The following is a 115343-nucleotide window of genomic DNA, read 5'->3' on the forward strand; positions in this document are numbered from 1 at the left end:
ACGTGAAGCATCAGCAATAGGATCTTGTAAATCATCCCCTTCGGTTAATACGGTAAAGAATGCCGTAATAGAACCTTGATTTTCATTACCATTACCCGCTCGTTCAACCAATGCCGGTAATTTTGCAAATACAGAAGGCGGATAACCTTTGGTTGCTGGTGGCTCACCAACAGATAAGGCAATTTCACGCTGTGCTTGAGCAAAACGTGTTAACGAATCCATTAATAGTAAAACGTCTAAGCCTTGATCGCGGAAATACTCAGCAATGGTTAATGCGGTTTGACACCCTTTTAATCGCATCAATGCAGATGCATCGGCAGGAGCGGCAACCACAACAGAGCGCTGACGACCTTCAGGGCCTAAAATTTCTTCAATGAACTCTTTAACTTCACGTCCACGTTCACCAATTAAGCCAACCACAACCACTTGTGCTGTTGTACCACGAGTCATCATGCCCAGTGTTACCGATTTACCAACACCGGAACCAGCGAATAAGCCTAAACGCTGACCTTTACCCACAGTCAATAAGCCGTTAATTGCTTTTAAACCAACATCAAGCGGCTCTGAAATAGGCTTTCGTGATAATGGGTTAATTGGCTCAGAAGTAAATGATGCGGTATGTTCAGTATAAAGTTCACCAAGACCATCAATAGGATTACCAACCCCATCAACCACACGACCAAGTAATTCCATACCAACTGGAATACCACTGCCATCGGCGATTGGAGTGACTTTAGCGCCAGGTAATACGCCTGAAACTTGTTCACTTGGCATTAAAAATAAGTTTTCACCAGAAAAGCCAACAACTTCGGCTTCAATCACACCATTTACGGTTTCGACCAAACAGGAACTACCAATAGGCGCTCGACAACCTGTTGCTTCAAGTGTTAAACCAACAACACGCACTAATTTACCTGAGGCAATAGCGCGAGTGGTTAAGCCTGTGGTTTTATATTGAGATAAACGTTCAGATAATGGCAACATTACTGATTTCCTTGATGACGGTTCACACCACAGAATTTGTTCAGTACGCTCTTAATTCGTTCTTCTAGCAAATAACTCACTTTTGAATCAGAAGCTTGAATATTAATATCCCCCAAATTCATCGACGGCTCTGCGGTTAATGTCCACTGCTTTTGTGCTAATGCTTCCTCACCGTATGCGTCGATGACACGTTGGTGATCTTCTGGATTCAACGCAATATTAATTTCACGCTCTGTAACAGGCAGTGTTTCTACAGACTCTCGAACTGTATCTAAAATAACTTGAGGGTTTGTTTTTACTTCTACGTGAACCACTTCTTTAGTCAGTGCTAACACCATATCAATTAATTGTTTTTCAACTTGAGAATCAAGCAATGCTAATGGCTCAGCAAACTTATCAGCCATAGCAATTAACTGTTGAATACGTTCTTGAATTTCAGCTTGGCCAGCTGCAATCCCTTCATCATAACCAACTTGATAACCTTCAGGTTTCCCTGCTTCAAAGCCTTCCGCTTGACCTTTTTCTAAACCTTCTTTGTAGCCAAACTCTTGGCCTTCCATTAAGCCTTCGTTGTAAGCGCCTTGCTTAATTTGTTCAATAATTTCTTCTGTTAAAACAAATTCTTCTGGCTCTTCTTCTTTTGGAAGCGATGGAGTCCAACTTGGATCGTAATTAAAAGCAGTTTCACGAGCAGGCTTATTTGGATCAGAGTAATCTGGGGACTCCCAAATATTGGTTTTTTGTAGTTCACTCTCATCGGTAATGCGGATAAAGCCACGTTTTTTGCTAATACTCATGATGATAACCCGTAAAAAAGAAGAAGATTTAGAAAGAATAACGGCTATTTCAATCTAATTATGAAATAGCCGTTTAATTATAACTCAATGAAATGAAAACGTATTATACGAATTCATCCGCACCGCCAGAAAGCATTAGATCACCAGAATCTGCCATTCGACGTGCCACTGCCAGAATTTCTTTCTGGGCGGCTTCAACGTCTGCAACACGGACTGGACCCATAGCTTCAAGATCATCACGCATAAGTTCAGCTGCACGTTTCGACATACACTTAAACATTTTCTCTTTAAGTGCATCATCAGCACCTTTAAGTGCTTTTTGCAGAACTTCTTGTGGAACATCACGCAATAGCATTTGAATACCTTGGTCTTGTACATCGATAAGGTTTTCAAATACAAACATAAGATCTTGAATCTGAGTTGCTGTCTCTTCATCTTGGTCACGGATTTGATCCATCAACATACCTTCAATGCTGTTATCTAGGTAGTTCATGATTTCTGCCGCTGCTTTCAGGCCGCCAATTTTCGCAGCTTGAGCACCAGATTGACCTGCGAATTGTTTCTCCATGATTTCGTTCAATTCAGCAAGTGCTGATGGTTGAACTTCTTCAAGGTGCGCAATACGCATCATTAAATCAAGACGAACACGTTCAGGGAATTGAGATAAAATCTCCGCTGATTGGTCCGGATCTAAGTAAGATAATACGATGGTTTGGATCTGCGGGTGCTCATTCATAATGATGCTTGCCACTTGACGAGGATCCATCCATTTCAATGAATCCAGGCCTTTAGAACCGCTACCTAGTAGAATTTGATCTACTAGGTTATTCGCTTTATCTTCACCAAGAGCAGCAACTAATGCGTTACGCATAAAGTCTTCGCTGCCCATACCAATGCTAGTGTATTTCTGAATATCTTCTAAGAACGCACGGTGAATCGCTGACACTTTGATCTGATTTAAGTCAGATACGGTTGCCATTGCTGCACCTACTTTTTGAACTTGCTTTGGTTCTAAGTGACGAATAATACTTGCCGCATCTTCTTCACTTAAACTTAGCAATAAAATCGCTGCACGCTCTGAGCCTGATAATGAAGAAAGATCAAATTCTGGTGTTTCTTCTTCTTTATTTCCTGCTTCTACAATTTCATTAGCCATTTTCAGATACCCAGTTTCGAACTACTTGTGCTGCTAATTCCGGTTCATTTGCTACTAGTGCACGAACCGCTTTCAATAAATCTTCGTCTTTATGCAAATTAGGAAGATCGATGCCCGAGCCAAACTCGAATCCATCTCCATCTAAATCACTGCCAATTAAGCCCATCTCACCTTCAGCATTACGTTCTGCATTTGCCAATGCTTCATCTTCTGCTTGGTTAGGGAACAGTAATTTATTCATTGCTGGACGAACAAGAACAAGAATAACAGCGATAATAACCAAGGCACCAGCAAGCCATTTAACCCAATCATTAAAGTTAGGATTTTCCCAAATTGGCACATCAATCGCAATTGGTTGCTCTTCAATAGCAAACTTCACGCTCAGTACATTCAGTAAATCACCACGTTGTTCATTTAGACCAACACTACCAATAATGATTTGACGGATCTTATCTAATTCTGCTGCTGAAATTGGTGTATATGTTACTTCACCTGTTTCAGGGTTAACGCTTTGACGCTCTTTAACGGCAACAGATACCGTTTGTCGAGCTACGGTTCCTGTTTGTTTACGTTCGTGACTGATTGTTGTATCAAGTTCAAAGTTTCGCGTTGCTTCTTTATGAACTGAACCTTGACCTAATACCGAACCATCTTTTAATTCTGCGATATCTTGAGGGATAGCAGAATCTACCGGTGGTTGGTTACTTAGCGCACCAGGGACACCAGCAATCACATTACCGTTGTTATAATCTTCTAACGTGTATTCACTTCGAGTAGATGCCGTTTGAGGATCAAATTGCTTACGAGTTTGCTCAACCGCACTGAAATCCATAGACACATCCACTTGAGCGGTATAGTTACCTAAACCCAAAATAGGAATAAGGATTGCGTCAATTTTATCTCGTAAAGATTGCTCTTGTTTGCGCTCTAACTCTTGCTCTTTTCGATGAGCCATTGCCATCGGATCTTGCGTACCAGAGCTAAGAAGACGACCATGCTGATCCGTTACGGTAACACGTGTTGGTTTCATTCCTGGAACCGCACTTGCAACCATATCAACAATCGAATCTACTTCTTCTTGTTTTAGCATTGCACCCATTCGCATGGTCAAGAATACCGTTGCTGACGCTTCTTGATTATGACGAACAAATACGCTCTGTTTTGGCATTGCGAGTAATACTTGAGCTTTACGAATTGGTCTCATTTGCTCAAATGTACTTGCTAATTGGCGTTCACGACTTAGTTTTAAACGCTCTTGCTCTAAACGCTGTGAAACCCCAAAGCCCATATCTTGCAATAAAATATCATCTCCCTCACCAACGGCTTTATTTAAGCCTGCGCGAGACAAATCAAGATTCATTTTACTGAATTCAGAGGCGGGAACTAAAATGGTATTACCATCTAGTTTGTATTCTGCTTTTTGAGCATCAAGATGATCAAGCACTTGAATTAGTTCATCTGTTTCATAAACTCCAAGCGGACGCATCTCTGGTTCTTGAACCCAAAAGAAAAGCATGACAATTAACGCCACACAAATAGAAACAGATAATACGAGGATAACCTGACGTAATAAGTCAAGATTACCCAAAGCTGAATCTAATTTTGAAGAACTTTGCTCATCAACATCTGGATTTTGTACGTCAACAGAGCTATCCAGTGCCATAGCACCGCCTGTTGGCATATCATCCGATACGGCTAAGTTCGTGTTTTTGTTCTCTTCCGACACGCTTTAATTCCTAGAAATTAGACTGGCATATTCATCAGTGCTTTATAAGCATCAACTAGCTTATTGCGCACTTGAATTGTGGCATCAAATGCAACGCTTGATTTATTTCGTGCAATCATAACGTCTGATAATGAAACCCCTTCATCACCTCTGTCAAAACGCACTGCTAAATCACTTGATGCCTTTTGTAATCCATTTACGTTATTGACGGCTTTCGCAAACATTGCACTGAAGTCCGCACCGACTTCTTTTCCTGTTACTTGACGCGTTGTATTTGACGCGTCAAGCATCATTGCTTGCATCTCGTCCTGTAAACCACCGATTTTCATTTCTATTCTCCGACCCAGTCAACTTCTTGACTTAATTTTACGACCCGAAGTATATAAAGCAATTTACATACCAATATATCAATAACGATAACTCATTGTTTTAACTTGGGATATCTATTCCAGCATCACGCATCTTCGCTAGCTTGTAACGTAACGTTCTTGGGCTAATACCTAGTTTTTCAGCGACATCTTTTCGCTTCCCATCACAGGCTTTTATGGTTTCAAGGATAATGATAAATTCTTGCTCTCGAAGTTCACCACCTAACCCACTAGATGCAACCAAAACCTCACTTTCTTCAGATGTTGCTGGTGCAGCTGTCTCGTTTATTGACGGTACTTGTTGCTCAGGTCTAATTGTTGGCGCTTCACCACTGACTACTTGTTGTAAGCCGTCCGCATCCGCCCAATCAACCCCTTCTAATAAAACATCATCCGCAGTGATCGTATGTTCTTCTGCAAGAATAAGCGCACGCTGAACTACGTTATCTAATTCACGAACGTTACCCGGCCATGGGTATGCTTCTAGTTTTTGAGTCGCTTCTGCACTAAAACTAGGAACTGGTAAACCTTGTTTTTGACAGTGACGCTCTACTAAGTGTTGAGCTATCGGTGCAATATCACCTTTACGATCTTTCAATGGCGGCCATGCAATTGGGAATACGTTTAAGCGGTAATATAAATCTTCACGGAAGTTGCCTTCTTCGACGTACTTTTTCAGATCACGGTTACTGGTTGCTAAGATACGTACATCCAACTTAATGCTCTTACGACCACCTAAACGTTCAACTTCACGTTCTTGCAATACACGCAGTAACTTAGCTTGTAGGTTAAGATCCATTTCACTGATCTCATCCAGTAAAATAGTACCACCTTGAGCTTGTTCAAATTTACCCGGACAGGCTTGAACAGCCCCCGTAAAGGCACCTTTTTCATAACCAAATAATGTAGCTTCTAACATGTTGTCAGGAATAGCGGCACAGTTAATGGCAACAAATGGGCCTTCACTTCGTTGTGAATTATTGTGGATGTAGCGTGACATGACTTCTTTACCTGAACCACTAGGACCAAGCACCATCACGTTAGCGTCTGTACGTGCGACTTTATCAGCTAATTTAAGTAGCTTAAGACTCTTTTCATCAGCAACGATAGCATCACCCGTTTGCTCAGTTTTCACTGGTGCATAACGACTGACCATATTCAGTAATACTTCTGGTGCAAATGGCTTAGCCATATAATCAATAGCACCGTCTTTCATTGCAGAAACCGCATCTTCAATATTGGCGTAAGCCGTCATTAAAAGAACCGGAAGATTCGGCCAATTCAATTTAATACTGCGCAATAAAGCCAATCCACCCATGCCTGCCATTTGAACATCAGAAACAACAATATCAACGGGCTCTTTCTTCAAAATAAGTAACGCTGTTTCTGCGCTATCGGCTTCTACCCACTCGTAACCAGCTAACTCTAGCGTGTCGATCAAGGCTTCACGTAAACCTTCATCATCCTCGACAATTAATACTTTGCTTTGTGCCATGATTTATTCTCCAGATTCTGTTTGAGCTAGGCTGTCTGTTGGGGTTGCTGATAGTGGAATTGACATGGTAAAACATGCGCCATCATCCGGTTCTGAATACAATTCAAGTTGTCCTTTATGAGCTCGACAAACCATTTGCACAACCGCAAGACCAAGACCTGTACCTTGAGAGCGAGTAGTAAAAAATGGTTCCATTATTTTGTCTTGTAACTCTAGTGGTATACCGGGGCCATTATCTTGCACCGATATTTTTAAAAACCCATTCACAGGTCTGAAAAAGACGTCTATTTGACATCCCTTCCCTATCACTTGAATGGCATTCATGATCAAATTACTAATAGCGCTAGCAATGGCATTGGCGTTGCCCATTAGCACTGTATCTTCATGTTCGACTTCTAAGTAGTAATCGACTTGATTTGATTGCAGAGCGGTTTCAACCATTGGACGATATTCAGCAACCAAGTCACCTATTGTGAATGGCTTAACAACTTTATTATCACCGCCTTTAGCAAAGAGAAGCATGTCATTCACTTGCTTTTCTAGATCATGAAGGCGATCAACCAATTTGGTTTGAAAACGTTTATGTGTTGCGGCTGGTAAATTTGGTGATCCTAAGTTTGAGGCGTACAACATCGCACTCGACAGCGGTGTTCTCACTTGGTGAGCTAGCGATGCAACCATCTTACCTAATGAAGATAGTCGTTGAAGATCACTCACACGAGATTGCAATAAACGCGTTTCAGTCAGATCAGTGATCAGTATTAGTTGACCTGTTTCTGATGCCGAAATTGCCAATCGAACTTTGCGTCCATTACGCAATGAGATCTCATGACCATCATCTTCTCTTGGATCAAACGATCGTTGAATGACTTCAAACCAACGCTCTCCCAATAGAGGTAGACCTAAAAGCTTAATTGCTTCTGGATTGACTTCACACACCATACCTTGTGTATCAAGTAAAATAACACCAGCTGGCATAACATCTAGCACTTGCTTATATCGTGTATTTTGCTCTTCTACTGTGCCAAGAGGTGAGTTTAATTCACCCTCAGAATTACCCTGCATAATTTTATTCCCGCCAAAACAACAAAAGGGCTGATGCATTTTACATGCCAGCCCTTTTGGTATTTATTATCAATAACTTACACTACACATGTAAGCTTGACGGTCAAATTTTTGTCATTTAAATTAGTGAAACGTTATCTCTTTTTGACTAAAGAGTATTAACGCATATCATCTTTATTTAAATTATATTTACGCATTTTCTCAACAAGAGTAGTACGACGCATACCTAGCATGTCAGCTGCTCGCGCAACAACACCATTTTGTGCTTCAAGTGCTTGGCATATCATATTAACTTCAACTTCAGCTAACATCTCTTTCAGATTTAAACCATCTTCAGGTAAATCATTCGATGTTGGTCCTGCGTTTTGCATTCCTTGTTGAGGAATACCACCATCACTAAAGTTAGCAAACATGTCAGCTAATGCCGCTTGTTCTTGCTCTTCAATTGATTGCTGATTGTAATTCTCAGGTTGGAACTCTGGAATATCACTATAACGATACTTCGTTGGTAAGTGATTTACGTCCACCGATTCCCCAGGGAATAAGATCATCAAACGCTCAATTAAGTTTGCTAATTCACGTACGTTACCAGGCCAATGGTGTTCCATTAACGAGTTAACGGCACGAGGAGTTAGTCGTACGCGTGTGCTGCCTTCAGCTTCCATTCTTGCTAATAACTCTTGCAGCAACAAAGGAATATCTTGCTTACGTTCACGTAATGCTGGCATTTCAATTGGGAAAACATTTAAACGATAATACAGATCTTCACGGAATGTGCCTTTCTCTATCATCTCATCTAAATTACGGTGCGTCGCAGCAACAATACGAACATCTGCACGAATACTTTGATTGCCGCCTACACGCTCAAAACAACGCTCTTGAAGAACACGAAGTAATTTCACCTGCATCGGCATTGGCATATCACCAATTTCATCTAAAAATAACGTACCGCCTTGCGCAAGTTCAAAGCGACCTTTACGGGCAGTAATTGCACCAGTAAACGCCCCTTTCTCATGGCCAAACAGTTCACTTTCTAGAAGATCTGGTGGATAGCCCCACAGTTAACCGGAACAAATGGTCCTTTACGGCGTGGTGAATGGTAGTGCAAATTACGTGCAACTACTTCTTTACCCGTCCCCGATTCACCCAGAACTAATACACTTGCTTCTGTACCTGAAACTTGTTCAATTAAATGGCGAACAGTACTAATAGCGGTACTTTGTCCAACCATACTACGGAATAACGTATTTTTACGGCCTAGGTGAGGTACTTCTAACCCACGACGACCCATAAATTCTTGGCAATGACGTAACGCATCGGTTAATTGAGGATAATTAACTGGTTGATTCAGTTCACCGACATAGTTTGTCAATTCCTCAACATCATGCATAGCCCCCGCAAGCATAATGACTGGAATATGATTATGTACAACTAATGAACTTTTAATTATATCTTTCAGCGCTTGGTCAGAAACTTGACCTAAAAAACAAGCACTCCATGGCTCACTCCACTCAAAAGTAGACAATTCTGAAGCTGAAATGGCATGACAATGTTCACCGATAAACTCAAGGATCACCTTAAGATTATGACGGCTCTGAGCATCATCTTCAATAATAAGAGTCTTTGCTAAACCTTGCATAGATGTGGATATGCCTTAATTCTTTGATTTATGTGGTCTATTCATTGAACAGCAACGAAATATTGCCCACATATTATAGCATAAGAAAAATAAGGCAACTATGACTGTCTACTTATCGACAGTCATGTTGTAAATGAGAGGTTAGTATAAAAATCGAAAAATAAATTTGATTTATAAAATCGATTTAATTAGATACCAACTTGATCTGCGGTAAGATTATGAAATTCTGCAGGAATTTGGTCCCAAGCTGATTTGATTTCACGTAGCATTTCTACGACATCATCAATAGCCTGACCATCATTATTTTGGTTAGCGTGTGAAATTTGGCGGATCATAAAATCGTATAAAGAATCTAGGTTACTTGCAATTTCACCACCATCGTCCATTGATAGACATGAACGTAGACTGATCACGATGTCTAATGCCTTGCCAAGACGCTCGCCTTTAACTGGTGTGTTGCCTTGCTCCATGGCAGCTTTACCTTGGATTAAACGCTCAATAGCTCCAGCCATCAGCATTTGAATTACCTTATGAGGTGATGCAGCACTTAATTGGCTATCAATTGATACCTTTTTATATGCCTGTAGTGAACCTCTCATCGTATTTCCTCAGTTTTATTGAAATTTTCTATACAACTGAACCGATTTCTTCGCATGATTCAGTTTTTGATAATCAAGTGCAAATTGCTGCCCTAACTCTGTCATCTCTTCAACAATGAGTTGGGTTCGTGCAATTGCGAGTTGCCATTCAGTGGATGCCACTATTTCTGACGCTTGCATACATGCATGCAAGAGTTGTTCCCGATTTGCTAAAAAAGTAGCCAATTGCTCAAAATTAATATCTTCACTACGATATTGTTTTTGCAACTCTTGGTCTAATACTTCTAATTGCTTTAGTAATTCCATCGGTAACCTCTATACCAGTAACAAGGTTGCATTAACCCAGCGCATTCATCATACCTGATAACTGCGCTTTCATTTTTCCGGTTACATCTTGCATATTGGCAAATTTATTACGCGTACGCTCTTGAAGACTTTCCATTCGGCGATCTAAATCCACCTGCTGATCATTAAGGCGATAGTTTTGATCTCGCATCGTATTCATTCGTGTACGAATTGGACCACTCACCCCAGTCATGCTTTGAATAACGTCTTCAACCTTTTTAGCAAAACCTTTTGAACCACCAAAAAAGGTATGCAACTGACTGAAATTTTCATTCAATTGACGATCTAACATGGATTGATTGATTTCAAGAGTACCTTGTCGAGTCGTTGAAATACCAAGCTCTATCAGTGTTTTTATTCCTGTAGGAGCCGATTCAACTGGCGCTACAAATACAGATTTTAAGCGAGACTCAGCCGAACGTACGACACTATCTCCGGCAAGTGGACCACTTTGACCTGTTGCCGGATCAAAGCCACTTAATGCTTTGGTGGTTTCATAGAACTGATTGTAAGTATTTACAAATTGTTCGATAGCTGCTTTTACAGTATCTCTATCAAACTGCACATCTAAATCGATGCGTTTGCTTGCTTCTGCTGTTGTACCTTTTAAAGTGATATCAACACCTTGAACCGCGTCTTGAATTACATTGGTGTCACTGCTTATTCTTGCAACACCATCCAAGACCACTTTCGCACTACTTGCCGATTGAACTTCCTGAAGACCAGAATATAAAGGTTTGCGTGGGCCTTCTGGTTTAATTGTCTCCACAACCTTTTCAATCGGTTCTAATTTTTCTTTTGCTATTTCTTTAATTGTTGGCGGCAGTTTTTCTACTTTTTCTTTTGCTATATCAACAATTTCTTTTTTCGGTGCTTCTTTCTGAGGCGCTTCATAAGTAATACCAGCAGCTTGGAAAACCGTATCTGGCGTTTGTCCAATTTCTGCAAGCGCTTCAGCTGCATCTTGATCGCCTTGCTTTGCCGCTTTAGCTAATTCAATCTTTTCATCTTCATTTGGAAGTGCCGCTTGCAGCGTTCCTGCAGTACGCTCACTCCACCCTGACATGCCAGATGTTGGATCGGTTGGATCTTCTAACGTCGCTAATGCCGCTGTTGCTTCTTGCTGCATCATGATTTCTTTAGCTGCTTTTTCTTCACGAGCTAATTCACGATTGGCATAATCAATCAAAGGTTTAAAGTAAGCGTATTTTTCTTCGTCACTCAGCTCTGGTACTTCTTGCTCTGTAATTGGCTCACGAACTTGTTGAGCGGCAACTTCAGGCACTTGCTGATATTGAAGCAATGTTGGAATATCAAACTTCGTTGATACCGTTGGATCAAAGTCAGGGTTAAACGCAAATCGATGCAATTGGTTATTGTATTTTGCATCAACTTCAATTTTAACTTTATTACTTTCGCCTGGCTTATCAGATGCGAGAATTAAACGAGAGCCACCATCGTCTTTTACGATAGAAGCTTGCACACCTGGGTTTGAAGGTGCACTGTTAATCTGTTTTAAAATGTCAGTAATTTTATTATTTTGGCCGACAACATCGATAGTAAATGATTTCTTACCTAGCGATATTTCTAATTTACCTGGGCCAAATTTAGCATCATCACGAATAGGAGACGATGCTAGCTTTTGAGCTTGAGCAAGTTGTAAAACGTCAATAGTATAACGACCAGCAAGTGCATCAGGGCTCGCCGTAGCACTAACTACATCTTCATCACTACTTGAGATAGTTCTCGATGCAAATGTGTCGTCTTGACGGAAAGTCGTCATAAGATTCTTCATGGTATCTAATGATTCTTGCAGACGGCCGTAACCACTAATATTAGTATCTATGTCTGAACGTTCACGGTCGATGCGCTGCTGCTTAGGTAAGCGCTCGCTTTCAACTATTTTGCTCACCATAGAATTAATATCTAGGCCACCACCCATCCCCATCGGGCTAACACTCATGAATCGCTTTCCTCAATTAACGGTTTAAATCCTCTCAGCTATCAATCCAGATGCACTGGCAGCTAAATCTCTAGCAACTTCCAACATCTTTTCATCGGGAATTTGTCGAATGATATCACCGCTGCTGACTTCAAAAACGGTAATAACCTGCCGCCCTGACTCTTCATCTAGGCGAAACGATAATCCTCGATCCATGCTTTTAACGTATTCATTAAGCTCTTCTACTGCTTTATGAAGTGCTTCTTTCTTTTTCGTTTCAAGCTTTTGTTCTGCTTCTGCAACAATGGCTTCGCTAGCAGTTAAAGGTTCTGTGCCTTCAATGAGCGATGCTTTGTTATCTACATAAACAGATGATGTTGGTTGCACATTAGAACTAGCAATTTGCGTGCCGTTATTTGAAGGGGGTGTGGAGTGGATTGTTGAAGATACAAATGATGAATCCATAGTATTTTCCTCCTAATACGAAAAAAGACAGCAAGAGGAGCGGTCCTGCTGTCATATTTCAGTAAGTGGGTAGACGATGAAGCCGCCCACCTACCTATTTTAGTATTATCAATTAATCAACGATTAACGTAATAGACCTAGAGCAGCGTTTGGCGCTTGCTTAGCTTGAGCAAGGATAGAAGAACTTGCTTGCTGTAGGATTTGAGACTTAGTCATTTCTGTTGTTTCTTTCGCGAAATCAACGTCTTTGATTTGGCTCTTAGAAGCAGAAACGTTTTCGTTAATGTTGTCTAAGTTGCTGATTGTGTGACCCATACGGTTTTGAGCAGCACCTAGCTCAGAACGGTGGCTATCAACAAATTTCATTGCTGCGTCAACAACTGCTACTGCATTTTGAGAACCAGCAACTGTAGTTACGTCGATGTTGCCAACAGTTTTGTTTGCAACTTCAGCATCAGCCATACCAGTTTCTTTAGCTAGAGCACCAGAGAAGCTGATTTCGCCATCTGCAACGTCTTTAGCTGCGAATACTTGTAGTTTGCCATCTTCGCCAACAGAAGCGCTAACTTTGTCAGTTTGACCGTTGATGTATGTTGCAACTTCTTCGATATCGTCGCCAGCTTTAGCGTTGATTTCGATAGATTGCTCTTCACCATTCTTATCAGCGATTGTGATAGTCATGTTTGCGTCTTTACCAGCAGTCCAACCAGCAGCAACACCTTCAGAAGCTGTGAATGTTTTACCACCCATGTTTGCTTCGTCTGCACGTAGGTTGTTTAGAGTAAGCATTACTGCTTCACCTGAATCAGCACCAACTTGGAAAGATTTAGTACCGAAGTTACCGTTAAGTAGACGTGTGCCACCGAAAGAAGTTGTTTCAGCGATACGGTTCATTTCGTCAGAAAGAGCCGTAACTTCTTGTTGGATCGCTTGACGGTCAGCGTCAGTGTTTGAACCATTTGACGATTGCAGTGCTAGGTCACGTACACGAGAAAGGATGTTTGAAGTCTCTTTCATTGCGCCTTCAGCAGTTTGCATCATAGAGATGCCGTCGTTTGCGTTACGAACCGCTACGTCTAGACCACGAGTTTGCGTGTTTAGACGGTTAGAGATTTGTAGACCAGCTGCGTCATCTTTAGCACTGTTGATTTTGCTACCAGATGATAGACGTTCCATAGATTGGTTAACGCCGTCAGTTGCGCTGTTTAAGTAACGCTGTGCAGTCATTGCTGATACGTTAGTATTTACTGTAATAGACATAAATAGATCTCCTAAGGGAAAGTGCAATGGTGGTTTGGTCTCATCCTCCGCCCCAGCCATTGTTTCTCACATATATTTAAAAGCGTATCTCTATATACTTTGTAGACTCTCACCTCTACAAAATACATCGCCGAGATAGCCTAAGTTTAATTTTTATAAAGTAAGTCAGACTCACTTATAACCTGTTGGGATTGAACTTTGCAGATGGCATAAGCTCACATTCTCACAAGTGTTTACTATGCTGATTAGCCCAACAGGCCTAATGCTGCATTTGGTGCCTGCTTAGCTTGAGCAAGGATAGACGAGCTCGCTTGTTGCAGGATTTGAGATTTCGTCATTGCTGTCGTTTCTTTAGCAAAATCAACATCTTTGATTTGGCTGTTAGACGCATTCACGTTCTCGTTAATGTTTTCTAAGTTGTTAATAGCGTGGTTGAAACGGTTTTGGAAAGCACCTAAATCAGCACGGTTTGAATCAACGTATTGCATTGCTGAATCAAGAATTGCTACTGCTTTTTGTGAACCACCAACGGTTGTTACATCGATGCTCTTAACTGTGTCAGATACTTTATTACCCATACCCAGTTCGTTGCTTAATGAACCACTGAATTCAATATCAGTTGCATCTGCTGCTGCAAAAATTTGTAATTTGCCGTCTTCAGTTACAGAAGCGTTTACAGCATCGCTTTGACCATTGATGTAAGTTGCTACTTCTTCAATATCGTCACCAGCTTTTGCATTGATAGTGATGTTTTGTTCTTCACCTTTGCTATCAACAAAGTTCATTGTTAATTCTGTATTTTCAGCATCTACTTTCCAGTTTGAGTCTTTACCTTCAGTCGCTGAGTAAGTTGAACCACCCATCGCTGTTGTATCAGAGCGCATGTTGTTCAGAGTAAGCATTACAGCTTCACCTGAATCTGAACCGATTTGGAAAGATTTAGTACCGAATTGGCCGTTAAGTAGACGTGAGCCACCGAACGATGTTGTTTCTGCAATACGGTTTAATTCGTCATTCAAAGCAACCACTTCTTCTTGAATCGCTGTACGGTCTGCATGTGTATTTGAACCGTTCGCTGATTGAAGTGATAAATCACGCATACGTTGAAGGATGTTCGTTGTTTCGTTCATCGCACCTTCAGCAGTTTGCGCCATTGAGATACCATCATTTGCATTTCGAACAGCAACATCTAAACCACGAGTTTGAGACGTTAGACGGTTTGAAATTTGTAGACCCGCTGCATCATCTTTAGCACTGTTAATTTTAAGACCTGAAGACAAACGCTCCATTGAGCTGTTTAGGTCGTTAGTTGCGTTGCTTAGGTAACGCTGTGCTGTCATTGCTGATACGTTTGTGTTTACATTGATAGACATAATTTATTTCTCCACTTTGGTTCCGAATCACTCCGCTCCTGGACCGGTAACCGTATTGTTCATCGTTGATACTTAACTTAGCGACCTACTTTCAAATTACTTTAGAAAAACTTTTAATTTTTTAAGCTTTTCTTTTTTAAGAATTTTTCAGCTTTTTCTTAGTCGCTGTGCCTTGTAATTAAGTTATCGCTCGCAATCGGAAACTCTTTAGAGAAAAATGCAAAAAAAACGAAAATAATTTAAATCCCAGATAAAATGTGAGGAAAATCACCCAATTTAGAGGGAAATAGATATTTATTGATGGTTTTATAAACAAAAAAAGCCGAGGCAAGCCCCGGCTTTGGCATAGTGTGAGAGCACTATTACCTTAGAAGTTGTTTAAATCTTCTAAAAAATTAGCGTAATAGACCAAGAGCAGCGTTAGGCGCTTGCTTAGCTTGAGCTAAAATAGAAGAACTTGCTTGTTGAAGAATCTGAGATTTCGTCATCTCTGTTGTTTCTTTAGCAAAGTCTACATCTTTAATTCGGCTATTAGATGCTGAAACATTTTCATTAATGTTATCTAAGTTGTTTATTGCATGACTAAAGCGGTTTTGGAATGCACCTAAGTCAGCACGGTTTGAATCAACAAATTGCATTGCTGCATCAAGAATAGCCACAGCCTTCTGAGAACCACCTACCGTAGTTACGTCTATGCTCTTAACCGTCTCAGCTTGTGCTGCACCCATATTCAGTTCACCAGCTAATGAACCACCAAATTTAACTTCACCTTGAACTTTATCGTTAGAGGTTACAATTTGTAGCTCACCATTTTCTGATACTGACGCATTGATCGCATCGGTTTGACCATTAATGTAAGTCGCTACTTGCTCAATATCATCACCAGACTTAGCATTAATCGTTAACTCTTTCTCTTCACCAGCACGGTTTACATAAGAAACAGTCAATTCTGATTTCTCAGCATTTACAGCCCAATCACCACCCAGTGCCGTTTCTGCTTTATAGCTTGTTCCGCCCATTGATGCAGAGTCTGAACGCATGTTGTTAAGGCTAAGCATTACCGCTTCACCTGAATCCGCACCAATTTGGAATGATTTAGTACCAAATTGACCATTAAGAAGACGAGAACCACCGAAAGAGGTTGTTTCAGCAATACGGTTCAGCTCATCATTAAGCGCACCGACTTCTTGTTGAATCGCTTCACGGTCAGCAGTTGTATTTGAACCGTTTGCTGATTGTAGTGATAAGTCACGCATACGTTGTAAGATGTTTGTTGACTCATTCATTGCACCTTCAGCTGTTTGTGCAATTGAAATACCATCGTTTGCATTACGTACAGCTACATCTAAGCCACGAGATTGTGACGTCAAACGGTTTGAAATCTGTAGGCCTGCAGCATCATCTTTTGCGCTGTTAATCTTAAAGCCAGAAGATAGACGTTCCATTGATTGATTCACGCCATCCGTTGCATTGTTCAAGTAACGCTGAGCTGTCATTGCTGATACGTTAGTATTTACTGTAATCGACATAGTGGTATCTCCGTTTAGTTTTCCGATTGTTTTCCGTAGTTCGGAAAACTGAGCTTTATTATTCGACACTAAATTGATTGCTATTAGTGCCTGATACTTAACTTAACGACGGTTAAAAATAAACCTTTATCGATTTATTTATAAAATAGGTGATTACTTTATGAACTATGATCGTGCTTCAAAGTTTTTTACAATTGACTAAAAAATAGCTAAAGTTTTTTTGCTTTTGACCAAGTATTAGCCAGTTCCTTGATACAGAAGGGGTTTCGCCGCCTCTTCCTTTAGATTTAATGCCTTATTTCTTTATTTATTTAGCTTTAGCTTTAGCTTTAGCTTTAGCTTTAGCTACTTTATTTTCTTTAGACGAAAAAAAACCAGCAATCGTTGCTGGTTTAAAAAATAGTTATGTCGATTGGTATAAATTAACCAAGCAGTTTTAAAGCAATATCTGGTGCTTGTTTTGCTTGTGCCAGTACCGTTGAGCTTACTTGCTGTAAGATTTGAGCTTTCATCATCTCAACTGTTTCTTTAGCAAAATCTGTATCTTCAATACGACTGTTTGAAGCGGCAACATTTTCATGAATATTATTCAAGTTATTAATAGCATGGTCAAAGCGGTTTTGAAAAGCGCCTAATGTTGCTCGTTCTTTATCAACAAACCCCATTGCTGCATCTAAGGTCGCAATAGCGCGTTGTGAGCCACCAACACTCGTTAGGTCTAAATCATTAACAGTATCAAATACAGCACCACCAATGGCTAACTCAGCAGAGAGTGATCCTCCAAATGTCACCGCACTTGAGACTAAATCACCTGCAGTAAATAACTGTAATTGACCATTTTCATCAACAGAAGCTTGAACGGTATCGTTCTGGCTATTGATATACGTTGCCAATTCCTCAATATCATCACCCGCTTTAGCTTCAATCGTAATTTCTTGAGCCTCACCATTTTCATCATTAAATGACATAGTAAGCGTTTGACCACCTTCTGGTACTGTCCAACCTTTGTTTAATTGATTTTGCGATGTGTAATGAAAACCGCCCATGGCAAGTGTATCAGATCGCATGCTACCTAAAGTAAGTTGAACGGCTTCACCTGCATTGGCACCAATCTGAAATGTTGAGGTTCCAAACTGACCATTCAATAAACGTCGGCCACCAAAAGAAGTGGTTTCTGCAATACGATTTAATTCATCGTTAAGCGCATCCGCTTCTTCTTGAATTGCCTCTCTGTCTTGTAACGTATTGGAACCATTAGAAGACTGTAGTGCTAAATCGCGCATACGTTGCAAAATATTAGTACTTTCATTCATTGCACCTTCTGCTGTTTGTGCAATTGAAATACCGTCATTCGCATTACGAACCGCCACATCCAAACCACTCATTTGAGATTTCAAACGATTTGATATTTGCAAACCAGCCGCATCATCTTTCGCACTATTAATTCTTTTACCTGACGAAAGGCGTTCCATTGATTGGTTTAGGTGTTCTGTTGCTTGATTTAAATATCGCTGTGCCGTCATTGCAGACACATTGGTGTTTACCGTTACAGACATAACAATCTCTTAATTTATTTTCATCTTAATAGTTATAACGGCACAAAAACCTAAAGCTTAAATAATAAAAAGTACAGCTATTGATGAAATAGATTCAATCATGAATGAACGAAAAATGGGATATGAGAAAAAAGATGTATTTTGAAGGGTAGCCCCAATTAAGGGGCATAAAGCTAGGTTGGTTTTTTATGAGGAGATCTGTGAGAAGAACACAAAAAACCAGTTACCTATAGCTTGCACAACAATCAAGTGAACAAGAGGTTGATGAGAGATGAGAGCACCTCTTGTTCATTCATATGACTGTTGTTAGTTACTCAATTACTGCAGTAAAGTTAGTGCAGCGTTTGGTAACTGTTTCGCTTGAGCAAGAATAGAAGTACTAGACTGCTGAAGGATTTGTGCTTTTGTCATGTTTGTTGTTTCTTTAGCAAAATCAGTATCTTTGATTCGGCTGTTAGAAGCAGACACATTCTCTTGAATGTTTGACAAGTTGTTGATGCTGTGACCTAGACGGTTTTGTTTAGCACCTAAATCAGCACGCTCACGGTCGATGTAAGCAAGAGCTGAATCGATAACACCGATAGACACTTGTGCATCACCTACAGACGTTACGTCTAGTTTATCAACCGTTGCTTTAGAACCAAGACCACTTTCTAGGCCAAGTTCAGTTGCAAGATTACCAGTGATTGATAGCTCACCTTCGATTGATGGTTCAGCAACAAACAGTTGAAGTTTACCTTCATCACCAACAGATGCAGAGATCTTGTCTGATTGACCGTTGATGTATGTTGCTAACTCTTCGATGTCGTCACCAGCTTTAGCACTGATATCGATAGAAACTGCTTCACCTTTCTTAGTAGTGAATTCTAGTTTCATGTCATTCTTACCAGGTTCTACGTTCCAAGATGCACTCTTGCCGTTTTCAGAAACGAAACGTTGGCCACCCATGCTGTCATCATCAGCACGAACTGACGGTAACTTGATTAGGATTGCTTCACCAGCGTTAGCACCGATTTGGAATGCTGACTCACCGAATTGACCGTTAAGAAGACGACGACCACCGAATGATGTTGTCTCTGCGATACGGTTTAGTTCATCAGATAGTGCGTGAACTTCTTCTTGGATAGAAGCACGATCTTGGTCTGAGTTAGAACCGTTTGCCGCTTGTAGTGATAAATCACGCATACGTTGAAGGATGTTAGTCGATTCGTTCATCGCACCTTCAGCAGTTTGAGCGATAGAGATACCATCGTTCGCGTTACGCATAGCAACATCAAGACCACGAGTCTGTGCTGTTAAGCGGTTAGAAATTTGTAGACCAGCAGCGTCATCTTTTGCGCTGTTGATTTTAGTACCTGACGATAAACGCTCCATTGAGTTGTTTAGGTCATTTGTTGCGTTGTTTAGGTAACGCTGCGCAGTCATCGCAGATACGTTAGTATTTACATTTACAGCCATCGTTGCTCTCCTTTGGCTTCGCTTTCACGAAAACTCATTTCTGCTCTATTCAGAAATATTTAAATTTATATCAGCCACAATCAGCCAATAGTTATTCTGTGCCATGTAATTTACATATCAATTCCCATGCCAAGATGAGAAAAATATGCACATTAATGACCGACATACAAAAGCAAAGCCTTCAACTCTACTCTGCAACTGCTATGCCACTATTTACCATTGGCAAACTGTGAGCTTCTCAGTCATAGTTATTAATTAGCATAAGGTGTGCCAGTTTTTTAAATAAATGCTTCAATATAAGCAAAAATAAATAAAAAGCACTAAATAACAACAACTTACAAAATGGTCGCATTCTTTATTTTTCCACTTTTGATAGAAAAAATAAGAATGAAAAATATTTTTGCCGCTTAATGAACAATAGGGTTTGCCGCTTTTTTTCACCTTTGCCTCAATGAATAAACGACTATTTATCTGCTACTAAAAAGCGGCAAAAAAACAAACAGAGCGGCAAGGCATTTCCCATGCAATATATTGATAATTCAATTGGTTATAGAAATAAAAAAGCCTAACATCACTGCTAGGCTCTCTATTTTATTTAATGGTGGTATTTACACGTAATTAAATAAAGTAATGTCTTTTACTTTACCAAACGCTTGTTGAGATGCTTGGAGTGCTCGTGTATTTTCATTAAATTCGATTACGGCTTGTGCGTAATCTAAATCTTCAATTGAACTTAATGACTTCGACAAGGTTAAATCAAAATCTTGATGCTGTTGTTCTTGTTGATCTAACGTATTTTGTCTTGTACCCACTTCAGCTCGTGCTTGGCTTAAATGAATAAATGCAGCATGAAATTCATCGGTTACTTGCTGAAGTTCTGCTGTTGTTGATGCATCAGCTACATCATTTAACGCTAATTCAGACGCTTTCTTAAATGAATCAAAGATACTAATGGTTTTCTTTGGCTCAAGAGTGATCACATCACCTGACTTTAATTGGCCACGGATCTGGATATCAACACCTTCATATTTAATCCCTTCTGATGGATCAAATTGAGCATTTTTAACCACACTACCATCTTTTGATAATTGGTAATTATATTGACCGTTTGCCGAAGCACTAAAACTCACTTCATACGTTGCAGGGTCGGTATAATTTGTATTTGTTGCTTGTGATAACAACAATTCAGACCCTTCTTGCAAAGCATACTGAGGATCATAATCACCAAATGGATTTTTAATTTCAGTGAACAGTTTGCTACCAGCGTCATTTACCGCAACTTCAATTGAACCGGATACCTTTAACTTACGTTGATATTCATCACCAGCATAAGCAACAGTGCCGTCATTGGCTTTAAAAAACGGCTGTGTTTTCGGTTTCGTACCAGAAAATAAGTAGTTTCCTGATTCATCTAACATGTTAGTCAGATTCAAGAAGTTACTTGCGATACCTTTTAAGTCTTGTGCATGAGCATAGCGATCTTCTGGTGCTAATGAACCATTGATCATTTCCATTACGCTGCGTTTTGCATCATCCGCAAACTGCTCGGCATTCGCAATCGCAACTTCATGGCGCTCTAAACGGTTACGTGCCAATGTAATCGTATCTGTATATTGGCGTAACTCTTCTTTCTTTTGAGTTAGGTTTTGAGCATATAACGCTGCAACGGGATCATCACCTGCAGTTAATAGCTTTTTACCTGATGCTAATTGTGCACTGTTGTGATGCACTTTCGCTTCTTGGCGCGAAATATCATTTTGCACCGCTTGGTAATTATGAAAGCTTGAAATACGATTTAACATACTCTACAGCTCCTTAATTACGATAATTGTAAAATTGAGTTGAACGTTTCATCTGCCGCTTTCATGATACGTGAAGATGCCATGTACGCTTGTTGGAACTTCATCATGTTGGCAGCTTCTTCATCTAAGTTCACGCCAGAAACTGAAGCAACACGACTTTGAGCAGCTTCATTCTCTACACGAGATACTTCAGATAAACGAGACGCTGTTGCTTTTTTCAGGCCAATTTCAGTATTTACGTTTTCGTATAGGTCAATCACCGTTGAACGGCCTTCGTCCATCACTTTACGTGTCTGTAAGCCTTGCATTAGCAATAAGTTACCGTTATCACCTTCAGATGGTACTAAGTTAGCTGCAAATTTATCATTTGCTGCTGCACCACCGGTTAATTCAAACGTAGTACCACCAACAGTTACTGGGCCTTTTGGTGGATAAGTTTGAGGTTCAAGTAACATTTTTCCTTTCATATCTAATACAGCAAACTGATTTGCAGCAGGAGAGATAACTACTTGGAATTCTTTTAGTGCACCAGATTGCAGAACTTTAAATTTTGCATTACCTGTTGCGAATGTTGCTGAGCTTGCATAGCTTTGTGCGGCAATTTTCTCTGCTTCATTCATCTCTAGCTTAATTTCACCAGCCGCAATACGAGTTGGGCGAAGTAATACACGCTCACCGGCACTTAGTGGTTCACGAATTTCAACTCGCATACCGTCTAAGAAAAAGGTCGATGGGTTACCGGTTGGGTCTAAGCGTTGTACTTCACCTGTTGGTCGGGTCACTGTATATTGGCTACCATCGTATTTTAGTGCGTAATCGCCTGCTTTTAGTAAGCTGATATCATCAATAAATACGCCTACTTCAGCAGAAGAACCACCTTGTACAATGGCACGGCTACGTGCTGCTTGTTCTGAATTCACATCAGAGAAAATATTTGCACCAATCTGGCCACGCAAATCAATAGCTTGGCTTTGTAAACGGTTAACTTCACTGCTGAAGCCTACTGCTACACGGCCTAGTTCATCCATGATTGTTGGAATAGTGCTATCACGCAATTCAAACAGTGCCGATAATTTACCGCCAATGCTATCATGCTGAATCGCCTTCATACCTTTACCTTCAACCATTGCTAGTCGACGCTGTAATGGGTCTGGAGAACCTGCAATCATTTTCAATTCACTTGCATTTGTGCCAGACACAAGCATGTGTCCACCACCAATTAATACATTGAATGAATTCTCGTTATCACGCTTAGTGATCGTTACTTTTGTGTATTGAGATAGCTCTTTAATTAACTTTTCATGACGGTCCATTAGGTCATTGTGCGGACCAGGGGTCTTAACCATCATTTTATTAATGTCTTTTAACTCTAGAGCAATGGCGTTCATACGCTCTACAGTTAGATCCATCTTCTTATTTACATCTGCATTTTGCTGACGCACATTTTCGTAAAAATCGTTCAAGCTTTGTGAAACAAGACGTGATTTTTCAAGTACTACCTTACGCGCACCGATTTCGTTAGGGCTGTCGGCAAGAGTTTTTACTGCATCAAACCAATCATTGATGTTTTCAGGAATACGTTTAGCACCAATTGATGACATCATATTCGTTAATACATCAAGATTCGCTTCTGTATCCATAGAATAGTTTAAGTTGGTTGTCGAAAGGTTCAGTTCATTTGTAGCGAACTGATCAAACGAACGTCGCACAGCGGCTACATGCACGCCTGCGCCGAAGTTTGCACCTGACACCCAATGAGGCATATTAGTATCTTGAACAACCGATTGACGACTAAAGCCTTCAGTATTAACGTTGTTAATATTGTGACTGGTCGTATTCAGTTGACGCTGCGCCGTAAGCACACCCTGTGTACCTAGATTTAGCAGATCAAGTCCCATGTTGCCTCCAAAAAAAACTCTATAAAAAGATGCGATAATATTTCCTAACGAATCTAATATAGCAATCAGTGTGCCAACTTTTATTTACTTAACTTTCAATAACTTAAGTGGACCTATTGATATTCACTTTAATAAGAAGCCTCATTGGATACTTTTTTTTTGCCTCTCATTTGCCTCTTTTCATTTTAAGCGGCAAGCAAAAACAAAAAATCCTGCCGCTTTTTCAAGAGGCAGGATTTAATGTTAGTGTCTGTATTTAATGCATTCGCACTATTTTAGTAAGCTTTCCACTTTTCTCATTACACTCATTACTTTATTTGAGTAATTTGGATCCGTGGCATAACCAGCACTATGAATGCCTTTAATGAAGCTTTCTGAACTATCCGTTTGTTGCAGTGCTCGTTCGTAACGTGGATTTTGGTTTAAGAAGCGAACAAAATCACTGAAACTCTCTTCATAGTTATCGTATGAACGGAAGGCTGCATTTTCTGTCACTGCAATATTATCGTGATATTCAAGTGTGTTCTTAGAGATCTTATCTCCTTGCCAACTTCTATCTGCTTTAATATTAAACAAGTTATGACTTGAATCTACAGAGTTCTTAATGACCTTTTTACCCCAACCCGTTTCAAGAGCGGCTTGTGCAATAAGAAGATTCGAATCAACACCTAATGCTTTTGCCGCTTTTTCTGCGTAAGGCTTCATGGTGTTAACAAAGTCTTGAGGTGTTTCAAATTTATCAGCAGGTTGAACTTTTCTCGCTGCTAACATTTTATCAATTTGTGCAATTTCAGGCGCTTCTGTTTGAGACTCTTGTTTCGCTTGAGAAGCATGAGGATATGAGTAATCAGCAGGCAAGCGTAATGTTTCATCTGTTGCCGCTTTACGCATTGCCATTCTTGCATCTTGCTCTAAATTATTGCCGCTTTGTACTGGCGCTGCTTGGTTCATTGAAGCGCCTAATTGAGCAACAATCATATCAGCTAAACCTAATGACCCTTTTTTCGATAATTCAGTGGCCATTTGATCATCACGCATTTGTTCAAAGAACTGCTGATTATCACTGCTCATCATATCGGATTTAAAAGAGTCATTTGCATTACGCATTGATTTAAAAAGCATTTGTGTGAAGATTGATTCAAACTGCTCTGCTGCTGCACGCAATGCTTTATCTTGACTATCTTGATCGCCACTAACGGCACTTTTACGTAATTTATCAAGACCGCCTACGTCGTGGATAAATCCCACATCTGTCATATTTACTGAATTATTCATCTTCACACTTTGCATTAACTAACACTAATATAACTACAGCAAATTTAATGCCAAAAAAAACGCACCTACAAGAGGTGCGTTTATTGTCTTTGTAAAGCGAGCAACGATTAGATAATGATCAATTGACCTTCAATTGCACCCGCTTGTTTTAATGCTTGTAAAATAGCCATTAAATCTGATGGTGCAGCACCTACTTCATTCACAGCTCTTACTAAATCATCTAATGTTAAGCCCGGTTCAAATTTAAACATTTTACCTTGCTCTTCAGTTACTTCGATATCAGAGTCCGGAGTTACTACAGTTTGCCCATCACTAAATGGTCCCGGTTGACTAACTTGCAGATTCTCTTTAATTGCAACCGTCATACCACCGTGGGTTACCGCAGCCGGTTTTAACTTAACGTGCTTACCAACAACGATAGTACCAGTACGAGAGTTAACAATGATTTTTGCTGAACCATCTGCTGGGTCAAAATCTACATTTTCTACCGCAGATAAGAAAGCAACACGTTGACTAATATCACGAGGGGCACGAACTCGTACCGACGTTGCATCCACAGCAGAAGCCATGTTTGGACCTAAGAAGTTATTTACCGCATCTGCCATACGCTGCGCAGTAGTAAAGTCTGATTCTAAAAGGTTAAAGGTGATAAAGTCACCACGACCAAATGGAGATGGAACTTCACGTTCAACCATCGCACCACCTGAGATACGACCGACTGTTGGGTTATTACCTACAATTTTAGAACCATCAGCACCGGTTGCACTAAAACCACTTACGATTAAGTTACCTTGTGCAATCGCATACGTTTTACCATCCAAACCTTTTAAGAACGTTTGTAATAACGTACCACCACGTAAACTTTTAGCTGAGCCTACTGATGAAACCGTTACATCAACCACTTGGCCTTGTTTAGAAAATGGTGGCAATGTTGCTGTTACCATTACTGCCGCTACGTTTTTTGTCTTTGGTTTTGTACCCGGTGGTAATTGAATACCAAAGTTTTGCAGCATGGCATTGAAACTTTGATCAGTAAATGGTGTTGACTCACCAGTACCTGGTAAACCAGAAACTAGACCATAGCCAATTAGTTGGTTACTACGAACCCCAGCGACTTCTGCTACGTCTTTAATACGTGCAGCGTGTGCTGTAGATATACTTAGGCATAACCAAGTAAAAAGTACAGTAACTAGATTTTTATTCACGTCAAAACTCCAACGATTCGTCATTATTATAGTGCTACATTAAAGAATCGTGCCAAGAATCCAGGTTCTTGCATATCTTGTTGATCACCCGTACCTGAATATTGAATACGAGCATTTGAGATTCGTGTCGAATCAATGGTGTTATCAAAATTAATATCATCTGGGCGAATGGTACCGCTTAATCGAATGTACTCATCACCCGTATTGAGCGTTAACCATTTCTCACCACGGATCAATAAGTTGCCATTTGATAATACTTCGATGACTTCCACAGTAATTGAACCACTTAAGCTATTACTTTGATTAGCCGATGTGTTACCTGTGAAGTTATTGTCATTTGATAACTCATAAGAAAAGTTATATTGGCCACCCATTTGCAGCTCTTGTCCACCTACTTGCAATGGATCCATGCTTGAATCATTTGATTTCGATAATTCAGCATCTGCACTTTTTGCCGCTTTTGTATTTTCAGCAAGCATAACGGTTACGATATCACCCAATCCACGAGGCTTAGTGTCATCGTACATATCTTGTGCATGATCTACATTAAAGAGAGAACCTGTAGCAGCTGCATAATGTTCTGGTTTTTCTTTAGGATGAATCGGTGCCCACGCAGGATCCCCTGCAATAGGATCATTACGACCACGTAGTGTATCGATAATACCTGAGTCTTCTTCTTTGGCTTTATCACCTTCAACTGCATCAACATTTGTTGTAGCAGAAGTCACCTCGCTTTCTTGTGCGCTCGGATTTTTAATTAGCAGCGTTTCACAACCAGTTAATGTTGTTAATAGCAGTAAACAAAGAAGACGTTTCATCCTAATCACCAATTACAGTTGTTGGTTAACAAAGCTTGCCATCTTATCAACAGCAGAAATAACTTTAGAGTTCATTTCGTAAACACGTTGCGCTTCGATCATATTTACCAATTCTTCAGTTACGTTTACGTTTGATGCTTCAAGCATTGATTGACGAACCGCACCAAAACCATCTAAACCTGGAGTACCTTCTTGTGGGTCACCACTTGCACCTGTAGGCAAGTATAAGTTTTGACCTACAGGCTCTAAACCGCCTGGGTTAATGAAATCAACAGTGTTAATTTGACCAATAACTTGGTTATCTTGCTGACCACGTAGACGAACAGATACTTCACCGTCCGTACCAACAGTTACGTTAATCGCATCTTCAGGAACAACAATTTCAGGCTCTAAACGGTAGCCAGCACCAGTGGTTACAATCGCGCCTTCATCATTAAGAGTAAATTGACCATTACGTGTATAACCAATGTTGCCATCTGGCATAGTTACTTGGAAAAAGCCTTTACCTTCAATCATCATGTCCATACCATTTGATGTGGTTTGAGCATTACCGTTAGTAAATACTTTTTGAGTTGCTACCACTTTAGAACCAGAACCTAGCATTAAACCAGTTGGTAATTCAGTATTCTGAGTTGATTGTGCACCGGCTTGGTTTACGTTTTGGTAAAACAGATCTTCAAATACGGCACGGCTCTTTTTAAAGCCAACCGTTGAGGCGTTAGCCAAGTTGTTTGAGATAGTCGCAATGTTTGTTTGTTGTGCGTCTAAACCTGTTTTACTTACCCATAATGCTGGATTCATTGTGTATTCCTCTAAATTCTTTAATGTATTAAGTTAATCAAGTTAATTATTCAATTAACCCATACGTAATAATGAGTCTGAAGCTTTATCCATCTCTTCAGCTGTACTCATCATCTTGACTTGCATTTCAAACTGACGCTGCAAATCAATTAAATTTGTCATTTCACCAACGGCGTTAACGTTACTTCCTTCTAGTGCGCCACTTAATAATGTGATGTTTGCATCAGCATCAAATGTTGCGCCAGGGTTCTTTGAACGAAATAAGCCATTGGTATCTTTAAATAAGTCACGATTATCGGTTTTTACTAATTTGATACGATCAACTTCAGCCATCGCTTCAGCTGGTGCGCCTTGCTCAAGAACAGAGATAGTGCCGTCTTTAGCAATTTGAATTTTTGCAATTGGTAACGGTAGTGTAATCGGTGCATCATTTTCACCTAATACAACATGACCACTACCATTCATTAGTAAACCCGTTTCATCGATTTTTAGATTACCAGCACGAGTTAAACCTTCACGACCCGTGTTGTCCATTACTGAAATCCAACCATCGCCTTCAACAGTTAAATCAAGATCACGACCTGTAGTGATCACTGAACCCTGAGAAAAACTGCTTCCTGGACGCTCAGTCATATTAAATACACGAGTAGGTAAACCTTCACCGTACGCTTGCATTGAACGAGCTTGCTCTAAATCAGCACGGAAACCCGTTGTACTTACATTTGCAAGGTTGTTTGAACGCAATTGCATAGCTTGCATGTTTTGCTTTGCGCCACTCATGGCTAAAAATAATGCGCGATCCATAATGAACTCCAATAATCTATCTGAAGTTATAATAGCAATCAGTATGCCAACTTTTATTTACTATACATATCAATAATTTAACTTAAGCTAGACGCTATTTTATTGCAGTGGGATATTTAAAGAGGAAAAAGAGAGGAAGCAAGAGGCAAAAATTCTGGGTAAAAAATTGCCGTCATATGAGACGGCAATTTTAAGGTATTGGATAATGAAATTATTATCGAATTTGTAGGATATTTTGTTGCAACTGGTTATGTACATCCAATGAACGTGAGTTTGCTTGGAAGTTACGTTGTGCAGAGATCAAATCAACCAGTTCTTGCGTCATATCGATATTTGATTGCTCCAAAGTACCACTTTGAATATCACCAAATGAGCCTTGGTTTGCTTCACCCCAAATAGCCGCACCAGATGCTTGTGTTGTAGACCACTGAGTACCACCATTTTGTGCAAGGCCTTGTTGGTTAGTAACACGAACCATAGCTACACGACCAAGCGTTACATCTTTACCGTTTGAGTATGAACCTACAATGTTACCACTCTTATCAATATCAACTTTTGATAGGTAACCTGTTGTTGCGCCATCTTCACTAAAGCGACGCATTTCAAACGGTGCTGAGAATTGTGTTGGGTTATCAAACTTCATTGTTAAGATCTGTGAAGGATCCGCACCATTTAAGTTCAAACCATTCTCACCTAATGTTGTAGTCGCAACAGGTTGACCCGCATTAATGCTTTGAGTTGTACCATCATTATTAAAGATAATAGAGTGACCAATTTGACCCGCAGCGTTTGTTGAGTCACCACCATTGATGTTTACTGGTTTTTCACCATCAACATCAGTAGAAGAGTAGAACACGTTCCAACGGTTTGGTTGTGTTGCATCTTTAACATAGTACGTCGTCATTTTGTATGGCTGACCTAGAGAGTCATACGTCGTAACCGAAGTTGACTTGTTGTAAGTGTCAGGATCATTCATATCAAAAAGAGCAGGATCTTTTGGTACTTCAGTTGCTGGTAAGTTCATACCAATTTCAACATTTTCAGTTGGTTTTGGCTTACCAAATTGATCTGGGATCTTAAGTGCTTTTGGCTCATAAGATGATACGTTGCCAGATTCAGGGTCAACTTCGTAACCTAATAGAAATTCATCGTTTGATGTCGTTACGTAGTTTTCATTATCTAGGTGGAATGCACCATTACGGCTTAATTCATTTGTCGCTGGTTGTAGGCGATCTTTTGCCACAGCGAAGAAACCTTGACCCGAAATACGTAAGTCCATTGGGTTATTTGTATAAATGCTTGAACCTTCGTGGAACTGTTGTGCCACTTTAGTTGTTTGTGCACCACCACCAGTTGTGGTTTTTGCATTTGAGAATAGCGATGATGAATAAACATCACCAAACTCTGCACGAGACTCTTTAAAGCCATATGTATTCGCATTGGCTAAGTTATTCGATGTTGTATTTAAGTCTTTTTGAGCAGCGGCTAGACCACTTAATGCTACGTATGACATTTGATATCTCCTATCTAGCTACGCATATGTTTTCCAATTCCATTAACGATCAAAGTTAAGGAAGAGTGTTAATGGAATTGGCATAGCTTTATGAATAATTAAATGATGAAAATGGGAGTATTCAGGCAGCGATAAGTTGCTGCACTGAATATTCGCCCTTTTATGCCTTACCTACTTCTAGCACTTCTGCCAGTTTAATAGGTGAAGCAAAACCAGCAAGATTTAGCAGAACATTGCCATCACCTTTGCCTAGAAGAACACTGTTTACGTTTGCGTATGTAGATACACCAAACTCTTTGTTTTCTCCATCAAGCACGCCAGCAGCTTTAATATTGTAGCGACCAGCAGGCATTGCATTGCCTTTATCATCTTTGCCGTCCCACTCTACTCGAGTGTCGCCAGCAGGTTTAGCGCCCACATCTAAAGTACGAATTAATTGACCTTGTTCGTTTTCAACACGAACCATTAGGTTATTAATTGCTTGAGGCAATTTAACCATTGCCGCCATACCTTTATCTGCTTCTTTTAAGCCTTTAGCGCCAGGTACTAGAACATCACGACCAACAAGCGAAGATGCTTGTAATGCTTGGTTAGATGTCATTGATGAATTCAAGCTATCAAACTGTGTATTCATCTTGCCAATACCGTCGACAGTTGCAAATGAAGCCATTTGCGCAATCATCTGGTCGTTTTCAACCGGTTTAAATGGGTCTTGTTGAGACAACTGCTTGGTTAGCAATGAAAGGAAGTCTTCTTGCTTCAGTTCATTTTTGCCACCCGTTGTTTTTTCAGTTTTGTTCGCCTCTTGAAGACTCTTTAACTGGTCGATGTAGGACAAGCCGTTTTGACCAACGTTATTGATTCCAGTCATAGCTACCTCCTATCCTTATTGACCCATTCGCAGAGTACTCTGCAACATTTGTTTACTCGCATCTGCAACTTGAACATTCGTTTGATATGAACGAGAAGCAGAAATCATGTTTGCCATTTCTTCCATCACATTAACGTTTGGCTTAAAGATATAGCCATCGTCATTTGCCATAGGATGGTCTGGGTTATATTCTGCACGTAGAGGCTTTTGGCTTTCAACAATACCAAGAACTTTTACAGGAACTGTATGATCTTGTTTGTATTTTGCTTTGCTCAATTCCGCACCAAAAACAGCCTGGCGAGCTTTATAAGTTTCAGCAGCTGAGCTACTTACACTGTCTGCGTTTGCCATGTTACTTGAAGTGGTGTTAAGACGAACTGACTCTGCACTCATTGCAGAACCTGTAACGTTAAAAACATTAAATAAGCTCATCTCTATTCCCCTTTAATTGCTTTGGTTAGGTTTTTGAACTTGCTACCTAAAAAGTCTAATGATGCTTGATGACGAAGTTGGTTTTGCATAAACAAGTTACGCTCCAAATCCACATCTACCGTATTGCCATCACCTGTATCAGGTTGAGTTGGAAGACGGTATTGAATTTCCCCAGCCATTCGTGTTGAGGCATTAATGTGCCGACCATCAGTACGGCTTAAACCCATACTTGCTTTCGATGTTGCCGACTGTAATGCTTTTTGAAAATCCATTCCTTTTGCTTTATAGCCAGGAGTATTCGCTTGAGCGATGTTTGTCGCTAACATTTCAGCACGTTCAGCGCGTACGCCGACTGTGTACTGATGAATACCTAATGCGTTATCAAAAGAAATTGCCATTTCAAACCCTCCACAAGAACTGACTAGCAGTATATATAATTTCTATATTGCAACCTGTATGCCAACTTTTTCAATTCACAGAGCAGATTGACGATACTACCGATATTTAATTAGCAATATCTGAGCCAACTATAGATTACAGGCACAAAAAAAGCGACCTAAGTCGCTTTTTGTTTAATAATTACTCAATCATAATTATTTTAATTTATAAATAATGCCCGGATTACAACGTACCATCTCAAATTTATCAGTTAATCCAGTTAATGATTCCGAAGCACCTAACAATAAATAGCCACCAGGGTTAAGACTTGCCGCCATTTGATTTAACACTTGAGATTTCATTTCAGGTGAGAAATAAATCAATACGTTACGACAAAAAATAATGTCAAATTTACCCAATAAGCTGTAGCTGTCCATAAGGTTCTGTGGACGGAAATTCACCATACGTTTAATTTTGTCGTTGATTTTCATCTTCCCTTCACCTGCATCTTCAAAGAAAGCACGGCGACGTTCAGGAGATAAACCACGACTTAATGCTAAGTTGTCATAAACACCTGCTTTACAGGTTTCAAGCATTGATGGTGAAATATCTGTTGCTGTAATGCTGATATTAGGAAGAAAACCAGGTTTACGTGCTTGGATTTCAGAAATGATCATGCCCATTGAATAAGGTTCTTGACCTGATGAGCTTGCCGCCGACCAAATTTTTAATGGGCGACGGTTTGCCGCTAACTCTGGCAACAATTTGTCTGCTAGTACAGTAAACGGATAACCATCTCTAAACCACAATGTTTCATTGGTTGTCATTGCATCAACAGCGGCAACACGCAGCTCTCGATTACGCCCTGAAATCACTTGTTGTAATAGATCGGATAATGAAGCTAATGAAAACTTAGCAACTAAAGGACTCAGTCGGCTTCTAACTAAATATTGCTTACTGTCCCCTAGGACAATACCACATTGAGATTCTAGAAAGCGGCTGAAGTCACGATACTCTTGTTCGTTGATAGTTATAGTTGTCATTAACGGTTTAACTTCCAAATAAAAAATGAATTGCCGTTTTATATTACTACGACAATAGGATTTAGCTTATTACTTTATGCTGTTTATTTTTCAACAGCCTTCTTCACGGCCGCACCTAACTCATCAGGATTAAATTTAGCGATGAATTGGTTTGCACCAACACGCTCTACCATTGCTTGGTTGAATACGCCACTTAGTGAAGTATGCAATATAACGTGCAGATCTTTTAGTGCTGGCTCACGACGAATTTCAGCGGTTAATGTATAACCGTCCATTTCAGGCATTTCAACATCAGAAATAACTAGGCCGATTTGCTCGTATACGCTACCAGTGTTTGCCATTTCAACTAGCTTATTCAGTGCTTCTTTACCATCTTTTACCATGATAGTTTCAAAGCCAATAGATTCAACAGCACGTTGTACCTGTTTACGAGCAACACTAGAGTCATCAGCAATAAGTACTTTACGAACAACTTCTTGGCTCATAGATGTCATCTCTTCAACCAGTTCTTCGTTCATTGTTTCGTCGATAGGTGCAATCTCAGCTAAGATTTTTTCAACATCTAAAATCTCAACTAATTCTTCATCAATATTTGTTACTGCTGTTAGGTAGTTTGCACGACCAGTACCTTGTGGCGGTGGCAAAATTGCCTCCCAGTGCATATTAACAATACGCTCTACCGATTTTACTAAGAAACCTTGAATTGTACGGTTAAATTCCGAAATAATAATAAAACATTTATCAATTTCAGTGGTTGGACGACCGCCAGTAGCAAGACTTAAATCAATAACAGAGATAGTTTGGCCACGAATATGCGCGATACCTTTTACTAAAGGATTTAAATTTGGCATTGAAGTCAACTTCGGACACTGTAATACTTCTTTTACTTTAAAAACGTTAATACCATAACGTTGACGTCCCATAAGACGAAAAGTAAGCAGTTCTAAACGGTTCTGCCCTACAAGTTGTGTGCGCTGATTCACCGAATCCAGTATACCTGTCATTATATGACTCCATCTTGTGCCACTATGTAATTAAACCGCGAGCCTAACATAACCCTATGAAGAACACGATATACAACATGGCATTTTATATTGAAAATATGATGATAATAAAAAATGTGATTACAGAACCACTTTTTATCGACTTATAAGCGTTATCGGCCTATTTATAAGTTTCTTTAGCTCGAATGTGCATGCTGCCACAGATGAACAGTTAGATGCAATCAAACACGCTGCAGAAAGTTTTCTACAATCCCAAATTGAAGTACCTCAAAATGGTACTTTACATATTGAGGCTGCTCGTATCGATAGCAGAATACAAGCAACAGACTGCCCTGCACCATTAATTGCCTCTTTACCTGGTCGTCTTAATTCAAGCGGCAATACATCGGTTCTTGTTGAATGTCAGCCTGATGATTGGAAGGTGTATGTTCCGGTAAAAACGGAGTTAATGATGCCTTTAGTCACCGCAATATCTTCTTTATCAAGAGGACACACCATTTCAAGCAATGATTTAACATTAACTATGGTTAACAGCCGAACTTACCAACGGGCGGTTACATTAATGTTGATGATCTCGTAGGTGCTCGTATTAAACGTAGTGTTAGAGCTGGTGAAACTGTAGAAAAAAACGACATCTGCATGGTATGTCGCAACGACAGTGTTATAATTAAAGCAATAAAAGGTGAATTAAGTATTATCACAAAAGGAACTGCACTTGGTGACGGAGCTCTTGGTGATAAAGTTAACGTTAAAAATGATAAATCTAATCGAATAGTAAATGGTATTGTCACCTCAGTCGGTGAAATTAGCATCCGTTTTTAAGATATTAATTAATATCGAATAAAATTTTTATTTTTTACTAAACTATCTTACTCGATTGCCGATAAATTGATCATGGCATCATTTATGCTTAGTTTTACTACAGTTTAAAATAATGAAAAAAGCGTCAAAAATTTTCATTATTTACTAAAGTTATTTTTTTGACAGCCGATAGATAGATTAGAAGAATGTATTAACCGGCTAAAAAGGCTTGAATATATGACAAGTATTGACCAATTACGTGCTAGCCAGGCAATGGCGTCTTTACGCAATCAGGCTCGTGTAGATTCTGGTGATAAAGCTCCAGAAACTCAAGCACCTGCGTTGTCTGCAAAATCAGATGCGGTTTCTTTAAGCAATCAAGGTAAAGAAATTGGCCAAATGCACCAACAATTAGCAACAGAACCTTCTTTTAATGAAGATAAAGTTGCTGCAATCAAAGCTGCTATTGCAAATGGATCATACACTGTTGATCCTGAACGTTTAGCAGACAATATGATTAAATTTGAAGACGAATTAGCCGGCCTATAACCTAGGCTGGTTAAAACTCTCACTGTTTTATTTACATTAGGAACATATGGCTCAGACACTTACTGAACTGCTTGATCTACAACGCAGCGTTGCGCTCTCTCTTTCTACGGTATTAAGTCGAGAGAAAGTCGCTATCGCAAGTAGAAAGCCGACGGAAATGGAAAGTATTGCCCATGATAAACTAGGCTTACTTAATCAATTGCGTCAGTATGATCAGCTATTAGGAAGTCATGCAGAACGTCAACTGCTGTCTGAAGATAATGTACTTAATGAAAAAGTATCGGAAATTAAATCGATTATTCATGATTGTAAGCAAGAAAACGAAGTCAATGGTGAAGCACTGCAACGTGCTCAACTTAGCTTCAACAAGCTAAACAATCTAATGCAGCAAAGCCGTGGCAAAAATGGCATGACGTATACAGCTGAAGGCCAAACACGTAATGTGACAACATTAGGCACTAACGTAAAAGCTTAAGTAGCCTTCTCACGATCATCGATTTCTTATCCAACCGTGTTGCATTCCTAACACGGTTTTTTTCTATCTTTTATTCACACCTAACTCCAGATCTTATTTATCTTAACTCATCCCTAAAACCTAACCCCAGCTCTTACTTCCCTAACCCATCCCTAAAACCTAGTCCCTTACTCTTACTTCCCTTACTCGTCCCTAAAACCTAGTCCCTGCTCTTACTTCCCTTACTCGTCCCTAAAACCTAGTCCCTGCTCTTACTTCCCTTACTCGTCCCTAACATCTAGTCCCTAACATCTAGTCCCTAACATCTAGTCCCTACTCTTACATCTCTTACTCATCCCTAAACCTAGCTCTCGCTCTTACTTCTCTTACTCGTCCCTAAAATCTAGCCCCTGCTCTTAATCTCCCTATCTTACAAAAACAAAAAAGCCCTCAGTACCAAAGTACTAAGGGCAATAGCATTATGTCGAATGAGAGCTTCTAACTAATCCTATCTAAAAGCATCAATTAGAATAACGTTGTTTTTCTTTGTGTCGATGGTACATCGTAAACCTGACCTTGGCTCTTCATACGATCCATCTTTTTCAAGTTAAGCTTTAATTCAGTAACGTAGCTATCTCCAACAGGATAAGTTCTAACCACTTCAGCGCCACGAATAATACCATCTACACCAGCACTAGTACTTTCTTCACCAAGCTGCTGATCATTCATCTCAACTTTACCGCTGATACGCATACCATAAACCTGCTCAGCAAGTTCACGATAAGCATCAACTTTAGATGCTCGCATTGCTCTAATGCGTTTTTCATCGATGTTCTTACCGGCTTGCTCACTAATGCTTGCATATCCAACTGCTGTAAGGTTATCGCTTTCACGCATAACACCGATTGGCTGACATCCAACTAATACTAATAGGGCTAATAAAAACCAATGTTTCATATTCGCTTCTCCTATGGACGAAGGATAATTGTGTTACGTTCTGCTTTTTGCACATCAGAACGAATGATCACACCATCTTCCATACGCATTGTATTTAGTGTGTCTAAATCACGGCCAATTCGATCCGCTGGTAGGAAACCTTGTGCCGATGCAACAACTACACGAGTTTGCATACCAATAACACGAGCATTAATTAATACACCACCATCTTGGCGAAGCATTGTACCTGTTAGTACGTAATCAACTTGCTGCTCTTGAACCAATTCTTTCCAATCACGGCTAAATGCAAAGTCACCCTGCTGAGTTACTCTGATATTACCCGTTGTTTTATAGTCAATAACTTTAAAGCCACGACGTTGAAGTTGGAAAATAAAGCTTTCTGTCACCGAGTTACCTAACCAGTTTGTTTGATCCATTTGTTGTAGATCTACAAAAGAAGTAATGGCAATTGGTGAACGAGCAGATAACGTCGTATTCGATGTTACTAACTGTTCAGTTAAGCTTTCAATAAAGTAGTCCATTGTATGGCGTGGGTATCAGCCAGCATAAATGGGCTACCGTTATATGGTTCTTTACCATTATAAATAGGTGAATATGCACATGCACTCATCACCATAGACAGTAAAATTACAACCAATGCTCTCATTCTATTATCTCCAGATAATGTTTTAATATACTTACTAATTCTTCAATTTAAGCGTCAAACTTAAACTAGGAACAAAACTTGCTATAGTTAAGGAAACGCAATTTGTAAGTACTTTTATCAATCAACAAATATTAGTTAGCAAATTCCATACCCACTTGGCAGATAACAGTAATGAAAAAAATAATTTATTTAATTACCTCTATATTAACAATGAGTTACATTGCACCAGCACATGCTGAGTGGTTTGAGGTAACAGGTTCAGCAAGTGTCTTAACCAGTAAAGATGCGGCAAGAGCTAATGCACTAGAAGATGCCGCTTATCAAGCAATGCTGTTTTCTGGGGCTGATATTAGCCGCCTAAAGGATCTTAAGATCTTTTTAGAGAATGATAATAAACGTTATCAATTTAGCGGTAGTGAAATTCGCAGCATCGAAGTGGTTAAAGAAAAGAAGAAAAACGACAAAATTTATATTACAGCTCGTATTGATATCTACCCTTCGGCAAACAGTTGCCATATAGGGCAATACAAGAAGACGTTTATGACGAGTGAAATCACGATTGACTCGCCACAACAAGCGGTAATGGGTAAGGTATATCATTTAGGTGAAGACTTAAGTACGATATTTTCACGTCAATTAGATAAAGAATCACAAAGCTTTGTATCAGTAGGCACTTCTCATATTCGTATTGATAAACGTCAACCAGAAGTCGCAAAAATGATAGCGGAAGATCATGGTGCTCAGTACATATTTTCAGGAAGCATTACTGATTTAAGTGCCACGATTGAACAGAATTTACTAAAGAAAGATACCATTAACCGTCAATTTGCTATCGAAGTTGCTGTATTAGACGGTAAAACGGGTCAAACAATTTACAACAACAACTACCGTGAAGTTGCGTTATGGAATTTCCCTAAAACCAGTGAAGTAGATACACAGAGCGCACGTTTTTGGACTTCAGCTTATGGCGAAATGGTGTTAAGAGTTAACCGTGACATCATGCTTGATCTTGAAAACCAATTTGCTTGTAAAATGACACTGCCACAGGTTGTAAATATCAATAATAACCGTATCACAATGGATCTTGGTCGTATTCACGGTGTTAAGAAAGGCGATAAATTAGATCTTTGGCATACAGGTTCTTTTATTGATCAAAATGGTTTGCCACGTAATAAAGTGACGAAGACAAGTATTACGTTAACCGTAGATCGAGTGTATGAACAAAATGCGGATCTTGTTATTGATCAACCACAGTTAATTAATAGCATTCAAATTGGCGATGTTATGCATAAAAACATCGCTGAATAAACCAATTTTCAACCTTTAAGTAATGAGAAACAGTGCCTAGCGTGTTGTTTCTCATTATTTTATGACTCTTACCAACGTTTTACCTCCTTAGTTATTGTATTCTTAGTCAATAATTCAAATTCAATTTTCAAATCAGAATGCAATGCTAGGTTATTTTCACTTTATTATCGGTTGTTTTTTCTTACTGATAAGCTTTAATTCGTCTGCAACTTCAGTCATGTCCTCAGAGTCTTGGCAAGAAGAATATCATTTAAACCGTATTGAAAATCCAAACAAAGCACTTTCAATGCTAAACAATGTATATTCATCACTACCACCAAGTGCTGAACGTATTTTTACTGCAACAAGAATACATGGATTTGTAACTCGCCGTGGTAACGTATACACCTCGCCACTAAAAAATAATACAACGAATATTTATTATCACATTGAATCATTAATCTTATTATCTATGGACTTAGAAGATAATGGAGATTATAAACAAGCTCTTCAGCAAATTAAGAAAGCTCAGTTAAAATCAAAAAATTTAAATGACTTAGATTTAAATAGCTTGTTATCTATTAAACAGTGTCGTTCAAACCTAGCTTTAGGAAATTATTATCTCGCAGAGTTTTACTGCCAATCAGCAATAAAGCATTTAGAAAAAACAAAAGATCATTATATCGATATTAAATGGGCGTATCGCTTATTAGCTTTAAGCTATCAAGGCGTAAGTGATTTTAAATCCGCATTAAAAGCCAATGAAAAAGCATTGTCTCTAAGTAAAACTTATGAATTAAACGATACTATTTATAATAATATTAGCTCGTTATTACTACAGATGGGACAATTAAAAGAAGCAGAGAAATATGCGAAAAAAGCACTAAAAATAAGAGAGAAGCGTAAAATTAGCCCAAAAATTGCCCAATCACATATTGTTCTCGCACAAATATATTTAAAATCATCGCAATACGTTCATGCGAAATCGTGTGCAAATTTCGCTATAGCACAACTTAATGACAATACAGCTAATGCGCAAACTCTTAGTCGAGCATACTTAACATTAGCAGCAGTTCTAAATAAACAAAGTTATTATGATGAAGCTATTGAATATCTACTACTCGCATTAAAACAATTAGACAACAATTCAAATTCCGACTTACTTATCAATACTTACCAGCTACTTAGCAGTGCTTATTTAAAACATGAAAACTCAAATAAAGCATTAGACTACATATCAATTGCTATTGATAAATCTCAACAATCCCAGAACCAACAAGCATTAGCAAATTCATATCTCATAAAATCAGATATAGAAGAATTTACTGGTGATATAAAAGCTGCTCTTATTACTCGTAAGCTATATGAAAATGTTATCAAAAAAGTTCATGCTCTAAATGATGGTAATAAATATATGACGTTAGAATTACGTAATATTTTGATTGAGAAAGAAAAAGAGAAACTGAATAATTTAAAAGAGAAACATCAACAAATAGTTGAAATTAATAAAGAAAAGCAACACAAACTTTTATTTCAAGTTACTGTTATTATTCTAATTTTAATCATATACCTAATATTACGTATTCGATGGTTTCCTATGCATAAGCCAAATTAATGATCTATATTTAAATGTAGCAACGGATATGCATACAAAAAGTCGTAAGGAAAAATCAATTATTTTATTGAGGTCTTAACGATGAAATACACATTATTAGCAATTCTTTTATCCATTTCTTCGTTTAATATATTTGCTTATGGTGGTGCCACAGAAGTGGGGCCAAAAGTATCCTGTGAGCTACCAGATGGAACAGTATCAGAAACTTATTTACTATTATGTAAAGGTAACGGTGGTACCGTTAAAGTGGATTAAATAAAGTATTAATCAATAGCAATGACTAAGTAATTACTGAAAAAGTAAAAACGCAAAGCATAACAAAACCGCTGAATAACAGCGGTTTTTATCCAAAATATAAGCAGGATTATGCGTTAGCTTCACGCTCTGCAATAAATGCTAATGCCATCTTGATGCGAGCAACAACACGCTCTTTACCAACTAATTGCATAACAGCATCTACTGATGGTGATTGACCACCGCCAGTTACTGCAACACGTAGAGGCATACCAATTTTGCCCATGCCGATCTCTAACTCAGCACACACTTCTTCAATCACATGGTGAAGATTTTCAGTAGTCCACTCTTCTAGCGCTTCCACTTTAGCTAAAGCAAGCTCTAATGGGCCTTTAGCAACACCACGTAAGTGTTTTTTAGCTGCACCAGCTTCAAACTCTTCGAAATCTTGGTAGAAATAACGAGATTGATCAGCTAATTCGATCAGCGTATTGCAACGTTCACCCACTAGCTTAATAACTTCAGTAATTGCAGGACCATTATCTAAAGAGATTTCTTTTTGATCTAAGTGCCATTGTAGGTATTTTGCAACATACTCAGGCTCTGATGATTTAATGTAGTGGTTGTTTAACCATAACAATTTATCAGTGTTGAATGCTGATGCTGATTTACTTACTGCGCTTAAACTAAATAGATTAATCATCTCTTCTTGAGAGAAAATCTCTTGATCACCATGAGACCAACCTAAGCGTACTAAGTAGTTATTCAGTGCGTTTGGTAGGTAACCTTCATCACGGTATTGCATTACAGATACCGCACCATGACGCTTAGACAGTTTTGCGCCATCATCGCCAAGGATCATTGCACAGTGTGCAAACATAGGTACAGGAGCACCTAATGCTTCATAAATATTGATTTGACGAGGCGTGTTATTGATATGGTCTTCACCACGAATAACTTGAGTAATACCCATATCCCAGTCATCAACCACTACGACGAAGTTGTATGTTGGAGCACCATCAGTACGACGAATGATTAAGTCATCTAATTGGCTGTTTGAGATTTCAATGCGGCCACGAATTTGGTCATCAAATACTACCGAACCTTCTTTTGGGTTACGGAAGCGAATTACACATGCATCACCTTCTTTTGCAGCCGCATTCGCAGCAACAATTTTAGGATGGTTTGCATCGTAACGAGCCATTTCTTTGTTTGCTTCTTGCTCTGCACGAATTTCATCTAGCAGTTCTTTTGATGCATAACATTTGTATGCTTTATCTTCAGCAAGCAGTTGGTCAACAACTTCATTGTAACGGTCAAAACGCTTAGATTGGTAATATGGACCTTCATCCCATTCCATACCCATCCAGTGCATACCTTCAATAATAGCGTCTACCGCTTCTTGAGAGTTACGCTCTAGATCCGTATCTTCGATACGTAGAACAAATTCGCCACCTTGGTTTTTAGCAAAAAGCCATGAGTAAAGTGCTGTACGAGCACCACCAACGTGAAGATAGCCTGTTGGGCTTGGAGCAAAACGAGTTTTAACCGTCATTGTTATTACCTTTTTGAAGAGGTTGAGCTGAATCTGTCAGCACCACATAATTTGTGCGCTATTTTAGCACTATAAGGTAATTCTACAATGGGAAAGAGAGACTGTGTCTAATTTAAAAAATAGAAAAAGTGGTTAAGCTACTTACTCAACCACTTTTAAAATTCAAAAATTATTTATTTAACAACCAAGTTAAGATTTGAGCTCTATCTTCAGTAGAGGCCTTTTCATACCAGTAGCTCAACATTTCTACTGATTTAGAATCAGATTTTAATTGCGTACTGATTGATTTTCTATTTGCAAACGCCCACTCAGTAAATTGCTCTTGTTCTGCAACAGTTGCTTCATCAAACCAATATTTACTCATTTCTACTGGTTTCGAATCTTTTGATTCTACTTTTATTTCAGCCGCAGGTTGCTGCACTGCTGATGGAGTATGTTCAAGCTGAAGCGTTTTCTCATTTAGCACGGCTTGAAAATAGCCGGCTGGAATAGTGAAAGATAATTTAGAAAGATCGTTTTGAGTTTTAACTACGTAAGTTAATCCTGTTTTTGCTGATGAAACAATCTCTTCGTTATCAATAGGGAACGTAAAGTATTGAGTTGATGTGCAGTGCTCTGAACATGATTCCGTCGATACTGAATAAGGTTTTATTTTGCGTTCTTCATTATTAATAAACACAGAATCATACGCATAACTTGTTTTAAAATAACTTAGCTCTACAGCCATATACGATGATGGCGCTTTTCTTCCACCAGTAGGGTAAATAGCAACAAGTTGTGATGTATTTTTTAAAGAACTAGCCCCAACACTTTTATTTTCAATTGGAACAATATCCTTCGCTTCAATTGATACATAATTAAACTTTCGAGTAACTTCTTCGATTGCATCAGAAAAATCATCATCACTCGATAATGTTGAGCATCCACTCAGTAATAATATGCTAATTCCAACAACTTTTTTATACATTTTATACACCTTAAATTTCAAATGCTCTTAAAATAAAAACGCTAGCAATTCGCTAGCGTTTTAAAAATTAACTAAGTAACAGTATACCTTAGAAACCGTACTCTAAACCAACACGAGTTACGATATCTGTATCTGCATCACCAACAGTGCGACCAGCTACACGTAAATAAGGTACAAAGCCGTTGTGAACAAACATTAATTGACCAGAAATTGTACTTGAGTCTAATGTATCTTCAATCAGGCCCGCACCTTTTTGACTAACACCATCAGCATCTAAGTTAGCAGCATAACCCAACTTAATACCCATTGGACCATTCCAGTATTGACCGATTACAGAGAATGAACCTTGATCTACATTTTCATCAGTGCCAATAACTTTTCCATCTTTATCTTTATGCTGGAATTTATCTACACTTTCTTGTTTGTATGCAGCTGATAGGCTAAATCCACCTGGTAAACCAACCTCAGCACCAACTAAGTATGATAAGTTATCGTTTCCATCGATACCGCGGAAATCAGAACCACCTTCAACAGCACCCATTAATGTTACTGTATTGATAGTATATTTAACATTACCACCAAAGAAGCGAGAATCACGAGTAGCTGTACCACTTGGGTTTCCATCACGACCGGCAGAAAGAGCAAATGTTAAACCACCAAAGTTTGGAGAATCATAACGAACTTGGTTTGATTGACGATCGTAGTGACCATTTACACCACCCCAATCGAATACAGAACCTAGGCCTGGGTTAGAGAATGGCCAGTCAATAATTTCATACATAGGTGTTAAAACACGACCTGCGCGGAAGTTACCCCAATCACCAGAAAGACCTAAATATGTATCACGAGCGCCTAGTGCACCACCTTGACCACTATCCACATAACCAGATTCGATTTGCATTGTTACCAATACATTTTCAAACATCTCTTTATGAGCACGGAAACCAATGCGAGATTCATTCTCTAGAACATACCCACTAGTACCAGCGCCATTACCAGTCGTGTTGTAGTTAACTGCAGACATTGCAGCCACACCGTACACATCTACATTAAAGTCAGAGTTAATACCAACTTCTTTTGCCATAACGCCAGTAGAAACTAAAGCGATAGCAGCACCTACAAGTGTCTTTTTGAACATAGTCATAATTCCTTCATTTAACTAATTAAGTAATGCATGGATATTTAAGTTGGTCGCCGAAATGAACCATGCATTAGATTTGTTGTCTGGAGCGCACTATGACAATGTTTTTTCACAAAGAAAATATAGTTATGTTTTTTGAGTGATCATCTTCAAATTACCGTTTTTATAAAAAAATATTTACCATTTAAAAACAATAACTTAAACAATAAAGATAAACTAAAGCAATAATTTAAAAGAATAACAAAAGAGACTGATATCTCGAAATAGTGGCCATTTAGGCCTAAAGATCATACTTAGATCACCTTATCTTTATATATTTTTATCTTGGTTTAGATGTATTTAAGGAAAAATGAGAACTAAGTCGCACTAAATAATGCAGAAATATCCCCTAGTTTATTGATTAATTTACTTTTCTAATCTTCTGACAATATTCCATTATTAACTACAGAACATCACTACAACGCATTCTTTCATCTATCTTTCTAAAGAATAAATATGTTTATATAGCTTAATTTTCTTTTTCTATCTAGAATCCTTGCGCTGAAATCACTCCAATTGATAAGCATCTATAACACTCTATTAATGTAGAAGCATGATTAAAGGGCGCGACACATATAAATGATAAAAACACTGTTTGTTAATTTTCATTGAGAATCATCTAACTCTATTATTTATATCTTTACTTTACGAAATCAAAAAAAACGCTAGCAAATAGCTAGCGTATTTTAAGTATTTAATAATGATAAGACATTTTAGAAGCCGTACTCTAAACCTACACGAGTTACGATATCAGTATCAGCATCACCAACTGTACGCCCAGCTACTCGTAAATATGGTACAAAACCATTATGTACATACATAACTTGACCTGAGATAGTATTTGAATCCAAGGTATCCTCAATTAAACCAGCACCTTTTTGACTAACTCCATCAGCATCTAAATTGGCAGCATAGCCAACTTTAAAACCTAATGAATCAAGCCAATACTGACCAATCACAGAAAATGAACCTTGATCTACATTTTCATCAGTGCCAATAACAGTACCACTATCTTTATGTTGATACTTATCTACACTCTCTTGTTTATATGCCGCAGCTAAACTAAAGCCACCAGGTAAACCAACCTCAGCGCCCACTAAATAAGTTAAGTTATCATTACCATCAATACCGCGAAAATCTGAACCACCTTCAACAGCACCCATTAATGTTACTGTGTTGATTGTATATTTAACATTACCACTGAAAAAACGAGAATCACGAGTTGCAGAACCACTTGGGTTTCCATCACGACCAGCAGAAAGAGCAAATGTTAAACCACCAAAATTAGGAGAGTCGTAACGAACTTGGTTTGATTGACGATCATAGTGAGCATTTACACCACCCCAATCAAATACAGAACCTAAACCAGGGTTAGAGAAAGGCCAGTCAATAATTTCATATAAAGGTGTAAGTACACGACCTGCACGCAAATTACCCCAATCACCAGAAAGACCTAGGTAAGTATCACGAGCACCTAACTCTCCACCTTGCCAGCTATCTACATAACCAGACTCAATTTGCATTGTAACTAATACATTTTCAAACATTTCTTTATGTGCACGAAAACCAATTCGAGATTCATTTTCTAATACATAACCGTTTGTACCATCGCCATTACCAGTTGTATTGTAGTTAACAGTAGACATTGCAGCCACACCGTACACTTCAACATTAAAGTCAGAGTTAATACCAACTTCTTTTGCTGTTACACCAGCAGATGCTAAAGCAACAGCTGCGCCTAATAACGTTGTTTTAAAAAATTTGTTTTCCATGGAATAAAGCTCCTAAAAATGGATATAGCTGTGTTCATTATTTATTGGCTTTAAGTTGGCCGCCGAAAGCAATAAATAAATCTCCTCATTCACACAATTTTTAAATCAGAAAAGGAAAATTCAAAAATTGTAATTACCTTATATTTTTTCCTGCATACACTCCGTGCATCCATGAACAAAGACTAAACTTTCATAAAAAAACATAAAACAAAAACTTAATTTCCAATAAAAAAAATATGAGCGAGCGCAAACTTCTTTCGTGTTAGTGATTAAGATCAAATTAAATAGATCAAAAAACATAAAAAACAGCGTTAAATATATAAAACAGTCACTTATAAATATAAAAAAATACTCAATGCGACTGAGATCTCTATATTTTGAAAAGCCAAGAAAAAACCAACTTTAATTTGTCGACATAGATAAGTCATTAATAATTCACTTTAAACAAACCAAAAATAATTTAATATTTTTACCAATAAAAAAAGGAGCCATATAAGGCTCCTTTTTAATAACCAAAATTATTAGTCTTAATTTAATAATTCAATTAACTGCTCTTCATTCATAACTTCAACCCCAAGTTCTTCGGCTTTCGCTAATTTAGACCCGGCAGCTTCACCAGCAAATAGAATATCTGTTTTCTTAGAAACACTGCCTGTTACCTTTGCGCCTAGCTCTTGTAAAGCAGCTTTAGCTTCATTACGTTTTAATTTATGAAGCGTACCGGTAAGCACCACTACTTTTCCCGCTAATGGTTGTGGTACTGATTCATCAAGCGCTTTAATCTCAGGCCAATGGATACCCATCTCTTGTAAATCTTCAATAACAGTTTTGTTATGCGGCTCTGCAAAGAAGTTTAAAACGTGTTTAGCGACAATATCACCAACATCACTCACTTCAATAAGTTGCTCAAATGTCGCTACTTGAATCGCTTCTAATGTATAAAAATGTGCGGCTAAGTTTGCAGCTGTCGCCTCACCAACTTCTCGAATACCTAACGAGTATAGAAAACGCGGTAATGTCGTCGCCTTTGCTTTATTAAGCGCATCCACTACATTTTGCGCAGATTTAGGTCCCATGCGCTCTAATACTGTCAATAGACCCGCAGAAAGTTTAAATAAATCCGCAGGAGTCTCTACCATTTCTTTATCTACAAGCTGTTCTACAACTTTATCGCCTAAACCATCAACATCGAGTGCTTTACGAGACACAAAGTGCTTTAGTGCTTCTTTGCGTTGTGCTTGACAGACTAACCCAGCTCCACAACGAGTAACCGCCTCACCTTCTACTCTTTCAAGGTTAGAACCACATACAGGGCAATGGGTTGGGTAAACAATTGCTTTACTGTCTGTAGGACGACGAGCTTCTACCACTGATACTATTTGTGGGATCACGTCCCCTGCACGGCGAATAATCACCGTATCACCAATATGAACACCTAAACGTGCGATTTCATCTGCATTATGCAATGTGGCATTACTTACGGTTACACCACCAACAAAAACGGGTTCAAGTTTCGCTACCGGTGTAATTGCGCCTGTACGGCCAACTTGGAATTCCACATCATTTAGAACGGTTAACTCTTCTTGTGCAGGAAATTTATAAGCAATAGCCCAACGAGGAGCTCGTGCAACAAAACCTAATTGTTCTTGAAGAGCAATGTCATCGACTTTTATAACTACACCATCAATTTCATATTTCAGAGCATCTCGACGCTCAAGTATGTCTTTGTAATACGCTTTAACTTCTGTCAATGAATGACATTGCTTAGTTTCTTCGCACATAGGAAGACCCCAGCTTTTTAATTGAACAAAACGCTGGTAATGGCTTGTTTCTAATTCACCACCTTCAATCACCCCAACACTATATGCATAAAAACTAAGTGGGCGGGTTGCTGTTATTTTTGAATCTAATTGACGTAAACTGCCTGCTGCAGCATTACGTGGATTTGCAAATGGTTTTTCACCACGTTTTAAAGCTATCTCATTTAACGCTTCAAAACCGGCTTTAGGCATAAAGACTTCACCACGCACTTCTAAACGTGTCGGCCAGCCTTCACCTTGTAATGTTAATGGGATACAACGAATCGTTCTTACGTTTTCTGTAATATTTTCACCTGTTGTACCATCTCCACGCGTACCTGCTTGAACTAACTTACCATCTACATATAAAAGACTAACCGCTAAGCCATCCAACTTAGGTTCACAACAAAATAGAGATACAGGTTTTGAGATAAGACGGTCGTTTATTCTTTTTTCAAATGCTTCTAGCTCTTCATCACTAAACGCATTATCCAAAGAAAGCATAGGGATCTCATGTTGAATCTGAGTAAAGCCATCTAACGCCTCTCCCCCTACTCGTTGACTAGGTGAATCAACAGTAACTAATTCTGGATGTTCAGATTCAATAGATAATAACTGCTGCATCATTCGATCATATTCTGCATCAGGTAGCTCAGGGCTATCCTCTACATAATAACGATATGCATGGTAATTCAGTTGTTGTTTCAACTCATCTAATGTCTGTTCAATACTCATGATTCATCAACTTCTTATTCGGTTGTTCTTAAAATAAAAAAAAGGCTCATGATGAGCCTTTCTCATTAATCCTAATTCTATAGTAGATATTCTATTTACGGCAGAATACTTTTACGCGCTGCTTATATTCATCAATTTTATTTGGTGTCAGCATATCGCGTTTCTCATCCAGAACGTTACCACCTAATTCTGAACTTATCATTTGAGCCGTTTGCAACATCAATTTAAAGTTATGCTCAGCATCGCCATAACATGGAAGTGGTAAGAAGAACGAAATCCCAGGAGTTGAGAACTCTTCACCTTCAGGGACTTGGAAATGCCCAGGAGATACCATATTCGCGACACTAAATAGTACTTTCCCAGCTCCAGATAAATCTGAATGGCGGTGATAAATTGCCATATCACCAAATACAAGTCCATTTTGCTCTAAGCTATTAAAGAGACGATTACCACTGAATCTATCACTTCCCATACCATGGACATTAATTACAATAACATCCTCTTCTGGTTCTGGTTCTGGTTCTGGTTCTGGTTCTTCAATAATAATTTCAGGTTCTAAATAAGTCGATGTTTCAGGAATATCAACCTTAGCTTGCATAGGTTCTGGTTGAGTTAACACCTCATCATCAATAGCAGAAAAAGAGATGGTAGGTTCTTCCCTTTTAACGGGTGCAGCAACAGGCTTAGCTTCTGGTTCAATACGACCTACTGTTGGCTCTTGTACTTGCTGTACAACCGGTTGTGGTTGAGCTTGCTGTACCGTTGGTTTTTCTTGTTCTGTAAACTTATTTGACTCAGACGAAACCGTACCTTCAAATAATGGGTCATCAGAAGTAGGAACCTCTTCTCGAGCAAAAGCGGGCTCTTTTCGCTCTTTCTGAACAACCACGTCTTCTTTTGGTTGATCAAACCCACGCATAGGAGCAGCTTGTTCATCATCAACGTCTGAATCAAAATCTATGTCTACTTTCTTTCCAAATTTTGAGCTCGTTTCTTTTCGACTTGTCCACAAGCCATGAAACAATAATGCCGCAATGGCCAATGCTCCAACAAGTATCAACACTAATCGCAATTCTTGCATCGTTAACTCTCTGCTCTTCTGCTTTATTGAGCTTTCTCTTAAATTAAAATAAGAAAGCTTATATCAACTATCATATGAATGTAGTTTAGTTATTATCACTAATCTACCACTACTTTCCTGTAATGTACCAAATAATAACCCTATTGTTGAATAACAAAATGAAAGTGGTGACATAAATCTTACATTTGAACTGTTTAGTGGAACTTTATTTGCTCATATTTCATTTATTTGTCTCAATTTTTGAGTATAGTGAACTTAACATCCACACAGTAAAATACAAATTATGAATTCGTTTAAACAATCTCAATCTGGGGTTCAATACTTTTTAAAAGGCATTTCATTAGCAATGACACCAGGCTTGCGTCGATTTGTTTTTATCCCTTTATTGATTAATTTCTTATTGCTTGGTGGCTCTTTTATTTATTTATTTAATCAAATTGGTAGTTGGATTGACCAAATTCTAACTCAAATACCAAGTTGGTTAGATTGGTTATCTTATTTGTTGTGGCCTTTAATTGTCATCAGTATATTAGCCGTCTTCTCATACTTCTTTAGTACATTAGCGAACTGGATTGCAGCTCCATTTAACGGTTTACTCTCTGAACATCTTGAAGCGAAATTGACAGGGCAACCTGCACCAAGTGGCGGAGTGTTAGATGCGGTCAAAGACTTACCTCGCATCTTCAAACGTGAATGGCAAAAGTTGAAATACTACATACCTAAAGCATTAGGCCTATTTATTCTCTTTTTCGTCCCTGCGATAGGTCAGAGTATCGCACCTGTTTTATGGTTTTATTTACCGCTTGGATGATGGCTATTCAATATTGTGACTACCCATTTGATAATCATAAAGTTCCATTTGAAACAATGAGAGATGAACTTAAAACAAAGCGTGGAAAATGTTTATCCTTTGGCTCGCTTGTGACACTTTTTACCATGACACCAATCCTAAACCTATTTGTTATGCCAATCGCAGTTTGTGGTGCGACCGCTATGTGGGTTGATGTTTACCGTGATACACATAAAAACCGTTAATCCATAACTTATAACCTTTTGATCCTTTCTCAATTTAAAAACTCTTCGTATTCTAGTTGTGTTGAGTTACTCAAATTGAGTTAAAAATAATTTATATAATCACGTTGACCGTGAAATGAAGGAACAGATCATGACAAAGATTTACGAAGATAATTCTCAAACTATTGGTAATACACCACTTGTTCGCCTAAACCGTGTAAGCAAAGGTAACGTTCTTGCAAAAGTAGAAGCTCGTAACCCTAGTTTTAGTGTTAAATGTCGTATTGGCGCAAACATGATTTGGGAAGCGGAAAAAGCTGGTACGCTAAAAGAAGGGATTGAACTAGTAGAGCCTACATCAGGTAATACAGGTATTGCTCTTGCTTTTGTTGCCGCAGCACGTGGTTATAAACTAACGCTAACGATGCCAGCCTCAATGAGCCTTGAGCGTCGTAAACTACTTAAAGCATTAGGCGCAAACCTTGTTTTGACTGAAGCGCCTAAAGGTATGGGTGGAGCTATTGCTAAGGCTGAAGAAATTGTTGCAAGCGACCCAAGTAAGTACCTACTTCTTCAACAATTTAACAACCCAGCAAACCCTGCTATTCATGAAAAAACAACAGGTCCAGAAATTTGGGAAGCGACTGAAGGCAATATTGATGTGTTCGTAGCCGGTGTAGGTACAGGTGGCACATTAACAGGTACAAGCCGTTACCTAAAGCACACTCAGAATAAAGCTGTTCTTTCTGTTGCTGTTGAACCAGCAGAGTCTCCAGTTATTGCTCAAGCGTTAGCTGGTGAGGAGATCAAACCTGCTCCACATAAGATCCAAGGTATTGGTGCTGGTTTCATCCCAGGTAACCTAGATCTAACACTAATTGACCGTGTTGAAGCAGTAACATCTGAAGATGCAATTGAAATGGCTCGTCGATTAATGGAAGAAGAAGGGATTCTTGCTGGTATTTCTTCTGGTGCAGCTGTAGTCGCAGCTAATCGCATTGCAGAACTACCTGAATTTGCTAATAAACAAATTGTTGTGGTGTTACCAAGCTCTGGTGAGCGTTACTTAAGTACAGCATTGTTTGCGGGTTTGTTTACTGAACAAGAAAATGAGCAATAAATTTGTAACATCTATGTGTTCAAATCAATTTTTTATCCAAAAAAGCCCCTTCTGGGGTTTTTTGTGTTGATTTCATTTCCCTCCTTAGTAATAATCAAGCCACTTTATTTTTAGGTGTAAAATAATTACACTCGAATACAAAGTAACAATTTTGAACTAGCTTAATATTACAAAATAAGAAAGAATGTATAAATTACTGTCGTTAACTAATTTCGTTGAAGATAGATTGTTTCTAGGTCTATGATGTGCGAAAGTACGTGCGCAAACCGAATTGGTTAACGACACTAATTTCAACATAAAATATAAATCGGGGTATACACAATGTATTCACAAGACGTAGTAATCACTGCAGAAAACGGCCTTCACACTCGTCCAGCGGCTCAGTTCGTTAAAGAAGCTAAAGGTTTTGATGCAAAAATCACTGTTACTTCTAACGGTAAAAGTGCAAGTGCTACTAGCCTTTTCAAACTACAAACTTTAGGTCTAACTAAAGGTACTAATGTAACTATCTCTGCTGAAGGCGCACAAGAGAAAGAAGCAGTAGACCACCTAGTTAAACTAATGGACGAGCTGCACTAATCAGCTTTTCTTTATTATTTTCATTCTCTAATTTGATCAATTTTAAGGTAAAGCTATGATTTCTGGCATTCTAGCATCTCCAGGTATTGCTTTTGGTAAAGCACTACTACTTCAGGAAGATGAAATTGTCCTAAACAAAACTCCAATCTCTGATTCTCAAGTAGAAACAGAAGTTCAACGTTTCTTTGATGCTCGTAATAAGTCTTCTGAGCAATTAGAAGCTATCAAAGCAAAAGCGCTAGCAACTTTCGGCGAAGAAAAAGAAGCTATTTTTGAGGGGCACATTATGCTTCTTGAAGATGAAGAGCTAGAAGAAGAAATCTTAGCCCTTATTAAAGATGATAAAATGGCTGCAGACTTTGCTATTCATTCTGTAATTGAAGAGCAAGCGTGTGCACTAGAGTCATTAGATGATGATTATCTAAAAGAGCGTGCTACAGATATCCGCGATATCGGTAGCCGCTTTGTTAAAAACGCACTAGGCATCAACATTGTTTCACTAAGTGATATCAATGAAGAAGTTATCCTAGTTGCTAACGACCTTACTCCTTCTGAAACAGCACAAATCAACCTAGACTATGTTCTTGGTTTTGCTTGTGACATTGGTGGTCGTACATCTCATACATCTATCATGGCGCGTTCTCTTGAGCTTCCTGCTATCGTTGGTACTAACGATATCACTAAGCAAGTGAAAAATGGCGACATGCTAATTCTTGATGCTGTTAACAACAAAATTGTTATCAACCCATCAGAAGCTGAACTAACTGAATCTAAAAAAATCCGCGACGACTTAGTTGCAGAAAAAGAAGAGTTAGCAAAACTTAAAGACCTACCAGCTATCACTCTAGATGGTCACCAAGTAGAAGTTTGCGGTAACATCGGTACAGTTAAAGACTGTGACGGTATCATCCGTAACGGTGGTGAAGGTGTTGGTCTGTATCGTACAGAATTTCTATTCATGGATCGTGATGCACTTCCTACTGAAGAAGAGCAATATGTTGCTTATAAAGAAGTAGCTGAAGCGATGCATGGTGAGCCAGTGATCATCCGTACAATGGATATCGGTGGTGATAAAGATCTACCATACATGGATCTTCCAGAAGAAATGAACCCATTCCTAGGCTGGCGTGCGGTTCGTATTAGCTTAGACCGTCGTGAAATCCTACGTGACCAATTACGTGGTATTCTACGTGCATCTGCACACGGTAAGCTACGCATCATGTTCCCAATGATCATTTCTGTTGAAGAAATCCGTGAACTGAAAAAGCTATTGAAGAGTACAAAGCAGAACTTCGTGCTGAAGGCCATGCATTTGACGAAAACATCGAAATCGGTGTTATGGTTGAAACTCCTGCTGCTGCAGCGATTGCACACCACCTAGCTAAAGAAGTGAGCTTCTTCTCTATCGGTACTAACGACTTAACGCAATACACTCTTGCTGTTGACCGTGGTAACGAAATGATTTCTCACCTATACAACCCACTATCTCCAGCGGTTCTGCTTGTAATCAAGCAAGTAATCGACGCTTCTCATAAAGAAGGCAAATGGACTGGTATGTGTGGTGAGCTAGCAGGTGATGAGCGTGCAAGCCTACTTCTTCTAGGTATGGGCTTAGATGAGTTCAGCATGAGCGGTATTTCAATTCCTCGCGTTAAGAAAATTGTTCGTAACGCAACGTTTGCAGATGTTAAGAAGATGGCTGATGAAGCACTTCAAATGCCTACTGCAGCAGAAATTGAAGCACATGTTGAAAAATTTATCGCAGAAAATACTAAGTAATAGTATAGTTGCAAAGAATTAAATATAGCCACTAAGTTTAGTGGCTATTTAATATAAACTTTAGGGAGCTACACAATGGGTCTGTTTGACAAAATTAAAAGCGCATTTTCTTCTGAAAGCGCTGACGCTGGTGCAATCGACATCATCGCACCTCTTTCTGGTGAAATTGTAAACATCGAAGATGTGCCAGACGTAGTGTTCGCTGAAAAAATCGTTGGTGACGGTATTGCTATCAAACCTGCTGGTAACAAAATGGTTGCTCCAGTAAACGGTACAATCGGTAAAATCTTTGAAACTAACCACGCTTTCTCTATCGAATCTAACGACGGCATCGAGCTTTTCGTTCACTTCGGTATTGATACAGTTGAACTTAAAGGCGAAGGCTTCACTCGCATCGCTGAAGAAGGTCAAGAAGTTAAAGCTGGTGACACTATCATCGAATTCGATCTAGCTGTTCTTGAAGAAAAAGCTAAATCAACGCTTACTCCAGTTGTTATCTCTAACATGGACGAAATCAAAGAGCTTACTAAGCTTTCTGGTGCTGTTACTGTTGGTGAATCTCCAGTTCTTAAAGTAACTAAGTAATCTTTAATAGATAACTTTAGTTAATTAAAGACAAAAAAAGGCCGCTGTTTTCTAAAGATAACAGCGGCCTTTTTGTATCTATTCGGCTAATAATAGTAAGCACCATTAACGTCAACAGTACTTACTTTAACCCATAATTTATTTAACAGTCAGCTCTGCAAACATTTCTTGTGATGGAGCAAAGAAATAGCCGCCAGTTACTGCATCTGTAAAACGTAATAGTTGATCAGTTTTTCCATCAACTTCTCCATACATGCTATCAAGCATTACTTGGAAATTATGAACCGTTTTACAGTAAGCAATAAACAGTAATCCATGGTCGCCAGAAACCGAACCGTAAGGCAAGCTGTGGCGTAAAATCTTCACTCCCTTACCGTTTTCCTTAATATCAACGCGACCTACGTGTGAGGCTGCTGGAACATCATCTAACTCGATTGAATCTGGTTTCGTACGGCCAATAACCTTTTCCTGTGCAGAAACAGACAAACGGTTCCATGCTGGTAATTTATGTACAAAGCGTTGGCACATCATATAACTACCGCCAGCAAACTCACCGTCAGCAATCAATGCAACTTCAGCGCGAGCTTCATTTTTTGGATTCTCTGTACCATCAACGAAATCCGTCATATCGCGTGAATCAAGGAAACGAAAGCCCGATACTTCTTCTTTAATTTCCACATGCTCAGAAATCACATTCATTAATTTACGTAAGATATAAAAATGTAAATCATGACGATTTGAGTGAAGGTGAATTAATACATCACCATGCGTTGCAGGGGCAATAATATCGCCTTTTCCTAATTGCTTAAATTTAGCCAATTCAGAAGGCATAGGTGCAGATAACGTTGACCAGAATTCAGCACCAAAAGAAACTGCGCTACTTAAGTTCGCGTCTGGCTGATTTTCATTTAATTCAATGATCAAAGCGGGAAGCGTTTGCAGCTGTTCCAATACAAGCTGAGGATTACTTTTAATATTTAATGTAACGTATAATGCAAATCGATCTGGTTCTGGCAGTAGAGCCGTTTGAGGAGTGTAAGACATGAACTCAGTTCCTTTCTATTTTGAATTAACTGAGTCCATTATATGCAATAAAACATAAGATTGTTTGATAAAAAATAAGAGTTTATGAAGAAATTACTTCCACTGAAAGCTTTACCGTTTCATTTACTGATGAATCAGAGACCATATATGACTCCTGATTATTTAACTTAGTAATAATCGTTGGTGCACACAGTGTTCTGATCTTACCTTCCCCCTCTTCTTCTGTTACTCGAAAAGCAATTTCTACATTTTCAGCATCAATGTTTTTTAGCTCAGCCCAAGCCTGCACTTGAGATTGCTTATCTATTGAATTGAAAACTAACGTTTCTTCACCTAAAACAAGAGAAGCTGATGAATTTGTTATGCGTTGTAAATCTGGTCGATTAATTTCAACGCCTAAATCCAATTGCCAATCCGCCATTGCTAGCGGGCTTAATAACGCACTAAATAATAATGCACCTGTTGATAGATCCATTGTCTGCCCCCTCTCATTAAGTCAGACTAAAGCATATCTTTACTCGTTTACTGCGACATAAAAATATAAGAAACCAGCTAAGAAGTAAGATAATCAATGCACTTCCTGGCTGAAACTCTCCTCGATTAACAATAACCGATTGAATTAACATTGAAAGGTCAATTAAAACCATCACAATAGTTAGCCACCGCCCTTGCTTCCAAAGAGTTAGCATAAAAGGCCGTGTGGGCTTTTTGAAACTGCTTAGCCACATATAAAACAATATAGGTAGACTTAAGCATAAACTCGTATACAAATGCGCATGGCTAGGATAAAACAAGGCTAATAAATCGGTGCCTTGTTCTCGACTCGCACCAGCCATAACAAAAACTACAACAGAACGAATTAAAATCGCCCATCCAAACCACAACCAAACAGGTGGCTTTAACCACCCATGTTCATCATATGCATCAAAAGAATACTGCATATTTCTACCTTAAAATTAACTAACAACTTTCTCAGTAGACTTGTTCAGCTTACTGAAATGTTTAAAAATAACGATTGGATAAAATTAAAACTTTGAGCTAGATACACCCCAAAGATCAAAATCTATATTGCCGTCACACTTTGTATCGTTTACCTTTCAGTAATGTGTGAATATAAACTCAAATAAGAATAGTTAAGAGCAAATATGACAAACTACAAAAAAACAAAAGATTCCGTATCAATCGAGTCTCAACAAGAAGCCATGAAGATAGCTAAAGCTACACAAAAACCAGCTCAAACAAAAGAGCAAACTAAATTGATTGCGCAGGGAATCGAAAAAGGCATTGCTCTTTATAAGAAACAACAGAAGGAAAAGGCAAGAGAAGCGGATAAACAAAAGAAAAAAACACAGCGAACCAAGCAAAATAACGTAAAACTATCCGATATAGAAGATAAACAAGCACAACAAGAATACATTAATAACGAATCAAACAAAGCGTTACCATGGATCTTACTAGCCGTCAGTTGGCCGCCTTCATTTATTATACGGTTTTAGGGTTTTAATCCCCAAATTTCAACATATAAAAAAAGAGATGGGGCTATTATTACCCATCTCTTTTATTTTTTTTGAGCCAGTTTCATAACTGAAACGATTACTCTTTATCTGATTTCAACGATAAAATCCAAATAGAAAGAACAGAAACAGCAGCAAAACCACCCAGAATAATCGCAGGCATTGCAGCATAACCTAAAGTATGCCAAATCACCGATTCTAATGTACTCATGCTATCTCCTTACCAACCTTCAATACCAGACATATCAGGCAGTTTATGTGCGATACCTTTATGACAATCTACACACGTTTTTTCACCTGATGCTAACGCCGTTGAGTGTTGTTTCGCACTACGTGGGCCTTGCTCTGAGAAATCCATATAATCAAACTCATGACAATTACGACATTCTTGAGAGTTGTTTTCTTTCATTCGATGCCATTCACGCTCAGCTAAATGCGCTCGACGCTCTTTAAACTTCTCTTCAGTATCAATCGTTTTTGTCACATAGTGAGCAAAGAGCTCTTTCGATGCCTGTACCTTACGTACAATCTTATCTGTCCAGTTATGTGGAACGTGACAATCAGAACAGATAGCACGTACACCTGAACGGTTTGAATAGTGAATTGTCTCTTGGATTTCTTTAACAATTGGTGCGTGACAACCAGAACAAAACTCTTCTGTGTTGGTTGCTTCCATACCTGTGTTAAATGCGCCCCAGAAAAGCAAGCCGCCCATAAAGCCCATAAATAGAACAATGCCTACTGCAGCTTTACTAGGAGACGAAAAACGCTTCCAAAATGCTTTTAATAATTTCATGTATAGCCTCTCTTAACTTTATTGGCTATCGACTAGCGCAATGAGTCCACACGTTCAAATTCGTTCTCTACTAGTGGTTTTGCATCCGCTTGAGGAACGTGACATTGTAGACAGAAGTAACGACGAGGAGATACATCAGAAAGCACTGCATCTTCACGGTTTACGTAATGAGTCACACTAATCTTAGTTGCTCCCATTTCTTTTGCATTTTTCCAACTATGACAAGACAAACACTTATTGGCATTCAACGATACTTCATAGTTACGAATCGTATGAGGAACCAAAGGTGGTTGATATACATAGTCACTATCTAAAGCGTGGTCACGTGGAAAACGCTTAAAATCATCCGCTGGACGTGTTGCTTCTAACTCTGAAGCGCCACGTAATGATTCAACACCACCAATGCCACCTGGATTATGCAGCTCAGAACCTTGTTCTGCTTCTGCTTGTACTGCGCCAGTGAACAATAGTCCTGCTGACATAAGCGCTATAATGAACTTTTTCATTCTAATTTCTCCGCCTTAAGGCAAACTCTAAAACAAGTCACTAGCCAGTAGACTAGCAACTCATCAATTTATTAATTAAGCAATTTTAGTGATTTTAACTGGACACTTCTTAAAGTCTGTCTGCTTAGATAGCGGATCAGTTGCGTCTAGAATCAACTTGTTAATTAAGATGCGAGCATCAAAGAATGGTACGAATACCAATCCTTCTGGCGGACGGTTACGGCCACGAGTTTCAACACGAACTCGTACTTCACCACGTTTGTTTGAGATTAGAACTTCATCTCCACGACGTAAATTACGTTTTTTCGCATCTGCTGGGTGGATATAACAAAGCGCATCAGGAACTGCTTTATACAACTCAGGAACACGACGAGTCATAGTACCTGTATGCCAGTGTTCAAGAACACGACCAGTACATAACCACATATCAAACTCATCATTTGGCACTTCAGGTGGCGCTTCATATGGTGCAGAGATAATTAAGGCCTTACCATCAGGTTTACCATAGAAATCCCAGTCTGATCCTTTCTTCGCATATGGATCTGAACCTTCTTTAAAGCGCCATAGCGTTTCTTTACCATCAACAACAGGCCAGCGTAAACCACGCACTGTGTGATAGGTATCGTACGGTGCTAAATCGTGTCCATGGCCACGACCGAAGCTTGCATATTCTTCAAACAGACCTTTTTGAACATAGAAGCCTTGAGCTTTAGCATCATCATTAAGCTCTTGCGCTTCTGATAATGGGAAGGCATCAACTTGACCATTTTTGAACAAAATGTCATACATTGTTTTACCACGGTATTCAGGCGCTTTTGCTACTAGCTCTTCGCCCCACACTTCTTCAACTTTGAAGCGTTTTGAGAACTCCATGATTTGCCATAAATCTGATTTTGCTTCGCCTTTTGCTTGTACTTGTTGATACCAAGCTTGAGTACGACGCTCTGCGTTACCATAAGCACCTTCTTTCTCTACCCACATTGCAGTTGGTAGAATCAAGTCAGCCGCTTGTGCAGTTGCTGTTGGATATGGGTCTGAACATACAATGAAGTTTTCAGGATTACGATAACCTGGTAGACGTTCAGTGTTAATATTTGGACCAGCTTGCATGTTGTTATTACACATAACCCAGTAAGCATTGATCTTGCCATCTTTTAGCATACGGTCTTGAACAACGGCATGAGCTCCAGGCTTACCATTTAGAGTACCTTCAGGTAGTTTCCAAATTTTCTCAGAGATAGCGCGGTGTTTAGGGTTAGCAACCACCATATCAGCAGGTAGACGATGCGAGAACGTACCAACTTCACGAGCAGTACCACACGCAGATGGTTGACCTGTAAGAGAGAATGGGCTGTTACCAGGTGTTGCGATCTTACCAGTAAGCAAGTGAATGTTATAAACAAGGCTGTTCATCCAAACACCACGAGTATGTTGGTTCATACCCATTGTCCATAAAGACATTACTTTTGTTTTTGGATCTGCATATTGTTTAGCTAGAGTAATCAGATCTTCTTCCGATACGCCTGACATTTCAGATGCTTTTTGTGCCGTATAAGGAGCTACTGATTTTTTATACTCTTCAAAGCTAATTGAAGACATTGCACCTGAGTTAGGGTTTGCCGCTTCCATTTGAAGAGGATCATCATCACGTAAACCGTAACCAATATCCGTCGTCGCTTGTTTGAAGTTCGTATGTTTATTAACGAAATCCCAGTTAACTGCATTATTTTGAATAATGTAGTTAGCAATGAAGTTAGCAATAGCAAGGTCAGATTGAGGTTCAAAAATATAGCCTTTATCTGCTAATTCAAATGAACGATGGTAGTACGTTGATAATACATTAACTTTTACATGAGGATGGCTTAAACGACGGTCTGAAATACGAGTCCATAATACTGGGTGCATTTCTGCCATGTTTGAACCCCACAGAACAAACGAGTCTGCGTTTTCAAAATCATCATAACACCCCATAGGCTCATCGATACCGAATGTACGCATAAATGCACCTACAGCAGATGCCATACAGTGACGAGCATTTGGATCAATGTTGTTTGAACGGAAACCCGCTTTCATCAGCTTAACCGCTGCATAGCCTTCCATTACAGTCCACTGACCAGAACCAAACATACCAACACCTGTTGGACCATGTTTTTTCAGAGCCGCTTTCCACTTTTCAGCCATGGTATCTAGAGCAACATCCCAAGATACAGGAGCAAAGTCACCATCTTTGTTATATTGGCCGTCTTTCATACGCAACATTGGCGTTTGAACACGATCTTTACCATACATAATCTTAGAAAGGAAATAACCTTTAATACAGTTAAGACCTTTGTTTACAGGTGCTTCAGGATCACCTTGAGTCGCGACTACGCGACCATTTTGAGTACCAACAAGTACTGAACAACCTGTACCACAAAAACGACAAGGCGCTTTATCCCATTTAATTTTTGTTTGGTCAGAACTAACGATTAAATTTGTTGCTGAAGCAGGTAGCGTAACCCCTGCAACAGCTGCAGCCGAAGCTGCTGCGTTTGCTTTAACAAACGCACGTCTTGTCATTTTCATGATTCATCCTCACATTGCGAATCAAAGTGCTCGATTTGGTGAAATACTAAAGCGACATTTAGTACATCTTCGAAGTCATTTATTTTATCGATTGAATCGGTGATATATCCTTGGTTTTCAGTTTCAAGAACAACAATAATCTTGCCCTCTTCACTTTCTCCATATATTTCCGTATTCGGCAGTGCTAATATTTTTTCTTTTGTTATTTCAAGTGACTCAGGTCTTACATGAACCACTAAGCTTGAAATATGAACTTCATTTTCAGGCAAATTCTCTAACATGATGTGCTATCTTCCAGTGTCATGCTGATAGCAGATGTAGGGCAAACAGCAACACAGCCACCACATCCATTACAGGCATCAAAATTAATTTTAGGTTGAGCTACGCTGCCCAACTGAAGTTGAAAGCGAATGGCTTGTGTTTCACACATATCGCTACAACTTCGACATTCCACAGATTTTTTCGCTAAACAGTTTTCATTTATAGATATTTTATGAGAGAAAACAGGCTCAGCCGTTAAATCAAATAAAGCTTCAGGGCAGCTATTTGCACAGCCTTCACAAAAAGTACATTCACCTTTTGTAAAATCGACGATAGGAAACCCACCATCCCCTTTAACAATAATATTTTCTTCGCATGCATTAATGCACTTTTCACATCGAGTACACTTTGACGTAAAAACTGATTCATTTTCTACCCAAGGCAATCGCTGTTGTGTTAACGGATTTATTTTTTTTTGAGAAGATAAACGGCGAAAAAATCCTCGCTTAGAATGGTCAATTGCATTATCTTGACTCATCTATTCATAACCTCAGTTATTCATTAACATTTTTATATGTTGAATTTTAAATTTTGTCATATTTATTGATATACCCCATAATGGTTAAACATAGGGGAATTTTGTTTTAGATCAATTTTTAAAATAAATAAAAACAACAAAATAGATCCCATTTGCTTCTTTTAATCATAGGTCACAATTAACAATTATGAAACACACAAAGACCTCAATTTTAACAAAAACCATAGCCCAAGTGATGTTGTTGATTGTTATGATCTCTATAATTACAACGAGCTTAGCTTTAATCACACTTTCCTCTAGCTTAAAAGATGCAGAAGCGGTCAATATTGCTGGTTCATTACGTATGCAAAGCTATCGTTTAGCTTATGATATTGAAACAAACTCCCCTGCTCTCATTGAACACTTAGATAAATTTTCACAATCAATAGAGTCGCCTTCATTTAAATCATTAGACCAATGGTTTGTACCTGATGATATTGAAGATTATTACGAAGATATCCGACTACAATGGCTTTCCTTACAACCATCATTATTAAGCGACAACAAACAAATCTATTTAAACAAAGTCTCTCTTTTCGTTGATGAAATTGATCATTTTGTTTTTCGTTTACAAGAGTTCTCAGAAAGAAAGCTTCAATTACTTTCTCTTATTGGTGCTCTTGGCTTATCACTGATTGTCTTCTCAAGTATTTTCATTATTTTTTTCACTCAAAGAAAAATCGTGAGCCCATTACATCACCTAGTTGCGGCAAGCCACGCTATGACAAAAGGAAACTATTCAGTTCAAGTGGATTTAAATAGTGATAATGAATTAGGCCAGCTAGGAAATGCATTTAATCACATGACAAGACAAGTCGATTTAAGCTACCGAGAATTAGAAAATCGAGTTGAAGATAAAACCAAGAAACTCAGCCAAGCCAATCGTTCATTAATGATCTTGTATCAATGCTCTCAACAACTATCAGCATCACAACTGGATGAACAAGCGTTTAAAAACATCCTTGATACTTTTACGAATATTGAAGGGGTTATCAGTGCACGCCTGATTGTTGAAGAAGAATCCGGTGGCGATTGGGAGATAACAAGCGGTGAGCCTGACGAGTCCCCATGGAGCCTTCAGGAGTTATGTATTGATGGCGAACAATTAGGATACTTATTATGGCAAGTATCATTGCCTTGCCCTGATCAGAAATTAATCATCAATATCTCAAATATTCTGGCGCGTGGTATTTTCTATAACCAAGCACAAAAACAAACACACCAACTCATTTTATTAGAAGAGCGCTCAACAATAGCTCGTGAGCTTCATGATTCTTTAGCTCAGTCGCTTTCCTATTTGAAAATTCAAACAACACTATTAAAACGACAATTAGAAAAGTGTGATTGTATAAATACAAGTACTACACTAGTAGAATTAGATGAAGGTCTTAAAAGTGCATATAGTCAATTACGAGGACTATTAAATACATTTAGATTAACCATTAATAAAGCTCACTTTGGTGAGGCCTTACAAGAAATCATGACAACCTTAGCCTCACAAACTAAGATAAATATTCATTTAAATAACGAACTTCCTTCTTTGCCTATAAATGCTCAACAACATGTTCATTTACTACAATTGATAAGAGAAGCGACATTAAATGCCATCAAACACTCAAAAGCTGATAATATTATCATTACGTGTTTTCAAGAAGGTGAGCAAGGCTGCATTAACATTGAAGACGATGGAGTAGGATTTGACCCTACAGAAGAAAAAATAAATCATTATGGGTTAAGGATCATGCAAGAACGTGCAAACTGCGTTCATGGTAAGCTATCCATAACTTCAGAAATAGACAACGGTTGTACAGTGAACGTTATGTTTCCACTAAACCAATAAAATAATAGAGGTAAAAAATTATGTGGAATGTCGTTATCGTTGATGATCATCCGTTAATGCGTCGTGGTATTGGTCAACTTCTTTCTTTTGATGAAGAATTCACACTGACTGGCGAAGCAAGTAATGGTACTGATGCCGTTGCTCTGATTTCACAAGATGAACCAGACCTTGTTCTTCTTGATCTAAATATGAAAGGCATGTCAGGTTTAGATACGTTGCATGCGCTAAGAAATGAAGGGGTAACTTGCCCTATTGTCATTTTAACCGTGTCAGATAATAAACAGGACATCAAAACATTAATTAAAGCTGGGGCAGATGGTTATCTACTAAAAGACAGCGAACCAGATGAACTAATCGCATTATTAAAAGAAGCGATGAAAGGCGGCAAAGCCTACTCTGAACAAGTTAAAACCTGTTTAGAAGAAGACGCTCAAGGCGACGACAAATTATCTCAACTAACCGCTCGTGAATTAGAAATTTTGCAACATGTAGCAAAAGGAATGAGAAACAAGCAAGTTGCGGATAAACTTTTTATCTCTGAAGCGACTGTAAAAGTCCACATGAAGAGTTTGCTGAAAAAATTAAATGTAAAATCCCGTGTTGCAGCAACACTACTCTACTTAGATTCGTGATATGAAAAAAACGTTTTATTCACTCTTATTTCTATTGGTACTAAATGGTTGTGCATTAACAACAGAACCAATGACTCCTGAATCAAGTGCTATCAACTTATATTATAATGATAGTGCTGTACAGGGCTGCCAAGAGGTTGGCACTGTGACAGGAAGTGAGGGTCATTGGTATACCTTCTTCTTTATTACGAATAAAGATCTAACCATTGGCGCAATTAACGACATTAAAAATGAAGCTCAAGCTTTAGGGGCAAACAGCATAGTAGTTCACACACCGACACCCTTTAATACATCAGTAACTATGTTTGGCTCTGCTTATATTTGCCCTTAATAACTCTTAACCTTAAAAGCTCTTAACTCGGGTTAATTAATCACTTCATTTTATAAACAAAAAACGCCAACTTTTAAGTTGGCGTTTTATTTTATCTGCACATTAAAGAAGCACATATTCTTAATGATGCAATGTTGATGCAATTTCATCTTCTCGAGAACATACCCACTCAGGATCATAAGGCCCCAATCTGAAAGACGGTAATAACCATCGTTATGACGACGACCATCTTGAATAAACATCAATTCAATCCCAATACCAGGTAAAGCTTTCAATACATCTTGAATAGTACGACGAGGCCAACCAGTTAACTCTACAAGCTTAGGAACATTCGGCCTTTCTATATTATGTACCAACAACGCCAAATATAAGCGTCTGGCAAACACTGGATTCAACTCCATTGATACCTCCTGAATTAATAAGAGTAATTATTAATCATTCAATAAAAATGATGTTGAGATTGATCAACTAATTACGAAAATAATCTCATATTTATGTAAACGGGTCATAAAATCGTATTTTTTGTAATTAATTTTCACAATAAGCTCAGCGATATTCTCTAAAGCATTATCCAATATTAACCGTACCACCACCTTTTAGTGTGCCACCACACCCAATAGCATCGCCATCTCTTGCTGCAGGCTTTCCATCAATAAATACAGAGCTTGAACCTGCAGAAATGGATCTTGGATGAGGTGGATGTTTCGGTTTAGAGTGAGGTGCAAGAGGATCTCCTTGTTTTGCCGCTGGAACTCCATCCACTTTTACTGTCCCAGAACCTGCTAAAACTGGAGTTGGATGAAAACCGTCATGATCACTACCAATATCCCCACTTTCACTGCATTTCCCATATAGTCTCCTTTCAATATTGGGATGAATCAGAAGTGTATGTGTTATTTCGTTTCTTTAAAATTTACCCGAAAAGAATGGCGAGTCACTTCAAATAATAATCAACAGATTACTAAATAACCGTCAAGACTGGCGTATTTGTTCAATAATCGTTATAACTAGACAATAATTAATAACATAACTAAAAATGAAGAAAGTCATGACTACAATCTACGGAATTAAAAACTGCGACACCATCAAGAAATGCAAAAAATGGCTTGAAGCAAATAACCTTACCTTTACTTATCACGATTATCGTACTGATGGTATTGATAAAGAGATGGTAACTACATTCGTAAAACAACTTGGTTGGGAAAATGTATTAAATAAACGTGGTACCACGTATCGCCAACTAACAGATGAACAAAAAGCATCTCTAAATGAAGAAACAGCAATCGAATTATTGCTAGAAATGCCAGCTATGATTAAACGCCCTGTACTTATTCATAATAATGAATATCACTTAGGCTTTAAGCCAGCTCAATACGAGACCTTGTTTGATATCTAATGCCATTAATAAAAAGAAGTAAAGGAATACAGAATGTCTGATACACCAACATTAGCTCTTGCTAAAGATTTACTAAGCCGCCAATCCATCACACCTGAAGATGCAGGTTGCCAAGAGCTAATGATTAAACGACTAGAAGCACTTGGTTTTACCATTGAAATTATGGTGTTTGAAGATACAACCAACTTTTGGGCTCGTCGAGGCAATGAAGCACCATTATTTACTTTTGCAGGACATACGGATGTTGTTCCTACAGGTGATTTAACGCATTGGAATACCAATCCATTTGAGCCAACAATCATTGATGGAATGCTCTACGCTCGTGGAGCAGCTGATATGAAGGGCTCTTTAGCTTGTATGGTGGTTGCCGTTGAACGTTTCGTCGCAGAGCACCCTAATCACAAAGGTTCAATTTCATTTTTAATCACATCCGATGAAGAAGGTCCATTTATTAATGGCACGACTCGTGTAGTGGATACCCTGCAAGAACGTAACGAAATCATTGATATGTGTATCGTAGGCGAACCATCAAGTACCGCTCATGTTGGTGATGTGGTTAAAAATGGACGTAGAGGCTCATTAACAGGTAATTTAACCGTTAAAGGGATTCAAGGGCATGTTGCTTATCCGCATATAGCTCGCAATCCAATTCACCAAGCGATGCCCGCTCTGTCAGAGCTAGCAACGACCGTTTGGGACAATGGCAATGATTATTTTCCACCAACAAGCTTTCAAATCCCAAATATGAATGGTGGCACAGGCGCTTCTAACGTTATTCCTGGCACAGTTGATATCATGTTTAACTTTAGATTCAGTACAGAATCAACAGTAGATGAGCTACAACAACGTGTCGTCGAAATTTTAGATAAGCATGATTTAGAATACGAACTAGATTGGATTATCAATGGCCTCCCTTTCCTAACTGATACTGGGGATTTATTAACAGCCGTTGTTAATGCTGTCGATACGGTTAATCAACAAAAACCACAATTATTAACGACAGGTGGTACGTCAGATGGGCGTTTTATTGCTCAAATGGGTTCCCAAGTTATAGAGCTTGGCCCTGTGAATGCGACCATCCATAAAGTAAATGAGTGCGTAAATGTAGAAGATTTAGAAAAGCTAACTGATATGTATCAAGAAGTCCTAAATAATCTACTAGCATAAGGATAAATTAGGGTTATGATGAGAGAGCTTTTGTTCTCTCATCTCTAATTGGTGCCCTATGACATATCAAGAACTTACTGGTCAATCATTTCAACACTTGTCAAAGTTATCACCACATCGTCAGCTTCACCACGATTGTATTCTTCCATTTAAAGCCTTATCAGATGCCGCGCATCAAGCAGGGTTCACTCTGACTATTGCAAGCAGCTTCCGTGACTTTGAACGTCAACTTCTCATTTGGAATAATAAGTTTTTAGGCATTCGCCCTATTTTAGATGATAACGGGCAAGAGCTTGACCCTAGCTCTCTCAATGATCTCGAAAAAATTCACTCCATTATGCGATGGTCTGCCCTTCCAGGTGCGAGCCGACACCACTGGGGAACAGAACTTGATGTTTATGCATCAAATACCTTACCCGAAGATGTACAATTACAACTTGAACCATGGGAATACAACACAGGGCATCAAGCAGAATTCAGTTCATGGTTAAATAAAAACGCCCCTAAATTTGGTTTTTTCTTTCCATATAAAACCGATAAAAAGGGGTTGCCATTGAACCTTGGCACATTAGCTATAAACAAAATAGCAATGCATATATGTCACAATTAACGCCTGAAATGTTACTTAAAGCATGGGAGGGTGTTGATCTGGCAGGAAAAGAGACCATCATTAAACACATAGATACATTATTTGTTCGCTATATAACAAACATAGACAAGGAGTAAATATGGAATGGTTAATGAACCCTTGGGTAATCATTGTTATTGTTTTAAGTGTTGTTATTGGTAACCTTGCGGCATTAAAAGCAACGGCTAATATGAAATTTGGTCAATCAAAAAAAATGAAAAACCTTCAAGAACAAGATGATATTGACGCTGAAAAACAAAACACGGTAGATAAAAAAGAAAATTCAGAACAAAAAAAAGACGCTCAATAACGAGCGTCTTTCTTCATCTTATTTTAGCTTATTCTTCATCTTGCTCAGTCTTAGGGGCGTTGTTTGATTTTTCAATCATCGCCGCTAACACAGGAACTAATGAATCTAACGTATCTTCATCAACAGGCTTACCACCGGCATCTGTTACGTTAATTGATGTTCTGTTGCCTAGGTCGCCAAGTAATAAGTTATAGGTACGGCCATCAAAAGACAGTGGCTTAGTGCCAATCTCTTCCCAGAATTCATCATCGGGTTCTTTGTACTTAACTTCGATTGTACCTTGAGAGCGATTTCTATCTTCTATTGTTAGTCCCATCATAGGCAATAACTCACCTAAGCGTTCCCAGAAAATATTGTATGGCGCACGAGCAATGATAACAGGTAATCCACTTCGGTCTTGTCCCATAGAAATAGGAATACGCTTAACTAACTCTTCCGCACGGATACGAGCTTCTTCACGTAACTGTTCATCATAAGCTGACGTCACTAAATTCGTCATCAAAATGTTATAACGCGCTTTGTTTGCAGGTGTCACTTCGGCTTGATTACCATCCACTTGCCAATCAATTAATAAGATTTGAAAGCCAGCACGATTGTTCTGATTTAGCTTGCTAATTTTATAACGAGCACCGAACTCATGATCTTCATCTTCAGAGCTCCATTTTAACCAGTCAGTTTCAATCTCTGAGGGCTCTTCTTTAACAATACCGATATCTTTCTTTTTCATTAAAGTTAATACCGTTTGCCAAAGCTTATCAACATCTTCTTGCTTAACAAGCCAAACCGTTACTTCTCCATTCTGCTCTTCAATACGAGCACCAGGAATAAGCTCAAGTACTTGTTGAGGTGGACGAATATCTACTTCTTTACCGATACCACCTGTAAACTCCCCCTTAGGAATATCGTATTGTGGGTAGAACTCAGGTTTAGCATCCGCTGGCTCTTGCCACTCAACCAAAGGAGGAGTTTCTAAATACTTAAAATCTTGTTTAGCTTGGCGACGCTCTGTTGGACTACTTGAACATGCTGATAAAACAGCAATCATTAATGATCCAACAACAAAGCGAGTCTTCACTTTCATTTTCTATCCTACTACTTCAACAAACCCGCACTTTTCAGCGCTTGCTCTACCGTTGGCTGTGCTGACAGACTTAATTCCGTTAATGGTAAACGAATATCCGAATGAGTAATCATACCTAAACGATGTGCCGCCCATTTAACCGGAATTGGGTTAGCTTCAACAAATAAATCATTATGTAACGGCATTAAACGTTGGTTAATGATTTCAGCTTCTTCAAACTTACCTTGAGCAGCTAAAGCAAACATGGTCGCCATGTCTTTTGCTGCAATGTTTGACGTTACAGAGATGACACCATGGCCACCCAATTTAACAAAATCAAGCGCAGTAGCATCATCACCACTTAGTTGGATAAAGTTTTCACCACAAAGTTCACGAGTAATCGCCACGCGGTCTAAATCACCTGTTGCATCTTTTAATGCAACAATGTTATCAAGCTCAGCAAGACGCGCGACCGTTTCAGGAAGAAGGTCTACTGCTGTACGTCCTGGTACATTATAAAGAATTTGAGGAATATCTGTTGCTTCAGAGATCGCTTTATAGTGCTGGAACAAACCTTCTTGAGTCGGTTTATTGTAATAAGGCGTAACACTTAAACAACCAGCAACACCAGAATCATGGAAAAGCTTACTAAATGTCACCGCTTCATGAGTTGCATTTGCACCCGTTCCTGCAATTACAGGAATTCGGCCATCAGCGAACTCAAGGGTCTTCATAACTAATTTGACATGCTCTTCTACACTTAATGTCGCTGATTCCCCTGTTGTACCAACAGCCACAATACCATTTGTGCCCGCTTTAATGTGGTAATCAACAAGGCTTTTTAAACTGTTGTAATCTACTTCACCATCAGTATCCAATGGTGTAACTAAAGCGACAATGCTACCTGAGAACATATCCTTCTCCCTTTCTATCTGCTGCTACAATATTGGCTCTGTTATTCAATTAACTTCATCGTAAAGAATCACCATCCTTGACCATGATGTGTTATCTGGTTTTCATCTTCTTACACAATGAGCAGAACCATTCAATCAATATAACTCAAGGATATTACATTAGAGCCTATGTTGTAGAGTCTTTTTTTTGACGATTGTTCACTATTGCTTGCTTATCACACAATCACTTGCGTGTTAGTATGTAGATATCTTTTTCAACAACGAGTTTTTTATGTCTCAATACCTTGTAATTACTGCGGTCGGCACAGACAGACCGGGTATATCGAATAAGGTGACTCGCCTTGTCACTGAGTCAAGCTGCAATATAGTAGATAGCCGTATCGCCTCATTTGGTAATGAGTTCACATTAATCATGTTGTTATCAGGTACAGCAAACGCTATCTCTCGAATTGAAAATACATTACCACTATTAGGTCAACAGCATGATCTAATTACCATGATGAAACGTACTTCACCTCATCAAGAAAAAGACATTTTCTATACCATTGACGCATTTATTGAATCAGAAGACCGTCCAGGATTGACTGAAAAATTTACCGATTTTCTTGCTAATCGAGATATCGATTTGAAAACACTCAGTGCTCAAACATTAAAAAAATCAGAAAATCAAAATACATTTCAGATCCAAATTACGGCCGAAATATTTAAAGAGTGCCATATCATTGAGATTCAAGAAGAATTTGAATCCTTATGCGCTTCATTAAATGTCAGTGGTAAAATCAATTTCTATAAAAATTAAAGGCAAATAGACCTAATACCATTCCGGATAAGTAGTTGAACAAGAAAGAATGAGCAACTAGCGATGTGGATTGGTATAAACCCATAAAAGGAAAGAGAATGATCACACCATTAGCAGCAGGCTCAACTGCACCCAATGTATCGCTTTTAGATCAAAATGGAGAAAGCGTCTCGATTTCTGATTTTAAAGGTAAGAAAGTACTGTTTTACTTTTACCCTAAAGCAATGACACCAGGATGTACCGTTCAAGCTCAAGGTCTTCGTGATATTAAATCAGAACTTGAAGCCCATAACGTAGTTACACTCGGTGTCAGTATTGACGCTGTAAAACGTCTTGGTAAATTTATCGAGCGTGATAATTTGAACTTCACTTTACTATCAGATGAAGATCATGCTGCTGCAGATGCATTTGGTGTTTGGGGTGAGAAAAAATTCATGGGTAAAGTGTACGATGGTTTACATCGCATCAGTTTTCTAATTAATGAGGAAGGTGTTATTGAGCACGTTTTCACTAAATTTAAGACCAAAGATCACCATGAAGTAGTATTAGATTATTTGAATAATAAATAATTTGAACTTATAAAAATTAAAGGCGATACCACGAGTATCGCCTTTTTTATTGCCGTATTAATAATTCGCTTCTATTTCTGTTGCAGGAAGCGCTTTCCAAACCGCTTTCACCAATGTTGCTAATGGAATTGCAAAAAAGACTCCCCAAAAGCCCCATAATCCACCAAAGACTAAAACAGAAACAATAATAGCCACAGGATGTAAATTAACCGCTTCAGAAAATAAAACGGGAACTAACACATTACCATCCAGAGCCTGAATGATGGCATAAGCTAACAATAACCAATAAAAATCTGGCGTTAACCCCCATTGGAATAGAGCAACAATCGCAATAGGAACCGTTACAGCCGCAGCGCCAATATAAGGAATAAGCACAGAAAACCCCACCATTACGGCTAGTAATAAGGCGTAACGTAAATCCATAATAAAGAAGGTTAAATAGCTGACAGTTCCTACAATTAAAATTTCGACGACTTTACCTCGAATGTAATTACTTATCTGTTCATTCATCTCCAACCACACTTTCGTCGCCAGACGACGATTTTTAGGTAAAAGATTACTCATAGTGCCAACCATCTCATCTTTATCTTTTAATAAGAAAAACACTAGCAGTGGTACAAGAATAAGATAAACACCAAGCGCTGCTAAACTTACTAATGATGATAGCGAGCCTTTGACTATGCTCTCTCCCATACCAAGAACTTTAACTCGTATTGTTTCTAATAGAGTCTCGATTGATTGAGGTTGAATAAATTCAGGGTAACGCTCAGGTAAACTTGATAAGAAACTATTTAAGCCATTAAACATGGATGGCACATCATTAATTAAATTACCTACTTGCGTCCAAATAGTCGGAACTAGGCCAAAACAGCCAATAACATAAGACTAATAAACAAGATAATAACCAGCATTACTGAGAGTACTCTTGGTAAACCAATACGAGTTAGTTTGGCAACAGGCCACTCTAATAAATACGCTAAGACTATGGCAACTAACAATGGCGCAATTAAGTGACCAAAAAAGTAAATAGTAATAAAGCCAACAATAAGGATAGCAGCCAAACTAACGGCATGAGGATCTGAAAAGCGGCGCTTATACCACTGGGTAACCATATCTAACATAACAATTTCTACTTTTTAATTACGGTTAAAAACGAATAAGCATCTGCATGCTCTAGGCGAACTTCAAATAACTGGCGTTCAAAATAAGCAATCATATCGGCTAAAGAAGCTTTGTCGACGACTTTAATTTGTAAGATTTCATTAGTCACCAAAGCCTGACTTGCTCTTTTAGCCAAAAGTAAAGACATTGGGCACCGATGTTGGGTTAAATCAAGGCTTTGGGTTTCCATTCCACAACTCTATATATATGATAGATTTCATTTAAGAGTATAAATCACATAATTAATACAAAAAAGAAACCTATTTTAATTTTGATACTCTTATTCGACAGGTTTACGTTATCATCAATTAATAGCAAAGTGTTATTAAAAGGATTTGTTAAAAATACATGTTCAAACTAAAAAAACTGGCCAATGGGTTACTTATTGCATCATTACTTACAAGCTCAATTCCGAGTTTTGCAAAAAATGATTTAAATTTACCTGATATTGGTACAACAGCGGCTTCCACCTTAACCATAGATCAAGAGTTAATTTATGGTGATGCTTATATGCGTATGCTACGAGCAAGCCAACCTGTTATTAATGATCCAGTTTTAGCTGAATATGTACAAGACTTAGGACATCGATTAGTCGCTAATGCCAATGATGTCAAAACGCCTTTTCACTTTTTTTTAATTAATAACAGAGAGATTAATGCATTTGCCTTCTTTGGTGGTTATGTCGCTCTTCATTCAGGGTTATTTTTGCATGCCCAAACAGAAAGTGAATTAGCTTCTGTCGTTGCTCACGAAATTGCACACATTACTCAGCGCCACTTAGCTCGTAGTATGGAAGAACAAGCTCGTCGCTCTCCAGCCACAGTCGCTGCTTTAGTTGGTTCATTATTACTTGCTATTGCTGCACCAGAAGCAGGGATTGCAGCTATTCACGCCACCACAGCAGGAGCGATGCAAAGCTCAATAAACTATACTCGAAGTAACGAAAAAGAAGCTGACCGATTTGGTATTGATACGCTTGCAAAATCAGGGTTTGACGTCTCTGCTATGCCTCGATTTTTTTCTCGTTTAGCAGACCAATATCGCTACGCAAGTACACCACCAGCAATGCTATTAACTCACCCATTACCAACATCTCGTATTACCGATAGTCGAGAACGAGCACAGCAATATCCAATGAGACGAGTTGATACATCATTACGTTACCATCTTGCACGTTCACGTATTGTAGCTCGATTTGCAGGTATTGATAGCAGTGCGTCCTTGGATTGGTTCGCTCGAAAATCCAAAACACACAATACCGACATAAAACAAGCATTAGAATATGGAAAAGCCTTGGTTTACATCGATTCAAAACAATACGACAAAGCGCAGCCATTAATAAATAAATTACTAAAAAACGATCCTTTAAATACGTTTTATATAGATGCAGCAACAGACTTAGATCTGTATACGAAGAAAAATGAACAAGCTCTAAAACGTTTAAAAGATGGGTTGGTACAACTTCCTAATAATCCAGTACTAACTATTAATTATGCACATGCATTAACAGAATCTAATAAACCTTCTGAAGCGGTGCGTGTATTACAACGCTATACACATGACCACCCAGATGACCCCACTGGATGGCAACTCCTTGCTAAGGCTTATCATGACAATGGTAGCTCTGATGGGGAACTCGCAGCTCGTGCTGAAGTATACGCTTTAAAAGGCATGTGGAACAAAGCATTAAATAATTATACTCAAGCCAGTCAACTAGTTGAGTATGGTAGTTTAGATCAAGCTAGATACGACGCAAGAATCGATCAGCTTCGTTTATCAAGAGAGCGTTTTAGCGCCTTATAATAGAAAGGAAAGTATATGTCTGTTGTTATTTATCATAACCCTCGTTGCTCAAAAAGCCGTGAAACCTTATCTCTTCTAGAAGAAAAAGGGATCACACCTGAAATCGTAAAATACTTAGATGAAGCACCAAGTATCGACATATTAAAAACGATTTTCGCTCAGCTAGGTTTTAGTTCTGTTCGCGATATGATGCGCACAAAAGAAGCGGAATACAAAGAGCAAGGTTTAGCAGAAGCATCGATTACTGATGAGCAATTATTCGAAGCTATGGTGGCAACACCGAAACTCATTGAACGTCCAATTGTTACAAACAACAATCAAGCAAGAATTGGACGCCCACCAGAGCAAGTGCTAGAGATTTTATAAGGAATACCAACCTAAGTAAGTAGCCACATACTTACTTAGGTTGACATAAAAACAAGGAATGAACATGGAATCAGTTGCAATGAGCGCAGAGACTAAGCGCTACCGTTTACTTGCTTTATTTTGTAATTTATCTCTACTTGGCTTTATTATCCTTTGGCATAGTCTACTTTCACCGCACCCTTTAATTAACTCATATGGCGTTACGATTGCTTGGGTCATTCCCATGCTATTCCCATTAAAAGGAATCATTGAAGGAAAGCCTTACACACATGCTTGGGCGAACTTTATTTTAATGTTCTATTTCCTACATGCGTTAACAATCTTATGGCTAGACGAAGGGGAACGCTACCTAGCGGCTATTGAATTGGTTTTAACCACAGGAGCCTTCTTAGGCAATATTTACTACGCTCGTCTAAGAGGCAAAGAATTAGGGTTAAAACTTAAACGTTTATCTGAAGTCGAAAAGCTAGAGAAAGAAAAGTTCACAGAATGAGACCAATCACAGTAAGAGATCAGAGATAGCGAAAGAAAAAAGGTGACTATGCAGTCACCTTTTTTATCATCAATATTATTTGCTGCTCAATTGATAAGCATGAATAACAGGCATTGTTTCTTCTGATTGTTCAGTTGTTTCAGATTCTTCAATAATAGGCTCTTCCATTGTTTGCTCTTCAGCAACAGGAGTAACTTGCTCTATTGCTGCATCATTAACATCAAGCTCTGCATTTTCAATCGCTTTATCTTCTTCAATTAGTTCAGGGATAAGGGAAAGCGCTTTATTTTTGTTTAGCAGCTCTTGGTTAAATTGCTCAAAATCACCAAGTAAGTTTAGCGTGTAAGTCACTTTATTGCCTTGAATCGTATCAACTTGAACACTTGCAACTGAATTTAATTGCTTAAGTTGTTTTTCAATCGTAAAGAATGCTCGTGTTGAATGAACTCCTTCAATTGAAATCATCTCAGACTGACTAACTACAGCCCCTAAATTTTTGGTGTATTTCTTGGCAAAGTAATCACTAACATTATTTACCATATCAGCAAGTTGAACCGCTCCAGATTCTCGACCTTCTAACGGTTTTGTTGATGTCGTAGGCAAATATTGTGGCGTAGTATCAAATAATGTCCAAGATGAACTATTACGCGCACTTTTACCACAAGAATAGCTTGAGGGTTATAACGTTCACTTGCATCAGCAATCGGCTTTTTAAAGTTACCCCATAAGTCTGGAATTTCAATTGATGTTACATCATCAAAATCACCAACAGGGAACATAACAGGCAATCCACGCTCATTTGCCGCTTCTTTAATTCGTGTAATTAACGAATTATTTGATTGCTCCCAAATGATGCTTCTTTGATAGTTATATTCATTAACAATCCAAACCAATACCGACTTACGAGGCGTTTCCCAAATACTTTGCTCAGATTGAGTCAGTAGGTTAAGTACCATTTTAGAATTATAACCAAGCTTCATAGCACGAGGGGCATTGTCATATTCAACAAAACTCATTTGTGTTACGTAGCGATCACTTTGTGTTAGCGCTTTTTTTATCACCTCATTTCGAGCAATATCAGTTTGCCCTGATACCTTGATAAGCACATTCACTAAACCTTCTTGTTTAGCAATATTTTCAGCTTTATCAGATCCTGTTAATTGCACTTCAGTATGATAAAGATCGTTTTGCTGTTGAGCAAAAACCGGTCCTACAACCATACACATTAATAAACACAAAATACGTAACATCAAACAACCTATAATTACTTTTATAATTTACCGCCGATAATAAGGGCTATCCCTTTATTCAGCAAGGAATTGAATTGACCAAGATCTAAATTTCATACCATTAGAGAGCAACTTTTATAAAAAGTTTTATTTTTTCACGACCGAAATCAAGATATTTTTATTTCTAATAATGATAGAATCCCTCAAATTCACTACTGGAAATGGAAATGCTTTATAATTTATTTCAGGGATTTCAAATGCTATTTGTTGCATTTGGTGCACTTGTGCTTGTCCCCCTCCTTACTGGCCTAGATCCCAATGTTGCTCTATTTGGTGCTGGTGTCGGTACCCTACTCTTTCAATTAGTTACACGTCGTTCTGTTCCTATCTTCCTCGCTTCTTCCTTTGCTTTTATCGCTCCAATTATCTACGGAACCCAAACATGGGGGATCCCAGCTACAATGGGTGGCCTAATGGTTGCAGGTTTAGTTTATGTCGCTTTGGGCGCTGTAATTAAAGTAAGAGGTGTGGCTTTTATCCATAAGTTACTGCCACCAGTTGTTGTTGGCCCAGTTATTATGGTAATTGGTTTAGGATTAGCACCAACAGCTGTAAATATGGCACTAGGTAAAACAGGCGATGGTGCTTATCAACTTGTTGATGGTCAATTAGCGATGTGGATTGCTGCGGCTTCATTATTTACTACGATTGCCGTTAGTGTTTTTGCAAAAGGTTTCTTTAAGCTTCTTCCAATTATTTCAGGCATCATAGTTGGCTACTCTCTTAGCCTTATCTTTGGTGTTGTTGATTTTACCCCAGTTCATCAAGCCGCTTGGTTTGCACTACCAAACTTCACTTTCCCTGAGTTCAACATTAATGCGATTCTGTTTATGATCCCAGTTGCAATTGCACCTGCTGTTGAACACGTTGGTGACATGCTTGCAATTTCAAACGTGACAGGGAAAGATTACCTTAAAAAACCAGGGTTACACCGCACTATCACAGGCGACGGTATTGCAACAATGGCCGCTTCTTTCATTGGTGCGCCACCAAATACAACATACAGTGAAGTGACCGGCGCCGTAATGCTGACTAAAGCTTTTAACCCTGTAATCATGACATGGGCAGCTGTGTGCGCCATTGTTCTTGCGTTAGTTGGTAAATTAGGTGCAATGCTACAAACCATTCCAGTTCCTGTGATGGGTGGAATTATGATCTTATTATTTGGTTCTATTGCAACAGTAGGTCTAAATACGTTGATTAAAAACCAAGTTGACTTGCATAAGGCTCGTAACCTTACGATTGTTGGTGTAACGCTTGTTTTCGGTATTGGTGGTATGGCTGTAGGTATTGGTGACTTCAACCTTCAAGGTGTAAGTCTTTGCGGTATCGTTGCTATTACTCTGAATTTAATTCTTCCAAATGACTTAGGTGAAAGCCACGTTGTTAATAATGCACAAATGGAAGAAGATAAATAGATTAAGGGTCTAGATAATAAAAAGGCTTGATGATTAATTCATCAAGCCTTTTTTAATTCTTCATTTCTAGTGTCTAAACTAAATTATTTAGTACCGAAGATCTTATCACCAGCATCGCCTAGACCAGGTACGATGTAACCTTTGTCATTTAGCTTCTCATCAATAGCTGCTGTGTAAAGCTCTACATCTGGGTGCGCTTTTTCTAATGCTTCAATACCTTCTGGAGCAGCAACAAGCACAAGAACTTTAAAGTGCTTACAACCTTTCTCTTTAAGAAGATCCAGAGTTGCAATCATAGAACCGCCAGTTGCTAACATTGGGTCAACAACAAGAGCAATACGCTCATCGATGTTAGAAGCCAATTTGTTGAAGTATGGTACAGGTTCTAGTGTTTCTTCGTCACGGTAAATACCAACAACACTGATACGTGCGCTTGGGATATGCTCAAGAACGCCATCCATCATACCAAGACCAGCACGAAGAATTGGAACAACAGTTACTTTTTTACCTTTAATTTGGTCAACTTCAACAGGGCCATTCCAGCCGTTGATAGTTACTTTTTCTGTTTCAAAATCTGATGTTGCTTCATAAGTAAGTAGGCTACCTACTTCCGTTGCTAATTCACGAAAACGTTTAGTACTGATCTCGCCTTCGCGCATTAAACCAATTTTATGTTTTATTAGCGGGTGTTTTACTTCAACAACTTTCATTTCTGACTCCAGATACATTAATCAAACCTTCTAATTATACATACTTTTTCATTAAAAAATTAAGTTATATGAAAATAATTCACTAGCATTGAAATCGTTTACCGAGTTTATTATTTTTTATTACAAAAATTATGCAAAATTCCTTACGCAAACGTTTCCCTTTTTACATTGTGCTGTTAGAATGGCGCGGATTTTTGAAATCCAACCTATGGCGAGGACACCTCCGTGAGCGACAACAAAACTTCTCTTAGCTACAAAGATGCTGGCGTAGACATTGATGCTGGTAATGCACTTGTTGATCGAATTAAAGGCGTAGTAAAACGCACTCGTCGTCCAGAAGTAATGGGCGGCATTGGTGGTTTTGGTGCGTTATGTGAACTTCCGACGAAATACAAGCAACCACTTTTAGTTTCTGGTACCGATGGCGTAGGTACAAAACTTCGTCTAGCGCTCGATTTAAATAAGCACGATACCATTGGTATTGACTTAGTTGCGATGTGTGTAAATGACCTAATTGTTCAAGGTGCTGAGCCACTTTTCTTCCTTGATTACTATGCAACAGGCAAACTTGATGTTGATGTTGCTGCTGAAGTAGTTACAGGCATTGGTGAAGGCTGTATTCAAGCTGGTTGTGCATTGATTGGTGGTGAAACCGCTGAAATGCCAGGTATGTATGAAGGCGAAGATTACGATGTTGCAGGCTTCTGTGTTGGTGTTGTAGAAAAAGAAGACGTTATTGACGGAACTAAAGTTGCCGCTGGTGACGCTCTTATCGCTGTAGGTTCAAGTGGCCCACACTCAAACGGTTACTCATTAATTCGTAAGATCCTTGAAGTATCAAATGCTGATCTTAACGAAGAGTTAAATGGCAAAACTATTGCTGCTCACCTAATTGAGCCAACGAAAATCTATATTAAATCAGCGCTTAAGATGATTGCTGAGCATGATATTCATGCTATCTCACACATCACTGGCGGTGGTTTCTGGGAAAATATTCCACGCGTTTTACCACAAGGCACAAAAGCTGTCGTAGATGGTAACAGCTGGGAATGGCCTGCTATTTTCAACTGGTTACAAGAAAAAGGTAACGTTGATACCTACGAAATGTACCGCACTTTCAACTGTGGTGTAGGTCTTGTTGTTGCACTTCCAAAAGATCAAGCAGAACAAGCGGTTGCTTTATTAAATGCTGAAGGTGAAAACGCTTGGGTTATCGGCGAAATTGCAGCAGCAGAGCAAGGCGAAGAACAAGTAGAGATCCGTTAATCGTTCTTTAAACTTTGACTTAGTTCATAAAGAAAAAATAAAAGGTGATCATTTTATCGATCACCTTTTTTATAGCTATTATTTATGTTCGAATAGTTCTCATTACAAATTAAAAAGATAGGTATGATGAAGAATATTGTTGTTTTAGTTTCAGGTAATGGCAGCAACTTACAAGCCTTTATTGATGCTTGTGGCAATAAAATCCCTAATGCACGTATCGCTGCTGTTATTTCTAACAAAAGTGACGCTTACGGATTACAGAGAGCCATTGATGCTGATATTAATGTGCATTCTTTAAATGCCAAAACATATGATAGTCGTGAGCTATATGATGATGCTCTAGCTACTCTAATCGACCTCCACAAACCCGATGTCATTATCCTTGCTGGATTCATGCGAATTTTAAGTGAAGCATTTGTCACTCGATACCAAGGAAAAATGCTCAATATCCACCCTTCTCTTTTGCCAAAATACACAGGATTACATACTCATCAACGTGCTATTGATGCTGGAGATAAAGAGCATGGAACAAGTGTGCATTTTGTCACTCCAGAATTAGATGGTGGACCTGTTATCCTTCAAGCTAAAGTTCCTATCTTTGAAAACGATAATGCAGAAGATGTAGCATCTCGTGTACAAGCCCAAGAACATGTCATTTACCCTATGGTAGCGAATTGGTTGGTAGAAGAAAGATTAACCATGGTCGATGGGAAAGCGATTCTTGATGGTACCGAATTAGGTCTATCCGGTTTAGAGACAGAATAGATACAAAAAAGCCGCTTAAATAACTAAGCGGCTTTTTAAGTTCTACGTACTTTTAATGCTAAAGAGCACTATTTACTGGACACTCAGATGGAGGTGGTGCCATATCAGGAACCGTATCGTGGTTTCCTGCACTTAGCTCTCCAAAGTGAAACAACGCATACTCACCGACTTTCATTTTACGCCACTCTTCATTATCCGTCAGAGGTTGCGTAGCTATAATCGAAACAACATCGTTTGGGGTTGTCTCTTTATGAAAATCAATCGTTACGTCTTCATCAATTAAGGAGGCTTGACCGAAAGGTGCTCTTCGAGTTATCCAATGCAAATTATTTGAACAGTAAGTCATCACATACTCACCATCACTTAATAGCATATTGAATACCCCTAAGCTTCTTAAATGATCACTACACTCAGAAACAAACTCAAACATCAGCATCATATCTTGAGGAGGTTCAGGATACTTATCTTCTAATTGATTTAATAACCAACAAAAAGCACGTTCACTGTCTGTCTCACCAACAGGTCGAAAACGTCCTGTAGATAATTGGTCGAACCCCGTTAGCTGACCATTGTGAGCAAACGTCCAATACTTCCCCCATAACTCACGAGTAAAAGGGTGTGTATTTTCAAGGTTTACATCACCTCGGTTCGCTTGCCTAATGTGACTGACTACCGCTTTACTCTTAATAGGGTAATCTTGAACAAGTTCAGCTATTTTTGAATGACAACTTGGCGTAGGGTCTTTAAATGTACGAAATCCTTTCCCTTCATAAAAAGTAATTCCCCAACCATCACGGTGTGGTCCTGTATTACCACCACGCTGAACTAATCCTTTAAAACTAAAACAAATATCTGTTGGTACATTAGCACTCATTCCGAGCAGTTCACACATACTTGCGTTACTCCTTTATGCGCAAAATAGCCTATCTCAATATATAAATATCAAGATAGGCTGCAAGATAGATTATGCTTCCATCTCTTTTTCAATCAATTGAATCACAATGTGGATAATTTTAATGTGAATCTCTTGAATACGATCTGCGTAACCAAAATGTGGTACACGGATTTCAACATCCGCAAGACCCGCCATTTTACCGCCATCTTTACCCGTTAATGCAATTGTCTTCATGCCTTTTTCTTTTGCGGCTTCAATTGCTTTAATAATATTGCCTGAGTTACCTGATGTAGATAAACCAAACAATACATCACCTTTTGAACCAACCGCTTGTGTATAACGAGAAAAGACATGGTCATAGCCAAAGTCATTACTTACACAAGATAAATGGCTAGGATCTGAAATCGCAATACCAGGGTATCCTGGGCGATTTTCACGGTAGCGACCTGTTAACTCTTCAGCAAAGTGCATTGCATCACAGTGTGAACCACCATTACCACAAGACAGTACTTTACCACCTTGTTTAAATGAATCAGCAATCGTTTTAGCAGCTAGCTCAATTTGAGCAATGTTTTTATCATCAGCTAAAAAGTCATTCAGTACTTGAGCGGCTTCTGTTAATTCAGAACGGATCAGATCTTGATAAGACATAGGATACTCTCTTTTATTATTTTCCCTAATTGGGGCTAATCTCAGTGTACCTATCCCCTTTTATCTTTAAAAGAGATTCACTCTATATTTCTTCTCTCTTCTCCAAAAATATCACTCTTTCCCCTGCAAAAAAGCAGATATCACTCACTGAAAAATGAATATTGTTTATTAATTACTCAACCTAGATCACTTTTTAATCACGAGCGTTATTTACTTTTTATTAACATTAGAGCTACACTTAATTTAACTGGTTAGACCTCTTACCTAAATAATAAATTTACGACATGTAATCGTAATACCTCTGTTCCTACAAACAGAGCAGCGCCGGAAAAGGAGAATCACATGGCCCTGACACTATTAGCAACAGTAATTGCACTTGCTGCATTAAGCTATCATCGACAATCTTTGAAAACCTCAACCTTGGTTATTGCAGGTATTCTTGCCATTAGCTCTGGGTTAGGTTACGCAGGTTTTATTTCTTGGGCTGTCTTTTTACTGGTTTCAGTTCCCCTAAATATTCCTTCAATTCGACAATCTCTATTCAGTAATAAAGCACTTTCTCTATTCAAAGGCGTTATGCCGGAGATGTCACAAACCGAAAAAGATGCGATTGAAGCCGGTACAGTTTGGTGGGAAGCCGAATTATTTAAAGGTAACCCTGATTGGAAATTTCTTCATGGTATCCCTAAAAATACGCTATCAGATGAAGAACAAGCTTTTATGGATGGTCCAGTAACAGAAGTGTGTCGTATGGTTAATGACTATGAAGTCACCCATGAGCTTGCCGATCTTCCACCAGAAGTATGGCAATACCTAAAAGATCATAAATTCTTTGCTATGATCATTAAAAAGAAATATGGCGGCTTAGAATTTTCTGCTTACGCTCAGTCTTGCGTACTTCAAAAATTAACTAGCGTATCTGGCGTACTCTCTATCACTGTCGGTGTTCCTAATTCATTAGGTCCTGGTGAGTTATTACAACATTACGGTACAGAGGAACAAAAAAACTATTATTTACCTCGCTTAGCTGAAGGCAAAGAGATCCCATGTTTTGCACTAACAAGTCCAGAAGCTGGTTCTGATGCTGGCTCGATTCCTGACTATGGTGTTGTGACTAAAGGCATGTGGGAAGGTGAAGAAGTCGTAGGTATGCGTATTACTTGGAACAAACGCTATATCACACTCGCCCCTGTCGCTACCGTTTTAGGTTTAGCTTTCAAACTTCAAGATCCAGATGGTTTACTTGGTGATAAAAAAGATCTTGGTATTACTTGTGCTCTTATCCCGACGGATTTAGATGGTGTTAAAATTGGCCGTCGTCATTTCCCATTAAACGTACCATTCCAAAATGGTCCAACTCAAGGTAACGATCTATTTGTTCCGCTGGATTACATTATTGGTGGAGAAAAAATGGCAGGACATGGCTGGCGTATGCTAGTGGAATGCTTGTCGGTTGGTCGTGGTATTACACTGCCATCTAATGCCACAGGTGGAGCGAAAACAGCAGCACTTGCAACAGGTGCTTACGCTCGCATTCGTCGTCAATTTAAGCTTCCTATTGGTAAAATGGAAGGTATTGAAGAACCATTAGCACGTATGGCAGGTAATGCTTATATGATGGACGCTGCGAGTAACTTAACCGTTGCAGGTATTGTTCAAGGCGAAAAACCATCTGTTATCTCTGCAATTGTGAAATACCACTGTACACATCGAGCTCAGCGTGTCGCTATTGATGGAATGGATATTTCAGGTGGTAAAGGGATCTGTTTAGGTAATTCCAACTTCTTAGCTCGAGGCTATCAAGGTTCACCGATCGCTGTCACTGTTGAGGGAGCAAACATTCTTACTCGTTCAATGATCATTTATGGCCAAGGAGCTATTCGTTGTCACCCTTATGTACTTGCTGAAATGGATGCCGCTTATCTTGATGATAAAAAAGCATCATTAGAACAATTCGATTCCGCAGTCTTTGGACATATTGGTTTTGGTATCAGTAATTTCGTTCGCAGTTTCTGGCTTGGCTTAACGGATGGTTATGGCTCGAAAACACCATTTAATGATGAAACTAAACGTTATTACCAACAAGTAAACCGATACAGTACAAACCTTGCTTTACTGTCTGATATTTCAATGGCTGTATTAGGAGGAAGTTTAAAACGTCGTGAACGTATGTCTGCACGTCTTGGGGATGTATTAAGTCAACTTTATTTAACAACATCAACATTAAAACGTTTTGATGATGATGGTCGTCAAAAAGAAGATTTAGCTCTGGTTCATTGGAGTGTTCAAGATTCTCTGCATCAAGCAGAACAAGCGATTGATGGATTACTGTTTAACTTTCCAAATCGATTTGTTGCTGGTGCGATGCGCTTTATTCTATTACCAACCGGGCTTCGTCGTCAGAAACCAAGTGACAAACTTGACCATAAATTAGCGCGTATTCTTCAAGAACCGTCAGGCGTTCGTAGTCGAATTGGTCGAGGGTTATTCTTGGAAGCAAGTCGCTTTAACCCTGTAGGAAAAATGGAAGAAGCATTAATTGATATTTTAACTGCTGAACCAATTTATGACCGCGTATGCAAAGAGTCTAAGCAACGTTTACCATTTATGCAGCTTGATCGCGTGGCGAAAGTTGGATTAGAACTCAATATAATTTCTGATAAAGAAGCGCTGTTATTACGTAAAGCAGAGAAAAGTCGATTAGCAACCATCAACGTTGATGATTTTGACCCAAGCGAACTTATCGTAAAACCACAAAACCACAGTGTTGAGCACAGTAAAATTGCATAACCCTTAAAATCAAAAAAGGCCAGAGTAACTAACATTACTCTGGCCTTTTTCATAATGTCTCTATCTTATTAAGGTAAAGACATTACTAATTTTAAATAAATTATTTCTTCAAGTGATAAGCAATCAATCGTTTTATTGCATGAACCTAGTTCTTGAGCAGCTACTGTTAGCTGTTTTTGTTCATGATGATGTGCTTCTAGCGCTTGCTTAAATGCAGCTTCTAACTTCGACTTACATGTAATCAAAACATACCTCACTTAATTGAAGCGAGGAGTATAAATAAGCCACATCGATAATTCAAATTTTATAAAAAAGCAAACGTTAACTTTGGGCTAAATGTAACAAAACACTACAAAAGAAGACGTAATAATGAGAAAAACCGCAAAAACTGCGGTTTTAATCTTAACTAACGTGATTTTATACTTTTGGCGGCGGTGGCATAGATAACTTTTCTGCTTTTGGCGCTGCATCTTTTACCGCTTTTGTTACCTTGATTTTTTTCCAAGCTAAAATCCCGGCAAAAATAAGCATTATAATCAATAAATTACCGGCAACAACATAAATCCAGAGCCACTTACGAGCCTCTGCTCGCTCTTCTATTATTCTTTGCTGCTCTTCAAGTTTTTTCTTCTCAGCGGCTGCTTTTAGTCTCGCTTCATGTGCAGCTTTTAAATCAATTGGTTCAGTAACACCATAATTATGAGTTCCTAAATTAAATTGCAATGGTCTATCTGTTGCCATATCCGTTGCATACACCCATCCAAACCATGAGTTTTTACCCGGTAAATAACTATTTGGTAAATCAAAATACAATTTAGTTTCGTCTTTTTCTGACTGAGCTTGAGTAATCGTTACTCTTTCTTTTGGATCAACTTGTTCAATATGAGCCGCAAGTGAACCTGCTTTTATTGCGCCAGCTTCCGTATCTATAGTCATGGTATGTTTACGGTTTTCATTACGTGCTTGCGTAAAGCTTGCACGAATAGGCGCAGGGTATACCAATACATCTTGCTCAACGGTTCTTAAGAAAACACCGTTACGAGATTGAATGCGAACCCAATATTTTCCTGGTTTAATATTAACTGGTAAGTTAACCGTAAACACACCATCGCCAGCAACCTCATCCAACCCTTCACCATCATCCTCAAACGTTCCTAGAACTTCAGGTAATGGGCGCGCTTCTTTTACTAGCTCTTTTTCATTAGCAAGATAAGGCGTAAACGTCACATTTAATTTAATACGATTTAAAAAATCTCTTAAAACTAATGGCTTTCCATCTTGCTCTAAACGTGCAGTAAACTTGAGCGTTTCAGATTGATACAATTTCTTTGGTAAGGTATCAACGCTTAACGTTAAGTTAGATAAAATCTTCACTTTATTTTCAGGAGTGATCTTACCTATTGCTTGCCATGGCCCAGGCATTGGATTTTCAATGGAAATAATATCCATGCCATTTTCTTCATACCAAGCGACATTCTTAGGATGTTCCCAAGCGTAATATTTGGTGCCATCAGGGCGAACAAGTGTGACAGCTTGAGATGCTTTCTCACGATAAACTAAAAAAGAAACTTGTTTAATCGTAGGATCAACACGAAAACGGTTATCCAACCAAGACATCTCCGTACTTTTCGCCCAAGAAACCATAGGGACAAAAAGTGCAATTATCAATAACCGCCACATACTCAAACTCCTAACTACGCCACAAACAGGCATCACCAACAATATCCAAACGCTTTTCATGCGCTTCTAATTCATCGGCCGTTGCACGTAAAACCTTTAATCCTTTTCTACCTGAATTCAGTCTTTTAATGGTTTCTTCGTCTGAATCAGATGAATTTTCTCCAGATGAAAAACTCAAACTTGTCTGCCCGCCAGTCATTAACAGGTAAACATCAGCTAGGATCTCGGCATCGAGCAAGGCGCCGTGGAGAGTACGGTGTGAGTTATCAATACCATAGCGTTCACACAAGACATCTAGGTTATTACGTTTACCTGGAAATATCTTTTTCGCCATGGCCAAGGTATCGGTAATTTTACAATACTGATCCGTGGTACCAATTAACTTATTGAGTTTACTGAATTCATAATCCATAAAGCCAACATCGAAGGGCGCGTTATGAGCAACTAACTCAGCCCCTTTAATGAACTCAAGGAATTCATCATGGATGTCTTTATATTCAGGTTTATCATATAGGAATTCATCAGTAATACCGTGAACATCAATCGCTTCTAAATCGATTAATCGATCTGGCTTAATGTACACATGGAAGTGATTACCGGTTAATTTACGGTTAATGATCTCTACGGCACCGATCTCAACGATACGGTGACCTTCATAAACAGGACCACCAGAGAAGTTCATACCTGTGGTTTCTGTATCGAGAACTATAATTCGATTCGAAGAATTGTTGCTAGCATTCATAGGTTCATTTGTGTCAGACTATTTCTAAATTCCTCTAATGATAACAGAGATAATGAAACAGGTTGAAATTTTCACAGATGGTTCTTGTTTAGGTAACCCAGGTCCAGGCGGTTATGGCATTGTAATGCGCTATAAAGGGACAGAAAAAACATTTTCAGAAGGGTTTAATAAAACCACTAACAACCGTATGGAAATGCTAGCAGCAGTGATAGCTCTACGTAACCTAAAGGAGCCATGCTCTGTCATATTAACAACAGACAGCCAGTATGTTCGTCAAGGCATCACTCAATGGATCCACGGTTGGAAAAAAAGAGATTGGAAAAAAGCAGATAAAAAGCCAGTAGTCAATGCCGATCTTTGGAAACAGTTAGATGCTGAATCTGAACGCCACAAAATTGATTGGCGCTGGGTAAAAGGTCACGCAGGTCATCGAGAGAACGAGATGTGTGATGAATTAGCAAGAACAGCAGCCGAAAACCCGACTCAAGATGATACGGGTTACCCTGGTTAATCAGATTTCATTTTTCCTTGGCGGGTTTGAGCAACAGAAATAGGAGCCAACTTTGGCTTCTTTTTCCAAGCCGATTTTATTGGTCTTAATGGATACGTTCGTTTTCTCGCAACAATAAAATAAATACCACTAATAGGCTTAACAGCATCACCACCTAGCCCTTCAAACCATGTCCACATCGTGCGATAACGAGTCAGTGGAGCTAAAGCAAAACAATCACTGTACACCACTTCAAAATTCAATACGCTCAACCAATCTTTAATTCGGTGAGGAGTAAACATACGTCCACTCCAAGGTAAATTATTTTTACGCCATGGAAACAAACTCGCAAGCCCAATAGCACTCATAGGGTTAAAACCCGTCAAGATGACATAACCGTCACCAATAAGCACTCGATCTATTTCTCTGAGTAATTGATGAGGGTCTGATGAGTAATCTAACTGATGAGCTAATACACAAGCGTCTATACTTTTTTCAAGAAACGGTAATTGAGGCAATTCTGCAGTAATATTTCTTAGCGAATTTTTGTTATCTAGGTTAACTTGGTGTTTAATATTACAAAAGCGACTATCTAACTCAGCACTTAGTCCACCAATTTTGAGCATATGGTAACCGAATAGTTTGGGACACCACTCATCCAAACGTGATTGAATAAGCTCACAAATCCACTCACCATGAGGGATATCTTCCCATGAATGTGGTTTTTCAATTTTTTTATCAAGCAGTGCTGGCTTAATCAAGATCGTTACCTATACCATCGAATAATAAAAAGTTTGGAGAAATGTGAATGCTATCAGTAAAAAGCATACCTGCATTTAATGATAATTACATTTGGTTAATTCACAACAATGACAATCATTGTGTTGTTGTCGATCCCGGTGATGCTACCCCTGTTTTAGAGTGCATTAAAGAGCATGACTTTATTTTAGATGCAATTTTAATTACACACCACCACCATGATCATATCGGTGGCGTTCCTGAGTTGGTAAGACAATTCCCTAACGTTAATGTTGTAGGCCCAGAGAATGAACCTATTCCAACCTTAACTCACCCCGTTGGAGATGGCGATTTTGTTGAGTTATTTGATGAGCAATTCATGGTGTTAGGTGTCCCTGGGCATACCAATGGCCATGTTGCTTATATTGGCGATGAAAAACTTTTCTGTGGTGATGCTCTTTTCTCTGCGGGTTGCGGTCGATTATTCGAAGGCACTGCTGAACAAATGTTTAACTCATTACAAAAAATGGCAGCATTGCCTGATGAAACTGAAGTCTACTGTGCACATGAATACACAGCATCAAACTTGGCATTTGCACTCGCCGTTGAGCCAGATAATGATTATCTATTACGTTATAGAGAAAAAGTTCTTCATCTACGAGCTCATGGTAAATCGACGATTCCATCGATTCTACAACGAGAAAAACTCATTAATCCTTTTTTAAGAACAAGTGAAGCGAATGTAAAGAAATCGGTAGCAAGTAAAGTGCAAGATAGTACCGAGGTTGAGATCTTTACCGCATTAAGAAGATGGAAGGACGAGTTTTAAGTATGAAACTTGTTTGATGTGTGGTTGCAAAGTATTATTCGCCTCCAAATAAAAATATTAATACGATTAAACACACTGAAGGCAATACATAATGAAACTGAAACTCCATTGGATTGGACTCGCATTATTAGCAGGCTGTCAAACGGCACCAACACCTGAAAATACACAGCCTGATACTAACTCAGCAATCACCACGCCTTCAAAAACAGAGCCGAAAGCAGAAATTAAACCTGTTGAAAAACCGGCTCCTACTCCTCAAGAACAAGAAGATGTTTGGCAACGCATTGCTATGCAACTTGAGATGCCAATTCCAGATAATGAATCGGTTGATTACTACCGTAATTGGTATATCAAACACCCAAGCCACCTTCGTACCGTTGCAAAGCGTGCAAAGCCATTCTTATATATGATCACGGTTGAAATTGAAAAGCGTGGTTTGCCTATGGAATTAGTTTTACTCCCTGTAGTAGAAAGTGCATTTGACCCGTTCGCCTACTCTCATGGCAGCGCTGCAGGTTTATGGCAATTTGTTCCAGGTACCGCAGATCGATTTAAACTAGAGCGAAACTGGTGGTATGACGGACGCCGTGATGTACCAGCAGCAACAACCGCAGCCTTAGATTACATGGAATATTTCGACAGTCGCTTTGATGGTAATTGGCAACATTCAATTGCCTCATACAACAGTGGCGCTGGCCGTGTGTCTCGCTCAATTAAAAAGAATCAAAGATTAGGTAAGCCAACTGACTTTTTCTCTTTAGATCTTCCAAAAGAGACCAGTGGCTATGTTCCAAAACTGCTTGCTTTAGCTGATGTGATTAAAAACCACGAAAAATACGGCGTTGAGCTACCACCAATTCCTAACAAACCAGTTTTAGAAATGGTTGATCCTAAGCAGCAGTTAGATCTTGCCATTGCCGCAGAGTTTGCGGGTATTTCCATCACAGAATTACAAGGTTACAACCCAGCTTATAATCAATGGGCAACCTCTCCTGATGGTCCATACCACTTATTACTGCCAATCGAACATGTTGATCAATTTAATGCCAATTTGAAAAAGAACGCGAACAAAACAATGAAAGTGGTTCGCTATAAAGTTCAATCAGGCGATACCATCAGTCAATTAGCGGTTAAGCACAATACGACAACCAAGATCATTGAACAAACCAACGACTTAAATGGTGCAAACATTCGTGTTGGTCAATATCTATTGATCCCAACGGCTTCTAAAGGTAATAAAACATATGCGTTAAGTGCCCCGCAACGCTTGAAAAAAACGCAAGCAAAAGCGAAAGGCAAATATAAATTAACTCATAAAGTAAAAGACGGGGAAAGTCTGTGGAGTATTGCTCGTGATAACAGCATTTCTTACCGTGATCTTGCTAAATGGAACGGCATGGCACCAAGAGATTCTTTACGTGTAGGCCAAAACTTGGTGATTTGGAAAAATAGCTCAGATGGTGCCATCATTCGAACTGTTCATTATCAAATCAGACAAGGCGATAACCTAAGCTCTATCGCACAGAAATTCAGTGTCGCTGTGACAGATATTATGAAATGGAATAACATCGAACGAGGTTCTTACATTAAGCCGGGACAAAAATTAAAACTTTACGTTGATGTTACTAAGGTAAACGTATGACACCTTCTTCAAATCCATTGATCTTATTGGTCGATATATTTCGCTCACCAGCTGACTGTTTTGCTGCGCTATACGAGCGTGGCAAATGGGCCTGGCTGCCTTATATTCTATTAATCTTTGCTCCATTTATGTTTTGGGGAACCTATTTCGATTTAGTGAATTTCGAATGGGTAACCACTAACTTGACCGCTCAAATTGAGAGTATTGGTGGCCAAGTTCAACCTGAATGGCTAACAAAAGAAATATTACTAGCAGGCGAAGTAATCAATGATGTAACAGGTCGAACCGCTTCGATTCTATTGCTTGCTTTATGGTTTAAGCTAGCAACAAAACAAAGCCAATATCAGCACGGTTATTTTAAGTGGGTTGCGGCAAGTACTATTGTGATGTTTCCAGCTCTAATTGGTGATATCGCAAGCTATGCCAGTTTACTACTTAATCATGCGAACATAATGCCTTATGCTGCTGACTTGAATAGTTTAAATGGACTAATGAAATTACCAATGACAGATCATTGGTCAGCTTACGCTAGCTCTTTCCCACTATTAATGCCTTGGTATATTGCTTTAAGCTATGCGGCTCTTGGGGCGTGGACTGATTTAGATCGTTCTAAATCACTTATTATTGCCATCCTTCCTTGGATAACTTGTTTTACATTATGGGGCTTTATTACTGCTGTTTCAGGCTAAATATCGCTTGTAATGGATTATGATCAGAAGCGTGACTCTTTATCGAGCGCGCTTCTTTTATATCTAACCCTCGATAAAAAATATGATCTAACGCTAACCCTGTCATAAAGCGCATTCGCTCATCTGGCGAAAAAATCACTTCTTTCATATCCAACTCTTCAACTTGCTTTCTTAATGTCGCTAAACGAGCTTCACTCCACGAATTAAAATCACCAGCAATGATCATAGGACCACTATGACGACTCACTTCTTTAGATAAAGACGCTATCTGTTGCTGATAGTCTTCCGTTCCAATAGTGAAGTTAATTGCATGGATGTTAATCACCATTAATTCTTGTCCATTCGATAATGGGTATTCGGATAATAGTGCAGATTTAGGTAATCTTAACCATGGTTCAACAGCAGTATGAGCACACACTCTAAGTGCTTGTTCTTTAGCAAGGCTTAATACCCCTGCACTGGTATCAAACACATCAAAAGCACGAACTAATTCTGCCGAATACCGTTTATTAACCACAAATTCTTTTAACGCAGGGGTTAAACTCGCCTCTTGTAATAGCACTAAGTCAGTTTTATTCGACAATTCAATTAATGCTTTTTTCCACCCTTTATTTTGCTGCTTATATATGTTCCATACCAATACACTTAACTCTCCATTACGATCTAAAGGAGCTGAAGCTGGAAACGTCTCACAGCCCGATTGATAACTAGGTTGAGCAGATACTTGAGTTTGAGATAATTCAATAAACTCAGGAGATTTAGGCACCGTAAAGATTATGGCTTTTGCCACTAAAGCAGCGGTAATAACAAAAGCGATACCAGATAGAACAATCGTTTTCTTTTTCATAAACAAAAAAGGAGTGACTCATCACTCCTTCCTTCTATTAACACCAATACAATGACTGTATTTCAGATCAATAATGAACAACAATCATCACATTAGTATGAGTATAAATTGATACTATTAAATAGCATCTTCGTCTTCTTCGCCTGTACGAATACGAATAACACGGCTAACATCAGTAACAAAGATCTTACCATCGCCAATCTTACCCGTTTGTGCAGTTTCAATAATGGCATCAATACATTGATCAACCACATCATCACTCACCACGATTTCTAATTTCACTTTTGGTAAGAAATCGACCATGTATTCAGCACCACGATACAATTCTGTATGACCTTTTTGACGACCAAATCCTTTAACTTCAGACACTGTCATACCTGTAATGCCAACATCAGCAAGGCTTTCACGCACATCATCTAATTTAAATGGTTTAATGATGGCTTCGATCTTTTTCATATTAGTCCCTTAACATCAATATTGAATATATAGCCATTATCGTTGAGTGACTACAAACATTCAATAATAAAAAAGCACCGCATACCAGCAGTGCTTTAATTTATGATTTTGTTTTAAAATAATACCGTTAGTGAAATTACTATTATTTCATCGTTGAGTAATACGCAGCTAAGTTTTCCATATCAGTATCACTTAGCATCATAGACATTGGTTGCATAATGGCTGAGTTACCACCACTGCGCTCTTTATTTTTGTATGCTTTTAATGACGATACGATATATTGAGCATTCTGACCTTTCAGATTTGGATAACCCGGAATAACTGCAATTCCATCTGCTCCATGACATGATGCACAAATTGCTGATTTTGCTTTTCCTGCTGCAGCATCACCCGCAGCCAATGTCGGTCCCGAGGCCATTAATGCGATAACCGCTAATCCAATTATTTTTTTCATTCCATTGCTCCTTATAATTTTAAGTTATTGTGCCAAGCTCGTTTTGAATGTCTATTCTGATACAGGTTTATGCCAAAGTAGCTCACATTCTTGCCCAGAAAATGCTTTGCAAACAAACAATCCAGCAACAGCAGCTAATTCATCGTTATAAAACACCATTGGTAATCGTGAGCGTTGCCAAGTAGGTACTTCATACTCTTGATACAGTTTTTTCATTTTACGGCTATGTTGACGTTTCTCGGGATGTGGCGCCAAACCAATAACATTAAAACGCACCTCTACTTTTTCATTAGGTAACGGTGCTCTTAATTGCAAAATACCGCCCTTCTCATGATGACTAAACTTAGATCTCAGCTCTAGCTCACCAAGATTATCTGGTAGTGCAATTTTTCCTTCTAACGCCTTTTTCCACAAAGACACATCTTGGTATTTAGGCACACAATAAATATAACCTTGATAACGTCGTATTTGTACAATTCCCAACTCTAAACAAGGATTTGCATCTTGTTGAGCCATAGCAACCTCATTCCATAAAATATGAAGTTGAGTTTGACTAGGGAGTGGGATAGCAAACAATTTCAGCCATAGTCGCAATAACATATTACGAGATGCTAGTGATTCTGGTTCAATCTGTTTGATAGATAGACCTTGGAATTCATTTTGAAACAGCTGCAATTTAGGTTGCAATAATTCAACCAACAACGCTTCTTGCTCCGCACATAATTGAGCACTTCGAGAAACAGCAGAAGCAAAACTTGGCCAACGTTGAGATAATACGGGAGTTATCTCATGACGTAAGAAATTACGATCAAATCGAGTATCTTGATTACTTTCATCTTCAACCCAAGTTAACTGATGCTGTTGAGCATACTCTGTAATGTGCTGACGAGAGGTAAATAATAACGGTCGGCATTTATACCCAGTTTTAAGCGGGATAATTGAAGGCATAGAAGAGAGTCCAGCAGGACCACTGCCACGCTTAAGCGCTAAGAAAAAAGTTTCTACTTGATCGTCTTGGTGTTGACCCGTAAGTAATAAACTATTCGATTGCATATACTTTTCTAACGCATGATAACGAGCTTTTCTTGCCACTTCCTCTAAGCTCTCTTGCGGACTTACTTTTAAATTAACTCTCTCGATATAAAGCGGAATATCTAATTCTTTACAATAAGAAGCGCAACTCACTTCCCAATCATTAGCATGCAAACTTAATCCATGATTAACATGAACAGCCATACATTCCAATTGCTTTTCCTTCGCGTACATTCCAGCTAAACGCAATAACACCATTGAATCAACGCCACCACTTAATGCGACAATAATATGTGGTTTTTTAACGGAATAAGATGTTATTTGCTGAGAAAAATGAGAATAAAGCATATCAATTAAACCTAAGGTTTCTTCCAATAAAAAGCGAGCACTCAGGCTCGCTTTCACTTTACTCTATCTTATTGGATTACGCGACTACTGTGCGCGAATCAATAAATGCTATCAGCAGTAACCATAGCTCATTAAGCGTTGGTAACGACGCTCAAGTAAAGCTTCATTATCAAATGCATCAAGTTCTTTTAACTGCTCAAGCAGACGCTGTTTAATGTTCTCAGCAGTCGCTTTATGATCACGATGTGCGCCACCTAAAGGCTCATCAATAATCGTATCAATCAGCTCAAGCTCTTTTAGGCGAGGTGCAACAAGACCCATAGCTTCTGCAGCTTGTGGCGCCTTATCTGAATCACGCCATAAGATTGAAGCACAACCTTCTGGAGAAATTACTGAATACGTTGAGTATTGAAGCATGTTTACGTAATCACCAACACCGATAGCTAATGCACCACCAGAACCACCTTCACCAACAACGTTACAGATAACTGGAACACTTAGTTCAGACATGATTTTTAGGTTCATAGCGATAGCTTCTGATTGGCCACGCTCTTCGGCACCAACACCAGGGTAAGCGCCAGCTGTATCAATAAATGTAATTACTGGCATATTAAAACGCTCAGCCATTTGCATTAAACGTTTCGCTTTACGGTAACCTTCAGGTTTTGGCATACCAAAATTACGTATTACTTTTTCTTTTGTACCACGACCTTTTTGATGACCAATAACCATTACAGGGCGACCATCTAAACGAGCAATTCCGCCAACTAATGCTTTATCATCAGCAAACGCACGATCGCCTGCTAATTCATCAAACTCAGTAAACATATGCTCAATGTAATCAAGAACGTAAGGACGCTCTGGGTGACGAGCAAGTTGAGCAACTTCCCATGCACCTAAATCACTAAATGTTTTCTTTTTAAGCTCAAGGCATTTATCTTCTAATTGCTTTATCTCTTTTTCTAGATCAAGTGCATTTTCACCGCCACGACGAGAGATCTCACGTAACGCTTCTACTTTCGCTTCTAGTTCAGCAATTGGTTTTTCAAATTCAAGAAAATTCAGGCTCATCAAAGAATCCTTGTTAGTTTAAGAACACTCAAATTAGTGTTCTTCAATAATCTAGTTAAATTCAAGCTCGACTTGTTGTTCGCCAAGCAACGACTTTAAATCATCCATCAGTTGGTCGGTTGGCGTTACTCGCCATTCTGTCCCTAAGACCAACTTCACTCGAGCATCTGCTCGTTGATAATATACGTTGACCGGAACTGTCCCTGCCCGGTTAGGCTCTAGTATTTGACTAAAGCGCTCAAAAAATTGGTTATTAATTTGAGATTCGGTTACCGATACGGATAACCCACGTGCATACTTTTCGCGCGCATCGCCCAATGACATCACTTCACGGGCAGACATTTTAAGCCCACCATTGAAATCATCAAAGCTGACCTGTCCAGAAACAAGGACTATTTTATCAGTTTCTAGTAAATCTGCGTATCGATCAAGCGCATCTGAGAACAACATCACTTCCATTCGGCCAGATCTGTCGTCTAACGTCATTAAACCAATACGTGTCCCACGTTTAGTGGTCATTACTCTAGCAGCTATTACTAAGCCTGCAACTGTTACCGTTTGATCGCGTCGAGTTACGTGAGCATCGTTCAAACGCCATGTCGTATACCGAGACAACTCTTTAATATACGCATTAACAGGGTGACCTGTTAAATAAAGCCCTAATGTTTCTCTTTCCCCTTCTAGCCACACTTTCTCTGGCCATTTAGGGACATGAATATACGCTTGTTCTACTTCTTCAGGTGCTTGAGTTAATACACCAAACATATCAGATTGACCAAAAGACTCCGCCTGATGGTGTTGACCCGCTGCTTTCATCGCATCATCCAATGATGCCATTAATGCAGCTCGGTGTGGTCCTAGTCTATCTAATGCTCCAGCACGGATCAGTTTTTCAACTACTCGTTTATTGGTTTTCTTAGTATCGATACGAGCACAGAAATCAAATAAGTCTCTAAAGTGACCACCTTTGTTTCTTGCTTCAATAATATTTTCAATTGGGCCTTCACCAACCCCTTTAATCGCACCAATGCCGTAAACAATCGCGCCTTTCTCATCAACGTTAAAACGATACAAACCAGAGTTAACATCCGGTGGTAACACGGTTAATTTCATACGGAAACACTCATCAACAAGACCAATGATCTTATCCGTGTTATCCATATCCGCCGTCATTACCGCAGCCATAAACTCTGCTGGATAATGTGTTTTTAACCATAATGTTTGATAAGAAACTAAAGCATAAGCCGCTGAGTGAGATTTGTTAAAACCATAGCCTGCGAATTTTTCTACTAAGTCGAAGATTTTCATCGACAATTCGCCATCAACACCGTTTTTCTCAGCACCTTCTTTAAAAGTACCACGCTGCTTGGCCATTTCTTCTGGTTTTTTCTTACCCATTGCACGACGAAGCATATCCGCGCCACCTAGCGTATAACCCGCTAAGATCTGTGCAATCTGCATAACTTGTTCTTGATACAAGATAATGCCGTAAGTAGGTTCTAACGTCTCTTTTAACGATTCGTGCTGCCATGTTGCATCAGGGTAAGATACTTCTTCTCGACCATGTTTACGGTCAATAAAGTTATCTACCATGCCTGATTGAAGCGGACCAGGACGGAAAAGAGCTACCAGTGCGATGATATCTTCAAAACAGTCCGGTTGAAGACGTTTAATCAGATCTTTCATACCTCGAGATTCCAATTGGAATACCGCGGTTGTTTCTGAATTTTGTAATAAATTAAATGATGCTTGATCTTCGAGAGAAATGGATTCAATTCGAACTGGCTCTTTACCCTCTCTTTCAAGTCGAGGGTTAATTAGCCCTAATGCCCAATCAATGATAGTTAGCGTTCTTAACCCTAAGAAGTCAAACTTAACTAGACCAGCAGTTTCAACGTCATTTTTATCAAATTGAGTTACAGGGAAATGGCCATCAGCATCACAATACAAAGGAGCAAAGTCTGTGATTGTCGTTGGTGATATTACAACACCACCGGCGTGCTTACCTGCGTTTCGAGTACAACCTTCAAGAATACGACACATGTCGATCAGAGCTTTTACTTCTTCATCTGCATTATACAGTTCTGGAAGTTGAGGCTCGGCTTCAAATGCTTTAGCTAGTGTCATTCCAGGATCAGATGGAACTAACTTCGAAATACGGTCAACAAAACCGTAAGGGTGCCCAAGCACTCGCCCAACATCGCGAATTACCGCTTTTGCTGCCATGGTACCAAAGGTGATAATTTGAGATACCGCATCACGACCATACATTTCAGCTACGTGATCAATAACCTGATCTCGTTTATCCATACAAAAATCGATATCGAAATCGGGCATAGATACACGTTCTGGGTTCAAGAAACGTTCAAAAAGAAGATCGTATTCAAGAGGATCAAGGTCTGTAATATCTAATGCATAAGCAACAAGAGAACCAGCACCTGAACCACGACCTGGGCCAACAGGGATTGCATTATCTTTTGACCATTGAATGAACTCCATTACAATCAAGAAATAACCAGGGAATCCCATTTGGTTGATTACATCTAATTCAATCTGTAAACGGTCATCGTATTCAGGTCGGCGTTCTAAACGTACTTTCTCATCAGGAAATAAAAACGCCAAACGTCTTTCTAAGCCTTCTTGAGATTTCTTAACAAGAAAGTCTTCAATTTTCATCCCTTCAGTAGGGAAATTCGGTAGGAAATACTCACCTAAGCGTACCGTTACATTACAACGCTTAGCAATTTCAACACTGTTCTCTAATGCCTCTGGAATGTCTGAAAATAATTCGCACATTTCATCTTCAGAACGTAAGTATTGTTGATCACTGTATAATTTAGGTCGACGAGGGTCTTCTAATGTAAAGCCATCATGAATCGCAACACGAATCTCATGAGCATCAAAATCATCGGCCTTTATAAAACGAACATCATTGGTTGCAACAACAGGTAAGTTTTCTTTTTCCGCTAATTCAACCGCAAAATGAAGATAGCTTTCTTCATCTGCTCGACCTGTACGCGTTAACTCTAAATAATAATGTTCAGGAAAATGCGTTTGATAAAATTCAACACACTCATTAACGAGTTCTTTATTTCCTTTTAATAACGCTTTACCAACATCACCACTTTTACCACCAGAAAGCAGGATTAACCCTTCTTTATGGTTAACCAACCACTCTTTGTCCATTACCGGAGTGTGCTGAACATGACCTCGTTGATAGGCTTCAGAGATTAATAAAGTCAGGTTTTTATAACCTTCATTATTTTTTGCAAGTACCGTTAAATTAAATAGCTCATTGCCAAACTCTTGGGATTGAACTTTAAAGTCAGCACCAATAATCGGTTTGACTCCTGCGCCATGAGCAGCAAAATAATACTTAACTAAACCACATAAATTGGTAAAGTCAGTCAATGCCATTGCAGGCATACCAAGTTCACCGACTTTTTTTACCAATGGTGGTACTTTAGATAAGCCATCCACCATTGAGAAGTCACTATGAACTCTTAAATGTACGAATTTAGGTTCAGACATTATTCAATCCCTAAAACGCGTTTTACAGGTTTAAAACTTCGGCGATGCTCAGAAATAACACCGTGCTCTTCAATTGCTTCAAAGTGTGCTTTTGTCGGGTAGCCTTTGTGCTTCGCAAAGCCATATTGAGGATAAGCTTTATCTAGCTCCTCCATCTCTCTATCACGAGTAACCTTTGCAATAATGGATGCAGCGCTGATCTCTTGAACACGTAAGTCCCCTTTTACTACAGCAAGCCCTGCCATTGGTAATTCAGGCACTTTATTACCATCAATTAATGCAAAATCAGGGGTAATATTAAGACCTGCAACCGCTCTTTGCATAGCAACCATAGTCGCTTGAAGAATATTTAATTCATCAATCTCATGCGCTTCACAACGACCTAATGACCACGCTAATGCTTTTTCTTGAATTTCAGGAAATAGCAACTCACGCTTTTTATCCGTTAATTTCTTAGAATCGGTTAACCCTTCAATTGGGTTATTAGGATCCAAAATAACCGCAGCGGTCACAACGGCTCCGACTAAAGGGCCACGACCAACTTCATCAACTCCAGCGAAAAGTTGATATCCTTCTGGATACTCAAATGGCGGTAATTCTTTTGATTCTGCTTTTTTTGTCATCTGGTTATTCTGCTGTTTCTTTATTAATTAGGCGTAATACGGCATTGGCAGCTTGTTTATCTGCATCTTTTCTAATCCATTGATGCATTTCGGTGAATTTTTCAATTAATTCACGATTATCATTATTTAATACTTTTTCCATTGCGGGATAAAGAAAATCTGGATGACACTCTTCTTGAATAAACTCTTGAACCAGCTCTTTTCCTGCCAATACATTAGGAAGCGAGACAAATTCAGTAATCGATAGTTTTTGAGCTATCCATCCCGTAAGTTTATTCACTTGATAACCCACGACCATTGGGCGCTTAACAAGCATACATTCTAAAGCAACCGTACCTGAAGCAAGTAACACGGCATCAGCTGCAGTCATCACATTTCGAGCTGTATCTTGAATAATAACAAAATCAAGCTCTGGTGCCGTTGCTTTCCAAATGGTTTCAAATTGCTCACGGCGTTTTTCATTTACCGCTGCAACAACAAAGCCCATGTTGGGATGCTGCTTATGGATGCGCTGACAAGTTTCAATAAAGGGTTTGGCTATTAATGCTACTTCACCACCACGACTTCCTGGCAATACAGCAAGCCATTCACGCTCTTGCTCTAAACCTAATAAATCACGAGCGGCAATTTTATCCGTTTCCATTGGAATAGCATCAGCTAATGTATGACCAATAAACTCACAAGCTACATTGTATTTATCATAAAATGCTTTTTCAAAAGGCAGAAAGGCTAATACAAGATCCGTAGCAGCATCGATTTTAAAAATACGCTTTGGTCGCCATGCCCATACTGATGGACTAACGTAATGAACCGTTTTAATACCGTTATCTTTTAGTGTTTTTTCAAGACGAAGATTAAAATCAGGGGCATCGATACCAATGAATACGTCCGGTGGATTTTGAGTGAAGTAACGTACTAGTTCTGCTTTTACCTTCAATAAACGAGGTAAGCGACCAAGCACTTCGACCAATCCCATTACGGCTAACTCTTCCATATCAAATAAAGAATCACAGCCTTGAGCTATCATCTTAGGTCCACCGATCCCAACGAACTCTGCATCTGGATATTGTGCTTTAATTGACTTAATAAAGCCTTCACCTAGAGTGTCTCCAGATAATTCACCTGCAACAATTCCGATTCGTAATGGTTTGGTCATACTTACTCCAAATAAAAAAGGCCTACATGAATAGGCCTTATATACTTTAACTGTTTTTAATGCCGTTATTAACGAATAATACCGCGCGTTGATTTCTCAAACAAATCTAAGAAGCCTTGAAGAACAGGAAACGCTTCAATTTCTTTGTTTATTTCAACTTTTGCTTCTTCTAACGTATTACCGTTACGGTAAAGTGCTTTATAAGCGCGACGAATTGCATGGATTTCAGCTTTTTCAAAACCACGACGTTTTAAGCCTTCGATATTAATACCAAACGGTTTACAGTGGTTACCTTGTGCCATCACAAATGGAGGTACATCTTGAACAACAACGGAAGCACCACCGATAAAGCTATGAGCACCTACCGTACAGAACTGATGAACAGGTGACAATGCAGAAACAATAGCAAAGTCTTCAACCGTTACATGACCCGCTAGTGTCGCGTTATTACCCATAATGATGTTGTCACCAACAACACAGTCATGAGCAATATGTACATTAACACAAAGTAAGTTATCGCTACCGACTGTAGTTACCCCGCGGTCTTGAACTGTACCACGGTGAATTTGAACACTTTCACGAATCACATTACGGTCACCGATAACAACTGTTGTTGCTTCGCCACCATATTTCTTGTCTTGGCTTTCTTCACCGATAATTGCAAAAGCAAAAATACGGTTATCTTTACCAATCGTTGTATCACCTTTGATTACAACGTGTGACATCACTTCCGTACCTTCACCAATCGTTACATTACCAGAAATGTAAGTAAATGGACCAACTGATACATTAGCTTCGATCGTTACGTTACCTTCAATAACAGCTGATGGGTGAATCTTAGCAGTTTCATGAATCATAATTAAAACTCTCGTCTTGCACACTTAAGCTCAGCAGAACATACAACTTCGCCATCTACTTTTGCTACACCGTTAAATAGTGCGATACCACGACGATCTTTAATAAATTCAACTTCAAGAACCAGTTGATCACCTGGTACTACTGGTTTACGGAATTTTGCTTTATCGATACTTGCAAAGTAGTACAGTTCATTCTCAGCAGGAGCTCCGAATGATTTAAAAGCCAATAAACCTGTTGCTTGAGCCATTGCTTCAAGAATTAATACACCAGGGAAAATAGGCATCTGTGGGAAGTGACCTGTAAATTGAGGTTCATTTACAGACACATTCTTGATCGCGTGTAAGTATTTCTCTTCTTCGAAATCAGTTACTCGGTCAACCAATAGAAATGGGTAACGATGAGGTAGCAACTCTTGGATTTCAGTAATATTTAATGTTTTATTTTCACGAGTCAAAATAGTATTCCTGTAAAACAATATCGTATCTGAGCAATAGTGTAGCTCAAATAGAGTAATAATAGATAGAAAAAGGTCTGCAAAATGCAGACCAATACTTATTTATTAGAATGTAGTGAAGTTAATACTAATCGACTAACTTTTTCTCAACTGCTTTTAATCGCTTGTTCATTTCATCAATCTTATGAACGCGAGCAGCTGTTTTACGCCATTCTTTATTGGTTTGCAGTGGAATGCCTGATGAGTACATACCTTTCTCATCAATCGCTCGCATTACCATGCCCATACCTGTGATGGTTACCCCATCCGTAATTTCGATATGGCCATTAATTACAGAGCCACCGCCAATAATACAGTGCTTACCAATTTTAGTACTGCCTGCAACTATAGTACCACCAGCCATTGCTGAACCAGATCCGATTTGTACGTTATGTGCAATTTGAATTTGGTTATCAATGATAACATTGCTTTCAATAACCGTGTCATCAATAGCACCACGATCAATCGTCGTATTTGCACCAATCTCAACGTTATCGCCAATAATTACAGAGCCTAGCTGTGGGATCTTAACCCAAGTACCACGATCATTTGCATAACCAAAGCCATCAGAACCAATAACTGTTCCAGATTGAACAAGGCAAGCTTCGCCAATTTCAACACGGTGATAAACAGACACATTTGCCCATAGCTTAGTATTTTTACCGATTTTTGCTTCTTTACCGATAAAACAACCAGCACCAATCATTGCACCATCAGCAATAACCGCTTTTGATTCAATAACCGCATTATGACCAATAGCAACACCTTCACCGATAATCGCGTCATCTGCAATATAAGCAGAAGGTGCAATATCACTAGCAGGAGCGGGTGTCGTGTCTAATGCTTGTGCTGCTAGTGCAAAGCCTAAATATGGGTCTCGCATTATTAGAGCGTTAGATTGACAGAATTCCACATCTGCTTCTTTAACAATAACAGCAGAAGCTTGGCACTCAACTAAATGTTTACGATACTTAGCATCCGAAAGGAAAGTAATATCTCCTTCCTTTGCTTTGCTCATCGAAGCGATTGAGTGAACCACAACAGTGCCATCACCATGGACTGTTGCATCTAATTTTTCTGCCAATTCAGCAAGCGTAATACGAGACATATTCAACCTTATTTAATTGCTTTAATAACTTTTTCTGATAGGTTGTCTTCTGGTTTAGCCCAAAGCAATGTTGCAGCGTCAACAACCATATCGTAGCCTTCTTTATTTGCTACTTTCTCTACAGTTTGTTGTACTTGCATAATTAACTTTTGACGCTCTTCACCTTGACGACGACGGTTATCTTCATCTAAAGCTTGTGCTTTTAGTTTGTAATCAGACTGAAGTGAAGCGATTTCACGCTCAAGCTTCGTTTTACCTGATGCACCTAATAACTCACCATCGCGTTTGATAGTTTCAACTTTATCTTTAATTTTTGATTCTAAACCACGTAACTCATCAATACGATCTTTAAATTCAGCACGAAGCTTTTCTGAAATAGCTTCACGTTGTGGCATTTGCTGAACAATTTGAGCCATGTTTACATAACCCACTTTGGTTGCGGCTTCTGCTGCATTAGCAAAAAAAGAACCACTTACCAGAACTGCGCCTAAAGCGGCTACTTTCACTAATTTTTCAAAATCATATCCTTACTTAACTATTATCGTATATAAACCAATACAGTTTACATTAACACTTTTCTATTAGAGCTATCAATGCTTAGAAAGTTCGACCAATGGTGAAACTGAAGAATTCTTCATCATCACCTTCATAAATTTTCACTGGTTTCGCAATTGAGAATACTAATGGTCCCATTGGTGACATCCACTGTACAGCGGCACCATATGATGAACGGAAGTTTGATGGATCAGAGTAATCATAGTAGTACTGAGCTCCATCCATTCCCGGCTTAGGTTCTTTATAATCAAATTCAGTATCCCAAACACTTGCCATATCAAAGAAAACGCTGGTTCGAATTTGATTTCGAGTCTCTTCACTTGCAAACGGTGTTGGAACGATTAATTCAATACTTGCTAAGGCTGTTGCGTTACCACCAACAGAGTCATCTGTTGCCGCATAAGAAGTATTGTTACCTATACCACCATTTGAGCCTTGCGCATACACTGCTTTTGGACCTGCTGAGTTTGAACCAAAACCACGTAGCGTAGTGAAGCCACCCGCATAGAAGTTTTCATAGAATGGATACAGGTTATCATTACCGTCGGTTTGACCATAACCATTACCGTAACCAGCCTTACCACGCATTAATAAAGCAAACTCATGCTTCTTAGTTAATGGGAAGTACTGTCGAACTTCATATTGCGCTTTAAAGAACTGTGAATCAGAATTTGGCGTTGTGATTTTATACGATGCACGCTGGTAGTTACCTGCAGTTGGGAAATACCCTTTATTCAAGTTATTACGTGTCCACGACAAGGTGACATCAAAATCACTAACGATTAAGGTTTGATCACCACTATCATATGCATCGCCTACAGATTGTAGATACTGTTCAATCTGTACATAGCCTTCTAAGTTTGAAATTTTATTGTGAGTGTAACCCACACCAATTTCAAAATAGTTCAATTCATCAAATGGGAAACCCCAAGTTAAACTACCACCATAACTTTGGTTGGTGTAGTCAACAATACCTGCGTCTGATGCTTCAAACTCATTATAGAAGATCTTACCACCAAGACTGACACCATCAAGGTTCCAGTATGGATCACGGTAGTCTAAACTGATGTTCTTTTGATAATCGTTCATCATGGCATTAATACCAACACGATTACCTGAACCAATAAAGTTATCTTGTTGTAAACCTACTTGGAAACTGACACCTGATTCCGTACCGTAGCCAACACCAAAGTTAACACTACCAGAGTTCGCTTCTTTTACAGAATAAACCAGATCAACTTCATCATCAGAGCCAGGAACACGAACAGTTTGAACATCAACAGTTTCAAAGAAGCCCAAACGATTTAGACGGTTTTTACCTGTTTCAATTGACTTAGAGTTTAACCAAGCCCCTTCCATTTGACGCATTTCACGACGTAATACTTCATCTTTTGTCGATGTATTACCAACAAATCGAATATCACGAACGTACATACGATTACCTGCTTCAACATTGATGATTAATGATACCGTTTGGTTTTCATCATCAAATTCAGGCATGGTACGAACTTGAGGGTAAGCGTAACCCGCTTCACCTAAAATACGCTTTATGTTTTCTTCTAAACTCGTTACCGCAGAGCCGTTGTAAACTTCACCATTTTCAAACGGTATCAGTTTTTTAAACTCTTCTTCTTTCCCAATTAATTCACCTTGGAATTTAACACCACTAACAGTGTAAGGTTCGCCTTCATCAATCGTTAAAGCGATATACACACCTTTTTTGTCAGGTGAAATAGACACTTGGGTTGAGTCAACTTGAAATTTTAAATAACCGCGATCAAGATAATATGAACGTAATGCTTCGATATCACCAGCAAGTACTTGTTTTTGATACTTTTCATCAGCTAAGAAGTTCCACCAAGCAACATCAACATTTAAGTTAAAACGGCTTAATAGTTGCTCATCGGTAAAAACTTCATTTCCAATAAAGTTAATTTGTTGGATCTTTGCCGATACACCTTCGGTGAACACGAATTTAAGGTCTGCACGATTACGAGGAAGTGGCGTTACAACAGCATGAACAGTCGCGTTGTATTTACCTACGCTGTAATAGAAGTCTTCTAGCCCTTTTTCAATATTACTTAAAGTTGTTCTATCTAACGCTTCGCCAACTCGAATAGAAGAAGCTTCTAGATTTTGCTGCATCTGCTCTTCTTTGATCGCTTTGTTACCAGAGAAAGAGATATTTGCGATCGTTGGGCGTTCAGTTACCTTGATAAGTAATGCATTACCATCACGAAACACTTTTACGTCTTCAAAGTTGCCAGATGCGAAAAGAGCCTGAATAACCTGAGCTACATCTTGTTGGCTCATAGTATCACCAACACGAACAGGTGTTTTAAGTAGTGCAGCACCTAATGCAACACGCTGTAATCCCTCAAAGCGTATGTCATCAATAACAAATGTTTCTGCACTGTGCGCTGCAACACTGCCAAACAGCAGTGAGGCAATCAACAATTTTTTCATCGCCATAATACGTCTAATAATTCCCTTGCTACTACTTAAAGGCGCATAAAGTCGTTAAATAAAGCTATCGCCATCAATGACATGATCATTGCTGTTCCTACTTTATAACCAATTTCTTGAACTCGTTCCGATACTGGCTTACGCGTAATCCCTTCAATAGCAAAGAAGAGTAAATGCCCGCCATCCAATACAGGAAGAGGTAATAAGTTAATAATGCCTAAATTAACACTGATTAACGCTAAAAATCCTAAAAATGAGACTAAACCATATTCAGCAGTCGTACCAGCTCCTTTTGCAATAGAGATGGGACCACTTAAGTTATTCAGTGCAACATCACCAGTAAAGAGTTTCTTTGTCATGGTGAGGGTCAAATCAATAATATCGCCAGTTTTTGCTAACGCTTTTTCAAACGCAACAATTGGGCCATACTGTTTTTCATAACGGTAGCCTTCTGGCCACTCTTGATATACAGGAGAAACCCCTGCAAATCCGATAACTTTGCCATCCGCAATTTCTTTGCTATCTGGTATTAATACCAAATCGACAGTTTGACCTTCACGAGAAATAACCAAATCAACAGCTTTGCTCGGATTACCTTGTATAACATCAACCATTTCTTGCCATTTCGTTAATGCATTACCATTAACTGAAACTAAACGGTCGCCAACTAATAAACCCGATTTTTCAGCTGCACTGTTACTACTAACATTTGCAACATCAAGAGTTAAAGCTGGGCGATAAGGAAGAAAGCCTAACGATAGTAGTGGCGAATCTTTCTCTGGGTCAAAATTCCATTGGGATAAATCCAAACGCTTCGTTACTTCAACACCGATATTATTTTCATCACTATAAGTCACTGTCATAGAGTCATCACCAATGTGTGACACTATCGCCATGCTTACGGCTTCCCAATCGGATGTTTGGATTCCTGAAATAGCTTTTAGTTCAACGCCAGCTTCAATTCCTGCTTGAGAAAAAATAGAACCATCTTCAACTTGGCCTACAACTGGTTTCAATGCAGTTACGCCGATCATAAAAGCAAGCCAGCATGCAAATACAGCAAACAGGAAATTCGCTATTGGTCCAGCAGCAACAATAGCACTACGCTGCCATAATGGACGATTATTAAACGCTCTTTCTTTTTGCTCTTCTGGAACATCATCAACACGCTCATCTAACATTTTTACGTATCCACCAAGTGGGATCATCGAAATGTTGTATTCAGTGCCGTCTTTACCTTTTTTGCTCCAAAGAGATTTACCAAAACCAATTGAAAATTTCTCAACAATAACACCACAACGGCGCGCTACCCAGAAGTGGCCAAATTCATGTACTGCAACAAGAATACCCAGTGCAATAATGAATGATGCTAAATTCCATAGAAGTTCTGACATAATTAAACCTTATTAATTGCCTCATCGGCATAACGACGCGCCATTCTATCTAGGTCAATCAGGCTTTCCAAGCTATCTAGCTCAAGGTTTTGGAAGTTTGCACATACTTTATGCAAAACAGCCTCATTAATTCGAGCGATATCCGTAAATTTTATTTTATTGGCTAAAAAGGCAGCAACAGCTTGCTCGTTCGCAGCATTTAGCCCCGTAGTTGCATGTTGACCTAAATAACACGCATCAATGGCTAGTTTCAAACAAGGATAACGAGCAAAATCAGGAGCGATAAACGTAAACTCTCCAACCTTAGTAAAATCTAAAGGTTCAACACCTGCATTGACTCTTTTTGGATAAGACATAGTACACGCAATAGGTGTTCTCATATCTGGTAATCCCATTTGTGCCAACACAGAGCCGTCTTTATATTGAACCATTGAATGAATTACTGATTGTGGATGAATAACAACCTTTAATTGCTCTTGACTCGCATTGAATAACCAACGAGCTTCAATATACTCAAGACCTTTGTTCATCATCGTCGCTGAATCGACAGAGATCTTTGGCCCCATAGACCAATTAGGATGAGCAATCGCCATTTCAGGCGTTACTGCTTCAAGCTCTGATACATCGGTATAGCGAAAAGGACCACCAGAACCAGTTAATAAAATAGAACTAACGCCGTGCTCCTCTAAATCGCAACGACCTAAATTGGTTTGAATTGATTGCGGTAAACACTGAAAGATAGCGTTATGCTCACTATCCACTGGCAACAATTCAGCACCATACTTTTCAACCGCATCAATAAATAACTGCCCAGACATGACCAAAGCTTCTTTATTAGCAAGCAAAATACGTTTACCAGCTTTAACTGCAGACATGGTAGGTAGAAGCCCTGCAGCCCCTACAATTGCAGCCATAACAGTATCAACTTCGTCAAGTTGCGCAATATGGCATAAGCCATCTTCACCAGAGAATACTTCAGCATTAATCGCATGAGCTGATAATAGTTCTTTTAACGCATCTGCCGCAGGTTGAGTTGCCATTGCAACGTATTTTGGTTTCCATTCAAGGCATAGCTCCAACATTTTATCGACATTAGTACCAGCGCCTAATGCTACAACTTCAAATTGATCGGAATTTTGTTTTGCGACTGATAGTGTGCTACTACCAATAGAGCCTGTCGCCCCTAAAATGGTTAACTTGCGCATAATGAAATGACCATGGTGGTTTAAAGATAGAAAAACGGCAGATAATCCTATCTACCGCATAACTTAAAAATGGATATGGTATTTGTCGTCAAATACCTAATATCAGCTAGAAGAAATATAAAAAAGCAAAAACAGGAAAAGCCGCAGTTAAGCTATCAATACGATCCAAAATACCGCCGTGACCTGGGATAATCGTACCGCTATCTTTAATTCCTGAAGCTCGTTTAAACATACTTTCAACTAAATCACCGAGAACTGAGATGATAATTGTTGCGATAAAAATACCTAACATTGACGATGTGCTTTCAAATTGAATATTAAAGGCACTTGCAGCCCCCCAACCAATAATGATTGCGGTAATCACGCCCCAATAAGGCCTTCGATCGTTTTATTCGGGCTTACCGCTGGTGACATTTTACGTTTACCAAATGACTTTCCAGCAAAATAAGCGCCACTATCCGCTGCCCATACTAATAAACAAACGAGTAATACAAGCTTAGCGCCATAATAACTGTCTAGCATATAGTGATCAGCACGAAGTAATAAAATACTCCATAGGAAAGGAACCATGGTTAGCCAACCGAAAATATGCTTTAAAGGTAAGTTGCTATGCCATAATTTTTTGCTGTTTGGGAAAGTAAGCACTAACCCCGATGCAATTAACCACCATGTAAAACCAACTAATAATATTATTTGATGTTCATTACTAGGTATTGTCAGTTCTAACGTTGATGTTGGAAGAAAAAACAGAGACGCTGCTAAGACAGCAACAGAAGGGATAATAGCTAAATAGCGAGATTTTGATTCTGTAAACTGAGTCCACTCCCAGAATCCAACCAATGTAATTGCTGTGATAGCAATTAAGAACCCTTGCATTGGCAACATGAAGATCCCTGCAATAACAAGGGGCGCCAAAATAAGAGCAGTAATAATACGCTGTTTCAAACTTTATTGATCCTTTTCGTTCATTAGAGCTTGGATTTGTTCACCAGTACAACCAAATCGTCTTTCTCGACTAACAAACCAAGCAACAGCGTCAGCTAAGCTTTGTTCATTAAAATCAGGCCAATATTGGTCAGTGAAATAGAATTCAGCATAAGCCATTTGCCACAACATAAAGTTGCTAATACGACATTCACCGCTCGTTCTAATCATCAAATCCACTTCAGGCAAATCTGACATAGTCAGTTTAGATGCGATAAGATCCTCATCAATATCATCTGCCTGTAAATTGCCTCGTTCCACTTGATATGCGAGGCGACGTACTGCTTGTGTAATATCCCATTTGCCACCATAGTTTGCAGCAACGTTTAGTACTAACCCTGTATTTTCAGAAGTTAATGTTTCCGCTTCAACAATTTTCTTCTGAAGGCGAGAACTAAACTGAGAGGTTTCACCAATTATACGCAATTGAATATTATTTTTATGAAGACGTTTTACTTCACGAGAAAGTACCGTGATAAACAACTCCATTAGAACACTTACTTCTTCTTCAGGTCGACGCCAATTCTCACTACTAAAAGCAAAAAGTGTTATGGCATTGATCCCAAGCTTACTGGCTGCTGAAATGGTTTTTCTTACCGCATCAACACCCGCTTTATGACCAAATACACGAGGTTTTCCCTGAGCCTTAGCCCAGCGTCCATTACCATCCATAATTACCGCAATATGTTTTGGTAATACATCTAATGATAAAAACTCGTTATTAATTTGACTGGTCATATAACTCCCTTAAAAATAAAAGCGCTGATGTCTCCACCCAGCGCTTCTTATGGTGTTCGTCGCCGACATCATATCATTAATTTAATGAAAAGATCAGTGAGAACAATGAGCATGAAAGCAATTATACTTCCATTAACTCTTTTTCTTTTACTGCAAGTACTTCATCAATACTCTTAACAGCAGCATCTGTAAGCTTTTGAATCTCATCTTGTGCACGACGATCATCATCTTCAGAAATTTCTTTCTCTTTAAGAAGCGCTTTCACATCACCATTTGCATCACGACGGATATTACGAATAGCAACACGGCCATTTTCAGCTTCACCACGAACAATCTTAACTAGGTCTTTACGACGCTCTTCAGTTAGTGGTGGAAGTGGTACACGGATTACCGTACCAGCTGACATTGGGTTTAGCCCAAGATCTGACATCATGATTGCTTTTTCAACAAGACCAGCAAGTTCTTTATCGAAAACCGTAATTGCAAGCGTACGTGAATCTTCCGCAACAACGTTAGCAACTTGATTTAATGGTGTTTGAGCACCGTAGTATTCTACTGAGATACCAGAAAGAAGACTTGGGTGAGCACGACCTGTACGAATTTTTAACAGGTTATTTTTCAGTGCTTCAACACTTTTTTCCATACGCTCTTGCGCATCTTTTTTAATTTCGTTAATCACAAGATCACCTTGATTATTTTTGATTCGTAGGAGAATTATTCAGCGTTGCTGATCAGTGTGCCTTCAGTTTCACCCATAACTACACGACGTAATGCACCAGGCTTGTTCATGTTAAATACACGAATAGGCATGTTGTGGTCACGAGCAAGAGTAAACGCTGCTAAGTCCATCACTTTTAATTCTTTTTCAAGAACGCTGCTGTAAGACAGTTTATCATACAATTCTGCATCAGGGTTAGATACTGGATCAGCAGTAAATACACCATCTACTTTTGTTGCTTTTAAAACAACATCAGCTTCAATTTCAATACCACGTAGACATGCAGCAGAGTCTGTTGTAAAGAATGGGTTACCTGTACCAGCAGAGAAAATAACCACACGGCCTTGACGTAATTGAGCGATAGCATCAGCCCAGTTGTAATCGTCACATACACCTTTAAGAGGGATAGCTGACATTACTCGAGCATTTACGTATGCACGGTGTAGTGCATCACGCATCGCTAAGCCATTCATTACTGTCGCTAGCATACCCATGTGATCACCTACTACACGGTTCATGCCTGCTTCTGCAAGACCTGCACCACGGAAAAGGTTACCACCACCGATAACAACACCAACTTGAACACCAAGCTCGATCAGCTCTTTTACTTCTTGAGCCATACGATCAAGCGTTGCAGGGTCAATACCAAAACCCTCTTCGCCTTGAAGTGCTTCACCACTAAGTTTTAATAGAATACGCTGATATACTGGTTTCGGGTTCGTCGTCATGGATTTTACCTTTTCACTAGAGTTGTCAAAATAACGGTCACCATTTAGTACTGGATTATCCTCTATTGATAATTCAATAGTAAAAGGTAACAGCTATTCACAAAAAGACCGCAGCATAGCCACGGTCTCTTTCAGTTACAATACAGAAGGAATTAACCTTTTTGTACTGCAGCTACTTCATCAGCAAAGCTCATTTCTGCAGCTTTCTCGATACCTTCACCAACTTCTAGACGTACGAAGTTAGATACTGAAGCGCCTTTCTCTTTAAGAATTTCAGCAACAGTTTTCTTAGGTTCCATGATGAAAGCTTGACCTGTTAGAGAAACTTCGCCCGTGAATTTCTTCATACGGCCGATAACCATTTTCTCAGCGATTTCTTGAGGTTTGCCTTCGTTCATAGCGATTTCAACTTGAACAGCTTTTTCTTTTTCTACTACGTCAGCAGGTACGTCAGATGGGTTAACGTACTCAGGCTTAGAAGCAGCAACGTGCATAGCGATGTGCTTAAGAGTTTCAGCATCGCCTTCACCAGCTACAACAACACCGATTTTCTCGCCGTGACGGTAAGAAGCTAGTGCAGAACCAGCAACGTATTGTACGCGACGGATGTTGATGTTTTCACCGATTTTAGCTACTAGAGCAACACGAGTTTCTTCGAATTGTGCTTGAAGTTCTTCAACAGTTGCTTGAGTTGCAACAGCTGCAGCAACAACTTCTTCAGCAAATGCTGTGAAGTTAGAATCTTTAGCAACGAAATCAGTTTGACAGTTAACTTCAAGAAGAGCAGCAACGCCGTTTTCTTCTTTGATGATGATTGCGCCTTCAGCAGCAACGTTACCTGCTTTTTTAGCAGCTTTAGCAGCACCAGATTTACGCATGTTTTCGATCGCTAGTTCGATATCAGCGTTCGCTTCAACTAGCGCTTTTTTACATTCCATCATGCCAGCGCCAGTGCGCTCACGAAGTTCTTTTACAAGAGCAGCAGTTACAGTTGCCATTCTCAATTCCTCAATTTAATTGGTGGAGTTAAAAATCAGGGGCCAAATTGGGCCCCTGCTAACTATTTCAGTTTACTACGAAACGAAAAGACTCACTAGGAGCAAATAATAATTTCGACGAATCGAAAAAATATTATTCAGCTTCTACGAAACCGTCTTTTTCAGCTACAGCTGCAACGTCTTGGTTACGACCAGACTTAACAGCGTCAGCAGCAGCGTTCAGGTAAAGTTGGATAGCGCGGATTGCGTCATCGTTACCTGGGATAATGTAGTCAACACCGTCTGGGTTTGAGTTAGTATCAACAACAGCAAATACTGGGATACCTAGGTTGTTTGCTTCTTTAATAGCGATGTGTTCGTGATCAGCATCGATAACAAATAACGCGTCTGGAAGACCGTTCATGTTTTTGATACCGCCTAGAGATTTCTCTAGTTTTTCCATATCACGTGTACGCATTAGCGCTTCTTTCTTAGTTAGTTTCTCAAAAGTACCGTCTTGAGATTGAACTTCGAAGTCTTTTAGACGCTTGATAGATTGACGAACAGTTTTGTAGTTAGTAAGCATGCCACCTAACCAACGGTTGTTCACGTAGAACTGGTCGCTGTTGATTGCAGCTTCTTTAACAGCTTCAGATGCAGCGCGCTTAGTACCAACGAAAAGTACTTTACCTTTTTTGCTACCGATTTTAGCAAGTTCTGCTAAAGCTTCGTTAAACATTGTACAGTTTGCTCTAGGTTGATGATATGAACTTTGTTACGAGCACCAAAGATGAATGGCTTCATTTTTGGGTTCCAGTAACGAGTTTGGTGACCGAAGTGAACACCAGCTTTAAGCATATCGCGCATTGATACAGTTGCCATTTTGAGAATTCCTCTGTTAAATGGGGTTAAGCCTCCACATACCCCGCTAATAATCCGACTCTATTTTAAGATTAAACAATCAAAAAAATGAGCACCCGGACTGCGTGTCGGTATGTGTGTGATTTAAAATAAAAGTATAGTTGGTATTGAGAACAACAAATTGTTCATCAATCCGGCGCGCTTTATACCATAAAAACGCTGTTAAAATCCACTATTTTTCTCTTATAACTCATTTTTAAGGGATCATTTTACTGATCTAGGTATTCCCATCACCTTATAATTGAAAGATACAGGCCGCCTAGGTAAACTTAGATACATTATCGTTTAATACGATTTAATTTTAGATAGAGAAAAGCCCATGTCAGTAAAGATTAAAAACGCTGCAGAAATTGAAAAAATGCGCGTAGCCGGCCAATTAGCCGCTGAAGTACTTGAAATGATTGAACCTTATGTGAAAGCTGGGGTAACAACAGAAGAACTTGATCAAATTTGCCATAAGCACATTACTGAAGTTCAAGGCGCAATCCCTGCTCCATTAAATTACCATGGTTTCCCTAAATCTATCTGTACATCAATTAACCATATTGTTTGTCATGGTATTCCTGCATCACAAGATGAACAATACAATGGTTTTGTAAAACCTGCTGTATTAAAAGATGGCGACATCCTTAATATTGATATCACAGTAATCAAAGACGGTTACCATGGTGATACTTCAAAGATGTTCTTAGTTGGTGATGTAAGCCCTACAGATAAACGCCTGTGTCTAATTGCACAAGAGAGTTTATATGTTGGTATGCGTAAAGTTAAACCGGGTGTAAAACTGGGTGAAATTGGTACTGCTATTCAAAAATACATCAAAGGCACAACACCAAAATGTTCTATCGTGCGCGATTACTGTGGGCATGGTATTGGTTCTGAATTCCATGAAGAACCACAAGTTGTTCATTACAAAAACAGCGATCGTACTGTATTAAAAGCAGGCATGACATTTACTATTGAACCAATGATCAATTTAGGTAAATTCGGTTGTCTTCAAGACGACAACGATGGTTGGACAGTATACACAGGCGACGGTAAAAA

109 protein-coding genes and 9 pseudogenes (2 of these 118 only partly in view) are annotated in these 115343 nt (G+C 39.0%); 35 read left to right on the forward strand and 83 right to left on the reverse strand.

The window, feature by feature from the left end; translation table 11 throughout:
• The 15 genes and pseudogenes from fliI to AAFX60_010380 all read right to left on the reverse strand — a co-directional run.
• On the reverse strand, positions 1-984 hold the 5' portion of the coding sequence (fliI, locus tag AAFX60_010310) for a flagellar protein export ATPase FliI (GenBank protein XDF77102.1). Its footprint begins 336 nt before the window's first position; only the first 984 of its 1320 coding nucleotides appear in the window; the start codon lies at positions 982-984; its stop codon lies off the left edge, out of view.
• Entirely contained in the window at positions 984-1781 is a 798-nt protein-coding gene (fliH, locus tag AAFX60_010315) for a flagellar assembly protein FliH (protein ID XDF77103.1), read from the reverse strand. The genes fliI and fliH overlap by 1 nt, the downstream gene beginning before the upstream one ends.
• Positions 1782-1884: 103 nt before the next feature.
• The gene (gene fliG, locus AAFX60_010320) at positions 1885-2937 is read right to left on the reverse strand and encodes a flagellar motor switch protein FliG (protein XDF77104.1); all 1053 of its coding nucleotides are present in this window, start codon (positions 2935-2937) and stop codon (positions 1885-1887) included.
• Positions 2930-4663, reverse strand: coding sequence for a flagellar basal-body MS-ring/collar protein FliF (fliF, locus tag AAFX60_010325; protein ID XDF77105.1), 1734 nt, complete (start codon positions 4661-4663; stop codon positions 2930-2932). The genes fliG and fliF overlap by 8 nt, the downstream gene beginning before the upstream one ends.
• A 17-nt stretch (positions 4664-4680) precedes the next feature.
• On the reverse strand, positions 4681-4992 hold the full coding sequence (gene fliE, locus AAFX60_010330) for a flagellar hook-basal body complex protein FliE (GenBank protein XDF77106.1): 312 nt from the start codon (positions 4990-4992) through the stop codon (positions 4681-4683).
• 100 nt (positions 4993-5092) lie between these two features.
• Positions 5093-6526 (reverse strand): sigma-54 dependent transcriptional regulator, encoded by a 1434-nt coding sequence (locus AAFX60_010335; protein XDF77107.1) that lies wholly within the window; start codon positions 6524-6526, stop codon positions 5093-5095.
• Positions 6527-6529: 3 nt separating this feature from the next.
• Entirely contained in the window at positions 6530-7591 is a 1062-nt protein-coding gene (locus AAFX60_010340; GenBank protein XDF77108.1) for an ATP-binding protein, read from the reverse strand.
• Positions 7592-7749: 158 nt separating this feature from the next.
• Positions 7750-9230 (reverse strand): annotated as a pseudogene (locus AAFX60_010345) (sigma-54 dependent transcriptional regulator).
• Positions 9231-9418: 188 nt separating this feature from the next.
• Positions 9419-9829, reverse strand: a complete 411-nt coding sequence (gene fliS / locus AAFX60_010350; GenBank protein ID XDF77109.1) for a flagellar export chaperone FliS — start codon at positions 9827-9829, stop codon at positions 9419-9421.
• 15 nt (positions 9830-9844) lie between these two features.
• Positions 9845-10135 (reverse strand): hypothetical protein, encoded by a 291-nt coding sequence (locus AAFX60_010355; protein XDF77110.1) that lies wholly within the window; start codon positions 10133-10135, stop codon positions 9845-9847.
• 31 nt (positions 10136-10166) lie between these two features.
• A complete protein-coding gene (gene fliD, locus AAFX60_010360; GenBank protein XDF77111.1) occupies positions 10167-12137 on the reverse strand; it encodes a flagellar filament capping protein FliD in 1971 nt (656 codons plus the stop codon).
• A 24-nt stretch (positions 12138-12161) separates the two neighbouring features.
• Complete coding sequence (gene flaG, locus AAFX60_010365; GenBank protein ID XDF77112.1) at positions 12162-12581, reverse strand: flagellar protein FlaG; 420 nt, start codon at positions 12579-12581, stop codon at positions 12162-12164.
• A gap of 123 nt (positions 12582-12704) precedes the next feature.
• Entirely contained in the window at positions 12705-13841 is a 1137-nt protein-coding gene (locus tag AAFX60_010370; protein ID XDF77113.1) for a flagellin, read from the reverse strand.
• A 245-nt stretch (positions 13842-14086) separates the two neighbouring features.
• Positions 14087-15214 (reverse strand): flagellin, encoded by a 1128-nt coding sequence (locus tag AAFX60_010375; GenBank protein ID XDF77114.1) that lies wholly within the window; start codon positions 15212-15214, stop codon positions 14087-14089.
• A gap of 395 nt (positions 15215-15609) precedes the next feature.
• Complete coding sequence (locus tag AAFX60_010380; protein ID XDF77115.1) at positions 15610-16743, reverse strand: flagellin; 1134 nt, start codon at positions 16741-16743, stop codon at positions 15610-15612.
• 290 nt (positions 16744-17033) lie between these two features.
• Here AAFX60_010380 and AAFX60_010385 point away from each other — a divergent pair, with 290 nt between their 5' ends.
• On the forward strand, positions 17034-17183 hold the full coding sequence (locus AAFX60_010385; protein XDF77116.1) for a hypothetical protein: 150 nt from the start codon (positions 17034-17036) through the stop codon (positions 17181-17183).
• Here the strand turns inward: AAFX60_010385 and AAFX60_010390 are convergent.
• The 15 genes from AAFX60_010390 to AAFX60_010460 all read right to left on the reverse strand — a co-directional run bounded on the left by AAFX60_010390 (position 17166) and on the right by AAFX60_010460 (position 33601).
• Positions 17166-18299, reverse strand: coding sequence for a flagellin (locus tag AAFX60_010390; protein XDF77117.1), 1134 nt, complete (start codon positions 18297-18299; stop codon positions 17166-17168). The genes AAFX60_010385 and AAFX60_010390 overlap by 18 nt on opposite strands.
• A 318-nt stretch (positions 18300-18617) precedes the next feature.
• On the reverse strand, positions 18618-19757 hold the full coding sequence (locus AAFX60_010395; GenBank protein XDF77118.1) for a flagellin: 1140 nt from the start codon (positions 19755-19757) through the stop codon (positions 18618-18620).
• Positions 19758-20365: 608 nt separating this feature from the next.
• Positions 20366-21559: a flagellar hook-associated protein FlgL gene (gene flgL, locus AAFX60_010400; protein XDF77119.1), complete on the reverse strand. Its 1194-nt coding sequence runs from the start codon at positions 21557-21559 to the stop codon at positions 20366-20368.
• A 17-nt stretch (positions 21560-21576) separates the two neighbouring features.
• Entirely contained in the window at positions 21577-23457 is a 1881-nt protein-coding gene (gene flgK / locus AAFX60_010405) for a flagellar hook-associated protein FlgK (GenBank protein XDF77120.1), read from the reverse strand.
• Positions 23458-23727: 270 nt separating this feature from the next.
• Positions 23728-24732, reverse strand: a complete 1005-nt coding sequence (gene flgJ / locus AAFX60_010410; GenBank protein XDF77121.1) for a flagellar assembly peptidoglycan hydrolase FlgJ — start codon at positions 24730-24732, stop codon at positions 23728-23730.
• Between the two features lie 107 nt (positions 24733-24839).
• Positions 24840-25961: a flagellar basal body P-ring protein FlgI gene (locus tag AAFX60_010415; GenBank protein XDF77122.1), complete on the reverse strand. Its 1122-nt coding sequence runs from the start codon at positions 25959-25961 to the stop codon at positions 24840-24842.
• Positions 25962-25963: 2 nt separating this feature from the next.
• Complete coding sequence (flgH, locus tag AAFX60_010420; protein ID XDF77123.1) at positions 25964-26755, reverse strand: flagellar basal body L-ring protein FlgH; 792 nt, start codon at positions 26753-26755, stop codon at positions 25964-25966.
• Positions 26756-26767: 12 nt separating this feature from the next.
• Positions 26768-27556, reverse strand: coding sequence for a flagellar basal-body rod protein FlgG (gene flgG, locus AAFX60_010425; GenBank protein ID XDF77124.1), 789 nt, complete (start codon positions 27554-27556; stop codon positions 26768-26770).
• A 54-nt stretch (positions 27557-27610) separates the two neighbouring features.
• A complete protein-coding gene (locus AAFX60_010430) occupies positions 27611-28360 on the reverse strand; it encodes a flagellar basal body rod protein FlgF (GenBank protein ID XDF77125.1) in 750 nt (249 codons plus the stop codon).
• Between the two features lie 214 nt (positions 28361-28574).
• Positions 28575-29873, reverse strand: coding sequence for a flagellar hook protein FlgE (gene flgE, locus AAFX60_010435; protein XDF77126.1), 1299 nt, complete (start codon positions 29871-29873; stop codon positions 28575-28577).
• Between the two features lie 160 nt (positions 29874-30033).
• Positions 30034-30744, reverse strand: coding sequence for a flagellar hook assembly protein FlgD (gene flgD / locus AAFX60_010440; protein XDF77127.1), 711 nt, complete (start codon positions 30742-30744; stop codon positions 30034-30036).
• A gap of 15 nt (positions 30745-30759) precedes the next feature.
• Positions 30760-31176 (reverse strand): flagellar basal body rod protein FlgC, encoded by a 417-nt coding sequence (gene flgC, locus AAFX60_010445; GenBank protein ID XDF77128.1) that lies wholly within the window; start codon positions 31174-31176, stop codon positions 30760-30762.
• A gap of 2 nt (positions 31177-31178) precedes the next feature.
• Complete coding sequence (flgB, locus tag AAFX60_010450; GenBank protein ID XDF77129.1) at positions 31179-31574, reverse strand: flagellar basal body rod protein FlgB; 396 nt, start codon at positions 31572-31574, stop codon at positions 31179-31181.
• Positions 31575-31769: 195 nt separating this feature from the next.
• Entirely contained in the window at positions 31770-32597 is an 828-nt protein-coding gene (locus AAFX60_010455; protein ID XDF77130.1) for a protein-glutamate O-methyltransferase, read from the reverse strand.
• 83 nt (positions 32598-32680) lie between these two features.
• Positions 32681-33601 carry a chemotaxis protein CheV gene (locus AAFX60_010460; protein XDF77131.1) on the reverse strand — a complete coding sequence of 307 codons (921 nt, stop codon included), beginning with the start codon at positions 33599-33601 and terminating at the stop codon, positions 32681-32683.
• A 187-nt stretch (positions 33602-33788) separates the two neighbouring features.
• Between AAFX60_010460 and AAFX60_010465 the strand changes: the two genes are divergently transcribed.
• The 4 genes from AAFX60_010465 (at position 33789) to flgN (ending at position 35426) form a co-directional block, all read left to right on the forward strand.
• Positions 33789-34181, forward strand: coding sequence for a hypothetical protein (locus tag AAFX60_010465; protein XDF77132.1), 393 nt, complete (start codon positions 33789-33791; stop codon positions 34179-34181).
• Between the two features lie 8 nt (positions 34182-34189).
• Positions 34190-34423: a flagellar basal body P-ring formation chaperone FlgA gene (gene flgA, locus AAFX60_010470; protein ID XDF78924.1), complete on the forward strand. Its 234-nt coding sequence runs from the start codon at positions 34190-34192 to the stop codon at positions 34421-34423.
• Positions 34424-34639: 216 nt separating this feature from the next.
• Complete coding sequence (gene flgM / locus AAFX60_010475) at positions 34640-34951, forward strand: flagellar biosynthesis anti-sigma factor FlgM (protein XDF77133.1); 312 nt, start codon at positions 34640-34642, stop codon at positions 34949-34951.
• Between the two features lie 46 nt (positions 34952-34997).
• Complete coding sequence (gene flgN, locus AAFX60_010480; protein ID XDF77134.1) at positions 34998-35426, forward strand: flagellar export chaperone FlgN; 429 nt, start codon at positions 34998-35000, stop codon at positions 35424-35426.
• A 504-nt stretch (positions 35427-35930) separates the two neighbouring features.
• Here flgN and AAFX60_010485 read toward each other — a convergent pair.
• Together AAFX60_010485 and AAFX60_010490 are read right to left on the reverse strand one after the other, a co-directional pair.
• Positions 35931-36362, reverse strand: coding sequence for an LPP20 family lipoprotein (locus AAFX60_010485; protein ID XDF77135.1), 432 nt, complete (start codon positions 36360-36362; stop codon positions 35931-35933).
• Between the two features lie 11 nt (positions 36363-36373).
• Positions 36374-37008, reverse strand: a pseudogene (locus tag AAFX60_010490) (FlgO family outer membrane protein).
• 171 nt (positions 37009-37179) lie between these two features.
• On the opposite strand from AAFX60_010490, the gene AAFX60_010495 reads away from it, so the two are divergent.
• The 3 genes from AAFX60_010495 (at position 37180) to AAFX60_010505 (ending at position 40165) form a co-directional block, all read left to right on the forward strand.
• On the forward strand, positions 37180-38316 hold the full coding sequence (locus AAFX60_010495) for a flagellar assembly protein FlgT (protein ID XDF77136.1): 1137 nt from the start codon (positions 37180-37182) through the stop codon (positions 38314-38316).
• A 142-nt stretch (positions 38317-38458) separates the two neighbouring features.
• The gene (locus AAFX60_010500) at positions 38459-39910 is read left to right on the forward strand and encodes a tetratricopeptide repeat protein (GenBank protein XDF77137.1); all 1452 of its coding nucleotides are present in this window, start codon (positions 38459-38461) and stop codon (positions 39908-39910) included.
• Positions 39911-39991: 81 nt separating this feature from the next.
• Complete coding sequence (locus AAFX60_010505) at positions 39992-40165, forward strand: hypothetical protein (GenBank protein XDF77138.1); 174 nt, start codon at positions 39992-39994, stop codon at positions 40163-40165.
• Between the two features lie 109 nt (positions 40166-40274).
• Here AAFX60_010505 and gltX read toward each other — a convergent pair whose 3' ends face one another.
• The 6 genes from gltX to zipA all read right to left on the reverse strand — a co-directional run bounded on the left by gltX (position 40275) and on the right by zipA (position 49233).
• Complete coding sequence (gene gltX, locus AAFX60_010510) at positions 40275-41699, reverse strand: glutamate--tRNA ligase (GenBank protein ID XDF77139.1); 1425 nt, start codon at positions 41697-41699, stop codon at positions 40275-40277.
• 169 nt (positions 41700-41868) lie between these two features.
• On the reverse strand, positions 41869-42666 hold the full coding sequence (locus tag AAFX60_010515) for a hypothetical protein (protein XDF77140.1): 798 nt from the start codon (positions 42664-42666) through the stop codon (positions 41869-41871).
• Between the two features lie 88 nt (positions 42667-42754).
• A complete protein-coding gene (locus tag AAFX60_010520) occupies positions 42755-43804 on the reverse strand; it encodes a porin (GenBank protein XDF77141.1) in 1050 nt (349 codons plus the stop codon).
• 755 nt (positions 43805-44559) lie between these two features.
• Positions 44560-45618, reverse strand: coding sequence for a porin (locus tag AAFX60_010525; protein ID XDF77142.1), 1059 nt, complete (start codon positions 45616-45618; stop codon positions 44560-44562).
• Between the two features lie 527 nt (positions 45619-46145).
• Entirely contained in the window at positions 46146-48152 is a 2007-nt protein-coding gene (gene ligA / locus AAFX60_010530; protein ID XDF77143.1) for an NAD-dependent DNA ligase LigA, read from the reverse strand.
• 91 nt (positions 48153-48243) lie between these two features.
• A complete protein-coding gene (gene zipA / locus AAFX60_010535; GenBank protein XDF77144.1) occupies positions 48244-49233 on the reverse strand; it encodes a cell division protein ZipA in 990 nt (329 codons plus the stop codon).
• Between the two features lie 283 nt (positions 49234-49516).
• Here zipA and cysZ point away from each other — a divergent pair.
• The 5 genes and pseudogenes from cysZ (at position 49517) to crr (ending at position 54310) form a co-directional block, all read left to right on the forward strand.
• Positions 49517-50268: pseudogene (gene cysZ / locus AAFX60_010540) on the forward strand (sulfate transporter CysZ).
• 130 nt (positions 50269-50398) lie between these two features.
• Positions 50399-51367 carry a cysteine synthase A gene (gene cysK / locus AAFX60_010545; GenBank protein ID XDF77145.1) on the forward strand — a complete coding sequence of 323 codons (969 nt, stop codon included), beginning with the start codon at positions 50399-50401 and terminating at the stop codon, positions 51365-51367.
• Between the two features lie 321 nt (positions 51368-51688).
• A complete protein-coding gene (gene ptsH / locus AAFX60_010550; protein XDF77146.1) occupies positions 51689-51946 on the forward strand; it encodes a phosphocarrier protein Hpr in 258 nt (85 codons plus the stop codon).
• Positions 51947-52001: 55 nt separating this feature from the next.
• Positions 52002-53725, forward strand: a pseudogene (gene ptsI, locus AAFX60_010555) (phosphoenolpyruvate-protein phosphotransferase PtsI).
• Positions 53726-53800: 75 nt separating this feature from the next.
• Positions 53801-54310, forward strand: coding sequence for a PTS glucose transporter subunit IIA (gene crr / locus AAFX60_010560; GenBank protein XDF77147.1), 510 nt, complete (start codon positions 53801-53803; stop codon positions 54308-54310).
• Positions 54311-54448: 138 nt separating this feature from the next.
• Here the strand turns inward: crr and AAFX60_010565 are convergent, their stop codons facing one another.
• The 3 genes from AAFX60_010565 to AAFX60_010575 all read right to left on the reverse strand — a co-directional run bounded on the left by AAFX60_010565 (position 54449) and on the right by AAFX60_010575 (position 56295).
• Positions 54449-55354: a Dyp-type peroxidase gene (locus AAFX60_010565; GenBank protein XDF77148.1), complete on the reverse strand. Its 906-nt coding sequence runs from the start codon at positions 55352-55354 to the stop codon at positions 54449-54451.
• A gap of 82 nt (positions 55355-55436) precedes the next feature.
• A complete protein-coding gene (locus AAFX60_010570; protein ID XDF77149.1) occupies positions 55437-55829 on the reverse strand; it encodes a hypothetical protein in 393 nt (130 codons plus the stop codon).
• A gap of 16 nt (positions 55830-55845) precedes the next feature.
• Complete coding sequence (locus AAFX60_010575) at positions 55846-56295, reverse strand: DUF2919 domain-containing protein (GenBank protein XDF77150.1); 450 nt, start codon at positions 56293-56295, stop codon at positions 55846-55848.
• 204 nt (positions 56296-56499) lie between these two features.
• Here AAFX60_010575 and AAFX60_010580 point away from each other — a divergent pair, with 204 nt between their 5' ends.
• Positions 56500-56850 carry a DUF2956 domain-containing protein gene (locus AAFX60_010580; protein XDF77151.1) on the forward strand — a complete coding sequence of 117 codons (351 nt, stop codon included), beginning with the start codon at positions 56500-56502 and terminating at the stop codon, positions 56848-56850.
• A gap of 97 nt (positions 56851-56947) precedes the next feature.
• On the opposite strand, the gene AAFX60_010585 is transcribed toward AAFX60_010580, so the two are convergent.
• The 6 genes from AAFX60_010585 to napF all read right to left on the reverse strand — a co-directional run bounded on the left by AAFX60_010585 (position 56948) and on the right by napF (position 61534).
• Positions 56948-57079 (reverse strand): TIGR02808 family protein, encoded by a 132-nt coding sequence (locus AAFX60_010585; protein ID XDF77152.1) that lies wholly within the window; start codon positions 57077-57079, stop codon positions 56948-56950.
• Positions 57080-57088: 9 nt separating this feature from the next.
• Positions 57089-57664, reverse strand: a complete 576-nt coding sequence (locus AAFX60_010590) for a NapC/NirT family cytochrome c (protein ID XDF77153.1) — start codon at positions 57662-57664, stop codon at positions 57089-57091.
• 32 nt (positions 57665-57696) lie between these two features.
• The gene (locus AAFX60_010595; GenBank protein XDF77154.1) at positions 57697-58170 is read right to left on the reverse strand and encodes a nitrate reductase cytochrome c-type subunit; all 474 of its coding nucleotides are present in this window, start codon (positions 58168-58170) and stop codon (positions 57697-57699) included.
• Between the two features lie 75 nt (positions 58171-58245).
• Positions 58246-60735 carry a periplasmic nitrate reductase subunit alpha gene (gene napA / locus AAFX60_010600; protein ID XDF77155.1) on the reverse strand — a complete coding sequence of 830 codons (2490 nt, stop codon included), beginning with the start codon at positions 60733-60735 and terminating at the stop codon, positions 58246-58248.
• Positions 60732-61016, reverse strand: coding sequence for a chaperone NapD (locus AAFX60_010605; GenBank protein ID XDF77156.1), 285 nt, complete (start codon positions 61014-61016; stop codon positions 60732-60734). Before AAFX60_010605 ends, napA begins: the two co-directional genes overlap by 4 nt.
• Positions 61010-61534, reverse strand: coding sequence for a ferredoxin-type protein NapF (napF, locus tag AAFX60_010610; GenBank protein ID XDF77157.1), 525 nt, complete (start codon positions 61532-61534; stop codon positions 61010-61012). The genes AAFX60_010605 and napF overlap by 7 nt, the downstream gene beginning before the upstream one ends.
• 187 nt (positions 61535-61721) lie before the next feature.
• Here napF and narQ point away from each other — a divergent pair, with 187 nt between their 5' ends.
• The 3 genes from narQ to AAFX60_010625 are packed head-to-tail and all read left to right on the forward strand — an operon-like array spanning position 61722 to position 64376.
• Entirely contained in the window at positions 61722-63413 is a 1692-nt protein-coding gene (narQ, locus tag AAFX60_010615; GenBank protein ID XDF77158.1) for a nitrate/nitrite two-component system sensor histidine kinase NarQ, read from the forward strand.
• Between the two features lie 20 nt (positions 63414-63433).
• Positions 63434-64045 carry a response regulator gene (locus AAFX60_010620; GenBank protein XDF77159.1) on the forward strand — a complete coding sequence of 204 codons (612 nt, stop codon included), beginning with the start codon at positions 63434-63436 and terminating at the stop codon, positions 64043-64045.
• Between the two features lies 1 nt (position 64046).
• A complete protein-coding gene (locus AAFX60_010625) occupies positions 64047-64376 on the forward strand; it encodes a DUF4156 domain-containing protein (protein XDF77160.1) in 330 nt (109 codons plus the stop codon).
• Positions 64377-64496: 120 nt separating this feature from the next.
• Here the strand turns inward: AAFX60_010625 and AAFX60_010630 are convergent.
• Positions 64497-64777 (reverse strand): annotated as a pseudogene (locus AAFX60_010630) (winged helix-turn-helix domain-containing protein).
• Between the two features lie 166 nt (positions 64778-64943).
• Positions 64944-65243, reverse strand: coding sequence for a type VI secretion system PAAR protein (locus tag AAFX60_010635; protein XDF78925.1), 300 nt, complete (start codon positions 65241-65243; stop codon positions 64944-64946).
• 181 nt (positions 65244-65424) lie between these two features.
• Between AAFX60_010635 and AAFX60_010640 the strand changes: the two genes are divergently transcribed.
• From AAFX60_010640 to AAFX60_010655, 4 genes and pseudogenes are all read left to right on the forward strand, one after another.
• Complete coding sequence (locus AAFX60_010640) at positions 65425-65772, forward strand: ArsC family reductase (protein ID XDF77161.1); 348 nt, start codon at positions 65425-65427, stop codon at positions 65770-65772.
• A gap of 33 nt (positions 65773-65805) precedes the next feature.
• Positions 65806-66939 (forward strand): succinyl-diaminopimelate desuccinylase, encoded by a 1134-nt coding sequence (gene dapE / locus AAFX60_010645; GenBank protein ID XDF77162.1) that lies wholly within the window; start codon positions 65806-65808, stop codon positions 66937-66939.
• Positions 66940-66997: 58 nt separating this feature from the next.
• Positions 66998-67665: pseudogene (locus tag AAFX60_010650) on the forward strand (M15 family metallopeptidase).
• 2 nt (positions 67666-67667) lie between these two features.
• Complete coding sequence (locus tag AAFX60_010655) at positions 67668-67877, forward strand: DUF2897 family protein (protein XDF77163.1); 210 nt, start codon at positions 67668-67670, stop codon at positions 67875-67877.
• Positions 67878-67905: 28 nt separating this feature from the next.
• Here AAFX60_010655 and bamC read toward each other — a convergent pair whose 3' ends face one another.
• Together bamC and dapA are read right to left on the reverse strand one after the other, a co-directional pair.
• Positions 67906-68958: an outer membrane protein assembly factor BamC gene (gene bamC / locus AAFX60_010660; protein ID XDF77164.1), complete on the reverse strand. Its 1053-nt coding sequence runs from the start codon at positions 68956-68958 to the stop codon at positions 67906-67908.
• An 11-nt stretch (positions 68959-68969) separates the two neighbouring features.
• Positions 68970-69851 (reverse strand): 4-hydroxy-tetrahydrodipicolinate synthase, encoded by an 882-nt coding sequence (gene dapA, locus AAFX60_010665; protein ID XDF77165.1) that lies wholly within the window; start codon positions 69849-69851, stop codon positions 68970-68972.
• A gap of 271 nt (positions 69852-70122) precedes the next feature.
• Between dapA and AAFX60_010670 the strand changes: the two genes are divergently transcribed.
• Together AAFX60_010670 and bcp are read left to right on the forward strand one after the other, a co-directional pair.
• Positions 70123-70650 (forward strand): glycine cleavage system protein R, encoded by a 528-nt coding sequence (locus AAFX60_010670; GenBank protein ID XDF77166.1) that lies wholly within the window; start codon positions 70123-70125, stop codon positions 70648-70650.
• Positions 70651-70751: 101 nt separating this feature from the next.
• Positions 70752-71219, forward strand: coding sequence for a thioredoxin-dependent thiol peroxidase (gene bcp / locus AAFX60_010675; GenBank protein ID XDF78926.1), 468 nt, complete (start codon positions 70752-70754; stop codon positions 71217-71219).
• 57 nt (positions 71220-71276) lie between these two features.
• On the opposite strand, the pseudogene AAFX60_010680 reads toward bcp, so the two are convergent.
• Positions 71277-72340: pseudogene (locus AAFX60_010680) on the reverse strand (AI-2E family transporter).
• Between the two features lie 8 nt (positions 72341-72348).
• The gene (locus AAFX60_010685) at positions 72349-72570 is read right to left on the reverse strand and encodes a sulfurtransferase TusA family protein (GenBank protein ID XDF77167.1); all 222 of its coding nucleotides are present in this window, start codon (positions 72568-72570) and stop codon (positions 72349-72351) included.
• Between the two features lie 158 nt (positions 72571-72728).
• Between AAFX60_010685 and AAFX60_010690 the strand changes: the two genes are divergently transcribed.
• From AAFX60_010690 to AAFX60_010700, 3 genes are all read left to right on the forward strand, one after another.
• Positions 72729-74183 carry a M48 family metallopeptidase gene (locus AAFX60_010690; protein ID XDF77168.1) on the forward strand — a complete coding sequence of 485 codons (1455 nt, stop codon included), beginning with the start codon at positions 72729-72731 and terminating at the stop codon, positions 74181-74183.
• 15 nt (positions 74184-74198) lie between these two features.
• Positions 74199-74549, forward strand: coding sequence for an arsenate reductase (glutaredoxin) (gene arsC, locus AAFX60_010695; GenBank protein XDF77169.1), 351 nt, complete (start codon positions 74199-74201; stop codon positions 74547-74549).
• Between the two features lie 64 nt (positions 74550-74613).
• Positions 74614-75042, forward strand: coding sequence for a DUF2069 domain-containing protein (locus tag AAFX60_010700; GenBank protein ID XDF77170.1), 429 nt, complete (start codon positions 74614-74616; stop codon positions 75040-75042).
• Positions 75043-75117: 75 nt separating this feature from the next.
• Here the strand turns inward: AAFX60_010700 and AAFX60_010705 are convergent, their stop codons facing one another.
• Positions 75118-75645, reverse strand: a complete 528-nt coding sequence (locus AAFX60_010705; GenBank protein ID XDF77171.1) for a hypothetical protein — start codon at positions 75643-75645, stop codon at positions 75118-75120.
• Complete coding sequence (locus AAFX60_010710; GenBank protein XDF77172.1) at positions 75618-76292, reverse strand: DUF2066 domain-containing protein; 675 nt, start codon at positions 76290-76292, stop codon at positions 75618-75620. The genes AAFX60_010705 and AAFX60_010710 overlap by 28 nt, the downstream gene beginning before the upstream one ends.
• 206 nt (positions 76293-76498) lie before the next feature.
• Here AAFX60_010710 and AAFX60_010715 point away from each other — a divergent pair, with 206 nt between their 5' ends.
• Entirely contained in the window at positions 76499-77749 is a 1251-nt protein-coding gene (locus AAFX60_010715) for a uracil-xanthine permease family protein (GenBank protein XDF77173.1), read from the forward strand.
• An 83-nt stretch (positions 77750-77832) separates the two neighbouring features.
• Here AAFX60_010715 and upp read toward each other — a convergent pair whose 3' ends face one another.
• Positions 77833-78459, reverse strand: coding sequence for a uracil phosphoribosyltransferase (gene upp / locus AAFX60_010720; protein ID XDF77174.1), 627 nt, complete (start codon positions 78457-78459; stop codon positions 77833-77835).
• Between the two features lie 225 nt (positions 78460-78684).
• Between upp and purM the strand changes: the two genes are divergently transcribed.
• On the forward strand, positions 78685-79725 hold the full coding sequence (gene purM, locus AAFX60_010725) for a phosphoribosylformylglycinamidine cyclo-ligase (protein ID XDF77175.1): 1041 nt from the start codon (positions 78685-78687) through the stop codon (positions 79723-79725).
• A 126-nt stretch (positions 79726-79851) separates the two neighbouring features.
• Positions 79852-80490: a phosphoribosylglycinamide formyltransferase gene (gene purN, locus AAFX60_010730; GenBank protein XDF78927.1), complete on the forward strand. Its 639-nt coding sequence runs from the start codon at positions 79852-79854 to the stop codon at positions 80488-80490.
• Between the two features lie 58 nt (positions 80491-80548).
• Here purN and AAFX60_010735 read toward each other — a convergent pair whose 3' ends face one another.
• Positions 80549-81382: a class II glutamine amidotransferase gene (locus AAFX60_010735; protein ID XDF77176.1), complete on the reverse strand. Its 834-nt coding sequence runs from the start codon at positions 81380-81382 to the stop codon at positions 80549-80551.
• 72 nt (positions 81383-81454) lie between these two features.
• Positions 81455-82036: a D-sedoheptulose 7-phosphate isomerase gene (gene lpcA / locus AAFX60_010740; protein ID XDF77177.1), complete on the reverse strand. Its 582-nt coding sequence runs from the start codon at positions 82034-82036 to the stop codon at positions 81455-81457.
• A gap of 342 nt (positions 82037-82378) precedes the next feature.
• On the opposite strand from lpcA, the gene fadE reads away from it, so the two are divergent.
• A complete protein-coding gene (gene fadE, locus AAFX60_010745; GenBank protein ID XDF77178.1) occupies positions 82379-84826 on the forward strand; it encodes an acyl-CoA dehydrogenase FadE in 2448 nt (815 codons plus the stop codon).
• Positions 84827-84894: 68 nt separating this feature from the next.
• Here the strand turns inward: fadE and AAFX60_010750 are convergent, their stop codons facing one another.
• The 3 genes from AAFX60_010750 to dnaQ form a co-directional block, all read right to left on the reverse strand.
• Positions 84895-85071 carry a hypothetical protein gene (locus AAFX60_010750; GenBank protein ID XDF77179.1) on the reverse strand — a complete coding sequence of 59 codons (177 nt, stop codon included), beginning with the start codon at positions 85069-85071 and terminating at the stop codon, positions 84895-84897.
• A gap of 172 nt (positions 85072-85243) precedes the next feature.
• Positions 85244-86506 (reverse strand): TIGR03503 family protein, encoded by a 1263-nt coding sequence (locus AAFX60_010755; protein ID XDF77180.1) that lies wholly within the window; start codon positions 86504-86506, stop codon positions 85244-85246.
• A 10-nt stretch (positions 86507-86516) separates the two neighbouring features.
• Positions 86517-87248 (reverse strand): DNA polymerase III subunit epsilon, encoded by a 732-nt coding sequence (dnaQ, locus tag AAFX60_010760; GenBank protein XDF77181.1) that lies wholly within the window; start codon positions 87246-87248, stop codon positions 86517-86519.
• A 37-nt stretch (positions 87249-87285) separates the two neighbouring features.
• On the opposite strand from dnaQ, the gene rnhA reads away from it, so the two are divergent.
• Positions 87286-87759: a ribonuclease HI gene (rnhA, locus tag AAFX60_010765; protein XDF77182.1), complete on the forward strand. Its 474-nt coding sequence runs from the start codon at positions 87286-87288 to the stop codon at positions 87757-87759.
• Here rnhA and AAFX60_010770 read toward each other — a convergent pair.
• On the reverse strand, positions 87756-88496 hold the full coding sequence (locus AAFX60_010770; protein XDF78928.1) for a methyltransferase domain-containing protein: 741 nt from the start codon (positions 88494-88496) through the stop codon (positions 87756-87758). The genes rnhA and AAFX60_010770 overlap by 4 nt on opposite strands.
• A 50-nt stretch (positions 88497-88546) precedes the next feature.
• Between AAFX60_010770 and gloB the strand changes: the two genes are divergently transcribed.
• The 3 genes from gloB (at position 88547) to AAFX60_010785 (ending at position 91636) form a co-directional block, all read left to right on the forward strand.
• Positions 88547-89305, forward strand: coding sequence for a hydroxyacylglutathione hydrolase (gene gloB / locus AAFX60_010775; protein ID XDF77183.1), 759 nt, complete (start codon positions 88547-88549; stop codon positions 89303-89305).
• 91 nt (positions 89306-89396) lie between these two features.
• Positions 89397-90947 carry a LysM peptidoglycan-binding domain-containing protein gene (locus AAFX60_010780; protein XDF77184.1) on the forward strand — a complete coding sequence of 517 codons (1551 nt, stop codon included), beginning with the start codon at positions 89397-89399 and terminating at the stop codon, positions 90945-90947.
• Positions 90944-91636, forward strand: a complete 693-nt coding sequence (locus tag AAFX60_010785) for a YIP1 family protein (GenBank protein XDF77185.1) — start codon at positions 90944-90946, stop codon at positions 91634-91636. Before AAFX60_010780 ends, AAFX60_010785 begins: the two co-directional genes overlap by 4 nt.
• Here the strand turns inward: AAFX60_010785 and AAFX60_010790 are convergent.
• From AAFX60_010790 to rpsB, 21 genes and pseudogenes are all read right to left on the reverse strand, one after another.
• On the reverse strand, positions 91617-92483 hold the full coding sequence (locus AAFX60_010790) for an endonuclease/exonuclease/phosphatase family protein (protein ID XDF78929.1): 867 nt from the start codon (positions 92481-92483) through the stop codon (positions 91617-91619). The two genes, AAFX60_010785 and AAFX60_010790, sit on opposite strands and share 20 nt — an antisense overlap.
• A gap of 117 nt (positions 92484-92600) precedes the next feature.
• Positions 92601-92939 carry a nitrogen regulatory protein P-II gene (gene glnB, locus AAFX60_010795; GenBank protein ID XDF77186.1) on the reverse strand — a complete coding sequence of 113 codons (339 nt, stop codon included), beginning with the start codon at positions 92937-92939 and terminating at the stop codon, positions 92601-92603.
• Positions 92940-93081: 142 nt separating this feature from the next.
• On the reverse strand, positions 93082-93393 hold the full coding sequence (locus AAFX60_010800) for a cytochrome c (GenBank protein ID XDF77187.1): 312 nt from the start codon (positions 93391-93393) through the stop codon (positions 93082-93084).
• A 51-nt stretch (positions 93394-93444) separates the two neighbouring features.
• A complete protein-coding gene (tilS, locus tag AAFX60_010805; protein XDF78930.1) occupies positions 93445-94773 on the reverse strand; it encodes a tRNA lysidine(34) synthetase TilS in 1329 nt (442 codons plus the stop codon).
• A gap of 111 nt (positions 94774-94884) precedes the next feature.
• Positions 94885-95844, reverse strand: coding sequence for an acetyl-CoA carboxylase carboxyl transferase subunit alpha (gene accA / locus AAFX60_010810; protein ID XDF77188.1), 960 nt, complete (start codon positions 95842-95844; stop codon positions 94885-94887).
• A 51-nt stretch (positions 95845-95895) separates the two neighbouring features.
• Positions 95896-99375 carry a DNA polymerase III subunit alpha gene (dnaE, locus tag AAFX60_010815; GenBank protein XDF77189.1) on the reverse strand — a complete coding sequence of 1160 codons (3480 nt, stop codon included), beginning with the start codon at positions 99373-99375 and terminating at the stop codon, positions 95896-95898.
• The gene (gene rnhB, locus AAFX60_010820; GenBank protein ID XDF77190.1) at positions 99375-99998 is read right to left on the reverse strand and encodes a ribonuclease HII; all 624 of its coding nucleotides are present in this window, start codon (positions 99996-99998) and stop codon (positions 99375-99377) included. The genes dnaE and rnhB overlap by 1 nt, the downstream gene beginning before the upstream one ends.
• 4 nt (positions 99999-100002) lie before the next feature.
• Positions 100003-101154, reverse strand: coding sequence for a lipid-A-disaccharide synthase (gene lpxB / locus AAFX60_010825; protein ID XDF77191.1), 1152 nt, complete (start codon positions 101152-101154; stop codon positions 100003-100005).
• 68 nt (positions 101155-101222) lie between these two features.
• Positions 101223-102011 (reverse strand): acyl-ACP--UDP-N-acetylglucosamine O-acyltransferase, encoded by a 789-nt coding sequence (gene lpxA / locus AAFX60_010830; GenBank protein ID XDF77192.1) that lies wholly within the window; start codon positions 102009-102011, stop codon positions 101223-101225.
• 2 nt (positions 102012-102013) lie between these two features.
• Entirely contained in the window at positions 102014-102466 is a 453-nt protein-coding gene (gene fabZ / locus AAFX60_010835; GenBank protein XDF77193.1) for a 3-hydroxyacyl-ACP dehydratase FabZ, read from the reverse strand.
• Positions 102467-102593: 127 nt separating this feature from the next.
• Positions 102594-103613: a UDP-3-O-(3-hydroxymyristoyl)glucosamine N-acyltransferase gene (gene lpxD / locus AAFX60_010840; protein ID XDF77194.1), complete on the reverse strand. Its 1020-nt coding sequence runs from the start codon at positions 103611-103613 to the stop codon at positions 102594-102596.
• Between the two features lie 8 nt (positions 103614-103621).
• Positions 103622-104119, reverse strand: a complete 498-nt coding sequence (locus AAFX60_010845; GenBank protein ID XDF77195.1) for an OmpH family outer membrane protein — start codon at positions 104117-104119, stop codon at positions 103622-103624.
• Between the two features lie 91 nt (positions 104120-104210).
• The gene (gene bamA, locus AAFX60_010850; GenBank protein ID XDF77196.1) at positions 104211-106640 is read right to left on the reverse strand and encodes an outer membrane protein assembly factor BamA; all 2430 of its coding nucleotides are present in this window, start codon (positions 106638-106640) and stop codon (positions 104211-104213) included.
• A 29-nt stretch (positions 106641-106669) separates the two neighbouring features.
• Entirely contained in the window at positions 106670-108028 is a 1359-nt protein-coding gene (gene rseP, locus AAFX60_010855) for a sigma E protease regulator RseP (protein XDF77197.1), read from the reverse strand.
• A 2-nt stretch (positions 108029-108030) separates the two neighbouring features.
• Positions 108031-109233, reverse strand: a complete 1203-nt coding sequence (gene ispC / locus AAFX60_010860) for a 1-deoxy-D-xylulose-5-phosphate reductoisomerase (protein ID XDF77198.1) — start codon at positions 109231-109233, stop codon at positions 108031-108033.
• Between the two features lie 106 nt (positions 109234-109339).
• Positions 109340-110178, reverse strand: a pseudogene (locus tag AAFX60_010865) (phosphatidate cytidylyltransferase).
• 3 nt (positions 110179-110181) lie between these two features.
• Complete coding sequence (locus tag AAFX60_010870) at positions 110182-110955, reverse strand: isoprenyl transferase (GenBank protein XDF77199.1); 774 nt, start codon at positions 110953-110955, stop codon at positions 110182-110184.
• A gap of 121 nt (positions 110956-111076) precedes the next feature.
• The gene (frr, locus tag AAFX60_010875; GenBank protein XDF77200.1) at positions 111077-111634 is read right to left on the reverse strand and encodes a ribosome recycling factor; all 558 of its coding nucleotides are present in this window, start codon (positions 111632-111634) and stop codon (positions 111077-111079) included.
• Positions 111635-111669: 35 nt separating this feature from the next.
• A complete protein-coding gene (gene pyrH, locus AAFX60_010880) occupies positions 111670-112401 on the reverse strand; it encodes a UMP kinase (protein ID XDF77201.1) in 732 nt (243 codons plus the stop codon).
• A 152-nt stretch (positions 112402-112553) separates the two neighbouring features.
• Positions 112554-113399 carry a translation elongation factor Ts gene (tsf, locus tag AAFX60_010885; GenBank protein XDF77202.1) on the reverse strand — a complete coding sequence of 282 codons (846 nt, stop codon included), beginning with the start codon at positions 113397-113399 and terminating at the stop codon, positions 112554-112556.
• 133 nt (positions 113400-113532) lie between these two features.
• Positions 113533-114260: pseudogene (rpsB, locus tag AAFX60_010890) on the reverse strand (30S ribosomal protein S2).
• Positions 114261-114618: 358 nt separating this feature from the next.
• Between rpsB and map the strand changes: the two are divergent.
• On the forward strand, positions 114619-115343 hold the 5' portion of the coding sequence (map, locus tag AAFX60_010895; GenBank protein ID XDF77203.1) for a type I methionyl aminopeptidase. The gene runs 103 nt beyond the window's last position; 725 of the gene's 828 nt are visible here — the first part of the coding sequence; its start codon is at positions 114619-114621; its stop codon lies beyond the right edge, outside the window.

Source organism: Aliivibrio fischeri, from assembly GCA_038993745.2.
Lineage (GTDB): Bacteria > Pseudomonadota > Gammaproteobacteria > Enterobacterales > Vibrionaceae > Aliivibrio > Aliivibrio fischeri_B.

Excerpts from the sequence above, each read along its gene's own strand:
- fliH (XDF77103.1), bottom strand. The coding sequence starts at position 1,781 with ATGAGTATTAGCAAAAAACGTGGCTTTATCCGCATTACCGATGAGAGT.
- fliG (XDF77104.1), bottom strand. The coding sequence starts at position 2,937 with ATGGCTAATGAAATTGTAGAAGCAGGAAATAAAGAAGAAGAAACACCA.
- fliE (XDF77106.1), bottom strand. The coding sequence starts at position 4,992 with ATGAAAATCGGTGGTTTACAGGACGAGATGCAAGCAATGATGCTTGAC.
- AAFX60_010335 (XDF77107.1), bottom strand. The coding sequence starts at position 6,526 with ATGGCACAAAGCAAAGTATTAATTGTCGAGGATGATGAAGGTTTACGT.
- AAFX60_010340 (XDF77108.1), bottom strand. The coding sequence starts at position 7,591 with ATGCAGGGTAATTCTGAGGGTGAATTAAACTCACCTCTTGGCACAGTA.
- fliS (XDF77109.1), bottom strand. The coding sequence starts at position 9,829 with ATGAGAGGTTCACTACAGGCATATAAAAAGGTATCAATTGATAGCCAA.
- AAFX60_010355 (XDF77110.1), bottom strand. The coding sequence starts at position 10,135 with ATGGAATTACTAAAGCAATTAGAAGTATTAGACCAAGAGTTGCAAAAA.
- fliD (XDF77111.1), bottom strand. The coding sequence starts at position 12,137 with ATGAGTGTTAGCCCGATGGGGATGGGTGGTGGCCTAGATATTAATTCT.
- flaG (XDF77112.1), bottom strand. The coding sequence starts at position 12,581 with ATGGATTCATCATTTGTATCTTCAACAATCCACTCCACACCCCCTTCA.
- AAFX60_010370 (XDF77113.1), bottom strand. The coding sequence starts at position 13,841 with ATGTCTATTACAGTAAATACTAACGTATCAGCAATGACTGCACAGCGT.
- AAFX60_010375 (XDF77114.1), bottom strand. The coding sequence starts at position 15,214 with ATGTCTATCAATGTAAACACAAACGTATCAGCAATGACAGCACAGCGT.
- AAFX60_010380 (XDF77115.1), bottom strand. The coding sequence starts at position 16,743 with ATGTCGATTACAGTAAATACTAACGTATCAGCAATGACAGCTCAGCGT.
- AAFX60_010385 (XDF77116.1), top strand. The coding sequence starts at position 17,034 with ATGCCTTATTTCTTTATTTATTTAGCTTTAGCTTTAGCTTTAGCTTTA.
- AAFX60_010390 (XDF77117.1), bottom strand. The coding sequence starts at position 18,299 with ATGTCTGTAACGGTAAACACCAATGTGTCTGCAATGACGGCACAGCGA.
- AAFX60_010395 (XDF77118.1), bottom strand. The coding sequence starts at position 19,757 with ATGGCTGTAAATGTAAATACTAACGTATCTGCGATGACTGCGCAGCGT.
- flgL (XDF77119.1), bottom strand. The coding sequence starts at position 21,559 with ATGTTAAATCGTATTTCAAGCTTTCATAATTACCAAGCGGTGCAAAAT.
- flgK (XDF77120.1), bottom strand. The coding sequence starts at position 23,457 with ATGGGACTTGATCTGCTAAATCTAGGTACACAGGGTGTGCTTACGGCG.
- flgJ (XDF77121.1), bottom strand. The coding sequence starts at position 24,732 with ATGAATAATTCAGTAAATATGACAGATGTGGGATTTATCCACGACGTA.
- AAFX60_010415 (XDF77122.1), bottom strand. The coding sequence starts at position 25,961 with ATGACGAATCGTTGGAGTTTTGACGTGAATAAAAATCTAGTTACTGTA.
- flgH (XDF77123.1), bottom strand. The coding sequence starts at position 26,755 with ATGAAACGTCTTCTTTGTTTACTGCTATTAACAACATTAACTGGTTGT.
- flgG (XDF77124.1), bottom strand. The coding sequence starts at position 27,556 with ATGAATCCAGCATTATGGGTAAGTAAAACAGGTTTAGACGCACAACAA.
- AAFX60_010430 (XDF77125.1), bottom strand. The coding sequence starts at position 28,360 with ATGGATCGCGCATTATTTTTAGCCATGAGTGGCGCAAAGCAAAACATG.
- flgE (XDF77126.1), bottom strand. The coding sequence starts at position 29,873 with ATGTCATACGTAGCATTAAGTGGTCTAGCCGCTGCTCAAAAAGACTTA.
- flgD (XDF77127.1), bottom strand. The coding sequence starts at position 30,744 with ATGACTGGAATCAATAACGTTGGTCAAAACGGCTTGTCCTACATCGAC.
- flgC (XDF77128.1), bottom strand. The coding sequence starts at position 31,176 with ATGAGCTTATTTAATGTTTTTAACGTTACAGGTTCTGCAATGAGTGCA.
- flgB (XDF77129.1), bottom strand. The coding sequence starts at position 31,574 with ATGGCAATTTCTTTTGATAACGCATTAGGTATTCATCAGTACACAGTC.
- AAFX60_010455 (XDF77130.1), bottom strand. The coding sequence starts at position 32,597 with ATGACAACTATAACTATCAACGAACAAGAGTATCGTGACTTCAGCCGC.
- AAFX60_010460 (XDF77131.1), bottom strand. The coding sequence starts at position 33,601 with ATGACAGGTATACTGGATTCGGTGAATCAGCGCACACAACTTGTAGGG.
- flgM (XDF77133.1), top strand. The coding sequence starts at position 34,640 with ATGACAAGTATTGACCAATTACGTGCTAGCCAGGCAATGGCGTCTTTA.
- flgN (XDF77134.1), top strand. The coding sequence starts at position 34,998 with ATGGCTCAGACACTTACTGAACTGCTTGATCTACAACGCAGCGTTGCG.
- AAFX60_010485 (XDF77135.1), bottom strand. The coding sequence starts at position 36,362 with ATGAAACATTGGTTTTTATTAGCCCTATTAGTATTAGTTGGATGTCAG.
- AAFX60_010495 (XDF77136.1), top strand. The coding sequence starts at position 37,180 with ATGAAAAAAATAATTTATTTAATTACCTCTATATTAACAATGAGTTAC.
- AAFX60_010500 (XDF77137.1), top strand. The coding sequence starts at position 38,459 with ATGCTAGGTTATTTTCACTTTATTATCGGTTGTTTTTTCTTACTGATA.
- AAFX60_010505 (XDF77138.1), top strand. The coding sequence starts at position 39,992 with ATGAAATACACATTATTAGCAATTCTTTTATCCATTTCTTCGTTTAAT.
- gltX (XDF77139.1), bottom strand. The coding sequence starts at position 41,699 with ATGACGGTTAAAACTCGTTTTGCTCCAAGCCCAACAGGCTATCTTCAC.
- AAFX60_010515 (XDF77140.1), bottom strand. The coding sequence starts at position 42,666 with ATGTATAAAAAAGTTGTTGGAATTAGCATATTATTACTGAGTGGATGC.
- AAFX60_010520 (XDF77141.1), bottom strand. The coding sequence starts at position 43,804 with ATGTTCAAAAAGACACTTGTAGGTGCTGCTATCGCTTTAGTTTCTACT.
- AAFX60_010525 (XDF77142.1), bottom strand. The coding sequence starts at position 45,618 with ATGGAAAACAAATTTTTTAAAACAACGTTATTAGGCGCAGCTGTTGCT.
- ligA (XDF77143.1), bottom strand. The coding sequence starts at position 48,152 with ATGAGTATTGAACAGACATTAGATGAGTTGAAACAACAACTGAATTAC.
- zipA (XDF77144.1), bottom strand. The coding sequence starts at position 49,233 with ATGCAAGAATTGCGATTAGTGTTGATACTTGTTGGAGCATTGGCCATT.
- cysK (XDF77145.1), top strand. The coding sequence starts at position 50,399 with ATGACAAAGATTTACGAAGATAATTCTCAAACTATTGGTAATACACCA.
- ptsH (XDF77146.1), top strand. The coding sequence starts at position 51,689 with ATGTATTCACAAGACGTAGTAATCACTGCAGAAAACGGCCTTCACACT.
- crr (XDF77147.1), top strand. The coding sequence starts at position 53,801 with ATGGGTCTGTTTGACAAAATTAAAAGCGCATTTTCTTCTGAAAGCGCT.
- AAFX60_010565 (XDF77148.1), bottom strand. The coding sequence starts at position 55,354 with ATGTCTTACACTCCTCAAACGGCTCTACTGCCAGAACCAGATCGATTT.
- AAFX60_010570 (XDF77149.1), bottom strand. The coding sequence starts at position 55,829 with ATGGATCTATCAACAGGTGCATTATTATTTAGTGCGTTATTAAGCCCG.
- AAFX60_010575 (XDF77150.1), bottom strand. The coding sequence starts at position 56,295 with ATGCAGTATTCTTTTGATGCATATGATGAACATGGGTGGTTAAAGCCA.
- AAFX60_010580 (XDF77151.1), top strand. The coding sequence starts at position 56,500 with ATGACAAACTACAAAAAAACAAAAGATTCCGTATCAATCGAGTCTCAA.
- AAFX60_010585 (XDF77152.1), bottom strand. The coding sequence starts at position 57,079 with ATGAGTACATTAGAATCGGTGATTTGGCATACTTTAGGTTATGCTGCA.
- AAFX60_010590 (XDF77153.1), bottom strand. The coding sequence starts at position 57,664 with ATGAAATTATTAAAAGCATTTTGGAAGCGTTTTTCGTCTCCTAGTAAA.
- AAFX60_010595 (XDF77154.1), bottom strand. The coding sequence starts at position 58,170 with ATGAAAAAGTTCATTATAGCGCTTATGTCAGCAGGACTATTGTTCACT.
- napA (XDF77155.1), bottom strand. The coding sequence starts at position 60,735 with ATGAAAATGACAAGACGTGCGTTTGTTAAAGCAAACGCAGCAGCTTCG.
- AAFX60_010605 (XDF77156.1), bottom strand. The coding sequence starts at position 61,016 with ATGTTAGAGAATTTGCCTGAAAATGAAGTTCATATTTCAAGCTTAGTG.
- napF (XDF77157.1), bottom strand. The coding sequence starts at position 61,534 with ATGAGTCAAGATAATGCAATTGACCATTCTAAGCGAGGATTTTTTCGC.
- narQ (XDF77158.1), top strand. The coding sequence starts at position 61,722 with ATGAAACACACAAAGACCTCAATTTTAACAAAAACCATAGCCCAAGTG.
- AAFX60_010620 (XDF77159.1), top strand. The coding sequence starts at position 63,434 with ATGTGGAATGTCGTTATCGTTGATGATCATCCGTTAATGCGTCGTGGT.
- AAFX60_010625 (XDF77160.1), top strand. The coding sequence starts at position 64,047 with ATGAAAAAAACGTTTTATTCACTCTTATTTCTATTGGTACTAAATGGT.
- AAFX60_010640 (XDF77161.1), top strand. The coding sequence starts at position 65,425 with ATGACTACAATCTACGGAATTAAAAACTGCGACACCATCAAGAAATGC.
- dapE (XDF77162.1), top strand. The coding sequence starts at position 65,806 with ATGTCTGATACACCAACATTAGCTCTTGCTAAAGATTTACTAAGCCGC.
- AAFX60_010655 (XDF77163.1), top strand. The coding sequence starts at position 67,668 with ATGGAATGGTTAATGAACCCTTGGGTAATCATTGTTATTGTTTTAAGT.
- bamC (XDF77164.1), bottom strand. The coding sequence starts at position 68,958 with ATGAAAGTGAAGACTCGCTTTGTTGTTGGATCATTAATGATTGCTGTT.
- dapA (XDF77165.1), bottom strand. The coding sequence starts at position 69,851 with ATGTTCTCAGGTAGCATTGTCGCTTTAGTTACACCATTGGATACTGAT.
- AAFX60_010670 (XDF77166.1), top strand. The coding sequence starts at position 70,123 with ATGTCTCAATACCTTGTAATTACTGCGGTCGGCACAGACAGACCGGGT.
- AAFX60_010685 (XDF77167.1), bottom strand. The coding sequence starts at position 72,570 with ATGGAAACCCAAAGCCTTGATTTAACCCAACATCGGTGCCCAATGTCT.
- AAFX60_010690 (XDF77168.1), top strand. The coding sequence starts at position 72,729 with ATGTTCAAACTAAAAAAACTGGCCAATGGGTTACTTATTGCATCATTA.
- arsC (XDF77169.1), top strand. The coding sequence starts at position 74,199 with ATGTCTGTTGTTATTTATCATAACCCTCGTTGCTCAAAAAGCCGTGAA.
- AAFX60_010700 (XDF77170.1), top strand. The coding sequence starts at position 74,614 with ATGGAATCAGTTGCAATGAGCGCAGAGACTAAGCGCTACCGTTTACTT.
- AAFX60_010710 (XDF77172.1), bottom strand. The coding sequence starts at position 76,292 with ATGTTACGTATTTTGTGTTTATTAATGTGTATGGTTGTAGGACCGGTT.
- AAFX60_010715 (XDF77173.1), top strand. The coding sequence starts at position 76,499 with ATGCTTTATAATTTATTTCAGGGATTTCAAATGCTATTTGTTGCATTT.
- upp (XDF77174.1), bottom strand. The coding sequence starts at position 78,459 with ATGAAAGTTGTTGAAGTAAAACACCCGCTAATAAAACATAAAATTGGT.
- purN (XDF78927.1), top strand. The coding sequence starts at position 79,852 with ATGAAGAATATTGTTGTTTTAGTTTCAGGTAATGGCAGCAACTTACAA.
- AAFX60_010735 (XDF77176.1), bottom strand. The coding sequence starts at position 81,382 with ATGTGTGAACTGCTCGGAATGAGTGCTAATGTACCAACAGATATTTGT.
- lpcA (XDF77177.1), bottom strand. The coding sequence starts at position 82,036 with ATGTCTTATCAAGATCTGATCCGTTCTGAATTAACAGAAGCCGCTCAA.
- fadE (XDF77178.1), top strand. The coding sequence starts at position 82,379 with ATGGCCCTGACACTATTAGCAACAGTAATTGCACTTGCTGCATTAAGC.
- AAFX60_010755 (XDF77180.1), bottom strand. The coding sequence starts at position 86,506 with ATGTGGCGGTTATTGATAATTGCACTTTTTGTCCCTATGGTTTCTTGG.
- dnaQ (XDF77181.1), bottom strand. The coding sequence starts at position 87,248 with ATGAATGCTAGCAACAATTCTTCGAATCGAATTATAGTTCTCGATACA.
- rnhA (XDF77182.1), top strand. The coding sequence starts at position 87,286 with ATGATAACAGAGATAATGAAACAGGTTGAAATTTTCACAGATGGTTCT.
- gloB (XDF77183.1), top strand. The coding sequence starts at position 88,547 with ATGCTATCAGTAAAAAGCATACCTGCATTTAATGATAATTACATTTGG.
- AAFX60_010780 (XDF77184.1), top strand. The coding sequence starts at position 89,397 with ATGAAACTGAAACTCCATTGGATTGGACTCGCATTATTAGCAGGCTGT.
- AAFX60_010785 (XDF77185.1), top strand. The coding sequence starts at position 90,944 with ATGACACCTTCTTCAAATCCATTGATCTTATTGGTCGATATATTTCGC.
- AAFX60_010790 (XDF78929.1), bottom strand. The coding sequence starts at position 92,483 with ATGAAAAAGAAAACGATTGTTCTATCTGGTATCGCTTTTGTTATTACC.
- glnB (XDF77186.1), bottom strand. The coding sequence starts at position 92,939 with ATGAAAAAGATCGAAGCCATCATTAAACCATTTAAATTAGATGATGTG.
- AAFX60_010800 (XDF77187.1), bottom strand. The coding sequence starts at position 93,393 with ATGAAAAAAATAATTGGATTAGCGGTTATCGCATTAATGGCCTCGGGA.
- tilS (XDF78930.1), bottom strand. The coding sequence starts at position 94,773 with ATGCTTTATTCTCATTTTTCTCAGCAAATAACATCTTATTCCGTTAAA.
- accA (XDF77188.1), bottom strand. The coding sequence starts at position 95,844 with ATGAGCCTGAATTTTCTTGAATTTGAAAAACCAATTGCTGAACTAGAA.
- dnaE (XDF77189.1), bottom strand. The coding sequence starts at position 99,375 with ATGTCTGAACCTAAATTCGTACATTTAAGAGTTCATAGTGACTTCTCA.
- rnhB (XDF77190.1), bottom strand. The coding sequence starts at position 99,998 with ATGACAAAAAAAGCAGAATCAAAAGAATTACCGCCATTTGAGTATCCA.
- lpxB (XDF77191.1), bottom strand. The coding sequence starts at position 101,154 with ATGACCAAACCATTACGAATCGGAATTGTTGCAGGTGAATTATCTGGA.
- lpxA (XDF77192.1), bottom strand. The coding sequence starts at position 102,011 with ATGATTCATGAAACTGCTAAGATTCACCCATCAGCTGTTATTGAAGGT.
- lpxD (XDF77194.1), bottom strand. The coding sequence starts at position 103,613 with ATGTCTCGTATTACGCTTGCTGAATTGGCAGAAAAATTAGATGCAACA.
- bamA (XDF77196.1), bottom strand. The coding sequence starts at position 106,640 with ATGGCGATGAAAAAATTGTTGATTGCCTCACTGCTGTTTGGCAGTGTT.
- rseP (XDF77197.1), bottom strand. The coding sequence starts at position 108,028 with ATGTCAGAACTTCTATGGAATTTAGCATCATTCATTATTGCACTGGGT.
- ispC (XDF77198.1), bottom strand. The coding sequence starts at position 109,233 with ATGCGCAAGTTAACCATTTTAGGGGCGACAGGCTCTATTGGTAGTAGC.
- AAFX60_010870 (XDF77199.1), bottom strand. The coding sequence starts at position 110,955 with ATGACCAGTCAAATTAATAACGAGTTTTTATCATTAGATGTATTACCA.
- pyrH (XDF77201.1), bottom strand. The coding sequence starts at position 112,401 with ATGACGACGAACCCGAAACCAGTATATCAGCGTATTCTATTAAAACTT.
- tsf (XDF77202.1), bottom strand. The coding sequence starts at position 113,399 with ATGGCAACTGTAACTGCTGCTCTTGTAAAAGAACTTCGTGAGCGCACT.